A 112,432-nucleotide genomic window follows, 5' to 3' on the forward strand; every position below is an offset into this window, starting at 1 on the left:
TTTCTGAAGAACGAGGTGCTAAAGATGCAAAGGCTAAGTTTCCAGCGGCGTTAGGTGATCGTACCGTCGCTAAAGGTAACGTCATGCCATTCATGGGGGTCATGAAAAAGACTTTTGCGGATCCTGCTCACTATACAATATGGCTTAAGGTAAATAGTTGTATCCATGAGCATTTTGCTTGTTTAGGAGAAGGCGCATGAGTAACGTTTTTCTGCCTAATACAATGATGGGGACTCTGCGCTATAAAAGGGTGTATGAGTTTTTCGAAGAACCGCGTTTCTTTTCAGCAGAAAATGAAGTTAATTCATTATTTGTTGTTTATTGGATTGGTGAAGACGAGGACGCCGATAGCTGGTATGTTATCCCTGTATCTCCAACGCGATTGGAGTTGATTGAAAGAAAAAGAATTGATTTGCGTTCAGTTTTAATTGATCAGGAACAATCATTTTACTATGAAGTACGCGCCCCTTATGATCGGGAAGTTGCGCCTACATGGAATGTTAAAAGTGTAGATGCCATCTATGATAATGCTTTGCCAGCTCAGGGGCTGTTTATTAGCTCTGTGGTTCCTGTCTTAGAAAATGGTCGAATCGGTGAAGCAATTAAATATTCAACACATGAGATTCATTTAGAAAAAAGCTCAAAGAAAAGCGCTGGAAATTTGGTGCTAAGTCACGTTTCTAATGTGTGTGATAGCTTTAGTGCGTTATATGATAGTTTGCTGGAGTTTAGCGGTCTCAAAGATAAGCTACGTCCAGTTGATGCTCGTCCTGGTTCGTTCATTCTTTCATTCCAAGCTGAAAAGCTGAACGCCTATGAAGAGATTTTACGTGATTTGAGCGCTCTTATTGAGCGTCGTGCTGATATAGTTGATTTCATACAAAACAAAGGGATAGACATCCAAGCCTTTTCTGATTTGCTACAGTCAATTGTATCGACTGGAACAAATATGGAATTAAAAAGCAATCAGACTGGTGAGGTTGTATTTCTGCTGACTAAAGCAGGAGCCGAGTTCTATCTTAGGGTAATAAGTAGGATGTCTGCTCTTGCAGTTAGTGGACATCAAATTCCGCAGGCAGATACTTTAGAAAAGGTTTTTAAAGTTGTTGAAGTCAAATGGAGTGGTGAGCCTTGTACCGTAGAGAATACAGGTTTGCAAGAAAGACACGTCTATTATTACCTTCATGCTGCAAAAGTTTTAGGATTGCTGAATGCTAATGGCCATGTAACTGCGATGGGGCAAAAATTAATTCAATCTGGACAAGAGAACCAATATAAAATTGCTGCGAGATGCTTTGAGGTGAGTCATATTGGTTGGGCTTGGATTAACTGGTCCGAAGTTGAGAATTTATCCCAAATAGATCCTGATACAGCTGAGGAATTTTTACTTGAACAGTGCAACTCATTAAGTAAAGACACTATTGCCAGAAGGTCGCGTACTCTTAGACATTGGGGTAAAGAGCTTAAGGAAAAATATACCCCGCTCTAATTCCAAATATATAGTATAGCAATTCCAGACCCCGCTAATGCGGGGTTTTTTGTTGATAATTTCTGCCATTTGCGCGGGTCCTCCTATCGATTATGGACACCGAGGGGGCGAGGACACGCGGGAAACGGCTAGTTTTTTGCATTTTATGGGTTTCATCATCATCTGTTTAACCTCTTGATATTTCAGTCCTGATCATTAGCAGGATGTCGAAATGACTATTTTTTGTTCACCATCATGGATAACGAACTCAAAAATTTTCGGCTGAATATCAGGCAGCTGGCAGCCATTACCGATCTGCACCGCCAGACGGTCGCGAGCAAGCTTGCAAATGTTCAGCCGGCACCGGGCAGCAATCCGAAACATAAGCTTTATGCCATCACAGATATCCTCAGGGAATTGCTGACGAGTACCACACCGTCGGAGCTGGTGGACGTCGATAAAATGCTTCCCCCTGATCGTAAAGCCTGGTTTCAGTCGGAGCGTGAAAGGCTCAAGTTTCAGCAGGAAACAGGGGAGCTGATCCCGGCGTCAGAAGTCACCAGAGAATTTTCCTCCATGGCAAAAGCAATGGTTCAGGTGCTGGAGACGTTACCCGACATTCTTGAACGAGACTGCGCCATGACCCCTTCCGCAGTTGTCAGGGTGCAGCAGGTTATTGACGATCTGCGCGACCAGATAGCCCTCAAAGTTGAGCAGGCCGACTCACCAGAACAGGAGGATATGCCAGAAGAGGAGTAAATCATGCGACAGGCCACGGCAGCGGAAGTCAGGCGTAACGCTTCCGCCATTCTCAAAGCCCCGCGCCGTATGCCTGTGGCTGAGGCGGTTCAAAAATTTATGCGCGTACCTATGGGAGCCGGTAACTCGGTACCGTGGGACCCTGCTGTCGCTCCCTATGTGATCGAGCCAATGAACTGCCTCGCGATGCGTGAATACGATGCAGTGGTGTTTGTTGGACCTGCACGAACGGGGAAAACGATCGGCCTGGTGGATGGCTGGGTTGTATACAACATTGTCTGTGACCCGTCCGATATGCTCGTCGTTCAGATGACCGAAGAGAAAGCGCGTGAGCACTCTAAAAAACGTCTGGCGAGAACGTTTCGTGTCAGTCCTGAAGTGGCGAAACGCCTGAGCCCGTTGCGAAACGACAACAACGTGCATGATCGTACTTTTCTGGCGGGCAACTATCTCAAGATTGGCTGGCCTTCCATCAACATCATGTCCTCGTCAGATTTCAAATGTGTAGCGCTCACCGATTATGACCGCTTCCCTGAGGACATCGATGGCGAGGGTGACGGTTTTACCCTGGCTTCCAAGCGTACCACCACCTTTATGTCCGCCGGGATGACTCTGGTGGAGTGTTCGCCAGGCCGGGACATTCGCGACAGCAAATGGCGCCGAAAGTCTCCCCATGAAGCACCACCAACGACAGGCGCGCTTTCGCTGTACAACCGTGGGGATCGCCGTCGCTGGTACTGGCCGTGCCCGCATTGTGGTGAATACTTTCAGCCTGCGATGGAGGCGATGACCGGATACCGTGATGTACCTGATCCGGTAAAAGCCAGTGAGTCGGCTCATCTGCTTTGTCCGCATTGCAGCACCATTATCACCGCAGATAAAAAGCGCGAGCTTAACGGGGTGGGTGTCTGGTTGCGTGAAGGTCAGAGTATTGACCGGGACGGCAAGATCTCCGGTGAGCCACGCCGTTCGCGCATAGCGTCGTTCTGGATGGAGGGGCCCGCAGCCGCGTACCAGACCTGGGCACAGCTGGTATACAAACTGCTGACTGCTGAGCAGGAGTATGAGGCTACCGGCAGCGAAGAAACCCTCAAGGCGGTTATCAACACTGACTGGGGGCTGCCATACCTGCCGCGCTCGGCCAGCGAACAGCGACGCGCCGATGTGCTGATGCAGCGTGCGGAGGATTACGGTAAACGCCTGGTTCCGCCGAAGGTGCGTTTCCTGCTGGCGGCCGTCGACGTTCAGGGCGGGAAAAAGCGCCGTTTCGTCGTGCAGATAATTGGTTATGGCGAAAACGGTGAACGCTGGCTGGTGGATCGCTACAACATCCGCCAGTCCCTGCGCTGCAATGAACATGGTGAGGCGGAGCCAGTCCACCCCGGCGCGTATCCGGAGGACTGGCAGCTGCTGGTCTCCGATGTGCTGGAAAAAACTTACGTACTTCAGTCCGATCCGACGCGGCGTATGCCGGTGCTGGCTATGGCCGTCGACAGCGGCGGTGAGGAAGGGGTGACAGATAATGCCTATAAATTCTGGCGCCAGTGTCGCCGGGATGGTCTGGGTAAACGTGTCTATCTGATCAAGGGCGACAGCACAAAACGCCAGAAAATTATTACCAAAACTCACCCGAATAATACCGAACGCAGTGACCGTCGCGCTGATGCGCGTGGCGAGGTGCCGGTGTATCTGCTGCAAACCGACCTGCTCAAGGATCAGCTCAGCAATAACCTTGATCGTGAGACTCCCGGAGCAGGCTATATCCATTTTCCCGACTGGCTGGGGGAGTGGTTCTACGAGGAACTCACCTACGAAGAGCGCGGCGTGGATGGCAAATGGCGTAAGCCAGGCAAGGGCGCCAACGAAGCCTTTGACCTGTTCTGCTATGCCCACGCCGTCGCGGTTCTGCGCGGCTACGAAAAAATTCGCGACTGGGAAAAACCTCCTGCATGGGCTGAGCCGCAGGATCTCAACCCAAATATTCATGAAGGGGAGCGCCCCCGGGAGATAACCGTGAAAAAAAACAAAACCGTTCAGCCGCAAGTCAGGGCTGAGCCTGAGAAAGAAAACACGCTTTCCGGCAGCTGGCTGGGATCTTCCGGTAGGGGAGGAGGCTGGCTGTGAAGAAAGACGACATCTGGAGAACGCTGGTGATGGTGCGCCAGGCCTACCAGGACTCGCTGGACGGCAAGAGTATTTCTTTCACCGGCGTAAACGGTCGCGCCATTACCAACCACGATCCGAAAGCGCTACGCGATGAGCTCGAATACTGGGAACGTCGCTGGCGCGAGGTCAACAGCCGTGGTGGTTCGTACAAACTCGCTAACTTTCTGTAAGGCGTTCTATGGGCATTCTTGAAAGAACACTGAGGGCAATTTCCCCCGGGTGGGCCGCGGCACGCGAGCGGGATCGACTCCGGCTTAATGCGTATGAAGCGGCAAATCCGTCACGGCTGCACAAGGCGAAAAAGCAAAGCCAATCGGCGGACACCTCTGTGTTTGCAGCAGGTCAGTCCCTGCGGGAACAGGCCCGGTGGCTTGATGAAAACCATGATCTGGTGATCGGCCTGTTCGACAAAATGGAAGACCGGGTAATTGGTGCCCACGGGATCCATGTTGAGCCTCAGCCTCTCGATCTGGAGGGGAATCTTCATTCCGATTTCGCCGGGAAACTTTCGGCGCTCTGGGCTGAATGGTCCGTGCGTCCTGAGGTGACTGGCATGTTTACCCGCCCGGAAGCTGAACGCCTGCTGCTGCGTTCAGCACTGCGTGACGGGGAAGTGTTCACGCAACTGGTCAGGGGGAATGTGCCAGGCCTGCAACATTCCACCTCCGTACCGTTCTCGCTGGAAATGCTGGAGGCGGATTTTGTTCCGTTCAACCTTAACAGCACCGCCGGCCAGCAGGTTCGCCAGGGCATCATCGTGAACGACTGGGGGCGTCCCGTCGGCTACCGCGTTTACAAGTACCACCCGGCAAATATGACGCGGTTCAGCGCTGAACTTAAAACCGTCTCAGCTGAAAACATGCTTCACCTTGCGCAGCGCAAGCGTCTGCACCAGCTGCGCGGTATCAGCCTGATCCACGGAGTCATTACCCGTCTTTCTGACATCAAGGATTATGAAGAGAGTGAACGCGTCGCCGCCCGTATTGCCGCCGCGCTGGGGTTCTATATCAAGCGCGGTGATGCGCAGTCTCTTGGTGACGACGGGGAGTTTTCACCTCCCGGCGGCCAGCGTCATTACGATATCGCCCCGGGCATGATTTACGACGATCTGCGCCCGGGTGAAGACCTAGGCATGGTGGAATCAAATCGCCCGAATGTTCACCTCTATGAATTCCGAAACGGACAGATGCGGGCCGTGGCCGCAGGCACGCGCGGCAGCTATTCCAGCATTGCCCGGGACTATAACGGCACCTACAGCTCCCAGCGTCAGGAGCTGGTGGAGAGCTTCGAAGGGTACAACGTCCTGCAACAGTGGTTTGTCGGCCAGCACAGCCGGCCCGTTTACCGCGCATGGCTGGCGATGGCGTTGCTAAGTGGCGTTGAAGTGCCGCCGGATGTAGATCCAAATTCTCTCTATAACGCGCTTTATCTCGGCCCGGTGATGCCGTGGATTGATCCGGGGAAAGAGGCTAATGCCTGGAAAGCCATTGTTCGTGGCGGTGCTGGTACCGAAGCGGAATGGGCACGGGCGCGGGGTAAAAACCCGCAGGAGGTTAAACGCCAGCGACTGCGTGAAACCGAATTTAACCGTCAACACGGGCTGGTGTTTGATTCCGACGCCGCCAACGACAAAGGAGCGATGCCAGATGCAACGGCAAAACCAAAAGACGATCGGCGCGAGCCGGACGATGATGATTAACCCCCGTGCCAGCCTAGCGGGTGTCGATGCGGCAAACGGTCAGTGCTGGTACGAATTCCGCGCGCTGTCTGCCGGGCGCGTCGAAATCTTCCTCTATGACGTGATCGGCGGCTGGGGCATCACAGCCCAGCAGTTCGTCGCGGACTGTAAAGAAGCCGGGGTGTTTGACGCCAGCGCGGTGGATTTGCATATCCACAGCCCCGGCGGCGATGTCATGCAGGGATTTGCCATTTACAACACCCTGTCGCGGCTGAAAGCGAAAGTGGATATCTGGGTAGACGGGGTGGCGGCCAGCATGGCCTCAATGATTGTCTGCCTGCCTGGCGCCACGGTGCACATGCCGGAAAACGCCTGGATCATGGTCCACAAACCGTGGGGCGGGATCGCCGGGGATTCTGATGACATGCGTGATTACGCCGCGTGGCTTGATCGTAACGAAGCCCTGATGCTCAGCGCCTATATGAATAAAACGGGACTGGGGCAGGAGGCGCTGGAAGCGATGCTGAAAGCGGAGACCTGGCTTAACGGGGCCGAGGCAGTGGAGAAAGGTTTCGCTGACACGCTTGAACCTGAACTACAGGCTGCGGCCTGTGTGAATGAAAATAAACTGAAGGATTACCAGAACATGCCAGAACAGATTAAATCTCTTTTTACGCCGCGCGCCGAAGCTCCGGCGAATCAGCCACAGCAGCCTGCTCCGGTACAGCAGCCCGCACCGGTACAGGCGAACCTTAATCCGCCAGCGCCACAGCAGCCCGCGCAACAGATGACTAATATCGATATCACTGCGCTGGCCCAGCAGCTGCAACAGCAGATGCAGACGGCAAACGCGGAACGCGTGAACACGGTTTCCGCTGTTTTTGAGGCGTTCCCGACCTTCGCGACACTGAAGGCGGAATGTCTGGCCGACTTCTCCTGCACGGCGGAAAAAGCCCGTGACAGACTCCTCCAGGCGCTGGCGGCAGGAACTACGCCGAGTGCCGGTCCGGGTGCTATTCATCTTTATGCCGGAAACGGCAATCTGGTCGGTGACTCCATCCGTGCTGCGGTAATGAGCCGCGCGGGCTATGCGCAGGCTGAAAAAGATAACGCCTACAACGGTTATACCCTGCGTGAACTGGCGCGAGCTTCCCTTGTGGATCGCGGGATCGGTATTTCAGGCGCAGGGACTGCACAGGCGATGGTCGGCCTTGCGTTTACTCACAGCAGCAGCGATTTCGGTAATATCCTGATGGATGTGGCGCACAAGGCGGCGCTGATGGGCTGGGACGAGGCCACAGAGTCATTCGAACAGTGGACCCGTAAAGGCACCCTGACTGATTTCAAAACCGCGCACCGCGTCGGTCTGGAATCACTTGCATCGCTTCGCAAGGTCCGCGCCGGGGCGGAATATAAATATGTCACCATCAAAGATCGCGGCGAGCCGATTGCGCTTGCGACCTACGGCGAACTTTTCAGCATTGACCGCCAGACCATCATTAATGATGACCTGGACATGCTGACCCGTATCCCGCAGGCAATGGGCCTTGCAGCGCGTGCCACCGTGGGCGATCTGGTGTGGGCAGTTCTGACCAGCAACCCAAAAATGTCCGACGGCAAGCCGCTGTTCCACGCCGATCATGGCAACCTGGTCTCCGCCGATCTGAGTATCGAAGGCCTGGATACGGCGCGTAAGGCGATGCTGCTGCAAAAATCAGGCGACCGCCGTCTGAATATTCGCCCGGCCTACATGCTGACGCCAGTGGCCATCGAGTCCCGCGCTAACCAGCTGATCAAATCTGCAAGCGTATCGGGCGCGGACGCGAACAGCGGTATCGTTAACCCGATCCAGAACTTTGTGACGGTGTCCTCAGAGGCTCGCCTCGATGACAGCAGCCCGACGGATTACTACCTGACCGCTGCACAGGGACGCGACACCATTGAGGTGGCGTATCTGGACGGTATTGATACGCCATACCTTGAGCAGCAGCAGGGCTTCACCGTTGACGGTGCCGCGTTCAAGGTACGCATCGATGCCGGGGTGGCACCGCTTGACTGGCGCGGCATGGTTAAAGTCACCAAAAAATAACGACCGTCATCTGACGGTTTTTTATTACGGGGCGGCGCGTGCTGCTCCTTTTTTGTCTGGAGAGAAAAATGGCGAAAAATTATCAGCAGGATGGCAACACCCTTGATTTTCAGAATACCGGTGCGACCGATATTCATTCGGGTGACGCCGTGCTTTCAGGTGCGCTGGTGGGCGTTGCTCACGACGACATTCCGGCAGGGTTGTGGGGTGTGCTGCATACCACGGGGGTGTTCGTCCTGCCAAAGGCAGCGGAAGCGGTTACTGTCGGGCAGAAGCTCTATCTGGCAGACGGTAAACTGACTGCTGAAGCGGGTGAGGCGGCGGCTCCGAATCCTCTGGCGGGCACGGCCTGGGCTGAGGCGGCGGCGGATGCGGATTCTGTTTCGGTCCGGCTTGGTTACTGATGAACCGCTTTCGGCAACGCCTGTTAAAAGCGGATGCCCGGATATCCCGGGCATTTGCCGAAGAGGTGCCTGCTGTCCTGTCTGTCGGCGCTGAGTTGCGTCCTGTTACCGTGATTTTCGAGACGCCTGATGTCCCGGTTGACGTGCCCGGCGGGGGGCAAATTCAGGATCGCTCTCCGGCCTTCAGCGCGATGACCGCCGATATCGTGGGGCTTGAGAAACACCACGGCGTGGAGATCAACGGCACGGCTTATCGTGTGACGCACATTGGCGCTGATGAAGAAGGCCGCACCCGCGTCACGCTGGCGTATGGCGCACCGGGTAAGGTGCAGCCGGACATCAATAAGTGGAGCTGATATGGCGCGTGAGTCCAGACTGCGGCGGGATTTGCCCGTCGATATCGATGTGGATGCCATCTGGCGGATAGCGGAGCACATCGGTGCCACCCATAAACAGTTTCGGGCAGCGTATTCCCGTGCGCTGAAACGTACCGCCGCCACCTTGCGTAAAAAAGCGATGGCTGACCTGAAAGACGGGCTGGCGCCGCGCAGCCTGGATCTGGTGCGCCGGCGTCTGCTTTCCTTTCGTCTTGATCGCGCTTCTCAGTCACAACTGGATAATTTTCGTCTCTGGTTTGGTCTCAATGCCATCAAGGTAAAAGACCTGAAAGGCAGGATTAACGGGCGGGTCAGGCCTCACCATACCCGGCGGGATAAATCCACCGGGCGGTATATAAAGGCACGGCGCCAGGCAGAAAACGCCGGATTCACCCCAAAGGGCAGCCTGCTATCCCCGCGCACATTTGAAAACGGGGAAGTGGCGCGCTCCCGCCGTGAAAACCGCCGGACGGTGGTTATTCGCGATCCGGATACCCGTCGTACCCGCGAAGCGGAAGTCGATATTTATGAGCCGATGCTGAACTACATCGAAGATAACGCCTTTGCGGAGGCGATGGAGATTTTTATGCATCACTTTGAAACCGATCTGCGCGGGCGTGTGAAAGCCCGTATTTCTGTCTGAGGTTGACTATGGCCGAGCCATTACTGCTGGGGCAGTATCACGATGCTGTCACCGGCGCGCTGAAAAAAATTGCGTGGGTGCGTGACGCCGATGCCTACCCGGAAAAAAATGTCCCCCGTTTTACAGGGCTGACCACCCCGGCGGTCTATTTCTCCATAAACGGCTGGGAGCAGGGCGGCGGCAACGAGGGGCAGCTTAATGTGAATCTGTCCTGCGATTTGTTCGTTGTGGTGGACGCGGCAGGCGCTGGCGTCAGCCGACCCGAAATTTTCCTGCGCACGGCGGCGGCGGATATCACGCAGTGGATTGACGGCCAGCAGTTCGGCCTGACCAGTCTTGAGCCAGCCGTCTTTATCGATGCGTCACGCGATGAGTTTGATCCGCGCATGGATGATTACCTGGTCTGGCGGATCTCCTTCAAACAATCAGCCGCCTTTGGTGCGGATCCGTTTGCACAGCTGAATGCCCCGCTGAAAGCAGCCTGGCTGGGAAAAGCACCGGATATCGGCCAGGCACATGTGGACGATTATCAGCTGATTTACGAGGCGAAACCCGATGAGTGATATCGAGGGCGATTTACAGCGCCGCCTGGCGAATATTGTGCGGCGCGGGGTTATTCATTCCGTTAAGCATGATGGTATACCGAAGTGCCGGGTGGATCTGGGCGACATCACCACTACCTGGCTGCCGCTTTGCCAGGGCTTTTCCGGGGCAAACCGGGCTGACTCCAATCCGTATGCGGTCGGGGATGCGGTCACTGTGCTGTCGGAGGCGGGCGAGCTTAATAATGGACGGGTGTTTCCCGGCTGGAATACCGGCGGTCTGCCGGTACCGGAGGGCAGCGACAGCGAACATATCACCCGCTACGGTGACGGTACCGAGATCCGGTATGACCGCGCCGCGCATGCCCTGACCATCACGCTGGCGGAGGGCGGGACCTACAAAATTATCGGAAAGGGAACGCTCGATGGTCCGGTGGAAATCACCGACACCCTCACAGTTCAGGGCGTTACGCAAATCAATTCCGACACGAATGTGAAGGGAAACATCGGTGCAACACAGGAAATTTCTGACGGTACCGGGAAAATGAGCGGGATCCGCGAAACCTACAACGGCCATGACCATAAAGAAAATGGTGATGGCGGCGGAACCACGAATCCCCCCAATCAAAAAATGTGACCTGCCGCGGCAGGTTTTTTTATGCCTGGAGAAAATAAATGGCGAATTTACATGGTGTGGAAACGATCGAACTGACATCCGGTACGGTCGCGGTCACGACGATCCAGACGGCCATTATCGGCCTGGTGGGTACTGCGCCTGATGCCTCTGCCGGAACGCCGGCCAGTGCCAGCACAGGAACCCCAATTCTGGATAACGTTGTGGATTTTGCCGCGACAGTTGCTGGCAGGGCAGGAAACGTGGTGGTGGTTGAGGCTGTAGCCAGCATCCCTGATGAAGAAAATCCCGCAGCGATTGAGACTTCTGCTGCCTGGAATGCGGAGGCATTAACGCTGACTATCACGCTTGGCTGCGATGAAACCGGCAAGCTGACGGCAACCCCTTCAGCAGTGGCCACTGCCGTGGGCGCGGTGGATGATGTGGCTGTCACCGCAACGGGAAGCGGGAGTGGCGTAGTCACACCGTTCCGGTTGCAGCTGGCAGGCGGCGAAGATGAACCTTTCCCGCTGAATACTCCTGTGGCGATTGTCGGAACCTCGATGCTTTCCCGGCTCGGTGAAAAAGGCACGCTGAAACAGGCCCTGATGGAAATCAATGACCAGCGAAATGCCCTGACGGTGGTGGTACGTGTGTCTGAAGAAGCCGATGCAGCGAAACAGCGTGCGGCGGTGCTGACAGGGATCGGCGCGCTGTCAACTGCACGATCCGTGACGACGTACCAGCCCCGTATCGTGATTGCGCCGGGGTTCAGTGAGGATGATGCCGTGGGCAAGGCTCTGGAAACCGTTGCCGGCAAGCTGCGGGCGGTGGCGTATGTTGACTGTGCCGCTGGCGCTAAGCTGCAAGAAGTGGTCCAGCGCCGACAGTCCTATGGTACCCGCACCGAGCTGCTGCGCCCGCGCGTACAGGTCAGCAATGCCGACGGCCAGCTGGTCTATCGTCCATATTCTGCGTTTGCGGCGGGGTTGCGTGCCCGAATCGACTTTGAAAAGGGCTGGTGGTGGAGTAAATCCAACCAGGACATCAATAACATCCTCGGGGTGGAACAGATCGACGAGTTCATTCTCGGCGATGAAAACTGCGATGCAAACCTGCTCAACATGCAGAACGTCTCTACCATCATCCGCCGGGCAGGGTTTAAGCACTGGGGCAACCGTCTGTGCGGTACCGATCCACAGTGGCGCTTCGAATCGGTTCGCCGAACCGCAGACGTCATCGAGGACAGTATTCAGGAAACGATGCTGGAATACGTTGACCGTCCGCTGGACCGGGAGAATGCCGACGACATTATCGGCACCATTAACGCCTATATGCGCCAGCTGGTCGGCCTCGGAGCCATTTTCGGTGGTCGCGCCTGGCTGGATGAAGAACTTAACACCGCTGAGAGCATGGCGGCGGGCGTGCTGTACATCAACTATGACTTTGGTCCGAAATCGCCGACTGAGCTTATCAGCCTGCGCGTCCGGGTGAATAACAACTATGCGCTTGAGGAGATGCTGGCAGCATGAGCGAAAAAAACACATTACGCGTCTGGACCTTCTTCCGGCAGGGGATCCGCATACAGGGGGCGCATGAATTTACTCCGCCGGCATTGTCCATTGTCAAAACGGATTTGCGTACCGGCGCACAGGATGCGCCGTCCCCCGTTGATGACGGTATGGAAGCACTCACCTGTCAGCTGAAGTTTTACGGTGTGGACGTGGATATGCTGACCGCCTTCGGTTTTGTCAGCGGCAGCCGGCCGCGCTTTACGGCCTATCAGGGCTATCTGGCTAACGGTACCGCGCTGGGTACTATCGAGGAGATCGAAGGCTTTGTGCAGACCGTCACTCCCGACGCGCGTGGCAAGGACAGCCTGTCCGAAAATGCCGTCACGGTGGAAATCGCCGTGAGCTATTACCGTCAGACTAAGGACGGTCGCGAGCTCTTTGAGATTGATACTGAGCGCTTCTCGCGCCGGGTGAATGGCGTGGATGTTCTGTCCGGTCTGGCGGCAAAAGTACGGCTGTAACTTCAAACAATCTTACAACGGCCTGCGGGCCGTTTTTTTATGGAGATCAACATGTCTTTTCCTGGTGAAACACGCGTTATTAAACTGTATTCCCCTGTTTCCTTTGAGAACGGTGGCCTGCTCGAACAGGTGACGCTGCGCGAGCCGCTGGTACGTGACCGCATTGCTTTTTCCAAAGACCGCGGCAGTGAAGAAGAAAAAGAGGCGCGCATGATTGCGCTGCTGTGCAACCTCAGCGAACAGGATATCTGGCAACTGACTGCGGCAGATTATGCCCAGCTGCTGGACGCGTTTAACGTTTTTATGCTCCCGCCCGAGAAGCGACCGAAAGAGGGCTGATGCGGGCGATACGTTTTCTGGGACGGCGCCTGCATTTTCCCATGACGGAATACCTGGATATGCCGTTCAGTGTGTTTTCGGATTTTATCACCGACGAAGTGGAGGCGGTAAATCGTGGCCGGATTAAGCCAGAATCTTAAGGCCGTCATTACCTTTGGCGGCAATATCGACAGCTCCTGGAGCCGTTCAGCGAACAGCCTGCAAAAAAGCCTGAAGGACGTCGGAAAGCAGTCAGAAAAACTGACGAAAGACCAGGTCAGGCTGGCGGCTGAGATTAAGCGCGCGAAGCTGGCCGGGCAAAGTCTTGGCGATCTTAAACGGCGTTACAGCGACGTCTCCCGTGAAATCCGCAAGACGGAGGCCGAACAGCAGAAGCTGAATCAGCAGATGCAGAAGACGCAACGGCTGGCCGCCTTCAAGGGGGCAGGGAAAGGGCTGTTTCGCCGTGGGCTCGGTATGGCCGGACAGCTGGGCGGGATGGTGGCTCCCGGGCTGGCGATTGGCGGCGGTGGCGTGGTGGCTTCCGCCCTGGGCACCCTGATTGCACCTGCGGCCACCAACGCAGAAACGGCCCGACGGGCTGGCGTGGCGAAAAGTTATGGCGTCGATATCCCGACGTTTGATGCCTGGGACACGCTCGCGAAGCAGTACGACATGAACGGGGAGAACATCGGCGACCTGTTCGAGGAGTATCTTCACAAGGCAGGAGAGTACAAGCAGAACGGCAAGCAGGGTTCCCTTCAGGATGCGTTTGAAACCCTGGGGTTTAAGGCGGGGGATTTTGCCGGCCTCAGCGATATGGCGCAGTTCGAAAAAATCGTCGAGCGTGCGCTCAGCATGCAGGACGAGTCGAAAGCGTCGTTTGCACTGGATTCGCTGTTTGGCGGCGAGGCCAGCAAACTGCTGATGTTGCTGAAGCAGTCCGGCAAAAGCTACCGTGACCTGATGGACGAGCAGCGGCGTTATAACCTCGTCACGAAAGAGGGGGCTGAAGGGGCGACGGAGGGCAACCGCGCCATCACCAGCCTGCGCACGGTCTTCTCCTCCGCTGTAGCGGAAATCTCAGGGCAGCTGGGAAACGAGCTGGCACCGGATATCCGCCGGCTGACGGATGATATGGCGGAGTGGTTTAAGGGGGGCGGGATCAAACGTATTGTCAGTTTCCTGCGTAATGATCTTTACCCCGGCGTGCTGACGTTCGGTCAGGGCATTGTGTTCGTCGGGAAAGTGGCCTACGCGCTGGCAAAAAAACTGTCCTGGCTTTTACCGGATGAGCGAAGCGATCAGCGGGACGTGCTCAAATCGCTGGCCATGACCGGCTCGGTTGATATTGCGCGCATGACGGCGCAGCGCAATGGTCAGGGCGAATGGTTTGAGCAGCAACTGAAGGAAAACCCGGAGCTGCCTGATGATGTAAAAACATCGTACCGGGACACCCGGGGATTTTTCCGCGACGATGATGACACCTTCAACCATACGCTCGATAAATACGTGACGCCGGAAAGCAGCGGCGCGCCGTTCTCCTGGGATTCAGCACTGAACCAGAACCAGGAGACGTCTGTGCAACCGGGACATGAAACATCCGACAGGACTGCCGGCGCCTGGAATAATTACAGACTTCCTTCCTTTCCCTCGCTTGAAAAAAGTAGCGTCTGGCCCGCAGCGGAAAAACCGAAGGGATCCGCAGACAACATCTCACCGGATAAGCCGGTGGTCAATGTCGATGTTTATCCTTCCCTTAACTGGACAGCACCAGAGGGAAGAACTGAGGAGAGATCGGAATACCCTTCACAGCGTATCCCTGATGTAAAGGGAAATTCAAAATACCCGACACAGCGTATACCTGATGTGAATGTTGATGTCGATTCGTTACCGGGTACTGACAAAGCGCAGGGATCATTCACGAATAACGAACGCTACAGGGATAAAAGCGCAGACGTATTGCTCTTAACGCCTGAGATTAACTCCCGACAGTCTCCTGATCCTGTTTCTGACAGACCGGCAGAACTGTCAGGTGAAGTGGAAAGCAGTTACTGGGAAACATTACTTCAGAAGCTGGATTTTGCGGACAAAGCGCCACCTCCCCGACAACTGACCGACAACCGTCGTTTCGAGTTTCATTATGAGATACATGGCGCACCTGGTCAGGACGAAAGGGCGATCGGGGATGAAGTTGTCGCGGTGACTAAAACCAGTCCGGTATTTAACGGTGACAGCAGCATGCTGGACGGAGGACAAATCTGGTGAGTGAAATCATTCCTGTCTTTGAAGACTTCGGGCAGTTTCAGTCCAGCGCTGTTCGGGGGGCTCAGGCCGCACGGGTGATGATGATGCTGGGCGATTTTGCTTTTTCGATCGACACCACGGCATACAACCAGCTGACCCGCGAGGCCAGCTGGCGATGGAGCGAACAGGAGCGGATCGGGAAGCAGGATTTATTGCAGTATACCGGCAAGCCCGGGCGAACCGTCCGGCTTGAAGGGGAATCGCATGCTTTCTTTCGTAAGGGGGTGGATGCTGTTAACGATCTCTTCGACCTGGCAGACCAGAATCAGCCTCAGCAGCTGGTCAGCGGTGAAGGAGATGTCCTGGGCTGGTGGGTGGTGATCGACTTCTCAGATACGACCAGCCGATTCCTGCCGGGCGGCGGCCACCGAAACAAAAACTGGACGATGACGCTGAAACATTATGCCGATGACATATCAAACCCGTGACGGTGATGTGCTGGATGCGATCTGCGCGACGCATTACGGCACAGAGAATCTCTCTTATATTGTGACGCAGGTTCTTGAAGCGAATCCTGGACTGGCTGACCGTGGGGCCGTTTATCCTTCAGGTCTGTTTATCACTTTACCGGATCTGGCTCCGCCGGTTCAGGCTTCTGCTTACAGCCTGTGGGATTAAAAATGGCAGATCAGATTGTTAAACCGGAATATGCACCCGCTTTCAGCGTCAGCGCTGAAGGAAAAGATATTACCCGTGCGCTGCAACAATGCCTGGCAGAGCTGACGCTGACTGATTACGGCGGTGCCACGGCAAAAGCAGATGAGCTGAAAATCACCCTGCTCTCGGAAACGCTCCCCCTTCCGCCAAAAGGCGCTCGTCTTCGCGTGGCGCTGGGTTTTAATGATCATCTGGTGGATAAGGGCTGGTTCGTGGTTTCCGGCGTGGCCAGCAGCGGTCCGCCACGTCGTATCGAAATTTATGCCACCGCTGCGCCAATGAACGCGCAAAAACAACCGGGTGATGTGATCAGCCAGAAAACACGCAGCTGGGATAACCTGCGACTGGCGGATTTGGTTAAAACGGTAGCGAAAGAAAACGGACTGGTACCAAAAGTGGCCGCAGAGCTGGCCGACATTCATATCGACCACGTTGACCAGGTGGCAGAATCGGACGCCAATCTGCTGACGCGCCTGGCCCGAACATGGAATGCTGTCAGTAAACCGTCGGGCGGATACTGGCTCTTTCTGCGTCAGGGAGCCACGGCAAATGCTTCCGGCGAACAGACCGCAGCTCTGATTATCACACCAGAAGAGGTGTCAAACTGGTCTTACAGCGAAGGAGAGCGGGGCAGTTCGACAGGGAAGGCCACCGCCAGCAGTGGTAAGTCTTCAGGCAAAATCGGCGTACGTTATTACGATGAGGCTGATGGGAAGACCAAAACCACCACGGTTGATCATGATGGTCCCTCAATGGCTAACCCGTATACCCAGCCTGTAAAAGCTACTGCCGATCAGCAGGCCAAAGCGAAAAAAACGCAGGCCCGCCGCAATGAACAAAAAATGACAGTAACGGGGCCCTGCCGACCCAGACACGTTCCTCTTACGGCAGAGTCTGGCGTATCCACGTCCGGCTTTGGCGAACGGGAAGATCGCGCCTGGGTGGTTGAGTCGCTGGTGTTTTCCCTGACACCTGCGGGTTTCAGTTTCACATACAACCTGGTGGTTGATATTCGCAAGCCTGCGAAATCCTCAAAAAAATCCGGCAGCAAGGATAAGACCGGCCCGGATTACTTCGGATAACTCTCAGCCATCCGACAAACAGATACGGAAAATACTATGAACGGTGTAAACAGCCGGACCGGGAAACACCTGTCTGGTAGCGATCATCTGCGCCAGTCCGTCAGCGATATTCTCTCCACGCCCGTCGGCAGCCGTGTACTGATCCGTGATTATGGCAGTGACCTGTTTTCGCTGGTTGATAACCCTCGTGATGACCTGACCAGGCTTCGCATTATCGCCGCGACCGCCTCGGCGCTGGCACGCTGGGAACCCCGGCTTAAGGTCACGCGCGTTGTCGTTTCTTTCCCGGCTGACGAAACGGGGTGTGTGGTGGATATCGAAGGGATTAACAAAGAGAACAATCTTCCTGTCAGCACCGGAGGCATACCGATTTATGGCAAGCAGCTATGACGTAATTAACCTGTCCGCCCTGGCGGTGCCGGATGCCATCGTGGTACCGGATGCCGCTGACATTTTTACCCGCTGGCTGGCGCGCCTGCGCGAACTGGATCCGGAATTTGATGCGCTGGTGGAATCTGACCCGGCGTATAAACAGGGTGAAATCAACGCCTACCAGCTAACCCTGGCGTTCCAGCGGGTTAACGACGCAGTACGCGCAGTTTTCCTTGCCAGTGCCAGAGGGGCCGATCTCGACCAGCTGGGCGCGGCCTTTAACGTTTCCCGTCTTGTGATTAATCCCGGCGATCCGGATGCGGTTCCCCCTGTCGACCCTGTTTATGAAGACGACGACGCTTTCCGGGAACGTATACAGCTTTCGTGGGCGCAGCTGAATACGGCCGGCGCGCGTAACGCTTATCGCTTTCATGCCAAATCTGCGGATAACGATGTGCTGGATGCGGACGCCTACGGGCCTGAAACCCATAACCGGCCCGGCGAGGTGGATGTGTACGTGCTCTCGCGCACAGGGAACGGTCAGGCAGGACTCATTCTTATTGAAACTGTCATGAACACACTGAGCGCGGATGAAGTCAGGCCGCTCACCGATTTTGTCAGCGTGAAGAGTGCCAGTATCGCCAGCTATGCCGTTAAGGCTGAACTCGAAATACCAGACGGTCCGGATGCACAGACGGTCCTGGAAAACGCGATCAGTACGCTGACGAGCTACACACAGCTTTCCCATCGTATTAACGCCATTGTACCGCTTTCCGCGATTTACTCGGCGCTTCAGCAGCCCGGTGTGGCCCGGGTCAGGTTGATCAGCCCGACGGCAGATCTGGAAGCGGCCGCAGGACAGGCTCCGTGGTGCAGCGCGATAAACGTCACCCGTAAAGGAGGTGTGAGTGGATAAATTTCGATCTCTGCTTCCACCTTCAGCCATTCACCCCGAACGGGCGCAGGAGCAGGCGGGCACAGAGCTGATCACGGCGCTGGATACAGACATGGTACGTAAGGTGAAAAACCCTGATACCTGTCCCGCACATTTGCTGCCATGGCTGGCCTGGGAATTTGCGGTGGATTCATGGGAAGAGGCCTGGACCGAGGAAGAAAAAAGGCAGGTGATCAGGGATGCCGCTTATGTCCATCAGCACCGGGGCACCGCCGGGGCGGTCAGGCGTTCGCTGAGCGCCGTCAGCCTCCCGACCACCGTGATTGAGTGGTGGGAGGATACACCGCGCAAGGATCCCTACACCTTCCGCGTGGAGGTTTACAGCTTACAGGCTGTTGACGAAGCGCTTTACCAGCGCATACGGCGCCAGGTCGATAAAGCCAAAAACCTCCGCAGCCTGTTGACCACTATCGATGTGATCGCCGATCTGGGTGCGAAGGGAACTTATTATGCCGGCGGTGCTGTTACCGCCTGGATTGACGTTGTTATTGAGGCCGGAGAATAACCATGGCTGAGAAGTATTACAGCATTCTGACAAACCGGGGCAAGGAGCTGGAGACGCAATCCTCTGCAACCGGGAAGCCCGTCATCATCAAAGATTTTGTTGTGGGGGACGGGAACGGGCAGGCCGTTAAACCGGATCCTGCGCAGACGAAGCTGGTGCGTGAGGTATATCGCAGCGCAATTTCTGCACTACAGGTCTCTCCGGATCAGGCGAACCAGTTTATTGCTCAGCTGGTACTTCCGGTTGCCGTTGGTGGATTCGTAGTCAGGGAAGTTGGCCTGCTGACAGATGCAGGCGAACTATATTCTGTTGCGAACTGTGCTGCCATTGAAAAGCCTGAAAACGGTGTCAGCGTCAGTTTGCAATTCCGACTTGCAGTATCAGAGACGGCGGCAGTTGAATTAAAAGTGGCTACTGGCGATGGTCTTTTCCTGCGGATCGATCGAAATCTTGGGGAGATCGCTGAGCATGGTCCAGGGGCACAAAAAAGCGCGCGAGAAGCGATAGACGTCGTTGATGCGACCATATCCCGTAAGGGGCTGGTGCAGCTCAGTAATGCTACCGACAGTACGTCGGAAGGGATGGCGGCTACACCAAAGGCAGTTAAGGCAGCATACGATCTTGCGGACGGTAAATACACGGCACAGGATGCTACCACAGCAAGAAAAGGTATCGTCCAGCTCAGTAGTGCAACCGACAGCACTTCGGAGGTGATGGCGGCCACGCCAAAAGCTGTTAAGGCAGTAAATGATGAATTGGCGAAAGTCAAAAATAGTCTAGGGACTGCGTCCGGGAAGGATGTTGTCACCTCTCAGACCGATACTACGGCGGGCAGAGTGTTGACTGTTGGATATGGGGGGGTAGGTGGTACAGCTCCACGGACAGCCGTAGCTGGGGCGAACAGTTATGACAATATTCCAGCCGGATTGCCGTCTGGCTTCTGGACGCATGCTGTTGATGGTGGTCCGTACGCTCACACAATTACACTGCTACAGGATGGAGGTGGAAACAGGGACGATAGACATCTGATTATTCCGTCCAGTAATACAGGTAAAATTGCGATTCGCTGGGATGCCGGGCAAACAAAGAGTTACCAATATCTTTATACCGACAAGAATAAACCTACAGCCGCGGACGTGGGGGCGGTACCCAGCGGGCGCAAGGTCAATGGCCATGCGCTGAATGCTGATATTAACGTAACCTCTCAGGATATTTTCAACGGTCAGGCGATCGGGCTTTCGACTGAGGATTTGGATACGCTCAAAACGCCGGGCATTTATTACCAGCCAGCGAACGCCAATACCTCAGCCGCAAGGCACTACCCCGAAAATAACGCCGGAACGTTGATTGTTTATAAAAATGCCGGAGTAACGCAGGTTTACAGGGTTTATAACAGTTCCAGAAGTTATACCCGGAGCCAGTATTCAACAGGCGCCTGGACTGCTTGGACGCCTGTTGATGCGTTTCCTGTTGGTGCCCCTATTCCGTGGCCGTCCGATGTGGCACCGTTCGGTTATGCCATTATGGCGGGGCAAACCTTCGATAAGGCGGCTTATCCACTTCTGGCAGCAGCATATCCATCAGGCGTAATCCCTGATATGCGCGGATGGACGATTAAAGGGAAGCCTGCGAGCGGTCGTGCAGTGCTGTCACAGGAACAGGACGGCATTAAGTCGCATAACCACGGGGCATCAGCTTCCTCAACTGATCTCGGGACGAAAAATACCAGCGCATTCGATCACGGGACGAAAACAACCAGCTCCTTTGACTACGGGACTAAAACATCAAACAGCACCGGTGCACATACGCACAGCGTTTCCGGTACTGCTGCAAGTTCTGGCGACCACAGTCACGCCCAGAGAGCATGGCGCGATGGTGGGGGCGGGAACGGCGTTTACATTGACCGTAACGTCTTTAATAAAGCCGGCTTTGTTGATACGTCTTCTTATACCGTTAATGCTGGGGCACACACACACAGCGTAACAGGCACGGCGGCCAGCGCTGGCGCGCATGCGCATACGGTAGCCGTAGGGGCCCACACGCATACGGTGGCCGTAGGTTCACACACACACTCGGTTGTTATGGGGTCGCATACCCACACCATTACCGTTGCCGCTGCTGGTAACGCAGAGAACACCGTCAAAAACATCGCTTATAACTACATTGTGAGGCTTGCATAATGGCTTTTAAATTTTCAAGTAAAGACCGCACTATCCGAATTTACAATCTCCGCGCAGATACACGAGAGTTTATTGGGGCGGGGGATGCTTATATACCGGCTAATACTGGTCTCCCGGCAGACTGCACCAATATTGCACCACCTGAAGTGCCAAAGGGAAAGGTTGCAGTATTCAACGGAACAACGTGGGAGCTGGTTGAGGACTATCGAAGTCAAAAACTATACAGCAAAGAAACAGGTGAGCGGGTCTATATTAGCGGGCTTGGTGCTTTGCCTTCTGACGTAACGACAATTGCTCCTGACGGAAATTACATGCGCTGGAATGGTGAGGGATGGGAGAAAGATACAGAAGCGGAGCGCGCAGCCGCAGTCGCCTTCGCCGAAAGTGAGAAGAAGCGGCTCACGCAAGAGGCTACGCTGATCATTGAAACGTTAAACGATGCAGTTGAGCTTTCTTTCGCGACTGAAGCAGAAGTTGACGATTTGATTGAATGGAAAAAGTATCGAGTGCTGTTAAACCGTGTTGATACCTCTGAAGCGCAAGATATTAAGTGGCCGTCCCCGCCAACTAGAAATTGATCCATGACGAGAGATTATTGGAATGAGTTGAATGTTAGAGTAGAATCGTCTGTTACTAGCTTACAAGGGCGATTTTATGTCATTCAAGATTAAAATGAAGGCGCTGGAAGTGATTGTTAACTTGTTTCGAAAACGAGTTAGGGTCTCTCCAGATAAAATTAATTTTTCACAAGTTAAAACTGTCGTTGTTTTAAACAATAAAAGGCTTGGTGACTTTTTATTTTGCACGCCTGCAATTAAAGCACTTAAGGATGCAAATCCTCAGGTAAGGGTAATTGCTGTTACGAGTCATAGTAATAAAAATTTGATTATGGATTGCCCATATATCGACGAGGTTCGATATATGGGTGAAAGTATGAAGGAAGCAATTGAAATTGGTAAGGAGCTTCGTAAGGAAAAACCTGAATTAGGTATTATTTTCCATTCGAAATGCCCTTATGATATTGTGGCGATGACTTTATCAGGTGTCTCATGTCTCATGAAACATTACTTTGGGAATGAACGTAAGGTTCTAATTAAGGCATGTGATGCGGCAGTTATGGGAGGGGTCTACCCACCAGTGCAAAATGATTTGTCCCTCGTAAAAATACTTGGAATTAACACCGAGGGAAAGAAAATGTTCTATCCTTCAGATGTGGGAGATAAAACTAATACCTGTATGAGTGTTGGTATACAACTTGGTGCATCTGCTTCTGACAGATATTTTCCTGCACACCTTGCCGCACAGGTTGTAGAAGATATATCAAATCATTTTCCTCAGTGTGTCTTTCATTTGATCGGTTCAGAAAATGAAATCGGATTGTCTAACGATTTTTACGACGTATTGAAGCCTGAGTTTGCTGGGAGGGTTGTTTGCCATATCGGCAAGACGACATTGCATGAATTGGCAATTTTGATTAATAATTTTACTGTTCTTATCACTCCAGATACTGGATGTTTGCATATTGCTACCGCTTTGCAAACAAAAACAGTTAGTCTCTTTACTGAGAAACAACAAAAAGCCAGCATACCTCAACAGGATACTGAATTGCATCAAGTGCTCTACGCCTCTGATTATGTTCTTGAAAGGAATGCCAATAATAAAAGCAAACTAACACCTATACCTACAAGTGAAATAGTTGCTGCGACTATTAGAGCCTTGAATTAATAAATAAGGCTGGTTCATTTGCCAGCCTATAAAAATAATCTATCGTTGATTAATAACCTTGTCAGCAGCGACGCGTGAAAGGAAGCCCGAACGGCTTCCATATTCAGGATGCGCCGCCACAAACTGATCAATACGTCGGATCAGTAATGAGGGTAGCGTCACATTGATTTTTTCCGCTTTTCCCATCAGGCGTGTTATATCCACGTCAACCAGGGCCCATACCGCACCGGCGTACTCCGGATCAGATAGCCAGTTTTCGACGGTCGTTGCTTCGGGAACGCTCTCGCCATCTTCAACCAGTAATTCGATGTGTGCCTCGATCGCTTCACGTACGCTTTCGATTGCGTCCTGATAATCATCACCGCCAGAGAAGCAGCCAGGAATATCAGGTACGCGAACGCCGAAGGATGAATCGCCTTTATCAATAGCAACAGGGTACAACATGTAAACCTCCAGTAGGGGGGCTTAGAGCCCCGCCTGTTTTTTGATACTTTTCAGTGTTGGTAACGGTATGTCTTTCTGTGGATGCTTTACCGTTACCAGCCCCTTTTTCGTTGGGTGTTTGAACTGGTGATGACTGCCTTTAACTCTCACCAGATACCACCCATCGGCTTCTATCATTGCTATTGCATTCCTGCTATCCATCCTCCGGCTCTCTGTGTTGTCTTGATGGGGTTATAATAACCCTGTGTTTGGGTGGCGTCAATGTTTTTTGGGGTTATAGGGGTTATTGAGTATGAGTTAGGCAGGAGTGCATTGCTGGCAGCATTTCACCCAAAGAACATTGTAGAAATACAAGCAGAAATGAATTTTATCAATAACTTATCCACGGATAATAATTGATAGGTAATAAAGGTATTGAACATTTTCACCTTCAAAATACACTGTATATAAACACAGTATTATGTGAGGTGATGATGCCACGCACAGCAGACATACATGCCGCCTTTATCGCGGCAATAGAGCTTAACCCAAAGGGTTACCGCTATCTGAGAACAGACAGCTTCATTCAGAAGTTAAGGGGCTTAAACTGGCATTTTACCAGGGCCGATGCAAATTCGTGGATTGAGCGTAACCAGCCTGGCTTCGCTGACAAGTCGACAGACGGCAGCGACAACCGTTATTGGATTCTGCGCAACATGGGGAGAGTTCTATAATGGGCTTTCCTTCACCAGCAACAGACTACGTAGAGCGCCGACTAACTCCAGCAATTCTGTGCAATATGGGTGCTGATAGCAGGGTGCTTGAAACGGATGTGGGGTTTGCGGTCATAGAGCCAGCAACAAAAAAAACGCCTGGAGAGGTGTTGCTAATTCTGTGTGACGGCCACACACAATTTGCAAAACTTATGGGCAACGCGCTCATTACGGATGATGGTGAAGCGATTGAGGGAACAGCGCTTGAAGAAGTGGAAGTGCTGGGTAGGGTGACATTCTTCATCAATCGTGCATTACATGATGATTGCCCTGCAATATAGATAAATTTCCCCATGCTTCACTGACGAATAACCAGCCATAAGCGGCTGGTTTTTTTATGTGGTTTTAGTCGTCACGATAGGATTTTTCCTCCATCGCATGATGGCCATCCTTAAAGCTCAAAGGAAGTTTTGCATTATCACTTCTTCAAAATCGCATTCCCCAAAATAAAAGCTAAGCGAATGAAAAATATAGTGAAAATTAAGAATGAAAATGTAATAAAATCAGCCAGAAAAACATGGTTAACTGGCTGATTAATAACATTTAATTGGAGGTTGTAGAACTCTGCTTCTGGAACAGTTCCCGGAAGACCGGGTAGATGTCATCCTGGTCACGAATGTGCTGCATCGCAAAGTTATCGAACATCGCTTGCAGATGCTCATACTCACGCCACAGCGTCTGGTGGGCGCGACGGGTAATTTCAATGTAGCTGTAGTAACGCACCACCGGCAGGATCTTCTTCGCCAGAATTTCATGACACAGCGGCGAGTCATCCGCCCAGTTATCGCCATCCGATGCCTGCGCGGCGTAGATATTCCACTGCGCCGGATCGTAGCGCTCCTTCACCACCTCGTCCATCAGCTTCAGGGCGCTCGACACGATGGTGCCGCCGGTCTCCTGCGAGTAGAAGAACTCATGTTCATCCACCTCTTTCGCCTGAGTGTGATGGCGGATGTAGACCACCTCCACGTTCTTATACGTTCTGCTCAGGAACAGATAGAGCAGAATATAAAAACGCTTAGCCATATCCTTGGTGGCCTGATCCATTGAACCTGATACGTCCATCAGGCAGAACATCACCGCCTGACTGGAAGGCTCCGGCCGTTTTTCGTAGTTCTTGTAGCGCAGGTCGAACGTGTCGATAAACGGCACCCGGTCGATCTTCGCCCGCAGTTCGGCGATCTCTTTTCGCAGGCGCTCCTCTTCCAGCAGTTGCGCGGGTTCCGTGTTTTCCACCACTTTCAGGCTGGTTTCCAGCTCGCGCAGTTCGCGCCGTTTGCCCGCCGTCATCGCCGTGCGTCGCGCCAGCGAGTTTTGCAGTGAACGCACCACGCTGATGTTGGCGGGCACCCCGTTTGCGGTATAACCCGCGCGATGGGTTTTGTATTCGTTGAGCTGACGGTGCTGATTCTTTCTCAGATTCGGCAGGGCCAGATCCTCAAACAGCAGGTCGAGATATTCGTCTTTTGAAATCTGAAAGACGAACTCGTCCTGGCCTTCACCGTCCTGGCTGGCCTGCCCCTGACCGCTGCCAGAACCGCCGCCTCCGCCTTGGGGCCGCTCGATTCTGTCATTCTGGACGAAGTGGTCATTACCTGGGTGCACACGATGGCGAAGGCCGCCACGCCCCTGATGAAACATCGGTTCGCTGATGTCATCGTTAGGGATAGAGACGGATTCGCCGCTGTCGACGTCGGTCACCGAGCGTTTGTTGATGGCCTCGGAGATCGACTGTTTAATTTGCGCTTTATAACGGCGCAAGAAGCGCTGGCGATTCACCGTGCTCTTGTTTTTGCCGTTAAGACGCCGGTCAATAAACCAGGTCATATATCCCCCGTACTGCATTTGCCAACTTGCAGCGTCCGTAAGTACCGGACATTTTGTTGGCCCGGTAAGCGCGTTACCGGGCACTTGTTTTAAGACGATTTACGCACGCGCAGATACCATTCACAGAGCAGGCGGACCTGTTTGCGGGTATAGCCTTTTTCCATCATACGGTCGACAAAATCGTCGTGCTTTTTCTGCTCGTCGGTTGAGGTTTTGGCGTTGAACGAGATGACCGGCAACAGCTCTTCCGTGTTAGAGAACATTTTCTTCTCTATAACCGTGCGCAGTTTTTCGTAGCTGGTCCAGTTCGGATTGCGGCCGTTGTTATGCGCTCTGGCGCGCAGCACGAAGTTCACAATCTCGTTTCGGAAGTCTTTCGGATTGCTGATCCCGGCTGGTTTCTCGATTTTTTCAAGTTCCGCGTTCAGGGATTCACGGTCAAACAGCTGGCCGGTATCCGGGTCGCGATACTCCTGATCCTGGATCCAGAAGTCAGCGTAGGTGACGTACCGGTCGAAGATGTTCTGGCCGTATTCGGAATAGGATTCCAGGTAGGCGGTCTGGATCTCTTTGCCGATAAACTCGGCGTATTTCGGGATCAGGTAGCCTTTCAGGAACTCCAGGTAGCGTTCAGCCTGCTCCTGTGGGAACTGTTCACGTTCAATTTGCTGTTCCAGCACGTAGAACAGATGTACCGGGTTGGCGGCCACCTCCGCGTGGTCGAAGTTAAAGACGCGGGAGAGGATCTTAAACGCGAAACGCGTCGACAAACCGTTCATCCCTTCGTCGACCCCGGCGTAATCGCGGTATTCCTGGTACGATTTCGCTTTCGGGTCGGTATCCTTCAGGCTTTCACCGTCATACACGCGCATTTTTGAGTAGATGCTGGAATTTTCCGGCTCTTTCAGGCGCGACAGGATCGAGAAGCGCGACAGTGTTTCCAGCGTTCCCGGTGCGCAAGGGGCATGAACCAGCTCACTGTGGTTGAGCAGTTTTTCGTAAATCTTGATCTCCTCGGAGATCCGCAGGCAATAAGGCACTTTGACGATGTACACACGGTCAAGGAACGCCTCATTGTTTTTGTTGTTACGGAAGGTCACCCATTCAGATTCGTTAGAGTGGGCAAGGATAATCCCGTTAAACGGCAGGGCGGAAATACCTTCTGTCCCGTTGTAGTTCCCTTCCTGGGTGGCGGTCAGTAGCGGATGCAGCACTTTGATCGGTGCTTTAAACATCTCGACAAATTCCATAATCCCCTGGTTGGCGCGGCACAGCGCACCGGAATAACCGTAGGCATCCGGGTCGTTTTGCGCGTGATGCTCCAGCTTACGGATATCGACTTTACCCACCAGCGCCGAGATATCCTGGTTGTTCTCGTCACCGGGTTCAGTTTTAGCGATGGCGATCTGCTCGAGGATAGACGGCCACACTTTCACGACGCGGAACTTGGTGATGTCCCCGCCGAACTCGTGCAGACGTTTTGCCGCCCACGGCGACATGATCGTACCGAGATAGCGATGCGGAATGCCAAACTCTTTTTCCAGAATTTGCGCATCCTCTTGCGGATTAAACAGGCACAGCGGATGGTCATTGACCGGGCTGCGTTCGCCGTTGGCGCTCAGCACATAGATCGGCACGCGCTGCATCAGCGCTTTCAGCCGTTCAGCCAGGGAGGATTTACCCCCACCGACAGGACCCAGCAGGTAAAGGATCTGTTTCTTCTCTTCCAGCCCCTGAGCGGCATGCTTTAGGTAGGAGACGATCTGCTCAATGGCGTCTTCCATGCCATAGAACTCTTCAAACGCCGGGTATCGGGCGACCACCCGATTCGAAAAGAGACGGGAAAGCCGTGGCTCCAGGGCAGTATCAACCATGTTTGGCTCACCAATAGCCATCAATAGCCGTTCTGCCGCATTGGCATAGGCACTGCGATCTTGCCGACAAATGGTAAGAAACTCCTGCAGTGTGAACTCTTCGTCCTTGGCAGCTTCGTAGCGCTGGCGATAGTGATCGAATATATTCATGGCATGCCGTCCTTTCGTTTTTTAGCACAGGATAAGAGCCGTTCGTATGAGTAGTGGAGGCTCCCGGAAGAGAATTTTTCGCACCTCACTGCCAGAGCAGCAACCTGTGTGCCAGGTCGAAGGCTATGAACCGCAGGGTGTTCAGCAAAACCTCTTCTTAAATTAAAGCGTAGATGGCAATTGCAAAACTTGCATACGGATAAAATCTACTTTCAATGACATATCAATAACTCATCCAAAAATTTCCACTGCGGTTATAAGCGAAAAGTGGGTTTTTCATTTATCGGTCACATAAATGAAAGCGGGATGTCATCTGAAAAATGAAAAATAACGGGTTAATCAAACGGATTAGCGCGCAAAAAATTTTGGGATGTACGGGAATGGCGGTTACACTTCACCCGCTGATTATTTGACTACAGGAAAGAATGGATTGTGACCAAACTCAAACTTCTGGCATTGGGCATCCTTGCCGCTACCGCAGCGAGCACCGTACAGGCTGAGAGCCAGTGGACTGTTGGCGCGGGTGCTGGCGTGATTAACAGCCCGTACAAGCAGTATGACCGCGACGTTTATCCTGTCCCCGTTGTCACCTATGAAGGCGATAACTTCTGGTTCCGTGGGTTGGGCGGTGGCTACTATCTGTGGAACGATACGGCCGATAAGCTCTCCATCATGGCCTATTACGACCCAACGCACTTTAAACCAGGCGACAGCGACAGCAATGCGCTTCGTCAGCTGGACAAACGCAGAAGCTCACTGATGGCGGGGCTTTCTTACGTCCATAATACCGAATATGGCTTCCTGCGCACTGCGCTGGCGGGCGATACCCTGGACAACAGCAACGGCTTCATCTGGGATCTGGCGTGGCTTTATCGCTATACCAACGGCGCAGTGACGCTGACGCCGGGTATCGGTGTGCAGTACAGCAGCGAGAATTACAACGACTACTACTATGGCGTGTCTAAAGCGGAGTCTCGCCGCAGTGGTCTGAAGAGCTACAGCGCGGATGATGGCTGGGACCCGTACCTGGAACTCACCGCCTCGTATAACTTCCTCGGTGACTGGAATGTGTACGGTACTGGCCGTTACATTCGTCTGAGCGATGAAGTGAAAGACAGCCCGATGGTCGACAAGTCCTGGTCTGGCATCTTCTCCGTGGGTGTGACCTACAAGTTCTGACCAGAACGTGATGCATTAAAACGGGGCGCTAGCGCCCCGTTTGTTTTTTATGATGCCTGAACAATATTAGCGCTTCACAATCTTGATCGTCTGGCCTAAGCGGGACGGTTTTTCTTCGCTGGTTTTCTGCGGCGCGGTCACGCACGCGGTTTCCACACACACGAAGGTCTTGTAACCGTCATCCGGGATATCCGCCATGCTGACGGAAAGGGCAGGGCCCGGGTTCCAGCCCACCACGTTGCTGTGGTGGTGATGAACCACATCAATACCGCGGTTCAGCGCGCTGTCGTGGATGACGCTACAGGCTTCCGGGTGCAGATACACGCGGTCGGTACGATCCGGGAAAGTCTGCACGCCGTCGTCCAGCTTGCCTTCTTTCGCGTTATCCACTTTGTCGATAAAGGTATCGCCAAGTCCGCTCACCTTAACGGCCTGAATGTCGCCTACGTTGAAATAGGTGTGCAGGGCGGACGTTGTTTCGAATTCGCCGTGCGCTTCCAGTTCAATTTCGCAGGTTTTACCCAGCTTGAAGCGGGCATACAGGGTGAACTCGTGTGGCCACAGGGCACGCGTTTCATCATTCGCCTGGAGTTCAAAGGTCAACACCGCACCGTTTTCATCTTCGTTGTGGGCTTTCAGCGTCCACTGCTGGTTACGGGCGAAACCGTGTGAGGGTAAACCCTGCTGCGCTGACGGGCCAAACCATGGCCAGCAGATCGGTACGCCGCCGCGGATCGCCGCCCCTTTTTTGAACGAGGTGGCCTCGCTCAGCCACAGGCCTTCTTCTTCACCTTCTGGTTTCCAGGAGAGCAGGTGGGCGCCATTGAGCGCTACGGAGGCTTTAACGCGCGGATGATCAACAACGATGATATCAGCACCGTCGATCTGACGGCGGGAGAGCACAGGGGTAAGTTGTTCGACTACCGGAAGTGCAAAAATTTTATTAATCATTAAGCAATCCTCTGTCTAAAAGCAATAAAAAAGGCGACCGAAGTCGCCTTTTAGGATCAAGCACTCATCTCAACTTATTTGGAGATGTGAGCGATCAGGTCCAGTACTTTGTTAGAGTAGCCAGTTTCGTTGTCGTACCAGGAAACCAGTTTCACGAAGTTGTCGTTCAGTGCGATACCTGCTTTAGCATCGAACACGGAAGTGCACACTTCGCCGTTGAAATCGGTAGATACAACGTCGTCTTCGGTGTAACCCAGAACGCCTTTCATTGGGCCTTCGGAAGCAGCTTTGATTGCTTTCTTAATTTCTTCATAAGAAGCAGCTTTTTCCAGACGAACGGTCAGGTCAACAACGGATACGTTAGGAGTTGGAACGCGGAACGCCATACCAGTCAGTTTGCCATTCAGTTCTGGCAGTACTTTACCTACTGCTTTAGCAGCACCGGTAGAAGATGGGATGATGTTCTGAGCCGCGCCACGGCCGCCGCGCCAGTCTTTGTGAGACGGGCCATCAACGGTTTTCTGAGTAGCGGTGGTTGCGTGAACGGTAGTCATCAGACCTTCGATGATGCCGAAGTTGTCGTTGATAACTTTAGCCAGCGGTGCCAGGCAGTTGGTGGTGCAGGATGCGTTGGAAACGATGTCCTGGCCAGCGTAAGTTTCGAAGTTTGCACCGCGAACGAACATTGGGGTGTTGTCTTTGGAAGGACCAGTCAGAACAACTTTCTTCGCACCCGCAGTGATGTGTTTACGTGCAGTTTCGTCGGTCAGGAAGATACCGGTAGCTTCAGCTACAACGTCAACACCGATTTCGTTCCATTTCAGGTTAGCTGGGTCTTTCTCAGCAGTAACGCGGATGGTTTTGCCATTAACAACCAGGTGGCCGTCTTTCACTTCAACGGTGCCGTCGAAACGACCGTGAGTTGAGTCGTACTTCAGCATGTACGCCATGTATTCAGCGTCCAGGAGATCGTTGATACCAACGATTTCGATGTCAGAACGTTTCTGAGCAGCACGGAAAACAATACGGCCGATACGGCCAAAACCGTTGATACCTACTTTGATAGTCATATATTCCACCAGCTATTTGTTAGTGAATAAAAGGTTGCCTGTAAAATTACAAAAACCTTACGCAGCGTCAAGCGGAATCGTGTCAATCATTGCGACAAATCAATCCTGTGACTAACGTTTGTGCGACTGACTCGCCTCACTTTCCCTTTGAGCTAGCAACCACATGGGGGCTGCGCCCGGAATTTTAAAGGCCTCGCAGGATTAAAATGTGAAATTGATCACAATTGCCTGACCGCCTTTTCGCGACACATAAGTTTAGAACAAAAGTGCACGCGCGGGTGTTAATGTTTTGTTAGAATCTGGGTTAAAAGATGTCTGTTTCAACAGCGAGATGTAAGCATATGTCGAACCAACGTAACCCCGACGATTTGAAAAAAAACCTTACAGAGATGCAGTTTTACGTGACGCAAAATCACGGCACAGAACCGCCGTTTTCCGGGCGTTTGCTGCACAATAAACGGGAAGGCGTCTACCACTGCCTGGTGTGTGATGCACCGTTGTTTAACTCCCAGACGAAGTACGATTCTGGCTGCGGCTGGCCGAGCTTTTACGAGCCTGTCAGCGATGATGCGATCCGCTACCTGACGGACACCTCGCACGGCATGGTGCGCACCGAAATTCGCTGCGGGAACTGTGACGCCCATCTCGGGCATGTCTTCCCGGATGGCCCGCAGCCGACGGGGGAGCGTTTCTGTGTAAATTCGGCTTCCATGAGCTTTACCGATGATGAAAACGGCGACCATACCAAGGGTTGAAAAAACGATTCAGCAAATTATTCCTTTGAAAGGGAGAGATCATGAATATTGATGACATGATTGCAAGTATGACCCCGGAGGTTTATCAGCGTCTGGTAACGGCCGTTGAGCTGGGAAAATGGCCGGACGGTGTGGCGCTCACACCTGAGCAAAAAGAGAACAGTTTGCAGCTGGTGATGCTGTGGCAGGCGCGTCACAATACCGACGCCCAGCACATGACTATCGACACTAACGGTCAGATGGTGATGAAAAGCAAGCGCGAGCTGAAAGAAGAGTTCGGCATCGCGCCGAAGCCGATTGCGACCTTCAAATAAAGATCCCATGTAGGCCGGGTAAGCGCTAGCGCCACCCGGCACACTACATCTTAGTGCGGGATCCCAAGCGACTCCGCCAGCTGTTTCGCGAGCTGGTTTTCGTCGTCAGCCCCATACTCCCAGAACATGGCGCCAGCCAGACCTTTCTCCTTAATGTAATCCGCTTTGATCGCCACGGAGCGCGGGTTCTCATAGGAAATCGCAAACAGCGCCTTCCCGTCGGCGGATTTCACCGACAGCCACGGCACCTTCGCCTGTTCGTCCCAGTGCTCGGTAAAGCGTTTCTGCGGATCGTTCAGCAGCTTGCGGACGATATCGTTGTATTTCACATAGGTATCTTTGGTCAGATCATAGCCAAGCGATTTGAACAGGCCCAGTTCCTGCGGCCCGAAGTAGGGCTGCGTCACCGGATTGTTCTGCGCGTCCGGTTTGCTCCAGTCTATACCCGGTTCAACGGCGCGCTTCGGCACGTGCCCATAGAAACCAATTCCGAGGTTCATCTGCTGCGGCTTCAGCCCGGCGGCCATATAGTTATTCACCACAAAATCGACGCTGTATTTGTCTGCGGCAGCCACCGTTGGCCAGGCGCTGGAGTCATACAGATTCGCGTTAAAATACTGAGTACCGTACGCCATGTCGTAGGTCATCAGGTTGATGTAATCGAGCAGGGGGGCAATGGCTTTCACATCCACCCAGCTTTTCGGACTTTCCGCATTCGCGCCCACCGCAATCGTGACCAGCTTTTTCTTACCAAACGCGTCACGCATCTCTTTTAACAGCGCGGTGAAATTATCCCGGTCGTCAGGGGTGCTCTCGACCAGTCCCCACGCGCCGTTGACCGGATATTCCCAGTCCAGGTCGATCCCGTCCAGGCCGTATTTACTGACGATCTCCTGCGCGGAGCGAATAAATACCGCGCGACTCTCTTTGGTTGCCGCTGCGCCAGAAAAACCACGCGCCCCCCAGCCGCCAACGGAAAGCAGGACTTTCAGGTTCGGGTTTTGTTTACGAAGCTGAGGAAGTAACGCCAGATCGGATGCCACCTTAGGTGATAACCAGATTTGATGCAGTTTTGCCGGATCTTTCAGCGCGGCGTTGGTTTCGTCTTTCTCGTTGTTATAAACCAGACCAAACGAGTAGTTGAGGTGGGTGATCTGGCGGACGTCGAGTTTATTAATATCGCCACCCGGTCCGGCGGTAACATCGCCACCGCCATTGAAGTAACCCACGGACATCAGGGGCGCGGCGGAAGCCAGTGACGCGCAAAGCAAGGGTAATGCTGCCAGCAAGGGCAAACGTTTCATATAATTTCCTCTTTGACTGAATAAAAATAACCACGCCACAGAAAAGGCGTGGCGAAAAAACAGCCTGAAGAGAATAGCATCGCCGTTTCGCTTGTGATGCGAGGGAGTTCACTTTATGGGGATTGGGGAAGAAATGCCGGGTGGCGCTGACGCTTACCCGGTCTACAAAACCAGAGAAAGTAGGCCGGGTAAGGCTAAGCCGTCACCCGGCTAAAAAGCTTACGCCTGCGTCTCCATCCAGTCAGCCAGCGTATACAGCGTTGCGCCTTCTGCGGCCATATCCATAAACGCCTGAGCGCTGTCATGCGGCTGAATATTCACCCCGCGACAGCCGTCGGTGATGACATTCACGGTATAGCCCAACTGGAGCGCATCCAGCACGGTGAACTTCACGCAGTAATCCGTCGCCAGGCCCAGCACAATCAGCTCGGTGATCTCATGGTGGCGCAACCACGCGTCCAGCGCCGTCTTCTGACGATGACCGTTATCAAAGAACGCGCTGTAGCTGTCGATGGTTGGGTTTTCACCTTTGTGGAACACCGCGTCGATGGCCTTCTGGTTCAGCAGCGGATGCAGCTCAGCGCCTTCCGTCTGCTGCACGCAGTGATTGGGCCAGAAGGTTTGCGCCAGCCCGTCCAGTTCGCCCTGGCTGTAAGGCTCAACGTTGTGCTGGCTGGCAAAGCTGCCGTGGTTTGCCGGATGCCAGTCCTGACTCGCCACCACCGCTTCACCACGAGCTTTACACCACTCAATCAGCGAATTCGCGACGTCTACGGTGCTGTCGCCTTCCGCAACGGCCAGCGCACCGCCCGCACAGAAATCATTTTGCAAATCGACCAGTAACAGGGCGCGTTGCTTCATGAGACCTCCTTATTCGTCCGGCGTCAGTTCACCGCGCAGGTTTTGCATCATGGCGCGGCGAATGGAATCAATATCCAGATCCTGACTCAGTAAATAGTGAAGTTTAGTCAGCGTTGCCTCAACGGTCATATCGAAACCACTGATCACGCCAGCGTGCGCCAGGGCATTACCGGTGGCGTAGCCGCCCATATTGACTTTGCCGGACATACACTGGGTGAGGTTGACCACCACAATCCCGCGATCGCTCGCCTCCTGAAGCTCTTTCAGGAATTCACCGTTCTGCGGGGCGTTACCCACACCATAGGAGCGCAGGATCAGCGCCTTCACCGGCTGGCGCAGGAAGTTGCGCACCACGTCGGCGGAAATACCCGGATAAATCGTCACCACGCCGATCGGCTGCGGGGTGATCGGGTGAACGATCAGTTCGCCTGCGGTATTTGGCGCGGGCGGCGTGCCCAGACGACGGATATGGATCCCCGCTTCCAGCAGCGGTTGCAGGTTAGGTGAGGCAAAAGCGTCAAAGCCATCGGCGTGCGCTTTAGTGGTACGGTTCCCGCGGTACAGCCGGTTGTTGAAGAACAGCGTTACCTCGTTGATCGGGTAATTAGCGGCCACGTACAGGGAGTTAAGCAGGTTGATCTGCCCGTCTGAACGCAGTTCCGCCAGCGGGATCTGCGAGCCGGTCACGATGACGGGCTTGCTCAGGTTCTCCAGCATGAAGGAGAGCGCCGAGGCGGTGAACGCCATGGTGTCGGTGCCGTGCAGGATCACGAAGCCGTCGTACTGGTCGTAATGGGCTTTAATATCGTCCGCAATATGCTGCCAGTCTTCCGGCGTCATGTCGGAGGAGTCCATCAGCGGCTCATATTCGTGGATGGTAAAGTCCGGCATTTCCGGACGGTGGAATTCAGGCATCAGCGCCAGCTGGCGCTGTAAGTGGCCGGAAACCGGGATATAGCCATTTTCTGAGCGCTGCATACCGATGGTACCGCCGGTATAGGCGACATAAATTGATTTCTTCTGCATGGTAATGAGTTCTTGTTCTTCAAAAGAAAAAATCCCCTCTTCACGGGAAGAGGGGACGGTTTTTAACGCACGTTCGCACAGGTCAGGCAAAACGCGTAGCGGCTTTGTGGATCATTAAAGGCTGCGAGCTTGTCGCTCTCTGCTCTCATGGCTTTCGCCGCGGTCGCCACCGGCGCCGGCAGATAAGCCTGAAGCGCGTCCGGCAGCATGGCACGAACGGAGCCGGACATGCTGTCCATGACCATATCGAAGAACGTTGGTTCGTCCTGATAATAGTCCACGTGCCACTGCTTGAGCTTCGCCAGCTCCGCCGCTTTCTTCACGGCGTCGTCGAAGTCACCCAGGCTGTCTACCAGGCCGTTGCTCTTCGCGTCCTGGCCGGTCCAGACGTGGCCCTGAGCGATCTGGTCAATCTGATCGGGCGTCTTTTTACGGGAGTCCGCAACAAGCGTGATGAAACGTTTATAGCCACTCTCAATGCTGAGCTGCATCATCTCAGATACCTCAGGCGGCAGGGATTTGGTAACGGACACGTCCGCCAGCGGCGAGGTGGAGACGCCGTCGGTGTGGACGCCGAGATAATCCAGGCTGTTCTCTACGGTGTTGATCACGCCGAAGATGCCAATCGAGCCGGTCAGCGTGCTTGGGTTAGCCACAATGTAGTTGGCTGGCGTCGAGATCCAGTATCCCCCGGAAGCCGCCATGCCGCCCATCGAGACCACTACCGGCTTGCCTGCGGCGCGCGCGGCGGCCAGTTCAGCACGGATCACTTCAGAGGCGCTGACGCTGCCGCCAGGGCTGTTCACCCGCAGGACAATCGCCTTCACTTTCGGATCCAGGCGCGCATCGCGGATCTGCGACGCGGTGGTGTCCCCGCCGACGTTCCCCGGCGTTTCTTCGCCATCCATAATGGCCCCGTTAGCAAACACCACGGCGATGCTGTCACCGCTGTCGTCCGGCTTTTTCGCGGCGTAGTCATACATGCTGATGGCGCTGTAGTTTTTATCCTCTTTACTCCAGCCGAACTGTTTGGTCAGCGCTTTTTCAATTTCAGCGCTGGAACCCAGCTGATCGACCAGTTTGTTATCAAGCGCGTATTTCGCTGTATCGCCGTCCACCATGCGCAGGCCGTCCAGCACGCCGCGCGCGCCCGGGAAGACCTGCTCAGCGGTAATCTGACGGTTAGCGGCAATGGTGCCGAGGTAGTTCTGCCACAGCTCGCCAATCCAGCGGCTGTCCGCTTCACGGGCGGCAGGGGACATATCATCGCGGATAAACGGCTCCACGGCGGATTTATAGGTCCCGACGCGGAAGACGTGGGTAGTGACCTTCAGCTTGTCGAGCAGCGTTTTGTAGTACAGACCGTTAGTGGCGAAGCCATGCAGATCGACCGTGCCCTGTGGCGAAAGCCAGATCTTATTGGCAAAGCTCGCCAGATAATATTGTCCCTGGGTGTAGCTGTCGCCAATGGCAATAACCGGTTTACCGCTGTCGCGGAATTCGCGCAGCGCCTTACCGATGTACTGCATTGACGGCTGATCGGCGCCGGCAAAATCTTTCAGGTCCAGCACGATACCGGTAATGTTACGATCGTCTTTAGCCTGACGGATGGTGTCGACGATATCAAACAGGGAGTTTTCCTGAAGACGGTCTGACGTTGCGCCGAACAGCTGGCGACCAATCACGCCCAGACGGTTGCTGGTCGATGGCTTATCAACAATCACCCCGGTGATATCGAGTAACAGCGCGCCGCGCGTCGAATGCTGCGACTGGTTTGCGTTGCTGATATGCATCCAGATACCTGCGCATACCAGGACCAGGAAGATGAAGAAGATGTTCATCACCAGGTTGCGGACGAAGTTGAGCAGTCGCCACGTCCATTTAAAGAAACCGGCAAAGATTCGCCAAAGGGTTCGCATGTATTCTCCCTAACCAGAAAAGGACTGTTTCCGTCGCCACGGGACGGTAATGTGCGGTTATCGTAATGACCCAACCGCCACTTGTCAGCAGGAATCGCCTGCCACGCTGTAACAAATTCTGCTGTCGTGTTAATTTTGTGAGTAAATTTCATGAAAGGAGTTAACCAATGGACGCACTTGAACTGCTTGTTAACCGTCGTAGCGCTTCCCGCCTGGCCGAACCGGCACCCGTCGGCGAGCAGCTGGAAAACATTCTGCGTGCCGGAATGCGTGCGCCGGACCATGGCACATTGCAGCCGTGGCACTTCTTTATCATTGAAGGCGAAGGGCGCGACCGCTTCAGCCAGCTGCTGGAGCAGGGGGCTGTTGCCGCAGGCCAGGATGAGAAGGGGATTGATAAAGCCCGCAGTGCGCCATTCCGCGCGCCGATGATCATCGCTGTCGTGGCGAAATGTCAGGCCGACCATAAGGTGCCGGTCTGGGAGCAGGAAATGTCCGCAGGCTGCGCGGTAATGGCGATGCAAATGGCCGCCGTCGCGCAGGGCTTCAATGGCATCTGGCGCACCGGACCGCTGACCGAGAGTTCGGTCGTGCGTGATGGCTTTGCCTGTGGTGAGCACGATAAAATTGTCGGCTTCCTCTATCTTGGCACCCCGCAGCTTAAAGCCTCCAGCACCATCAGCGTGCCAGACACCACGCCTTTCGTCAGCCGTTTCTGATAAGCCGCGCTAAACTGTCTGGATTCTGAGCATCCGCCGCAGAATTCAGACAGTCATACTTACCTCTTTATGGAATGAGCGCTACCATAGCGCGATTGAGATGACAGGAGACGTCCATGAGCGAGCAAACCATTCGTTTAACGCAATACAGCCACGGAGCCGGTTGCGGTTGTAAAATTTCCCCGAAAGTGCTGGAGACCATCCTGCACAGTGAACAGGCGAAGTTTGTCGACCCGAACCTGCTTGTCGGTAACGAAACGCGTGACGATGCAGCGGTTTATGACCTGGGTAACGGCACCAGCATTATCAGCACTACTGACTTCTTTATGCCGATTGTCGACAACCCGTTCGACTTCGGGCGCATTGCGGCCACCAACGCCATCAGCGATATCTTTGCGATGGGCGGTAAACCGATTATGGCGATCGCCATTCTGGGCTGGCCGATTAACACCCTCCCGCCGGAGATTGCCCGCGACGTGATCGAAGGCGGACGCTTTGCCTGCCAGCAGGCGGGTATTGCCCTGGCCGGTGGTCACTCTATCGATGCGCCGGAGCCGATCTTCGGCCTGGCCGTCACCGGCGTGGTGCCGACCGAGCGCGTGAAGCGCAACAGCACGGCGCAACCGGGCTGCAAATTGTTCCTCACCAAGCCGCTGGGCATTGGCGTACTGACCACTGCCGAGAAGAAATCCCTGCTGAAGCCCGAGCATATCGGTCTGGCAACGGAAGTGATGTGCCAGATGAACCTCGCCGGTGCGGCATTCGCCAATATCGACGGCGTGAAGGCCATGACCGACGTGACCGGTTTTGGTCTGCTGGGGCACCTCTCTGAAGTCTGTCAGGGCGCGGGCGTGCAGGCGCAGGTCTGGTATCAGGATGTGCCTAAGCTGCCGGGCGTGGAAGAGTACATTGCTCAGGGCGCAGTGCCGGGCGGGACGCAGCGCAACTTCGCCAGCTACGGCCATTTAATGGGCGAAATGCCGGAAGCGTGGCGTAACCTGCTGTGCGATCCGCAAACCTCCGGCGGCCTGCTGCTGGCGGTGACGCCGGAAGCTGAAGCTGACGTTCAGGCGACGGCTGCCGAGTTTGGCATCACCCTGACGGCCATTGGTGAGCTGGTGACCGCCCGCGGTGGTCGACCGATGATTGAGATCCGTTAATTCGATGCGGTTGTTTATTGCCGAAAAGCCGAGTCTGGCGCGTGCCATCGCCGATGTGCTGCCCAGGCCGCATCGCAAAGGCGACGGCTTTATCGAATGCGGTAACGGGCAGGTGGTCACCTGGTGTATCGGTCACCTGCTTGAACAGGCGCAGCCGGATGTCTACGACAGCCGCTACGCCCGCTGGAATCTCAACGATCTACCGATTGTGCCGGAAAAATGGCGTCTCCAACCGCGTCCTTCCGTCACCAAACAGCTCAACGTCATTAAGCGCTTCCTGCATGAGGCGACGGAAGTGGTCCACGCGGGTGACCCGGACAGGGAAGGGCAACTGCTGGTCGATGAAGTGCTGGACTACCTGGAGCTGGCGCCGGAAAAGCGCCAGCAGGTGCAGCGCTGCCTGATCAACGACCTCAACCCTCAGGCGGTAGAGCGGGCCATTTCACGCCTGCGCGCCAACAGCGAATTTATTCCCCTGTGTGTCTCCGCGCTGGCGCGTGCCCGTGCGGACTGGCTGTACGGGATCAACATGACCCGCGCCTACACCATTCTCGGGCGCAACGCGGGTTATCAGGGCGTACTCTCCGTCGGTCGTGTCCAGACACCGGTGCTGGGGCTGGTGGTGCGTCGCGACGAAGAGATCGAAAATTTCGTCGCCAAAGACTTCTTCGAAGTCAAAGCGCATATCGTCACGCCGAAAGACGAACGCTTTACCGCCGTCTGGCAGCCAAGCGATGCCTGTGAGTCATATCAGGACGAAGAGGGACGGCTGCTGCATCGCCCGCTGGCGGAGCACGTGGTCAACCGCATTACCGGCCAGCCCGCAATCGTCACCAGCTATAACGACAAACGGGAAACGGAGCCCGCACCGCTGCCGTTCTCCCTTTCGGCGTTGCAGATTGAGGCGGCTAAGCGCTTTGGTCTTAGCGCACAGAACGTGCTCGATATCTGCCAGAAGCTCTACGAAACCCACAAGCTGATCACCTATCCGCGTTCGGACAGCCGCTATCTGCCGGAAGAACACTTCGCCGGACGCCACTCGGTGATGAATGCCATTGGCGTCCATGCGCCGGATCTGTTGCCGCAACCGGCGGTAAACCCGGATACCCATAACCGCTGCTGGGACGATAAAAAAGTCGATGCTCACCACGCGATAATCCCGACGGCGCGCACCAGCAACGTCAACCTGACCGACAACGAAGCAAAGGTCTATAACCTGATCGCACGTCAGTATCTGATGCAGTTCTGCCCGGACGCGGTGTTCCGCAAGTGCGTTATTGAACTGGAGATTGCCAAAGGCAAATTTATCGCCAAAGCGCGTTTCCTCGCGGAAGCGGGCTGGCGCACGCTGCTCGGCAACAAAGAGCGTGACGAAGAGAACGACGGCACGCCGCTGCCGGTCGTGGCCAAAGGCGACGAACTGCTGTGCGAGAAGGGCGAAGTGGTTGAACGACAAACCCAGCCGCCGCGCCATTTCACCGACGCGACGCTGCTGTCGGCCATGACCGGCATCGCCCGTTTTGTGCAGGATAAAGATCTGAAGAAGATCCTGCGCGCCACCGACGGTCTGGGGACGGAGGCGACCCGCGCGGGGATCATCGAACTGCTCTTTAAGCGCGGCTTCCTGGAGAAAAAGGGACGTTACATCCATTCAACAGAACCGGGCCGGGCGCTAATTCATTCGCTGCCGGAGCTGGCCGCCAGGCCGGACATGACCGCGCACTGGGAGTCGGTGCTGACGCAGATCAGCGAAAAGCAGTGCCGTTATCAGGACTTTATGCAGCCGCTGGTAGGGACGCTTTATCAGCTGATTGACCAGGCGCGCAGTACGCCAGTGAAGCGATTCCGGGGAATGGTCGCCCCGGGCGGCGGGGCGAAGAAACCGTTCAAAAAGAAGAAAAGCGCAGCCAAAAATACAACCGCTTAAACCGTAGGCCGGGTAAGGCGAAGCCGCCACCCGGCGAAAAGCCCGGTGGCGCTAACGCTTACCGGGCCTACAAGGGCGAAAATGCAGCGAAACTAAATCACACCCTGTCCGATCATCGCATCGGCCACCTTCACGAACCCGGCGATATTCGCCCCGCGCACGTAGTTAGTTTGCGAGGCCTCGCCGCCGTACTCCACGCAGGCGTGATGAATATCGAGCATGATGTGGTGCAGACGGGCATCCACTTTCTCTGCCTTCCAGCCCATTCTCGCGGCGTTTTGCGCCATTTCCAGACCGGATGTTGCCACGCCGCCAGCGTTCGCCGCCTTGCCTGGCGCAAACAGCACGCCCGCGTCCAGGAACAGGTCGGTCGCTTCAATAGTGGTGGGCATATTTGCCCCTTCCGCTACCGCTTTCACGCCATTGCTAATCAGCGTCCGGGCGGCATCCACGTCCAGTTCGTTTTGCGTCGCGCACGGCAGGGCGATATCCACCGGCACGCCCCACGGCTGTTTACCTTCCAGATAGGTCAGGCCAAATTCACGGGCATAATCCGCTACCCGACCGTCACGGCTGGCTTTGATTTCGCACAGACGCGCCAGTTTTTCTGCCGTAAAGCCAGCTTCATCCACCACGGTACCGCTGGAGTCGGAGGCGGTCACCACGCGCGCGCCAAACGCCATCGCTTTCTCGATAGCGTACTGCGCCACGTTGCCGGAGCCGGAGACCGCCACGCGCATCCCCTCGAAGCTCAGCCCGTGACGCTTAAGCATCGCTTCGGTGAAATAGACCAGACCATAACCCGTCGCTTCCGGGCGAATCAGGCTACCGCCAAACGACAGACCTTTGCCGGTAAAGACGCAGGCGCTGTTGTTGGAGAGCTTTTTCATCATCCCGGCCATAAAGCCCACTTCACGCCCCCCCACGCCGATATCCCCGGCAGGAACGTCGGTATCCGGCCCAAGGTGGCGATAGAGCTCAGTGACCAGCGCCTGGCAGAAGCGCATCACTTCGCCTTCGCTCTTGCCTTTCGGATCGAAATCACTCCCGCCTTTACCGCCGCCCATCGGCAGGGTAGTGAGCGCATTTTTAAAGGTCTGCTCGAAGCCGAGGAATTTCAGAATCGACAGGTTCACCGAGGGGTGGAAGCGCATCCCGCCCTTAAACGGCCCAATGGCGGAGTTAAACTGCACGCGCCACGCGCGGTTGACCTGCACCTGATTGCGGTCGTCCACCCACGCCACGCGGAACTGGATGACGCGCTCCGGCTCTACCAGACGTTCAAGCAGCGCCATCTGACGGTAACGCGGATTTTCCTCAAGGAAGGGCCACAGGGTGGTCATGACTTCACGAACGGCCTGGGCAAACTCGCTTTGGTGCGGGTCGCGCTGCTGAACATGGGCAAGAAAGCTTTCCAGAGAGCGTGTCTGATCCATAGATATAAGAACCTCTTATAATAATTTATGCGTGTGGCGTAGATGTTTTGTGTCGTTTTTTTGACTATACCACCCGCACCGCTTTGAGAGGCAAGCAGAAATTTATGCCGCAAGGGAAATTAATGACAGGGCGCGCGTCATAACCAAAAGCGATGACGAGATAAATTAAAGATCCCGTCCGGATCGACCGTTATAGATATAAACGATGCAAAGGAAATAAAGTCTATGAACCGTTACGCAATGGCCGCGTTATGTTTGATGGTGTCCGCCGGGGCACAGGCTGACCGCATTCGCCCGGATGTCGAGGTCAACGTGCCGCCAGAGGTCTTTAGCGCTGGCGGCCAGCGTGCGCAGCCGTGTAATCAGTGCTGTATCTATCAGGATCAAAACTATTCCGAAGGCGCAGTAGTCAAGGCAGATGGCGTGCTGTTGCAGTGCCAGCGTGATGAACGCACCCTCAGTACAAACCCGCTGGTCTGGCGTCGCGTAAAAGAATAAACGCTTCCAGCAGCGGTATATCCGCCGGGGCTAAAGCATACGTGAACGCGTCTTCTGGCGTGCACCATACCAGCGCCGAGTGATAATGCGCCTTCAGCTGACCGCTAAATTCAGGCACATGCCAGGCGTGGAGGTGAATCAGCCGCTGCGACACCTCCCGCTGGTGGCTTGCCACATACCGCGCGGGCACGGCTTCAATGCCGAGTTCTTCGCGCAGTTCGCGGATCAGCGCTTCCGGCTGGGTCTCACCGGCTTCAACCTTCCCGCCCGCAAATTCCCACATTCCTGGCTGATCGGCATGTTCGGGACGCTGCGCCAGCAAAATCTTGCCCTCTTTTTCGAGGATGGCCGCAACCACATCGAGTGTTTTCAGCATGTTCGTCAATAATTAATAGCGAAAAACGACATATTATCGTGCCCTTCCAAAGAGTCCAGTCATCAGGAGAATCAGGTGAAAGAGACATCCGCCTGGGTTGCGCCCATGGAAACCCTTCCCGTCAGCCTCAGCCCCATCGCCGCCATGCAGAAAAAACACTTCGGCGCGGTGCTGAACCCCACGCGCTGGTGGGGGCGTATGCCGCGTCTTTTCTGGCTGGTGGCGCTGTTTGTCGGCTATCTGGAGCGGCGCAATGCGCGATTGACCCCGGTTCTGCGATCGCTGCTAATGACGCGGATCTCGCAGATCTGCCACTGCGCATTTTGTATTGATGCCAACAGCCTGCGTCTGGCCGAGCGGAGCGGGGCGCTGGATAAAGTGCAGGCCGTCAGCGACTGGCAAAATTCCACCCTGTTCAGCGAAGAGGAGCGCGCGGCGCTGGCCTATGCGGAAGCGGTCACCGCCACGCCACCTCAGGTGGATGAAAATATCAAAAGTCTGCTGAAGCGCCACTTTACGGAAAAGACCATCACCGAAATGACGGCTCTGATTGCCTTTCAGAATCTTTCCGCCCGCTTTAACGCCGCGCTGGATATCCCGGCTCAGGGGCTGTGCGCCAAGTTTAAAGGTAAACCGCATGCTGGATAAACATCTGCACCCCCGACTGAAACCCGGGTTAAATCAGCTGGCCGCCACGCTGGATAAACCGTTTATCACGCCTGATGGCTTAACGCTCGCCGGGTTTGCGATTGGCGTGCTGGCGTTACCGTTTCTGGCGCTGGGCTGGTATCCGGCGGCGCTGATCGCCATTGTGCTGAACCGGCTGCTGGATGGTCTGGACGGCGCGCTGGCGCGTCGCCGTGGCCTGACGGACGCGGGAGGATTTCTTGATATCGCCCTCGACTTCCTGTTCTACGCCCTGGTGCCGTTTGGCTTTGCGCTGGCCGCTCCGGCTGATAACGCGATCGCCGCCGCCTGGCTGCTGTTCGCGTTTATGGGGACGGGCAGCAGCTTCCTGGCCTTTGCCGCGCTGGCGGGGAAGCATGATATCGACAATCCCGGCTATGCGCACAAGTCGCTTTATTACATTGGAGGATTAACGGAAGGAACGGAGACCATCGCGCTGTTTGTGCTGTGCTGCCTGTTTCCGGCGCATTTCGCGCTGTTTGCCTGGACATTTGGCGCGTTGTGCTGGCTGACCACCACAACGCGCATCTGGAGCGGTTATATCACGCTGAAATCACTTCCCCGCTAGCGTGCGCTTTCCGGTCCGCGCTCCCCGGTGGAGACCGGGTTCTGCGGATGGCTGCTCCATTCGTACCAGCCGCCGTCGTAGACGGCAACGTTCTGCCAGCCCATCGCGCGGGCGTACATAAAGGCTTCAGACGCGCGCCAGCCGGTACCACAGTAAAACGCAACGTGCTGCTCCGGCAGGATATTCCATGTTTTCCACATGGCGGCAATATCATCGGCGCTGCGCATGGTGCCATCCGGATTGTGGAAATCTTCCATGTGGGTCGCGTCGCTGCCCGCATGGCCCCAGCGCGCACCGGCAATCTCACCTTTTGGCTTGATATAGCTGTAGCCGCTGGTTTCACCGATAAACTCTGGCCAGGAACGAATGCTCACCAGCGAGGCGTCCTGACGGTGCAGCATTCCCCGGGCCTGCTCCATATCCACCATCAGCCGGGGCTGGCTCGGGATCGGCGCGCCAAAATCAGGGGCTGGCTTCACCTTTGCAGGCGTTCCGCGCTCAACGGGCAGGCTGGCGTCGGACCACGCCTTCCAGCCGCCATCCAGAATTCGCACATCCTTCACGCCCGCGTAGAGCATGATCTGCGCCACGCGCGCGGCGGCATACACGTCGCGACCGTACAGAATGACGGTGGTATCGTGACTGATCCCGTGCTTCGCCAGCATCGCTTTCAGCTTTTCGTCAGAGACCTTATTCCACAGCGGTTCGCTTTCCACTTCATTGGTGTCGATATAGCCCGCACCGGGAATGTGGCTCAGGAGATAAAGCTTCGGCGCACCCCAGCCAGCCTCGATCACCTTCCATTCTCCGGCTGGTGCGGCGGTAACGGGTTTGCCCTGCTGCAACTGGCGGATCCACTGCGGATAAACCAGCTGTTCGAAATGTGCCAGACGTTGCAGACGGTCGGATTGTTGCAGGGCATCGCTCAGGGTGGAGACGTGGGTAAAGCCCGCTTTCTCCAGCCGCGCTTTGACGGTCTGGTTGTCATCATCGTTGCCATAGAGCGCGACCGGCATGTCTGGCGTAAGCCGATGTTGTTTTGCCCAGCCGCTGAGCTGTTCATCGCTCATTGCCCCAAGCCAGCTGGCAGAGAGATTAAGCGCGGCGGGTTCATGCCCGGACGTTCCGCTCAGGGTCTGCGGCCAGCCGTTATAGAACGCACTGACGCGCGTATCAATTACCGCGCCGTTTTGCGCCTGGAGCTGGTCCAGCGTGAGGGAGTGGGGCATATCAGCCGCCGTGGAGGAGAGTGAGGCGAGGCCGCAGATCAGGGCCAGCGCGGTCAGTTGAGAAACACGTTTCATCGAAAAACCTGACGTCATTAAAAGAGGGGGGCATTGTCGTCTCTCCTGAAGCCAAAAACATTGCGTTAGCACATTATTGCCAGCGAGAAATCTCAATCACCTCGCCGCCGGGCGGAATATCGTCCTCATCATGCGTGACCAGCACCACCGGGATCCTGCGCTGGCGAGTAACCTCGAATACCCACGCCCGGAATGAGGCGCGCAGCGTTTTATCCAGTCGACTGAACGGCTCGTCGAGCAGCAATGCCTGCGGCTGGGCGAGAAGAGCGCGCAACAGGCTGACCCGGGCGCGCTCGCCGCCGGACAGGGTCGCCGGATCGCTGGCGTAGTGGTTTGCCAGCCCGGCAGTGTCCAGGGCCTGTTCTACCGCGTTGCGGCGGGCGCGCCCGACGATGTGCGCCGGCAGCGCCAGCATCAGGTTTTGCCCCACGCTGAAGGCGTCAAACAGCAGGGCATCCTGAAACAGAATGCCGATCCCGCGCGTTTCCACGGGAAGCATATCGCAGCGGCGATCGTTCAGCCACAGCTCGCCGTGCGCCTTAAAATCAGCGGATAACGCCCCCACCATCCAGGCGAAAAGGGTCGATTTCCCGCTCCCGGAGGGCCCCATCAGCGTGACAATCTCCCCCGCCGGGACGCGGAAGTTGACCTCACGGAAGAGTGGCGCAATGGTGAGATTTTTCACGTTCAGCATTAACGTAATCCTTGTCTGTGACGGCCCACGAGCCGGGAGAGCAGCGCGGCAAGGGCAAATACGCTGCTGGTCAACAGCAACAGACCCAGCGCCCGGCTGGCGAGGATCGGAATGCTGCCGCCGCTGCTGAGGGCGACCGCCTCCGTCGTCAGGGTGGTGAAACGTCCCGCTCCCAGCCAGAGGGTCGGCATGTACTGGGCCATGCTCACGGAAAAGCCGGTGGCAAAGGCCAGCAGGGCCGGACGAATCATCAGGGGGCATTTCACCAACCAGAAAATTTTCGCCTGTCGCCAGCCCAGCGTTCTGGCGGTGAGGATAAGCCGGGGATCGAGCCTGCGCCAGGCCGGTTGCAGCACCAGGAGCATCCACGGGAGGACCCAGAGCATATGGCTCCAGAGCACCGCAGCGTACTGGCCGTCGATGCCCAGCCACAGCGCCACGGCATATTGCCCGGACACGAGGGGCAGCGCCGGGAGGGCGAGCGGCAGCCAGACCCACACCGCGCCGCGCTGGGGTCCCCGCTCAAGCCAGAGCATGAGGATGGCCAGCGCTGTCAGGCTGGACAGCAGTCCCAGTGAAAGGCTGTCGCTGACGGGGCCGATGTCGTCCCGGCGTGCCAGCATCAGCAGAACCAGCGCACAGAGGACGCCGCACAGCGGCAGTAACCCGCCCAGCGTCCGTGCGGGCAGCGCAGTATGCGAAGCGCGACGAACTCCGGAGGGGTCACGCTGGGCGCGCCGCCATGCCGTCCAGAAGCCGTATCCCACCGCGGCAAGCGCCGCCAGCAGCAGGAGCAACACCAGACACAGCAGCGTTCCCTTTGTTTGCTGTTGTGCATCGCCCTGGGTGAGCCACTGCCAGGCCAGCACCGCCAGCGTCGGCGGGTTGCCCGGCCCGAGCACGATCGCCACATCCACCACGGAAAGCGACCAGGCCAGCACCGCCAGCATGACAGCGCCCAGCGCGGGGGCAATGGCCGGGAGGACGAGCCAGTTGAGCGCCTGCATGCGTCCGTAGCCGAAGGTATGCAGGACAATTTTCTGCTGTGCGAGGCGCTTTTCAGGCAGCGCGGCGTAAATTGCCCACAGAACGAACGCGCTCTCTTTGACCGCAAGCGTCAGGCCAAGCCCGATACCGTAGCGGTCAAGCTGCGGCGAACAGACTGTACAGATCCGGTAAAACTGCCCTCCTTCCGCAAACAGCAGCAGCGCGCTGGTGGCGAAGGCGACGTGCGGCACGGCTAACAGCCACGGCAGACGGGTGCTCAGGCGCTGCCAGCCTTCACCCGGCCAGAGAAGCGCAAGCAGGATCAGGGCGATAAACAGTGAGCCCAGCGTCGCGATAAGCGTGGAAACCAGCGTGGCGGCCAGCGCCTGCGGCAGCTGCGGGTCGGCAAACAGCGCCGCCCAGTTGCCGGGAGAAAACGCCGGGGCCAGCAGCATGCCGCTGGCGGGAAGCAGGGGCAGATAGATGACCGCCATTGCCGCCCAGACCAGCCCGCTTAGCGGGTTCCGTAGCGGCGAAGCCATTCCTGCTCCAGGGCGTTAACCCAGGCGGCGTGCGGTTCGGGAAGCACATCAGGCGTGTCTGAGGGGGTAAAGGCGCGAAGCTGTTTTGCCGCTGTCGCAGGCAGTTTTTCGCCATCCAGCACGCTCGGGTCACCCCAGACGGCAGGATTGGCTTTGCGGATCTGCGCCTGCGGTGACAGCAGGAAATTGGCCACTACCTTCGCGCCTGCGCTCGCGCTGGCGTTTGCCGGGATAGCGACAAAATGGACGTTGCCGATCATGCCTTTGAGAAAGCCGAAACTGTAGCTGTCGGCAGGTAATTCACCGCTCGCCACCTTTTGCATCGCATGGGCGGGGTTAAAGGTGAGCGACAGGTTCAGACTGCCGCTGGCCAGCAGCGTATCCATTCGTGCAGGCGACGGAGGAAAATCGTTCCCTTCGCGCCACAGCAGGGGGTGCAGCGTATCAAGGTAATCCCACAGCGGCGCGGTGACCTGCGCAAAGGTTCTGTCTGGCGCGTTTTTTAACGCCTCCGGATGGGCGGTCAGCGCCAGCAGTAGCTGCTCAAGAAACGCCGTGCCGGTAAAATCCGGCGGTCGCGGATAGCTCACCTTGCCAGGGTGCTGTCGGGCGTATACCAGCAGCGCGTGGGGATCTGCCGGTGGTGTCGGCGTACTCGCTTTACGGGCGATAAAGGTTAATTGCGCGCCGCCCCACGGGGATTCTGCCCCATCGGTCGGGATGGCAAAATCTTCCGTTACCGGTTTACGGGTATCGACGTAGCGCCAGTTGGGCAGGGTTTGCGCCCAGCCGGTGAGCAGCAGGTTTGCCGCTTTCAGGTTGCGGAAGTTTTCCTCGTTTACCCAGAGTAGATCCACCGACCCGTTACTGCTGCGTCCTGCGGCATGTTCCGTCTGGATCCGCTTCACCGCGTCGGCGGCATCGGCCAGATGAACGATCTTCAGGTTGACGGCGTAGTGCGTTTTCATCTCGCCGCTTACCCAGTCGAGGTAGCGGTTAACGGCCTCGTCACCGCCCCAGGCGTTAAACCAGACGGTCTGCCCGGTGGCCTGTTGCTGAATGGATTGCCAGCTCTCTGCGGCGAAGGCAGAGGTTGCCAGCAGCAGACTCGTCAGAAACGCGCAAAAACGCACCCGGCGCATAATGCCTCACTTTTTAATCGAAGGGATGTAACGGGAAAACAGCCAGCGAGTGACCAGCGGTAATAACCCTAATAGTGTAAAGGCGAACAGCAGTCCCGGCGACAGAATATCGCGCAGCGCGGTGAGTTTCCCCAGCTCGCGTCCGGCGTTCAGATAAATGACGGTGGCAGGTAGCATTGCAAGCTGGCTGACCCACCAGTAGTGACGCACCCTGAGACGGGTTAGCCCCATCAGCAAATTGACCAGAAAGAACGGGAACAACGGCATCAGGCGCAGGGCAAAAAGGTAGCGCGCGCCGTCGCGATCCATTCCCGCATCTATCGTGCTCATCTGTGCGGCAAAGCGCCGCTGCACCCAGTCGCGCAGCAGATAACGGCTGACGAGCATGGCAAGCGTGGCGCCGAGCGTCGAGGCAAATGACACCAACAGTGTCGCCTCCCACAGGCTGAAAAGCGCCCCGCCGAGCAGCGTCAGAAGCGCGGCTCCGGGGATCGACAGCGCGGAGAGCAGAACGTAAACCGCAAAATAGATCAGCGCGCTCTGAAGAGGCGCCTGCTCCACACGATCGAGCAACGTTTGCTGGTGCATTTTTAGCGTGTCGAGGGAGAGCATGCCTGGAGGAAGCAAAACAACGGTCAAAACAAATGCGCCCAGAAGGGCGCACAGGAGACTGATTTTTTTAATATTCACTGAAGGTTACAGCTTGAACGTTGCCCATACCGGCGCATGGTCGGACGGTTTTTCCATGCTGCGGATATCATAGTCGATACCGGTTTCGATGCAGCGTTCGGCCAGGGGGGCGCTCGCCAGCAGCAGATCAATACGCAGGCCCCGGTTGTCATCGAAGCCTTTAGAGCGATAGTCAAACCACGAGAAGCGATCCTGCGTCGCCGGGTTAGCCGTGCGGAAAGTATCCACCAGCCCCCAACCCAGCAGGCGCTCCATCCACTCGCGCTCCTCCGGCAGGAAAGAGCATTTGCCGGTGCGCAGCCAGCGCTTACGGTTCTCTTCGCCAATACCGATATCCAGATCCGTCGGGCTGATATTCATGTCGCCCATGATCAGCACCGGGTTTTCTTTTTTGAGTTCGGTTGTCAGGTAGTTTTGCAGATCCTGATAAAACTTCGCTTTGGCCGGGAATTTGGTTTCATGATCGCGGCTTTCACCCTGCGGGAAATAGCCGTTGATGACGGTCACATTGCCGAGCGCGGAAGGAATTTCCGCCATGATGATGCGGCGTTGCGCCTCTTCATCGTCACCCGGGAAGCCACGACGCACCGACACCGGCGTATCTTTGGTCAGCAGCGCAACGCCGTAGTGGCCTTTCTGACCGTGGTAAAAAACGTTATAGCCCAGCTTCGCTACCTCTTCGAGCGGGAACATATCGTCGTGAACTTTTGTCTCCTGCAAGCCGATCACATCTGGCTGATGTTGCTCAACAATCGCTTCAAGCTGGTGAGGGCGGGCACGCAGGCCGTTGATATTAAAAGAGACAAATTTCATAGTCGCTGCCAATGCAAGGTGAATAGTGCAAGGATGGTAGCAGAATTTACGTCGTCTGTTATCCGCTTCGCCCAATTACTGCGACAGATAATGCCGACGGTGCAATATTTGCACCATTTCGGCGCGTTTTGCCCTCGAACAGGGCATAAAGGACCGATAAATTTCGTGAGCGATCACAATTCCAGAATTATATTTGGTCTCTGCATACTCTTTCTTGTTTTCATGCGGCAAAGCGCCGCTTGTCGTAAAAATATTCACTATTTATGCATTAACAGTGAATAACTCCATATTGTAACCCATTGATATTGTGTTACCCCAACCCGTTTATGCATTTTTATCGCTGGCTGGCACGAAGGCTGCAATCTACATTCACAGTGCAAACACTCAATTATTTAACATTTAAACAACCTTTTATTTACCGGATGAGGTCGCTATGTCTCTGTCAGTTACGCGTGAAAATTTCGATGAATGGATGATGCCGGTATACGCTCCGGCGGCTTTTATTCCGGTACGTGGGGAAGGCTCTCGCCTGTGGGATCAGCAGGGCAAAGAGTATATCGACTTTGCGGGTGGGATTGCGGTGAATGCGCTGGGGCATGCAAACCCGGCGCTGCGGCAGGCGCTGAATGACCAGGCGGCGAAATTCTGGCATACCGGCAACGGTTATACCAACGAACCGGCATTGCGTCTGGCGAAGAAGCTGATCGACGCCACTTTCGCAGAAAAAGTCTTTTTCTGTAATTCCGGCGCGGAAGCGAACGAAGCGGCGCTGAAGCTGGCGCGAAAATATGCGCACGATAAATTCGGCGCGCACAAGAGCGGCATCGTAGCATTTAAAAATGCCTTCCATGGCCGCACGCTGTTTACCGTCAGCGCGGGTGGTCAGCCCTCATATTCTCAGGATTTTGCGCCGCTGCCGCCGGATATCCGGCATGCGGCGTATAACGATTTACACTCTGCCAGCGAGCTGATTGACGACACCACCTGTGCGGTGATTGTCGAGCCCATGCAGGGGGAAGGCGGCGTCATGCCCGCCCAGAAAGCGTTCCTGCAAGGGCTGCGCGAGCTGTGCGATCGGCATAACGCGGTCCTGATTTTTGACGAAGTCCAGACCGGCGTGGGCCGCACGGGTGAGCTGTACGCCTACATGCACTATGGCGTGACCCCGGATGTGCTCTCAACAGCCAAAGCGCTCGGCGGCGGTTTCCCGGTGGGGGCGATGCTGACCACCGATAAATTCGCCAGCGTGATGACCGTGGGCACTCATGGCACCACATACGGCGGCAACCCGCTGGCAACCGCTGTCGCCGGACAGGTGCTGGATATCATCAATACCCCTGAGGTGCTGAACGGCGTGAAGCAGCGTCACCAGTGGTTTGTTGAGCGCCTTACTGCCATCAATAACCAGACCGGCTTGTTCAAAGAGATCCGCGGTCTGGGGCTGTTAATAGGCTGTGAGCTTGCCCCTGAGTTTGCCGGCAAAGCGAAGCTGATTTCACAGGAAGCGGCAAAGCAGGGCGTTATGGTGCTGATTGCCGGTGCTAACGTGGTGCGGTTTGCCCCTGCGCTGATCGTCAGCGAGGAAGAGGTCAGAACCGGGTTAGATCGTTTTGCGCTGGCCTGCGAACAGGTGAAGTCCGGGGTGTCATCATGATGGTCATCCGTCCCGTTGCGCACGGCGATCTCGCCGGGCTTATGCAGCTTGCCGGTAAGACAGGGGGCGGGCTAACCTCGCTGCCTGCCGATGAAAAAACGCTGTCGGCGCGCATTGAGCGCGCCCTGCAAACCTGGCAGGGGACGTTGCCAAAAAGCGAACAGGGCTATGTGTTCGTGCTGGAAGATACCGACACGGGAACCGTGGCGGGGATTTGCGCCATCGAGGTGGCCGTCGGGCTTAACGATCCGTGGTACAACTACCGCGTCGGCACGATGGTCCACGCCTCGAAAGAGCTGAACGTTTACAACGCGCTGCCGACGCTCTTCCTCTGTAATGACCATACCGGCGCCAGCGAACTCTGCACCCTGTTTCTCGATCCGGACTGGCGCAAAGAGGGCAACGGTTATCTGCTCTCCAAATCGCGCTTTATGTTTATGGCCGCCTTTCGCGACCGCTTCAACGAAAAAGTGGTCGCGGAGATGCGCGGCGTGATTGATGAGACGGGCTACTCGCCGTTCTGGGAGAGTCTGGGCGAACGCTTCTTCTCCATGGAATTTAGCCGGGCGGATTACCTGTGCGGTACCGGTCAGAAGGCGTTTATCGCCGAGCTGATGCCGAAGCATCCTATTTATACCCATTTCTTAACGCCTGAAGCGCAGGCGGTGATCGGCGAAGTTCACCCGCAAACCGCTCCGGCCCGCGCAGTGCTGGAGAAAGAGGGATTTCGCTACCGTAACTACGTCGACATCTTCGACGGCGGCCCGACGCTGGAATGCGACATTGACCGCGTTCGCGCCATCCGTAAAAGCCGCCTGGTTGAGGTTTCAGAAGGCCAGCCCGCGCCGGGCGAGTGGCCAGCCTGCCTGGTCTCGAACGAGAATTACACCAACTTCCGCGCCATGCTGGTGCGAACCAACCCAACATGCGAGCGTCTGGTACTGACGGCTGCGCAACTGGATGCCCTGAAATGTAACGCTGGCGACACGGTTCGCCTGGTGCGGCTCTGCCCTGAGGAGAAAACAGCATGACTCTATGGATTAACGGTGACTGGGTAACGGGCGAAGGTGACGCGCGGACAAAAACTAACCCGGTCGGCCAGGAGGTGCTCTGGTCGGGGAACGACGCCAGCGCCGGGCAGGTTGAGCAGGCCTGCCAGGCTGCACGCCGCGCGTTTCCGGCATGGGCGAAACGGCCATTCTCCGAGCGCCAGGCGCTGGTTGAGAAATTTGCTGCGCTGCTGGAGGCCAATAAAGCCGAGCTGACCCGCATCATTGCCTGCGAAACCAGTAAGCCGCGCTGGGAGGCAACAACCGAAGTCACGGCAATGATCAACAAAATCGCGATATCGGTGAAGGCGTACCATACCCGCACCGGCGAGCAGCATACCGAGATGCCAGACGGCGCCGCCACACTGCGCCACCGTCCGCACGGGGTGCTGGCGGTGTTTGGCCCGTATAACTTCCCCGGACATCTGCCGAACGGGCACATTGTGCCTGCGCTGCTGGCGGGGAATACCGTCATCTTCAAGCCGAGTGAGTTAACCCCCTTAACCGGAGAAGCAGTCATAAAACTCTGGGAGCAGGCGGGGCTGCCGCCGGGGGTGGTGAATCTGGTGCAGGGCGGGCGTGAAACAGGTCAGGCGCTGAGTGCGCTGAGCGACATTGACGGTCTGCTGTTCACCGGCAGTGCCGGAACGGGCTATCAGCTGCATCGTCAGCTGGCGGGGCAGCCGGAAAAAATTCTGGCGCTGGAGATGGGCGGCAACAACCCGCTGATTGTGGAAGATCCGGATGATATCGATGCCGCGGTCCATCTGACCATTCAGTCGGCGTTTATTACCGCCGGACAGCGCTGTACCTGCGCCCGCCGCCTGCTGGTTAAACGCGGCGCGCAGGGGGATGCGTTCCTGAAGCGTCTGGTGGAGGTGAGCGCGCGTCTGGTTCCCGCGAAATGGGATGCCGAGCCGCAGCCGTTTATCGGCGGGCTGATCTCCGCGCAGGCGGCGCTGAACGTGCTGAAAGCGTGGCAGGAGCACGTGGCGCGCGGGGCGAAAACCCTGCTGGAGCCGAAGCTGGTTCAGCCGGGCACGTCGCTGCTGACGCCGGGGATTATTGAGATGAGTGCGACGAGCAACGTGCCGGATGAAGAGGTCTTTGGCCCGCTGCTGTGCGTCTGGCGCTATGACGATTTTGAGTCGGCGATCGAGATGGCCAACAACACCCGCTACGGCCTGTCGAGCGGCCTGATATCGCCGCATCGCGAGAAATTCGAACAACTGCTGCTTGAAGCGCGCGCCGGGATCGTGAACTGGAACAAACCGCTGACCGGTGCGGCGAGCACCGCGCCGTTTGGTGGCGTAGGGGCGTCGGGCAACCATCGCGCCAGCGCCTGGTATGCCGCCGATTACTGCGCGTGGCCGATGGCAAGCCTGGAAACCCCGGCGCTGACGCTGCCGGAGACGCTGAATCCGGGGCTGGATTTTACAGAGGGTGACGCCCATGAAAGCGCGTGAGGTTAACTTTGACGGCCTCGTGGGGCTGACGCACCACTATGCCGGGCTATCGTTCGGCAATGAAGCCTCGACGAAGCACCGTTTCCAGGTCTCGAACCCTAAGCTGGCGGCGAAGCAGGGGCTATTGAAAATGAAGGCGCTGTCCGATGCCGGTTTCCCGCAGGCGGTGATCCCGCCTCAGGAGCGACCAAACGTGGACGTGCTGCGCCAGCTGGGGTTCAGCGGTACGGATGAACAGGTGGTGGAAAAAGCAGGCACGCAGACGCCACACCTGCTTTCGGCGGCCAGTTCAGCCTCCTCGATGTGGGTGGCGAATGCCGCCACCGTTGCGCCGTCGGCGGATACGCTGGACGGCAAAGTGCATCTGACCGTTGCTAACCTGAACAACAAATTCCACCGCGCCAGCGAAGCGGAGACCACCGGGCGCGTGCTGCGCGCCATTTTTAATCATGAAGCGCATTTCGAGGTGCATTCGGCGCTGCCGCAGGTCGCGATGTTTGGCGATGAAGGGGCGGCAAACCACAACCGTCTGGGCGGCGACTATGGCGAGCCGGGTTTGCAGCTGTTTATCTATGGACGGGAAGAGGGCGGCCACGCCGCGCCGGTTCGTTATCCGGCGAGACAAACTTTAGCCGCAAGCCAGGCGGTTGCGCGGCTGAACCAGGTTAATCCTTCTCAGGTGATTTTTGCCCAGCAAAATCCGCAGGTGATCGACCAGGGCGTGTTTCATAACGACGTCATTGCCGTTTCCAACCGTCAGGTGCTGTTCTGCCACGAGCAGGCGTTTGCCCATCAGGAAAAGTTGCTGGCCACGCTGCGCGAACGCGTGCCGGGATTTATGCCGATTCAGGTGCCCACGCAGGCGGTAAGCGTGCAGGATGCGGTCGAAACGTATCTGTTCAACAGCCAGCTGCTGAGCCGGGATGATGGCAGCATGATGCTGGTGCTGCCGCAGGAGTCCCGCAACCATCAGGGCGTCTGGCGCTATCTGAGCGAACTGGTGCAGGCGGATAACCCGATTGATGAACTGCGCGTGTTTGATCTGCGGGAAAGTATGGCCAACGGCGGGGGACCGGCGTGCCTGCGACTGCGCGTGGTGTTAACGCCGGAGGAGATGCAGGCCATGAATCCGGCGGTGATGATGAACGACACGCTGTTCAATACCCTCAATGACTGGGTGGACCGCTATTATCGCGACCGTCTGGTTCAGGCCGATCTGGTTGATCCGCAGCTGCTGCGCGAAGGCCGCGAGGCGCTGGATGCATTATCGACCATCCTGCAACTGGGATCGGTTTATCCGTTCCAGCGCTAAGGAGATGATATGGAAAACTTACTGGCGCTGACGCTGGCCGAAGAGACACCGGAGCGGCAAGAGGGGGAAGCCCCCTCGTTGCACTGGCGATGGCTGGGGCCGGGCGTGCTTGAACTGACGCCGACGGGGGAATATGACCTGTCGCTGCTGCTTTCGACCGGCATTCACGGAAACGAAACCGCGCCCGTGGAGATTGTCGATCTTTTGCTGCGCGCGCTGTTTCGCGCAGAGATCACGCTGCACTGCCGTCTGCTGGTGGTGCTGGGAAATCCGCCTGCGCTGGCGCAAAATAAACGGTATCTCGTGAGCGACATCAACCGCATGTTTGGTGGTCGCTGGGCGCAGTTTCCACAGAGTGATGAGACGACACGCGCGCAATGGCTGGAGAAGGTGGTCACGGCGTTTTTTGCCGGGGCGGGGGAAACGCGCTGGCACCTCGATCTGCATACGGCCATTCGCGCCTCGTACCACGTGCGTTTTGGCGTGTTACCGCAGCGTCATCAGCCGTGGGATGAGGCGTTTCTGTCCTGGCTTGGCGACGCCGGGCTGGAGGCGCTGGTTTTCCACCAGACGCCAGGCGGCACGTTTACCCACTTCACCTGCGAGAATGTTGGCGCGTTATCCTGCACCCTTGAGCTGGGAAAAGCGCTGCCGTTCGGGCAAAACGACCTGACGCGTTTTGCCCCTACGCATCAGGCGCTTCGGGCGTTGCTTGCCGGGGTTGCGCCGGAACCCTCCCGGGAACTCGTTGTGCGCTATCGGGTCGTGCAGCAGATCACGCGTCAAAGCGAGGCTTTCCAGCTACATATGGCGCCCCATACGCTGAACTTTACGCCGTTTCGCCAGGACGTCCTGCTGGCGGAAGATGGTGAGACGCGCTATGTGGTACAGAAATCCACGGAATATGTTTTATTTCCTAATCCGTCGGTCGCGTTTGGTTTGCGAGCTGGCTTGATGCTGGAAAAAATGCCCTGATCGTCTCCCCTCGCGCAGACCGGAGGGGAAATGAAGAATAAATTTCTTAGCGTTAAAAGCGCTCTGGTATTGTTTGCGGAATATTCCTGGAGAATTGCTTTATTATTAAACGGCACTTCGCTATACTTCTCCATAATCTCTTTAAAATCATCCTGTTGAATATTTTTGTTTCATCTCTCCACGCTTTTTCCTTAATTTCTCCAAAATTGGCGAAAAGTTGTTTTTTACACTTTCATTGTTTTACCGTTGCTCTGACTAATTGACGATAAACCCCGTAAAGTTAATCTCGTCAACACGGCATAGCGCCGAAGAATAACTGAAAGTAAGGAAAGACATTATGCGTAAATTAACTGCACTGTTTGTTGCCTCTACCCTGGCTCTGGGCGCTACCAGCATGGCGTTCGCCGCCGATACCGCGACCACTACCGCCGCGCCGACGGAAGGCAAAATGATGATGCATCATAAAGGCAAGCCGGGTATGCACCATGAGATGATGATGTTTAAAGATCTGAACCTCACCGATGCGCAGAAGCAGCAGATCCGCGACATCATGAAAAGCCAGCGTGACCAGATGAAACGTCCTCCGCTGGAAGAGCGCCGCGCAATGCATGACATCATTGCCAGCGACAGCTTCGATAAAGCAAAAGCGGAAGCGCAGATCGACAAAATGGCCGAGCAGCATAAAGCGCGCATGCTGGCCCACATGGAAACCCAGAACAAGATTTACAACATTCTGACGCCGGAACAGAAAAAGCAATTTAATGCCAATTTTGAGAAGCGTCTGACAGAACGTGCAGCGCCGGAAGGTAAAATGCCTGCACCAACCGAATAATCGGTTCACTCTCTTAAGACCGCCGGGCTCCTGTCTACAAAAGCGAAAACGCTGTGGACAGGACCGGCGGTTTTTCTTTTATCCCATGCCTAAGGTCTGGCCTGACTGCTGCCGATAATACGTCTGTGAAAATGCCCTGGCGCACGGTGCGTCCTTCAGGAGTGGTCATGGAATTCTTTGATATCCGTAAAATGCCGGTCAGTCTCTGGCGTAATGGTGCGGGTGAGACGCGTGAGATTTGCTGTTTTCCTCCCGCGACGCGGGATTTTTTCTGGCGGGCCAGTATTGCCTCCATCGCCAGTAACGGCGAATTTTCCGCGTTCCCGGGCGTTGACCGGGTGATTACGCTGCTGGAGGGCGGCGAGGTGACCCTGGATGCAGGCAGGGCGTTTTGTCATACCCTGAAGCATCATCAGCCTTACCGATTTGCGGGCGATCTGGCGGTGAAAGCCGTGCTCACAGAGGGGCAGATGTCGATGGACTTCAACATCATGACCCGACGGGATTGCTGCCAGGCAAAGGTGCGCGTTGCTACCCGGACGTTCACTACCTTCGCATCACGCGGTGGGGTGGCATTCGTATTAAGCGGCGCCTGGCAACTGGGCGACAAATTACTGACCGCCGATCAGGGCGCCAGCTGGGAAGCGGGCAGTCATACCCTCCGTTTACTGGAAACGAAGGGGTCGCTGCTGTTCAGTGAAATTACCTGGCTGCCGGGTCATTGAGGACGATGATCTCATATTTTCCGGTTAACAGTGGCTTGCAGAGAATTTTGTAACCATCCTGATCGAAACCGGCAGGGGTGCGCAGCAGAGCGGTAGCGTCATCCAGATTTTCAACGGCGCCAAGCCAGAGCCAGTTGCGGATGATGTGATAGTGCGTCATCCCATCGCGGGTTTCTTTCAGCGCCACCGCGCCTTCCCACGGCCAGCAGTTAACGCTGATAGAGGCCAGGCCAGCCATAAACCGGGCATGATGTTCTTCAACGCTCTCTTTTCCACAGCACGCCCCGGCGCAGCGTTTCAGCGCGGAGCGGAAACAGGCGCGACCGCGGGTGGTAGCTTCCAGTCCTAACAGGCCGTAACAAAGCTGTAATTCATCAGCCAGGGATTGCAGGGTTTGCAGTGCGGCACGTTTATTGGCAAACAGACCGTAAAGATTGGGTTCATGCGAAAAATCCACTTCCCGGGCATAAACGACCTGCGGTTTTCCTGCGTTAATCTGCAAGGAACACAGCTGGCGGTTGCGGCGCAGGCGTTTGTTAAACAGCGGCTGCTGTTCCTTGATGAGCCGGGCTTCGAGCAGAAGCGCGCCCAGTTCGCCTGCCGTCTCGATCCAGGTGATCCGCCGGGACTGCCTGAGCATCGATGCTTCATCCGGCGTACGCAGGTGCGACATCACCCGGCTGCGGATATTCACGCTTTTGCCGATATAGAGCGGCATGGTGTCGCTGTCGCCGTGGAAGAAATAGACGCCAGGCTGTTTAGGCAGTGCCTCAAGCCAGGGGTGAAGATGCTCGGGATATTCGTAGATAGCCGCCGCTTCGAATTCAAGACGCGGGGCGGATTGACGCCTGCTCACATACTGCTCCATATACTGTTCAGGCATACAGTGTAGCAGGTGTTTGGTGGTTAAAAAAGAGCCGGGTGGCGGCTACGCCTTACCCGGCCTGCAAAGCGGAGTTACCGTTTTGCTTTTACTTTTTCCAGAAATCATCAAACACCGTAATGGGCGGACGGCGCTTATGCTCGGTTTTCAGATACCAGCCTTCGATAATTTTAGCGGTACCTTCGTCGAGCGTTTTGCCTTCCAGATAATCATCGATGTTGTCATACGTAACGCCCAGCGCCGCTTCATCCGGCAGGGAAGGGCGATCGTCCTCCAGGTCCGCCGTTGGCGCCTTCTTATACAGGTGCTCCGGGCAGCCCAACGCCGCCAGCAGTTGCTTACCCTGACGCTTGTTCAGGCGGAAGAGGGGGTTGATATCCGTGCCGCCATCGCCGTATTTGGTGAAGAAGCCGGTGATGGCTTCCGCGGCGTGGTCAGTGCCGACGACGACCCCTTTGGTCATCCCTGCGATACTGTACTGCGCTTTCATGCGCTCACGGGCTTTCTCGTTGCCGCGGACAAAATCGCTCAGTTCAATACCGGCTTCACGCAAGGCCTGCTCGCTGGCCAGTACCGAACCTTTGATGTTTACGGTAAGAACACGGTCCGGCTGAATAAACGCAATCGCATCCTGACAGTCCTGCTCGTCGGCTTGCACGCCATACGGCAGACGTACGGCAATAAATTGCAGCGCGGTGTCACCGGTCTCGTCACGCAGCTCGGAGATGGCCATCTGGCTCAGCTTACCGGCCAGAGTGGAATCCTGACCGCCGCTGATGCCCAGCACCAGCGTCTTCAGGAAAGGGTGTGCAGACAGGTAAGCTTTCAAAAAATCAACGCTACGACGGATCTCTTCATTGGCATCAATCGCAGGTTTCGCGCCCAGCGCCTGAATAATTTCTTGTTGCAGAGCCATTACGCCCTCCCTATGCAGAACCAAACAGAAAGTGTGATCTGTTAAAACTAACCCTTTGTCGGGGAAACGACAAGGATCACAGTTTTGAGTGTACTGTTTTACAGCGATTTAGCAGCTTACCGTTGTTTTATTAGAATTTTCCGAAATTCGTCTGGCGTAACTCGCAAAGTTGAACAATAGTAATTTTTATCCCATGCTTAGTTAACACGCTGATAAACAAGAGGACGGAATATGAACAAGAACGTAGCAGGAATTTTAAGCGCAGCGGCGGTACTGACTATGCTGGCAGGGTGTACAGCTTACGATCGCACTAAAGATCAGTTCACACAGCCAGTGGTAAAAGACGTCAAAAAAGGCATGACGCGTTCCCAGGTTGCAGCCATTGCCGGTAAACCTTCTTCAGAAGTCACTATGATCCACGCGCGTGGTACCTGCCAGACCTATATTCTGGGTCAACGTGATGGTAAGGCAGAGACCTATTTTGTCGCCCTGGATGATACGGGTCACGTGATCAATTCTGGTTACCAGACCTGTGCCGAATACGACACCGACCCACAGGCACCTAAGGCACAGTAAGCCTGCTTGCCTGAGAGCGTTAACAAACCGGCCGGAAGGCCGGTTTTTTTATGCATACGTGAATCTTATTTCTTGGCGCGAATTATTTGCCTGAAATGTGAAGGTAGTCAACAAGCCAGGTCAATGAGAGACAATTTCAGTCTATCCAGAATTATCCCCTCCCTGTACCATTGCGTATACTCACTTCAACGACAAACAATGTTCAGCACACTGCCCGTCAGCCAGGATAGCGAGTCGAGTGATAGCGAGACGGCGGGTAGCCAAACAAGAGGGAAGTTATCATGGAAAAGAAACATATCTATCTGTTTTGCTCTGCGGGCATGTCCACTTCGCTGCTGGTTTCCAAAATGCGCGCGCAGGCCGAAAAATATGAAGTCCCTGTGGTGATTGAGGCGTTTCCGGAAACGCTGGCGGGCGAGAAGGGCCAGACAGCAGACGTTATTTTACTCGGGCCGCAAATCGCTTATATGCTGCCAGAAATTCAGCGTCTGCTACCCAATAAGCCGGTCGAAGTGATCGATTCCGTTTTATACGGCAAGATTGATGGTTTAGGTGTATTAAAAGCTGCCGTTGCGGCGATTAAAAAAGCTGCTAATTAATTTTTTATTTTTCCCGTCAAAGAGTTATTTCACACACAATACGCCGTAACGGTCGTTGCGGCATTTAAGGGTATTTTCCTATGAGTAAAGTCATCGCTTCACTTGAAAAGGTACTCCTTCCTTTTGCTGTTAAAATAGGAAAGCAGCCTCACGTTAATGCCATTAAGAACGGCTTTATTAAATTAATGCCGTTGACATTAGCCGGGGCAATGTTCGTTTTAATTAACAACGTTTTTCTGAGCTTTGGAGAAGGTTCCTTTTTTTATTCATTAGGAATTAGGTTAGATGCTTCAACTATTGAAACCCTTAATGGTTTAAAAGCCATTGGCGGCAACGTATACAACGGTACGTTGGGTATTATGTCGCTAATGGCGCCTTTCTTTATCGGAATGGCGCTGGCGGAAGAGCGTAAAGTGGATCCGCTGGCGGCAGGCTTACTGTCCATTGCCGCGTTCATGACCGTCACACCGTACAGCGTGGGTGACGCTTACGCCGTTGGCGCCAACTGGCTGGGTGGGGCAAACATCATTTCCGGTATTATTATCGGGCTGGTGGTGGCCGAAATGTTCACCTTCATTATTCGCCGTAACTGGGTTATCCGCTTGCCGGATAGCGTTCCGGCCTCCGTTTCTCGTTCATTTTCCGCGTTGATTCCGGGCTTCATTATTCTCTCCATCATGGGGATTATTGCCTGGGCGCTCTCTCACTGGGGAACTAACTTCCACCAGATCATTATGGACTCTATCTCAACGCCGCTGGCGTCGATGGGTAGCGTGGTCGGTTGGGCGTATGTCATCTTTACCTCCCTGCTGTGGTTCTTCGGCGTGCATGGTTCACTGGCACTGGCGGCGCTGGACAGCGGTATTATGACCCCATGGGCACTGGAAAACGTCGCGCTTTACCAGCAGTACGGCTCCGTCGATGCGGCGCTGGCGGCCGGTAAAACCTTCCATGTGTGGGCGAAGCCGATGCTTGACTCCTATATCTTCCTGGGCGGTACCGGGGCGACGTTGGGTCTGATCATCGCGGTCTTTATTGTCTCTCGCCGCGCCGACCATCGTCAGGTTGCGAAGCTGGCCCTGCCGTCAGGCATCTTCCAGATTAACGAGCCGATCCTGTTTGGTCTGCCAATTATCATGAACCCGGTGATGTTCATTCCCTTCATCCTGGTTCAGCCGCTGCTGGCCGCGATTACGCTGACGGCGTACTACCTGGGCATTATCCCGCCGGTGACCAACATTGCGCCGTGGACGATGCCGGCTGGTCTGGGCGCGTTCTTCAACACCAACGGTAGCGTGGCGGCCTTCCTGCTGGCGATATTCAACCTCGGGATTGCAACCCTGCTCTACATGCCGTTCGTGGCGATTGCGAACAAGGCCGCAACGGTTATCGATGAAGAAGAGAGCGAAGAGGATATCGCCCTCGCACTGAAATTCTAAAATTGCACGGCGCGGGGCAACCCGCGCCAGCGGAAAGGAGCTTAAAGATGTTAGATTTAGAGAGTATCGTTGCCGAAGAAACCGCAGAGAACGATCTGGAAGAGGTGGTGATGGGCCTCATCATCAACTCCGGGCAGGCACGCAGCCTGGCGTATGCGGCGCTTAAGCAGGCTAAGCAGGGCGACTTCGTTGCCGCGAAAACCATGATGGAGCAGTCCCGTACAGCGTTAAACGAAGCGCATCTGGTGCAGACGAAGCTCATCGAAAGCGACCAGGGCGAAGGGAAGATGAAAGTGAGTCTGGTGCTGGTACATGCGCAGGATCATCTGATGACCTCCATGCTGGCACGCGAGCTGGTCGCGGAGCTCATCGAGCTTCACGAGAAGATGCAATAAGTCAGTTGAAGTAGCAGGAGGTCAGCACGATGGAAATCAAAACCGCACATGAGCAACAGCTGTTTAATGGCAAAAATTTTCACGTGGTGATTTACAACAAAACGGAGAGCGCCAGCGGTCTGCACCAGCATGACTACTACGAGTTCACGATTGTTCTGACCGGCCGCTACTATCAGGAGATCAACGGTAAGCGCGTCCTGCTTGAGCGTGGCGATTTCGTCTTCCTGCCAATGGGATCTTATCACCAGAGCTTTTATGAGTTTGGTGCGACACGCATTCTGAACGTAGGGGTGAGCAGGCGTTTCTTCGAGAAGCACTATCTGCCGCTGGTTCCGTTCTGCTTTGTGGCGTCACAGGTGTATCGCGTTAAAAATGAGTTTATGACCTGGATTGAAACGGTTATCGCCTCGCTGAATTTCCGCGACAATGAATTTGATGAATTTATTGAAACCGTGACGTTCTACGTCATGAATCGCCTCCGCCATCACCGTGAAGAACAGCAGGTGGTGGATGATATTCCTCAGTGGCTGCGCAGTACCGTGGAGCTGATGCACGATAAAGGGCAGTTCAGCGATAACGCCCTGGAGAATATGGTGGCGCTGTCGGGTAAATCTCAGGAATATTTGACGCGCGCCACGCAGCGTTATTACCGTAAAACGCCTGTGCAAATCATTAATGAAATCCGCATTAACTTTGCCAAAAAACAGCTGGAAATTACTAACTACTCTGTCACCGATATCGCTTACGAATCGGGTTACAGCAGCCCCAGCCTGTTTATTAAAACCTTTAAAAAATTGACTTCATTCACACCGAACAGTTACCGCAAAAATTTAACGGTAATTAATTAACTTTCGGCGGTTTATCCGCCAGGAACAGTGACGTAATGGCTTGCCCAAATAGCGGGAAGAGTACGCTATACCTTGCAGGCGATTAACCTGATACGCTAAGGGAGATATTATGCAACAGAAATTAAAAGTCGTAACCATTGGTGGCGGCAGCAGCTATACCCCGGAATTACTTGAAGGTTTCCTGAAACGGTATCATGAATTACCGGTCAGCGAATTATGGCTGGTGGATGTTGAAGAAGGTCAGGAGAAGCTGAATATTATTTTTGAACTGTGCAAACGCATGGTTGAAAAAGCGGGCGTGCCCTTAACCGTGCATAAAACGCTGGATCGCCGCCTGGCACTGAAAGATGCTGACTTCGTGACCACGCAGCTGCGCGTCGGCCAGCTGAAGGCGCGTGAGCTGGACGAGCGCATTCCGCTGAGCCACGGTTATCTGGGCCAGGAAACCAACGGGGCAGGTGGCCTGTTTAAAGGCCTGCGTACTATTCCGGTCATTTTTGACATCATTAAAGACGTGGAGGAGATCTGCCCGAACGCCTGGGTGATCAACTTTACCAACCCGGCCGGGATGGTCACCGAGGCAGTCTATCGCCACACCGGTTTCAAACGCTTTATCGGCGTCTGCAATATTCCGATTGGCATGAAGATGTTCATCCGCGATGTACTGGAACTGACCGATAACGATGATCTGTCCATTGATCTGTTCGGCCTGAATCACATGGTCTTTATCAAAGATGTGATAGTGAACGGGCAATCGCGCTTTGCGGAACTGCTCGACGGCGTCGCCTCTGGTCGCCTGACCGCGGCCTCGGTGAAAAACATTTTCGATTTGCCGTTCAGCGAAGGGCTGATCCGCTCCCTGAATCTGCTGCCGTGCTCGTATCTGCTCTACTACTTCAAGCAGAAAGAGATGCTGGCCATTGAAATGGGCGAATACTACAAAGGTGGCGCACGCGCTCAGGTTGTACAGAAAGTAGAGAAGCAGCTTTTTGATTTGTATAAAGATCCGAACCTGAACGTCAAACCGAAAGAGCTGGAGCAGCGCGGCGGGGCATACTATTCGGATGCCGCGTGTGAAGTGATTAACGCCATTTACAATGACAAGCAGGCCGAGCACTATGTGAACGTTCCCCATCATGGGCACATCGACAATATCCCGGCAGACTGGGCCGTTGAGATGACCTGCATTCTTGGGCGCGAGGGTGCAAAACCGCATCCCCGCATTACCCACTTCGATGATAAGGTGATGGGCCTGATTCACACCATCAAAGGCTTTGAAGTGGCGGCGAGCAATGCGGCCCTGAGCGGCGAACTGAATGACGTGCTGCTGGCGCTGAACCTCAGCCCGCTGGTGCATTCTGACCGTGACGCTGAAAAACTCGCGAGTGAGATGATCCTGGCGCATGAAAAATGGCTGCCAAACTTTGCTGCAACGGTTGAGAAACTGAAACTCACACACCGTTAAGAGGAGGCGCGATGGAAAACCTGCTGATCGTCAATGCCGATGATTTTGGCCTGTCAAAAGGGCAGAACTACGGCATTATTGAAGCCTGTCGCCGGGGCGTCGTGACCTCTACAACAGCGCTCATCAACGGTGAGGCGGTGGAACATGCGGCGCAGTTAAGCCGTGAGCTGCCCGAGCTGGGCGTGGGCATGCACTTTGTGCTGACGCTTGGGTTGCCCCTTTCGCCAATGCCGGGCCTGACGCGCGACGGCCAGCTGGGGAAATGGATTTGGGAAATGGCGGAGCAGGACGCTCTGCCGCTCGATGAGATTGCCCGCGAGCTGGATTGCCAGTTTAACCGCTTTGTGGATGTGTTTGGCCGCGAGCCTACCCATATTGACAGCCATCATCATGTGCATATGATCCCGGCGATTTTCCCGCTTGTGGCAGAGTTTGCGCAACGTAAAGGCGTGGCGATGCGCGTGGATCGTGAGGTGCGCGGGCTGCCGGACGTCGCGGTGACGTCAACGGAGGGGTTCAGCAGCGCATTTTATGGCGACGAGATCGACGAAGCGCTGTTCCTGAAGGTGCTGGATGAGTCCGCCGCGAAAGGGGAGCGCTCGCTTGAGGTAATGGCGCACCCGGCGTTTGTCGATAACATTGTACGTAAGAGCGCCTATTGCTGGCCGCGTCTGGCGGAACTGGATGTGCTGACGTCGGCGTCGTTAAAGTACGCGATTGCCGAGCGTGGGTATCGTCTGGGGACGTTCAGGGATCTTTGAGTTAAAGCCCGGTGGCGGCTTCGCCTTACCGGGCCTACAAAAGCAATCGAAATGTAGGCCGGGTAAGCGCAGCGCCACCCGGCTTTTTTTTACGCCGGTATCTGGTCAATCTTACTGCTGCGCGACCACACGCGGTGGGCGGCAAGCAGGTCAAACAACCGGGTCATAAACGCATCGTCAATGTTATCACCTTCGACAATGCCTTCTTCCCCTTGATCCGGTACCTTCAGCAGAGATTTAAACTTCCGCGCATCGCCTGCCAGGGCGATTGGCTTCAGGTGCTTATAGGCTTCCAGCAGATAATAGGCGGCATCACCGTTACCGAGCAGGCTCTCAACGTCGCCGCACGGCATAATCACCGCGTCAACCGTCAGCGACGGTGCCCCGGCGAAGGTCGCGGCAATTGGCAGGACAGAGCCATCGTCGGCTGTCACTTCACCCATGCGGGAGTAAAGCAGTTTGGCATGTACGCCCTGGGTTTTGAGCGCCTTCATGATCCCCAGCACGTCGCTGGCGCGCGGTTTATCATTCAGCAGGATAGCCACTACGCGGCCTTTAATTGACCCGCCAGGTACCGCGTACAGGCTCAGGGACGGATCCTTCTTCAGCCCGTTCACGTCTTTTGGCGGTGCGGCATGGCATTGCTCGTCAGTCAGCGTGATGCCGAGATTATTCGCCACGCCCTGAGCAAGCTGGATATCAATATGCGCCAGATGGTCGACCACGCGCTCGCGAATGTAGGTACGCACCACTTTGCTCAGCTCAAAGCTGAAACCGCCGATAATGTGCTGCTGTTCAATTGGGGTCTGGCTGTTCCAGAACAGGCGAGGCTGAGCGTAATATTCGCCGAATGACGGGCTGCGCTCGCGAATTTTTGTTCCGTCCACGCGCTCCTGATACGACTCAAATCCGCCACGTTTTGGCCCCGGCGGGGTTTCACGCGGCCAGTTATCGTTAATGGAGTTTGGCTCGTAGTTCGCCGGGTTGGTATCGATATCCTGGCGATGCATCCCGTCACGCTGGAAGTTATGGTACGGGCAGGTCGGACGGTTGATAGGAATTTCGTGGAAGTTCGGTCCACCGAGACGGCTGATCTGCGTATCGGTGTAAGAGAACAGACGGCCCTGTAGCAGCGGATCGTTGGTGAAATCCAGCCCCGGCACAATATGGCCCGGGTGGAACGCAGCCTGCTCATTCTCCGCGAAGAAGTTATCCGGGTTGCGGTTAAGCACCATTTTGCCCACCAGCTGAACCGGCACCAGCTCTTCAGGAATAAGCTTGGTCGGGTCGAGCAGGTCGAAGTCGAATTTGAACTCGTCCTCTTCCGGGATCAGCTGTAATCCCAGCTCGTATTCCGGGAAATCACCGGCTTCAATGGATTCCCACAGTTCGCGACGGTGGAAGTCCGGATCGCGCCCGGTCAGCTTCTGTGCTTCATCCCACACCAGGGATGCTTTCCCCGCGACCGGTTTCCAGTGGAAACGCACAAACGTCGCTTTACCTTCAGCGTTAATCAGACGGAAGGTATGAATACCAAACCCTTCCATGGTGCGATAGCTGCGTGGGATCCCCCGGTCAGACATCGCCCACATCACGTTGTGAAGGGTTTCCGGTTGCAGGGAGACGTAGTCCCAGAAGGTGTCATGCGCACTTTGTCCCTGCGGTATGGCCCAGTGTGGCTCTGGTTTTACCGCATGGACAAAGTCAGGGAACTTATGCGCATCCTGAATGAAGAAAACCGGGGTGTTATTCCCGACGAGGTCGAAAATGCCCTCTTCGGTATAGAATTTGGTGGCGAAGCCGCGGATATCACGCACCGTATCGGCCGAACCCGCGCCGCCCTGTACGGTAGAGAAGCGCACAAATACCGGTGTGATTTTGTTCGGGTCGGAAAGGAAATCCGCCTTCGTGATCGCCTTCAGGCTCTTGTACGGCTGGAAATAGCCGTGCGCCGCGGAGCCGCGAGCGTGAACGATACGCTCAGGAATACGCTCATGGTCGAAATGGGTGATTTTTTCCCGCAGGATGAAATCTTCCAGCAGCGTCGGGCCGCGCGTTCCGGCGCGCAGGGAGTTCTGGTCATCGGCGATGCGCACGCCCTGATTGGTGGTCAGCGCATAGCCTTCACCCCCTTTGCGGTGCGGGTCGAGAGATTTTAACTTCTCGTTGTCCGCATCGGGTGACTTCATGCTTCCCGGTGCAGTAGGTTGCTCGCCCGGCGCGGACAGGCCCGGCGACGGTTTATGAGAGCCATCCGCAGGGGCGAGTGAGTCCATTCCCGGTTGAGATTCTTCGGTGCCATGAATAGGGGCTTGATGTGGTTTATCATTGTTCGACATTGCACGATTCTCCTTTGTTCGTTCCTGAAAACCCTATTAAGGATAGAACAATGTGATGAATTAGCAGGCGAACTAAGCGTTTTCAGATAAGTGATTAGCGAAAGGAGCCATCTGCCTCACGTCAGGCGCGACGGGTGGGGGGAGAATCGGCTATGATAGAAATTTCCTGCTTTAAGAATTTGCTTTAGTGAACCCGTCGCTTATGAAACCTCTTCGTCAACAAAACCGCCAGGTTATTAGCTATGTGCCCCGCGTTGAACCCGCGCCGCCTGACCATGCCCTGAAAGTGGATGGTTTTCGCGATGTCTGGATGTTACGGGGTAAATACGTTGCCTTCGTGCTGATTGGCGAGCACTTCCGTCGCTCCCCTGCGTTTACGGTGCCGGAATCGGCGCAGCGATGGGCTGTGCAGACCCGCCAGGATGAAGAGGTTGAAGAATAACAGCCATAAAAAAACCGCCCGCAGGCGGTTTTTTTATTTCAGCCGTGATTAACGATGGGCCAGTTCCGCATCTTCTTCACTGTCGAGAATCGTTTTGTCGGTCTGCTTCAGCCACTGGCTGGTCAGGGTACCGGCGGTCATTGAGCCACTCACGTTCAGGGCGGTACGCCCCATATCGATCAGCGGTTCAACAGAGATCAGCAGGGCAACCAGCGTCACCGGCAGTCCCAGCGCAGGCAGAACGATCAGCGCAGCGAAGGTCGCGCCGCCGCCCACGCCCGCAACACCGGCGGAGCTAATGGTCACGATACCCACCAGCGTCGCAATCCAGACCGGATCCAGCGGGTTAATCCCCACGGTTGGGGCAACCATCACGGCCAGCATCGCCGGGTAGAGACCCGCACAGCCGTTCTGCCCGATGGTGGCGCCAAAGGAGGCCGAGAAGCTGGCGATAGACTCCGGTACGCCCAGACGACGGGTCTGTGCTTCCACGTTCAGCGGGATAGATGCCGCGCTGGAACGGCTGGTGAAGGCGAAGGTCAGCACCGGCCAGACTTTGCGGAAATATTTCAGCGGGCTAACGCCGTTCACGCCCAGCAGGATACCGTGCACCACAAACATAATGCCCAGCCCCAGATAAGAGGCGATCACAAAGCTGCCAAGCTTGATGATGTCTTGCAGGTTAGAGCCTGCCACGACTTTGGTCATCAGCGCCAGGACACCGTACGGCGTCAGCTGCATGACCAGACGCACCAGCTTCATCACCCAGCTTTGCAAGGTATCGATGGCCGTCAGAACGCGCTCGCCTTTCGGCACATCGTCCTTCAGCAGCTTGAGCGCAGCCACGCCCAGGAATGCCGCGAAGATCACCACGCTGATAATGGAGGTTGGGCTTGCACCGGTCAGGTCAGCGAACGGGTTCTTCGGAATGAAGGAGAGCACCATCTGCGGAACGGTCAGATCGGCCACTTTACCCACGTAGTTGGTCTCAATCGCCGTCAGACGCGCGGTTTCAGCGCTACCCTGCACCAGACCTTCAGCAGTCAGGCCAAACAGATTGGTTACCAGCACACCCACCAGCGCCGCAATCAGCGTGGTGAAGAGCAGGGTACCAATGGTCAGGAAACTGATTTTACCCAGTTGAGAGGCGTTATGCAGGCGGGCTACGGCGCTCAGAATAGAGGCGAATACCAGCGGCATAACGATCATTTGCAGCAGCTGTACATAGCCGTTACCGACAATGTTGAACCACTGAATAGAATCTTTCAGTACCGGGCTATCGGAGCCGTAAATGGCGTGTAAGGCCAGGCCAAACACCACGCCCATGACCAGACCGACCAGTACCTTTTTCGCCAGGCTCCACTGTTTGTGGCGAGCCTGGGCGAGAAGCAATAGCAATACGACGAACACAACAATGTTCGCGATGAGTGGAAAATTCATCCCCGTTCTCCTGATTTATTATACGGTCGGTTTTTACCGAACCTGTTGGCGCAAGGTTATCAGAAGTGTGATGTCGCGCTTATATCCATATGGAATGGTTTATGACAAAAGTGATTATATTGCCGGTTTAATGTTCAATCTGGTGATTAATAAAACGATTGAACTGAAATTGTAGCGAGTTGATCATTTGCGATGACCAGCGCACTGCACCATTTTCGGGCAATGTCTGCGGCATCCACACGGCATACGCAAACAGCGCCATACACAGAACGCGCTCCAGCTGGTTGCCTTTTTGCGGCACGAGGATTGGCAGACGGAAACGCCAGCGGCAGGGCCAGAGCAGCGGTACGCCCGCTGGCGTCAGCATATCGGCGAGGATATGGCTTAAGTAGCCGAGCACCATGCCCTGAATGGCATCCGCCGGGACGATCCAGCTCTCCGGAACCTTCAAATAGAAGAGTGTAAGCAGGCCGAATACGGCCAGCAGGCTGTGGGTAAACCCGCGATGGCCAAAGGCTCTGGCGATGGGTTTTGAAATCCACTTCAGCCGCTGGCCAAGGAATGACTTTGGATGATCTATGTCCGGCAGGAGGCAGGTCAGCACGGCGGAAGGGACAATATGCCACCAGTCCCCCTGTGCCAGCACAGGGGTCAGTTCAGCGTTTTTGGCAAACACTGCACAGGCAAGTGAAAAAAGCAGGTGGCCTTCCGCCGTCATGATAAAACCCGGTAAACTGTCGATTCATACAGTATAGGGTTTTTATACAGTGTGTGAAAGAGGTGACGGTGTAACTCTTTGTCACAAACGCGCGGTTAGCGCGCCAGCCAGCCACCGTCTACGGCGAGGGTATGGCCGTTAACGTAATCAGAGGCCGATGAGGCCAGGAACACCACCGGACCCTGTAAATCCTCCGGCAGACCCCAGCGACCCGCCGGAATACGGTCGAGGATCGCCTGGCTGCGCTGCTCATCATCGCGAAGCTGCCGGGTGTTATTGGTCGCCATGTAACCCGGCGCTATAGCATTCACATTAATGCCCAGCGTTGCCCATTCGTTCGCCAGCAGGCGGGTGAGGCCCAGCACGCCGCTTTTGGACGCCGTATAGGAGGGCACCCGGATGCCGCCCTGGAAGGAGAGCATGGAAGCAATGTTAATAATCTTGCCGCCCTGACCCTGCGCGATAAACTGTTTCGCCACTGCCTGAGAGAGGAAAAAGACCGATTTCAGATTGAGATCGATGACCTCGTCCCAGTCCTTCTCGCTAAATTCCAGCGCATCAGCACGGCGGATGGTGCCGGCATTGTTAACCAGAATATCGATGCGGCCCATCTCAGCGACTGCGGCATCCACCACGCTCTGAATACTCTCCTGCTTGCCAAGATCGGCGCGAATCGCGATAAAGCGACGTCCCAGCGCCGTAACGCGCGCTGCCGTTTCGTCAGGAACCTTGCGGTTAACCCCCACGATATCACATCCTGCCTCGGCGAGGGCAATGGCCATACCTTGCCCCAGACCGGTATCGCACCCGGTCACCATCGCCACTTTTCCTGCCAGAGTAAAAGCATCCAGTATCATACGCGCCTCAGAAGTCAGGTTATTGTCATTCTGCACGTAAGAATAGGAGTCTGGAATGAGAAAAGCAAATAAAGTAAAACGTTGTTTTGATTTAGCGAGACAGGCAGCCGAAGCTGCCTGAAAGAGCGTTACTCCCCGCGCAGATGGCGGGCAGTCAATTCTTCAAGAGACGTCAGCCTGACGTCTGCGAGGGCAAAACGGGGATCGTGTCGGCCTTCTTCAGCCGGCACAACGATGGAGCGCATACGTGCGGCTTTGGACGCCACCATGCCGTTAACCGAATCTTCCAGCGCCACACAGGTAAGCGGATCCAGCCCCAGTTTCGCGGCGCAGTCCATATATACCTGCGGATGTGGCTTGCTGTAAGGAAGCTTTTCGGCCGAGGCCAGCGCGTCGAAGCTGTCGCGCAGCCCGAACATCGTCAGCACTTTTTCCAGCATATGCAGCGGTGAGGCGGAGGCCAGCCCCACTTTCAGCCCTTGCGCCTTGCACAGGGCGATAGCGTCGCGGACGCCCGGCAACAGCGGCTTATACTCTTCTACGAGGGAGATGGCGCGGTTGATAATGCGCGCCGTTACTTCGTCGCGATCCGGGCCAACCCATGGCTGGTGGGCATACCAGAGGTCAACCACCATATCGATGCGCAGCCCCAGGGTATCGGGAAGCTCGTTACGACGACTGATATCGACGCCGAGGCTGGCCATCACGTCCAGTTCAGCCCGATCCCACAGGGGTTCGGAATCAATCAGCAATCCATCCATGTCAAAAATAGCGGCAAGTATCTGGCGCGGGGTCGACATTACAACATCTCCTTATCTTGGGGTAAGACAAACGGTGCTAAGCATAAGCAATTTAGCATATTGCATTCAAAGAGCGGGCGAAAATGACCGACAGCAGGTAGACTTAGGCACAAATAACGCGTCTTTATGAAGAGGAACTAATGACGTATCAACAAGCTGGACGCATCGCGGTCTTAAAACGTATTGCTGGTTGGGTTATTTTCATTCCCGCCCTGATTTCAACGCTGATCTCCGTACTCAAATTTATGTACGATCACAGCGAAAAACAGCCGGGCATCAATGCCGTCATGCTTGATTTTGCGCACGTCATGATTGAGATGATGCGGTTTAACACCCCGTTCCTGAACGTCTTCTGGTTCAACTCGCCCACGCCGGATTTTCACCACCAGCTGAATGTCGGTTTCTGGATAATCTATGCGTTGATATTTATCGCGATGGCGTTGCAGGCCTCCGGCGCGCGCATGAGTCGCCAGACCCGCTTTTTGCGCGAAGGGGTGGAAGACCAGCTGATCCTTGAGAAGGCGAAAGGCCCTGACGGGATGAGCCGCGAGCAGATCGAATCGCGCATTGTCGTTCCGCGTCATACCATTTTTGTGCAGTTTTTCCCGCTCTACATCCTGCCGGTCATTATCATTGTGGCCGGGTATTTCTTCTTTACGCTGCTTGGCTTCCTGTAAATCCTAAGGGAAGGGGCGTGAAGCCGCCCCCTCCCGCTATGCCGCCAGAATGCGGTCCAGCGCCCGCTGGGCATTCACCAGATGACTCCCGCCAAACAAAATAGCCCGGTTTATCAAGGTGTACAGCTGATAAACCGGCTGACGATCAAGGAAACCCGCAGGTAACGGCGAGACAGACTGATAGCCATCATAAATTTGCGGCGGCTGTTCAGGGTGCAACGGCAGCATTGCGAGGTCACATTCTCTGTCGCCCCAATAGCAGGCCGGGTCAAATATATAGGGACCATCAGGCCCAAGTGCACAGTTGTTTGACCATAAATCTCCGTGCAGAAGGGAAGCCTGAGGCTGATGCGAAGCCAGACGCTGCTGAATGTGTTCAACAATCGCGTCGATGTTGCCGAACGCTAATCCCTTTTCAGCGGCCAGCTCCAGCTGCCAGCCGATGCGCTGCTCGGCGAAAAAGGTCGACCAGCGGCGCTGCCATGCGTTTGGCTGTGGGGTAGTGGAGAGATCGTTATCAAAATCGAGCCCGAACTGAGGTTGATCGCTCCACTGGTGCAAACGGGCGATCTGTTGCCCGAGAATAAAGGCGTTGTGCGCATCCAGAGGGCGCGCGGGGAGATAGTTCATCACCAGAAAGCTATAGTCACGATCGCTGCCGACGGCTAAAACCTGCGGAACGGTGACTGTTTTACTGCGCGATAACAGCTCAAGCTGATCGGCTTCGGCAGTAAAAATGGGGAGCAATTCACGCTCATCACATTTAACGAAAAGATCGCGCCCGGCGTAACGTAAATGCCATGCGGCATGGATCTCTCCGCCTGGCAGTTCGTTACGCAGTTCAATTTCACCTTCACCCAGCTGCTCACTTAAAAGATGACTGATAGCCTGCCACATGATGTCTCTCCCATGTTGTCTGCCAGATCATAAAGTTAGCGCAAAACGGCTATAAAAAAACAGGAACTAACGCACAACTGAGCGGTTTAATTTTGTACAGGGCACTTATTGTTCTTTTTTATGCCAGTTTTCCCAGCTATCCACATCAATTTCCGTGGCTTTGTCAGTCACGCTTTCCACCAGGCTACTGGCCAGCGCCTTCACCTCTTCCTGACTCAGCGGGCTTATCAGGCCAAATGCCAGTGAGCCGAGATCGTGGATATTGCCCTCATCGTCCGTCAGCGTGAGCAGAAAATTGGCGCGCGTGAACGCGTTGTTGAGTTCATTCAGTTCGGTCAGCGACGCCTCATGAATATTCACGGTTACGACGTAGCAGGTGATATCACCACTGCTCATAATTCACCTCGTTGTTATCCTGAAAGTTTTCTTAGCATAGTCGATATGCCCTGTTTAGCGACTTCCCCCTCCATGGGAAGGGGAAGCAGGTTCAGCTTCTCTCCAGGTAATCGACAATTTTCTGGGTATCCGCAAGCGAACACAGACGCGTTCCCTGGTTTATGGTGGCTGCACTCCCTGCCGCGACGCCATAGCGTGCCATCTCCAGAAGCGAAGCGCCCTGCGCCAGCTTCAGCACCATCGCGCCAACCATACTGTCACCGGCACCCACGGTGCTCTGGCTTTTCATCGGCGGTGGCACAACCTGTACAAAGCCCGTCTTGTCGACGGCCAGCGCACCCTGAGGACCGAGAGAGACCACAACGCGATGCGCTTTGCCCGTACGTACCAGCTCTTCTGCGGCAGTACGAACGTCATCAGGCTGGCTGAGTTCTCGATTAACCAGCGCACTGAGCTCTTTCTGGTTAGGTTTAACGAGTTCAAGTTGTCCGGGTTCTAACGCCGCCTTCAGGGCTTCGCCCGAGCTATCGACAATGCAGCGGATGCCGCGCTGGAGCGCCGCCTGAACCAGCGCCGTCAGTTTTTCTGTTTTGACGCCCGGCGGCAGGCTACCGCTGATCACCAGTAATGAGCCGCTTTCAATGGTCAGCACTTTCTCTTCCAGTTGACGAAACTCATCATCGCTTAATTTCGCCCCCGGCATCACAAAACGATATTGCTCGCCGCTGGATTCAACATGGACATGCAGGTTCTGCCGGGTCCAGTCTTTAGCATCGACGGTGTCTACGGCCACCTGTTCATCTGCCAGCAACGCAACCAGATGCTCTCCCGTGGCGCCGCCAGCGGGGAAGATGGCGGTGGCTTTTCCGCCGAGATGGGTAATAGCGCGCGCCACGTTGATGCCGCCGCCGCCCGGCTCAAACACCGGCGCGCTACAGCGCAGCTTACCTTCCGGGTAGATTTGCGGCGTCATGGTCGCGGAGTCGAGGGAAGGGGAGAGTGTCAGCGTATAAATCGAAGCCATCATGACCTCCTTTTATCATGGGTTCTTTTAAGCCTGGCACCGTTTGGCAGGAAGGCAACGTAAATAACAGTATGATTTTAAATATGAATGCTGACAAATAACCTGCGCCGGGCATATAAAATAAAACACGTTTTGGGATCGTTCTTATTCAAAAAATGAAAGAAGAAAATATTGCTATGTTATTTGCGGCTTTTTATAATTTGTTACCTTTCTATGGTCGCCTTGTCATTGATCCGCAAGAAAGTTTCCGAGACCGTGACGGTCTCTTTTTATGTTGTACGGACTCCTTAAATAAAATGAAGCTTTTGAAGACAGTACCCGCAGCACTGATGCTGGCGGGTGGCGTATTTGCGTCACTGAATGCAACCGCCGATGATACCGTTTTTACTGTCATGGACGATCCCTCCACTGCCAAAAAACCCTTTGAAGGTAACGTGAATGCCGGGTATCTGGCGCAATCCGGTAATACGAAAAGCTCCTCCCTGACCGCAGACAGCACCCTGACCTGGTACGGTAACACCACGGCCTGGTCGCTGTGGGGAAATGCCAGCAACACCTCTGCTAACGATCAACGCTCATCAGAGAAATACGCGGTAGGCGGACGTAGCCGATACAACATGACCGATTATGACTACCTGTTCGGGCAGGCGAGTTGGCTGACTGACCGCTACAACGGCTATCGCCAGCGTGATGTCGTAACTGCGGGTTATGGTCGTCAGTTCCTCAATGGGCCGGTGCACAGCCTGCGTTTTGAATTCGGTCCGGGTGTCCGTTACGACGAGTACACCAACGGCGAAGATGAAACCCAGCCGCTGGGTTATGCATCGGGCACCTATGCATGGCAGATGACGGACAACGCAAAATTCACCCAGGGTGTGTCGGTGTTTGGTGCTGAAGATACAACGCTGAACTCAGAAAGTGCGTTGAACGTGGCCATCAACGAACACTTTGGACTCAAGGTGGCGTACAACGTAACCTGGAACTCATCACCACCTGATTCTGCACCGGAACATACCGATCGCCGAACCACGATTTCTTTAGGTTATAAAATGTAATATCGTCGGGCCGGGATTATTCTCGGCCCGTTTTTTATTTTCTGAAACTGTGCTTATTTATATTAAACGGCGTTTTAAAATAATGGGTCTGGTTTCATCTTCATAATTTCTCCATAATTAGCCGACCAGGGCTTATTCAGTTTATTTGACACGAATTGATAAATAATTTGACTAGGCAAGAATGTGATCCAGATCTACACTTACGGCACAGGCGAAAAACTCGCCTCAGGCATATCGCATTAAATAAGTATGAGAATAAAATTATGAAAAAAATCAAAACCGCTACAGCAGCGATGGTGCTTTCCGCACTTTCATTTGGCGTATTTGCTGCTGATAATATGACGCAACCTGCCAGTGACGTTAACAGCCCAATCGGGATCGCTAAAGCCTCGGATGTAGAAGCAGGCTCCAACATTGCCCCTGGCTCTCAGTCTACCGGCCAGTCAATGAATGATGCATTTGATGTACACAAGCTGGTGGCGGGTGAGTGGTCCTGATATTTCAACTGCCACGTGTGACGGAATATATACGCTGTCACAGCCTGTCGAAAACCGGATTATGACGTACCGGTTTTGGACCATAAATTATCGTAAAGATAGTTAAGATTTATTCAGTAAATTCACGGCACGTTTTCGCTGACAAAATATTAGCCCCAGATCATTGCGGCCCAGCGCAGCAGCAACATCGCGCCGCAAATAGCAATTAACACCACGACCATTTTCCAGTGCTTCACGGCAAATCTTTTTGTTGGCATAACCTAATCCTTGTCAGTTGATACCCTTAGTCTACCAAAATCTGCGCCAGAAAGCGCTCAACCCTGGACAACAGGTTATGCCGGAACACCGGTTCGGCTTAAAACCAATGGAATCTGTCAGCCAGAATCAATACCAGGCAAGCAGCGGAAAGTAGATTCAATATCACAACGGTTTTGCTGGATACATTCATGTGATACCCCTTCGATGTTTAAGGACCAAGTCAAGAATAGCTCAGCACTTTCGGATTGCGAGCCTCCGTCAGCAAAAGTTCATGAACGCAGACAAAAGGATGAACGGTTCAAACGGTCGCAGAAGGTGCATTCGCCCTTTCAATAGTGTTACCATTACCCTGCTTGCCGTAAATTCGCATTTATCTGAATCGGCAGGTGCATGATGACGAACCAATTTGACGATTGTTGGTCAGATGGTTTCGTAATCTACTGTTTAATCACGATTATTTTCTTTGTATATGCTCTTATGTGTGGGGCATCACTGCAAATAAGGATATAAAATGCCTGTAATTACTCTTCCTGATGGCAGCCAACGCCATTTCGACCATGCTGTTAGCCCAATGGATGTTGCCCTGGATATCGGTCCTGGACTTGCAAAAGCAACCATCGCAGGTCGCGTAAACGGTGAACTGGTAGACGCGTCCGATCTGATTGAAAGCGATGCAACGCTTGCGATCATCACCGCGAAAGACGAAGAAGGTCTGGAGATCATTCGTCACTCCTGTGCGCACCTGTTAGGCCATGCTATTAAGCAGCTGTGGCCAAACACCAAAATGGCGATCGGCCCGGTTATCGACAACGGTTTCTACTACGACGTTGACCTTGACCACACCCTGACTCAGGAAGATGTCGACGCGCTCGAGAAACGAATGCACGAGCTCGCCGAAACCAACTATGACGTCATTAAGAAGAAAGTCAGCTGGCACGAAGCGCGTGAAACCTTCGTGAAGCGCGGCGAGAGCTACAAAGTCTCGATTCTTGATGAAAACATCGCTCATGATGACAAGCCTGGCTTGTACCATCACCAGGAATACGTCGACATGTGCCGTGGACCGCACGTGCCGAACATGCGCTTCTGTCATCACTTCAAACTGATGAAAATCGCAGGCGCTTACTGGCGTGGCGACAGCAACAACAAAATGTTGCAGCGTATTTATGGTACCGCGTGGGCCGATAAGAAGGCCCTGAACGCGTACCTGCAACGCCTGGAAGAGGCGGCTAAGCGTGACCACCGTAAAATCGGTAAGCAGCTTGACCTGTATCATATGCAGGAAGAAGCGCCGGGGATGGTGTTCTGGCATAACGACGGCTGGACTATCTTCCGTGAACTGGAAACGTTCGTGCGCTCCAAGCTGAAAGAGTACCAGTATCAGGAAGTGAAAGGCCCGTTCATGATGGACCGTGTGCTGTGGGAAAAAACCGGCCACTGGGACAACTACAAAGATGCGATGTTCACCACTTCGTCTGAGAACCGTGAATACTGCATCAAGCCAATGAACTGCCCGGGCCACGTTCAGATCTTCAACCAGGGTCTGAAATCCTACCGCGATCTGCCGCTGCGTATGGCGGAGTTCGGTAGCTGCCACCGTAACGAGCCATCAGGTGCGCTGCACGGTCTGATGCGTGTTCGTGGCTTTACTCAGGATGATGCGCATATCTTCTGTACTGAAGATCAGGTCCGTGAAGAAGTTAACGCCTGTATTCGTATGGTCTACGATATGTACAGCACCTTTGGCTTCGAGAAGATCGTGGTCAAACTCTCAACGCGTCCGGAAAAACGTATCGGCAGCGATGAGACATGGGATCGCGCAGAGGCGGATCTTGCCGTAGCGCTGGAAGAGAACGGTATTCCGTTCGAATACCAGCTGGGTGAGGGCGCATTCTACGGTCCGAAAATTGAATTTACCCTGTATGACTGCCTCGATCGCGCATGGCAGTGCGGAACGGTACAGCTGGACTTCTCCCTGCCGCAGCGTTTAAGCGCCTCTTATGTTGGCGAAGACAACGAGCGTCAGGTGCCGGTTATGATTCACCGTGCGATTCTCGGTTCACTGGAGCGCTTCATCGGCATCCTGACCGAAGAGTTCGCGGGCTTCTTCCCAACCTGGCTTGCGCCAGTGCAGGTCGTGGTGATGAACATTACCGATTCTCAGGCGGATTACGTTAAAGAATTGACGCAGAAACTACAAAATGCGGGCATTCGCGTAAAAGCAGACTTGAGAAATGAGAAGATTGGCTTTAAAATCCGCGAGCACACTTTACGTCGTGTCCCGTATATGTTGGTCTGTGGTGATAAAGAGGTGGAAGCAGGCAAAGTTGCCGTTCGCACCCGCCGTGGTAAAGACCTGGGGAGCCTGGACGTAAGTGAAGTGATTGAGAAGCTGCAACAAGAGATTCGCAGCCGCAGTCTTCAACAACTGGAGGAATAAGGTATTAAAGGCGGAAAACGAGTTCAAACGGCACGTCCGAATCGTATCAATGGCGAGATTCGCGCCCAGGAAGTTCGCTTAACAGGTCTGGAAGGCGAGCAGCTGGGGATTGTGAGTCTGAGAGAAGCGATCGAAAAGGCTGAAGAAGCTGGAGTAGATTTAGTTGAAATCAGCCCTAACGCCGAACCGCCAGTTTGTCGTATCATGGACTACGGCAAGTTCCTTTATGAAAAGAGTAAGTCTTCTAAGGAACAGAAGAAGAAGCAAAAAGTTATCCAGGTTAAGGAAATTAAATTCCGTCCTGGTACCGACGATGGCGATTATCAGGTAAAACTCCGCAGCCTGATTCGCTTTCTGGAAGATGGCGATAAGGCCAAGATCACGCTGCGTTTCCGCGGTCGTGAGATGGCCCACCAACAGATTGGTATGGAAGTGCTTAACCGCGTCCGTGACGATCTGAGTGAACTGGCAGTAGTCGAATCCTTCCCTACGAAGATCGAAGGCCGCCAGATGATCATGGTGCTCGCTCCTAAGAAGAAACAGTAAGGCCTTCAAGCAGCAAAATCTGTGGAGCCTTCGGGCCCCATAGGTTTTGTTCGCCTATGTTTCGTTTATTTAACAATGCGAAGTGGAAGTTATTAAAATGCCAAAAATTAAGACCGTACGCGGTGCTGCTAAGCGCTTCAAAAAAACCGGTAAAGGTGGTTTTAAGCACAAGCACGCTAACCTGCGTCACATTCTGACTAAGAAAGCTACCAAGCGTAAACGTCACCTGCGTCCAAAAGCCATGGTTTCTAAAGGCGATCTGGGCCTGGTCATCGCGTGCCTGCCGTACGCATAAGTCGTTAACGTTTAACTTTTTTAACTTAGAATAGATACAGGAGAGCACACATGGCTCGCGTAAAACGTGGTGTAATTGCACGTGCACGTCACAAGAAAATTTTGAAACAAGCTAAAGGCTACTACGGTGCGCGTTCACGCGTATACCGCGTTGCCTTCCAGGCTGTTATCAAAGCAGGTCAGTACGCTTACCGTGACCGTCGTCAGCGTAAGCGTCAGTTCCGTCAACTGTGGATTGCGCGTATCAACGCAGCAGCACGTCAGAACGGTATTTCTTACAGCAAATTCATCAACGGCCTGAAAAAAGCCTCTGTTGAAATCGACCGTAAGATCCTGGCTGACATCGCAGTATTCGACAAAGTAGCGTTCACCGCTCTGGTCGAAAAAGCGAAAGCAGCACTGGCATAAGCCAGTTGAGAGAGGGGGCTTTGCCTCCTCTTTTCATTTAACACCATCAGAAGATTGACATTTATCCGTGCAGGCTTTTCAATAAGGTCTAACGGTTTTTACCCTACAAGGTAACGCAAGCATGAATGCTGCTATTTTCCGCTTCTTCTTTTACTTTAGCACCTGACTTCAGGAGGCTAGCGCGTGAAAGATGAAACGAAAAACAGCGCCAGATAAGCCTCCCGATGGAGGCTTTTTTTGTGCCTGAAGTTAAGAGAATACGTCCAACAATTCGGTGTCTGCACCGACATAATGAGGAAAACCATGTCACATCTCGCAGAGCTGGTTGCCAGTGCAACGGCCGCCATTAACCAGGCCTCAGATGTTGCCGCGTTAGACAATGTCCGCGTCGAATATCTGGGCAAGAAAGGGCATTTGACCCTTCAGATGACTACCCTGCGTGAACTGCCAGCAGAGGAGCGCCCGGCAGCCGGTGCAGTGATTAACGAAGCCAAAGAGCAGGTACAGCAGGCGCTGAACGAGCGTAAAGCCGAGCTGGAAAGCGCAGTACTGAATGCGCGTCTGGCGGCAGAAACGATTGACGTTTCTCTGCCGGGTCGTCGTATTGAAAACGGCGGTCTGCATCCGGTGACTCGTACTATCGATCGTATTGAAAGTTTCTTCGGTGAGCTCGGCTTTACCGTGGCGACTGGCCCGGAAATTGAAGATGACTACCACAACTTCGATGCCCTGAACATTCCTGGCCATCATCCGGCACGTGCTGACCACGACACTTTCTGGTTTGACGCTACCCGTCTGCTGCGTACTCAGACTTCCGGCGTTCAGATCCGTACCATGAAGGAGCAGGAGCCGCCAATCCGCATCATCGCGCCGGGTCGCGTATACCGTAACGACTACGATCAGACCCACACCCCAATGTTCCACCAGATGGAAGGTCTGATTGTTGATAAAAACATCAGCTTTACCAACCTGAAAGGCACGCTGCACGATTTCCTGAACAACTTCTTTGAGGAAGATTTGCAGGTTCGCTTCCGTCCGTCCTACTTCCCGTTCACCGAACCGTCTGCGGAAGTTGACGTGATGGGTAAAAACGGCAAATGGCTGGAAGTGCTGGGCTGCGGCATGGTGCATCCAAACGTGCTGCGCAACGTGGGTATCGATCCGGAAGTGTATTCCGGCTTTGCGTTCGGTATGGGCATGGAGCGTCTGACCATGCTGCGCTACGGCGTAACCGATTTACGTGCGTTCTTCGAAAACGATCTGCGTTTCCTCAAACAGTTTAAATAAGGGCAGGACAGAACAATGAAATTCAGTGAACTGTGGTTACGCGAATGGGTGAACACCACGCTGGACAGCGACGCGCTTTCCAACCAGATCACCATGGCGGGTCTGGAAGTTGACGGTGTAGAGCCGGTTTCTGGCGCCTTCACCGGCGTGGTCGTGGGCGAAGTGGTTGAATGCGGTCAGCACCCTAACGCTGACAAACTGCGCGTAACAAAAGTCAATGTGGGCGGTGACCGTCTGCTGGATATCGTCTGCGGTGCGCCAAACTGCCGTCAGGGCCTGAAAGTGGCCGTGGCGACCGTCGGTGCGGTGCTGCCGGGCGATTTCAAAATCAAAGCGGCTAAGCTGCGCGGTGAGCCGTCTGAAGGCATGCTGTGCTCCTTCTCCGAACTGGGTATTTCCGACGATCACTCTGGCATTATTGAATTGCCGCAGGATGCGCCAGTTGGTACTGATATCCGCGAATACCTGACGCTTGATGACAACACCATCGAAATCAGCGTAACGCCAAACCGTGCTGACTGTTTAGGCATCATCGGTGTGGCCCGCGACGTGGCCGTGCTGAACCAGACTGAACTGAACGTGCCGGAGATCGCTCCGGTTGAGGCAACCATCAGTGACGTGCTGCCGATACAGGTAGACGCGCCTGAGGCCTGCCCACGCTACCTCGGTCGTGTGGTGAAAGGTATTAACGTTAAAGCGCCAACCCCGCTGTGGATGAAAGAGAAACTGCGTCGCTGCGGTATCCGTTCTATCGATGCGGTCGTCGACGTCACCAACTATGTTCTGCTGGAGCTGGGCCAGCCAATGCACGCCTTTGATAAAGATCGTATCGAAGGTGGGATCGTCGTGCGCATGGCGAAAGAGGGAGAAACCCTGGTTCTGCTGGACGGCAGCGAAGCGAAACTGAACGCTGACACCCTGGTGATTGCCGATCACAACAAAGCGCTGGCGATGGGCGGGATCTTCGGCGGCGAGCACTCTGGCGTCAACGACGAGACGCAAAACGTCCTGCTGGAATGCGCGTTCTTCAGCCCGCTCTCCATCACCGGCCGCGCACGCCGTCACGGTCTGCACACTGATGCTTCTCACCGCTACGAGCGTGGCGTGGATCCTGCGCTGCAATACAAAGCGATGGAGCGTGCGACTCGCCTGCTGATCGACATCTGCGGCGGCGAAGCGGGTCCGGTTATCGATGTGACCAACGAAGCGACGCTGCCGAAGCGTGCGACCATTACCCTGCGCCGCAGCAAACTGGATCGTCTGATTGGTCACCACGTTGCCGATGCGCAGGTGACCGACATTCTTACGCGTCTGGGCTGCGAAGTTACTGAGGGTCAGGACGAGTGGAAAGCCGTTGCGCCGTCCTGGCGTTTTGACATGGAGATCGAGGAAGATCTGGTGGAAGAAGTGGCCCGCGTTTACGGCTACAACAACATCCCTGACGAGCCGGTGCAGGCGGGTCTGGTGATGGGCAGCCATCGCGAGGCCGATCTGTCTCTGAAGCGTGTGAAAACCATGCTGAACGACAAAGGCTACCAGGAAGTGATCACCTACAGCTTCGTTGATCCTAAGCTGCAACAGCTGATCCACCCGGGTCAGGAAGCGCTGATTTTGCCAAGCCCGATTTCCAGCGAGATGTCAGCGATGCGTCTGTCCCTGTGGACGGGACTGCTGGGTACTATCGTTTATAACCAGAACCGTCAGCAAAACCGCGTGCGTATTTTCGAAAGCGGTTTGCGCTTTGTACCGGATACTCAGGCGAATTTAGGCATCCGTCAGGATCTCATGCTGGCCGGCGCCATCAGCGGTAACCGCTTTGAAGAGCACTGGGACCTGGCAAAAGGGACGGTTGATTTCTACGATATGAAGGGCGATCTGGAAGCGATTCTCGATCTGACCGGTAAATTATCCGAAATTGAATTCCGCGCAGAAGCGATTCCAGCCCTGCATCCGGGTCAGAGTGCGGCGATCTATTTAGACGGCAAACGTGTTGGTTTCATTGGGGTTGTTCACCCGGAACTGGAACGTAAGCTGGATCTGAATGGCCGTACCATCGTATTCGAACTGGAGTGGAACCCGGTTGCAGACCGCGTCATTCCTCAGGCGCAGGACGTCTCCCGCTTCCCGGCAAACCGCCGTGATATCGCGGTTGTGGTCGCTGAAAATGTGCCCGCAGCAGATATTTTGGCCGAATGTAAGAAAGTTGGCGTAAATCAGGTAGTTGGCGTAAACTTATTTGACGTGTACCGCGGCAAGGGCGTAGCAGAAGGTTTCAAGAGCCTCGCTATTAGCCTTATCCTTCAGGATACCAGCCGTACACTCGAAGAAGAGGAGATTGCCGCTACCGTCGCCAAATGTGTAGAGGCATTAAAAGAGCGATTCCAGGCATCATTGAGGGATTGAACCTATGGCGCTTACAAAAGCTGAAATGTCAGAATATCTGTTTGATAAGCTTGGGCTTAGCAAACGGGATGCCAAAGAGCTGGTAGAGCTGTTTTTCGAAGAGATCCGTCGTGCTCTGGAAAATGGTGAGCAGGTTAAACTCTCCGGTTTTGGCAATTTTGATTTGCGAGACAAAAACCAACGTCCGGGCCGTAACCCGAAGACGGGGGAAGATATTCCCATTACAGCCCGCCGCGTGGTGACCTTCAGACCCGGACAGAAGTTAAAAAGCCGTGTCGAAAACGCAACGCCCAAAGCAGAGTAATATGAACTAACTAAAAAGGCCGCTCACGCGGCCTTTTTTCTTTGCGCTATTTGCTAAACCCGCCGTAAAATCAATGATATCTCAACCGGATAACCTATCGTCTATGCTTGATCTTGCCCGCCGCCAGCACCGCTCCGATCTTCGCCGCCTGTGTCTGCTCGGGGTGCTGTTGATTGTCGCCACCACCGTCAGCCTGTGTGCGGGCGATCGGTGGCTGGGGCCGGAAAGCTGGTTTATGCCTGAAGGACAGCTCTTTGTCTGGCAGATCCGCCTGCCGCGGACGTTGGCTGTCCTTTTAGTCGGCGCTGCGCTGGCGCTATGCGGCACGATCATGCAGGCATTATTTGAAAACCCTCTGGCGGAACCCGGGCTTCTCGGGGTCTCGAATGGCGCAGGCGTCGGGCTTATCGCCGCCGTGATGCTGGGGGGAGGCGAACTCTCCGGCTGGGGGATTAGCCTCAGCGCCATCCTTGGCGCGCTGTTGATAACCCTTATCCTTCTGCGCTTTGCCCGCCGCCACTTATCCACCAGTCGGCTGCTGCTTGCGGGGGTAGCGTTGGGGATCATCTGTAGTGCGCTGATGACCTGGGCCGTCTACTTTTCTACCTCCTTCGATCTGCGCCAGTTAATGTACTGGATGATGGGGGGATTTGGGGGTGTGGACTGGCGTCAGGGGTGGCTGATGGTGCTCCTGATCCCGGTCATCCTGTGGACGGCGTTCCAGGCGCAGCCTCTTAATATTCTCGCGCTGGGCGAAACGTCTGCTCGCCAGCTCGGGATGCCGATTGGATTCTGGCGCAACGTGCTGGTTATCGCCATTGGCTGGATGGTAGGCGTAAGCGTGGCGCTGGCGGGGGCGATTGGCTTTATTGGGCTGGTGATCCCGCATATGCTGCGCCTGTGCGGCATTACGGACCACCGAACCCTGCTCCCGGCCTCGGCGGTTGCCGGGGCGGCAACGCTGCTGGTTGCCGATATCATCGCCCGGCTCGCCCTGACGGCCGCTGAGTTGCCCATAGGCGTGGTGACCGCAACGCTGGGCGCACCGGTCTTTATCTGGCTACTATTAAAAGCTGGACGTTAAAACACAACCTGTAAGTCAACCTGAGGGAATGCTATGCAGTCTGATATTCTGAATACCGAAGTGACGACCATTGACGGCGAGAAAACCACGCTGGAAGGCTACAAGGGCAAGGTGCTGCTCATCGTGAACGTGGCGTCGAAATGTGGCCTTACGCCGCAGTATGAACTGCTGGAAAACATTCATAAAGCCTGGGAAAAAGACGGCTTTACCGTACTCGGCTTCCCGTGCAACCAGTTCCTGGGCCAGGAGCCGGGCAGCGAAGAGGAGATTAAGACCTTTTGCAGCACAACCTATGGCGTGACGTTCCCGATGTTCAGCAAAATTGATGTGAACGGGGAAAATCGTCATCCGCTGTATGCCAAACTGGTGGCCGCGGCGCCGACCGCCGTTGCGCCTGAAGAGAGTGGTTTCTATGAGCGTATGGCAAGTAAAGGCCGCGCGCCGCTCTATCCGGATGATATTCTGTGGAACTTCGAAAAATTCCTGATTGGCCGTGACGGTCAGGTCGTGCAGCGTTTTTCGCCTGACATGACGCCTGAAGATCCTATCGTGATGGAATCAATTAAGCTGGCGCTGGCAAAATAATGACGCTGCTGATGCAGCTCACGGACGTTGCCGGCAAGGGGCGTCTTGAGCCTGTTACCGCCGAAGTCAACGCAGGTGAAATCCTTCACCTGGTTGGGCCAAACGGCGCCGGAAAAAGCACGCTACTGGCGTGCATGGCGGGGCTGACCACCGGGGAAGGAAAGATTACCTTTCTCGGGCAATCGCTCGTCGACTGGCTACCCGCTACACTTGCCTCCCGTCGAAGCTATCTGGTTCAGCAGCAGGTTCCGCCCTTTGCGATGCCCGTCTGGCACTACCTGACGCTGCATCTGCCTGACAAAAATCAGGTGGGATTGCTCAACGAGGTTGCTGCGGCACTCGGGTTAGACGACAAGCTTACCCGGCAGGCAAATCAGCTTTCCGGCGGCGAGTGGCAGCGCGTGCGTCTGGCGGCCGTTATCCTTCAGATCCATCCGGCGGGAAATCCTCACGGGCGGTTGCTGCTGCTGGACGAGCCGATGAGTGGGCTGGACGTTGCCCAACAGGCAGCGCTGGATACCCTGCTCAGCGCGCTGTGTCGCAAGGGGATTGCCATTGTGATGAGCAGCCATGATTTAAACCATACGTTGCGCCACGCGCATCGGGTGTGGTTGCTGGCGCGTGGCAAGCTGATTGCCAGCGGAACGCGCGACAGCGTGCTGACGGCCGCCAATCTTGCGAGCGCTTACCACATGTCGTTCCGGAGGCTGGATATTGAAGGCCACAAGATGCTCATTTCCACGGCGCAGGAATAACCTTTCTTGCACAGCTGCATAGATGCACGCTAAATTACCGAAAGAACAAAAAAAGCAGAGGATTCGTCTGAAATGCGATTCTGGTTTCTCTTTGTTGCGGCGCTCTTTCTTGCAGGATGCAGCAGCCATCGTGCACCTCCGCCCAACCCACGGCTTTCCGATTCCATTACGGTCATTGCCAGCCTGAACGATCAGCTCAGCAACTGGCGCGGCACACCTTATCGCTACGGCGGCATGAGCCGGGGCGGGGTGGATTGCTCGGGATTTGTGCTGATGACCTTCCGCGATAAATTTGACCTCCAGCTTCCGCGTGAAACGCGTATGCAGGCGAAAATCGGCACTGAAATTGATAAAGACGAGCTCCTGCCCGGCGATCTGGTCTTTTTTAAAACGGGCTCCGGTGAAAGCGGCCTTCATGTCGGCATCTATGATACCGATAATCAGTTCATTCATGCCTCGACCAGCCGTGGCGTGATGCGCTCCTCTCTGGATAATGTTTACTGGCGTAAAAACTTCTGGCAGGCCAGACGTATTTAACCGCTGCATAAAAATGCAGTGCGGAGGGCCTGGCGGTGAAAATAGACGTCAGGCTTTTCTTGCGGGTTGATTAAAGTTAAATTTTTGCCCAATTATTTATGTCCGCATGTGCCTGTTTTATCTAAAACTGGCTATTATTCAATAACCAGGATAAAATTAATTTAGATTCAGGGAAAAATCTGAAAATTAATACGGAAAGAATGAAATTAATCTTATTAAAATCAAGACAGTGGAATTGTGCCTGCAATTGCTCCAGGATGTTCTCTCTCATCTTTAATGCAGGACAAGCGCGATGATTATTACGCTAGATAATGCTTACCAGTCTGAACTTTTACTCCTTCCGGCGCGTGATAGTGCAGGTTTGCTTAAAGGTTTAGAGATTTTGGTTAACTTTACTGGCGTGGGTGCGGACGTACGGATCCCGACTGAACTGGTTATCCCACATCTTTCTCAGGAAGATGAATTAGCGCTGTTTCAGGAGAAACTGCAATTACTCGATACCTGTAAGCTATTTTTTATTCAGCATCAGTTAATTGCATGGATCAATATTACACCTGCAATTGTTGAGTTTTTATTAACTAATGAGAACGCTGTTTCAATCCTCGAGCGTTATCCGTTTCTTGAGTTTACTGTTAATGAGAACTATCCAGGTTTAAATAACGGGAAAGACGATCCCTGTCTGGCAAGAATGGCGATCCATTTCCCCTTAGTACTGGCTAACTTTGGTGCAGGGGCATCTTCCCTTAAACCGGTTTATGATGGTCTGTTCAAACGGGTGATTCTGGATAAAAACTTTATCCAGCAGCGCGCGTCGGCACTCTCGTTTGAGCCTTTTATGCGCGCTATTCTCTGGCAGATCGCGCCGCATTGTCAGTCGGTCATGGTCTCGGGAATTGACGATCACGGCATCTTACAACGCGTGCTGCCCTTCAATTTTGGTGCAATGCAGGGAAGCCTGTGGCCTGCCGTCCCGGCAGAGCGGGTCACGACTCTCGTTCAGCAATAACCCCTTTCTTCGCCCGTGTTTACGTCCAGGGAAACCCTCTACACTTAAAGCAGGAGGACTTATGACCCTGTCTTTTACTGCTCACTGGCACGATGAATTACCCGGCTTTTACACCGCGCTTAAGCCAACGCCTCTACAGAACGCGCGTCTTATCTGGCATAACGATGCATTAGCGGATTCGCTTGGCATCCCTTCGACGCTTTTTCAGCCAGAAAAAGGCGCCGGCGTCTGGGGCGGCGAAACGCTGCTCCCGGGCATGAAGCCGCTGGCTCAGGTCTACAGCGGACATCAGTTTGGCGTCTGGGCGGGACAGCTCGGCGATGGCCGCGGCATCCTGCTCGGTGAACAGCTTCTGCCGAATGGCGAAACGCTCGACTGGCACCTGAAAGGGGCAGGGCTAACCCCGTACTCACGCATGGGGGATGGCCGCGCGGTGCTGCGTTCAACCATCCGTGAAGGTCTGGCTTCCGAGGCGATGCATGCCCTGGGGATCCCCACCTCACGCGCGCTGTCCATTGTCACCAGCGACACGCCGGTGGCCCGGGAAACGATGGAGCAGGGGGCGATGCTGATCCGCGTGGCGGAAAGCCATCTGCGTTTCGGTCATTTTGAACACTTCTACTATCGCCGCGAGCCGGATAAGGTCCGCCAGCTTGCCGATTACGCCCTTCGCCGTCACTGGCCGCACCTGCAAAACGAGCCGGACCGCTATGTTCTCTGGTTCCGTGATATTGTCGCGCGCACTGCCGCAATGATTGCCCGCTGGCAGGCCGTCGGCTTTGCCCACGGGGTGATGAATACCGACAACATGTCCCTGTTAGGGCTGACGTTTGACTACGGTCCGTACGGCTTCCTTGATGACTATCAGCCGGGTTACATCTGTAACCATTCGGACTATCAGGGGCGTTACCGTTTCGACAACCAGCCTGCGGTGGGGCTGTGGAACCTTCAGCGGCTTGCGCAAAGCCTGTCGCCGTTTATCGACGTCGATGCCCTGAACGATGCGCTGGACAGCTATCAGGAGATCCTGCTGCGGGAATATGGTGTGTTAATGCGCAACAAGCTGGGGCTGATGACGCAGGAAAAAGGCGATAACGCGCTGTTGAATGGGCTGTTTGCCATCATGGTGCGTGAAGGCAGCGACTATACCCGAACCTTCCGTATGCTGAGCCAGACCGCGCAGCAGAGCGCCGCGTCACCGCTGCGCGACGAGTTCATCGATCGTCAGGCGTTTGATGACTGGTTTGCCGTTTACCGGACGCGTTTACAGCAGGAACAGATTGATGACGATACCCGCCAGACGCGGATGAAGGCGGTTAACCCGGCGATGGTGTTGCGCAACTGGCTGGCGCAGCGGGCCATTGAGCAGGCAGAGCAGGGGGATTATACCGAGCTGCATCGGCTGCATATCGCCCTGCGCACGCCGTTTGCCGACCGGGAGGATGACTATGTCAGCCGCCCGCCGGACTGGGGCAAGCGGCTGGAAGTGAGCTGCTCAAGCTAAGGGGCGAGAAAAACCTGCGGTGCGGCGTGCGCCGGATGTCTGCCGACGTGCACCTGCGCACCGTACCAGTGTGCCAGCGCGTCGGCCTGCAAAACCGTCTCCGGTATGCCCTGAGAAACAATCCTGCCGTTGTGTAACAGCAGGATCCGGTCCGATCATAATGCGGCAAGATTGAGATCGTGCAGCACCACGCAGGCGTGAAGATGGCCCTGACGGGTCAGCGATTTCAACAGGCGCAGCAGATGCTGCTGGTGGTAGAGATCCAGCGCTGAAGTGGGTTCGTCGAGAAACAGCCAGCCGCGCGGCGTTCCGTCACGCCACAGCTGCGCCAGCGCGCGGGCGAGCTGGACGCGCTGCTGCTCGCCGCCGGAGAGGGCATGATAACGCCTGCCGGCCAGCGGCAGGCAACCGGTCAGCTGCAACACCTCACGCACAATCGACGGTTCCGGGTGACGCGTCCAGGGCGCACGCCCCATGCCAACGATCTCCTCCACCTGCCAGTCAAATCCAGGCTGAGACTGCTGGCGCATCACTGCCCGATAGCGGGACAGCGTCTGCGGATGCCATTCATCCAGCGCTTTTCCCGCCAGCGAACAGCCGCCGCTGTCGGGTTTCAGGTAGCCGGTCAGCAGCCGCAGCAGCGTGGATTTCCCCGCGCCGTTGGGGCCGATCAATGTAACCAGCTCTCCCTGCGACAGTGACAGCGAAACGTTATCTGTCAGCGTGCGGCCAGATCGGGTAAAAGTAAGATTTTCAGCCGTATAACGTTCAGCCATGCTGTTCTCCACGACGAAAAATGAGCCATAAGAACCAGGGAGCACCAAGGATACTGGTGAGCAGGCCGACCGGCATTTCTGCCGGAGCGACCAGGGTGCGCGCGACCGTATCCGCCACCAGCAGCAGTAATGCGCCCGCGAGTACCGTGCCGGGGAGGGTTGCCCGGTGATCGGCGCCCAGCCACATGCGCATCAGGTGCGGCACCACGAGTCCGACAAAGCCAATCACGCCGCTGACGGCGACAGCCGCAGCGACCAGCAGGGCGCTGCATAACAGTAATATTCGCTGTACAAGGGCAACGTCCACGCCAAGGTAATGCGCTTCCTCCTCACCCAGTTGCAGTAAATTTAATGCGCTGGCACAACGCCAGATCGCCAGAACGGCAGGCACCATCAGCGAGGTCACGGCGAGCAGCGTTGACCACTGTGCCTGACCAAGACTTCCCATTCCCCAGAGTGAAAGCTGACGCAGCTGGGCGTCATTGCTGACCCACGAAAGCACACCCACTGCCGCACCGCACAGGGCATTGATGGCGATACCCACCAGCAACAGACGTGACAGAGAGGGGTCACGCTGCTTGCTGAGCAGGAAGATCACGCCAGTGGCTGCCAGCGCCCCAAGAAATGCCGCCAGCATAGGGGCGTAAAGCATCACCAGCGCGGGCAGCGAGAGCGGGAGCACCACCCACAGGGCGACGGCCAGCGCCGCACCGCTGCTGATCCCGAGCAGGCCCGGGTCGGCCAGTGGATTGCGGAACAGCCCCTGCATGACGCAGCCGGCGAGCGCCAGCGATCCGCCAATCACCAGCGCCAGCAGTACGCGGGGCAGACGGATGGTAAGCCAGATCTGGCGTAGCGTCTCATCGCTGCCGCTCCACAGCACGTTCACCGGCAGGCGTAACGCCCCAAAACCGGTGGCCATGAACGTCATGACGGTAAGCAACCCCGCCAGAAGCCATAACGATAACGTGATGCGCCGGGACATCAGGGCAGTTGCTCCGCTCTGGCACGCAGCTGTTGTATGGCTTTCGGCGTGCGGACGCTGAAGCCCAGCAGGGCCATATCATCAATAGCCAGCATCTGCTTGCTTCGTCCCGCTGGCGTTTGCGCCAGACCGGGCAGTTTCCACAGATTTTCTTCGCCGCCCAGCGCGTTAAGACCGTCCTGCGAAATCACCACCAGATCCGGCTGGCTGGCCATCACCCCCTCTTGGGAAAGCGGCTGATAGCGGGTAAAGCCCTGCATGGCGTTCTGCAACCCGGCGGCGCGTATTGCCGCATCCGCGCCGGTCTGTTGCCCGGCCGCCATTGCGGTCATTCCGCCGTGGCTGAGGATAAACAGCACCCGCTTGTTGAGCGGTGTTGAGGGCAGTGCCGCCAGCGCCTGACGCAGCGAGTTGCGCAGGGTTTCCCCTTGCGCCTCATGATGCGTCGCCTGAGCTATCACCCGTACTTTTTCGTCAATCGCGCGCAGGTCAGGCGTGCCGGGAACGGTAACCACCCGGACGTGGCTCTGTTCAACCTGTTTCAGCGCCAGAGAGGGCTGCGCCTGGTCGCTTGCCAGCACCAGCGTCGGGCGTACGGACAAAATCCCCTCCGCATTCAGCTGGCGAAGATACCCCACGTCAGGCAGCGCGTTTGTCGCCTGCGGCCACTGGCTGGTACTGTCGCGCGCAACCAGAGAAGACTCCGCGCCGAGGGCGTAGACGATCTCCGTCACGTCGCCGCCGAGGGCGACAATTCTCTCCGGCGCGGCGACGGCGACCAGCGGCAGGGCGCAGAGCAGGGCGAACCAGTTTTTCATGCGGCCAGCCCTTCTGGCGTCAGGGCGTCAATCTGGCGGCGCCACTGGTTCTGCTCAGGCTCGCCTTCGGTACGCTGCCCGTAGAGCTGGGCGATCTGAGTTCCGTCCGCAGCAAACAGCTCCAGGCTGGTAACGTGTCCGTCCGCCGTAGGCTTGCGCGTTACCCACGTCTCGGCGATAGTCTCCTCCAGCAGATGCAGGGTAAAGGTTGGGTTGAAGATGTTCAGCCAGCCCTTCATGGGCGTCAGTTTTTCCACCACACCGGTGAAGATCTGCACGCAGCCGCGGTTGCCGACGAAGATCATGATTTCGTTTCCGTCCTGTCGCGCCGTCTCCAGCAGCTGTGCCAGCGCGCTGTTATCCACCTTACAGGCCAGATCGTCACTCACCAGACGAAACGCCTGCTGGCGGCTCAGGTTATGGCGCTTCAGTAAGCTAAAGAACTGATGCACATCGGTCATGGCGCGCCACTCTTTCTCCACCGAGCCTGCATCAGCACCGTCGGAATGCGCAGGGGCATCGACAGCCTTCAGTGCCAGAGTGGGGTTATCGGCAATGATAAAACGGGTCAGCACGTCGCCCCAGGCGGCAACGTCGGTGTGATCCGTGGTGTAGACCTTCAGTAAAGCGTCGCCCTGATGATCGAAGAACTGAATGCTCTGACGTTCGCCGCGGGAAGTCGTTTCACTTATGTGAAACGCGCTCGCCCACTGGTTGAGGAACAAACGCAGATCCAGCGCGCGCGGATTCAGCACCAGTCCGGCGTGGCCGCCGAGGTGCTGGTTAGTAAACGCCCCGACTTGTTCGTGAACGGCGTATTCGTTACGGCAGATGCATTTGGTTTCCCCCACCGACTCCAGCGCTGCCAGAATCTCACGGATTTCACCGCGCAGCCGCCAGGCGTCGTGTCCAACGCGCGCAAATGCCAGCTCTGCTTCGCTGATGTGCATTAATCCGGCGATATCACGGGCGTACTTACCCGGATGTTCTTCTTTAAGCTCAAGCCAGCGTGTGTAGTGACCCATAATCTTATCCTTCTGAATCGTTGCCCCGAAGGGAATTACCATTGATAACTGACGAAGATCTTGCCGTTGCGGCCATCCTGCGGGATGCCTTGTGGTGACCAGTAGGCTTTGTCGAAGGCGTTCCCCAGCACGAGGGTGGTGGTGATGCCTTTGAACTGCTGCTGACCTTTATAGCTGACGTAGAAATCATTCACTGCGTAGCCAGGCTGCTCGCTGTAGCTGCTGCTGATGTGCGTTGAACGTTCGACGAAGGTGCCGATCCAGCCCACGGAGAAGCCGCTTTGCGCCACGGGGATATCCAGCTTGCTGGTGACGGTGTCCGGGTTGATGCTGGAGATGTATTCGCCCGTGTCGGTATCTTTCCCGCGCGTGCGGTTGTAGGCCACGTCCAGGTTGAACAGACTGGTCGCGTAGGTCGCCATCATGTCCCAGCCCCAGATTTTGGCATTTGGTACGTTATAGGACATGGTGGTGGCCGCCGCAAAATCGACGGTAGTGGAGATGTAATCTTTCGCTTTGGTGTCGAAGTAGCTGGCTTTGAACTCCAGCGCGTCGTTGGCGAGCAGCAGATCGTCAAAACGTAGCCCAAAACCGAACTCCTGGGTTTCGTTAGTTTCCGGACGCAGGTTCGGGTTCGGCACCCAGTAGTTGGTGTAGAAGCTGCCTATAGAGAAGTGCTTCGAGTCGTTATACATCTCGCCCATCGTTGGCGCGCGGAAGGCCTGGGCGTAAGAGCCGAACAGCATCAGCCAGTCGGCTGGACTCACGGTTAACCCGGCGCGTGATGACCACTTATCCGCATCCACGTCGTCGTAACCGTCGCTGCTGCCGCGGTAGTTGTCGTAACGCGTCCCGCCGAGAAGCGTTACCGGCAGGTCGCGCAGAGTGATCTCATCCTGCAACCAGCCGGAGCTGAAGTCGATTTTCGCGTCCGGGAAGCCGGTGGTCGCGCCGCCAGGGTGTTGCTCCTGACGATAGTATTCCCCCCCGTAGGTCAGCAGGTGCGAGGCGAAGGAGTCGCTGAACAGGCGGATGCGGTTTTCCACTTTGCCGCCTTTGGTAGTCTGCTTACGGAACTCGCCGCTGGCGTCGATGTTCTGGGCGTTGATCCGCGCTTCGGACCAGTAAATTTTCGCATCGGCGTTCAGCCAGTCGTTTCCGGCTGGCGCAATGCGGTAGCCAAGCTGGGCATCGCGCTGAATGGTGGAACGATCGGTCATCGGGTTACTGCTGCTGGCATCCGTGGTCTGCGGATTTTTCGGCTCCTGCGCGTCGTTGTTGTAGTAGCGCAGGGAGCCACTCAGCGTCTGCGCCGGATCGATTTTCCAGCTGCCTTTCGCCAGCATATTGTTGATGGATTCGTCGTTTGGCGCCCTCGCGCCGTCACTCTGGCGAATGTCGCCGCGATCGCGGCTGGACCAGGAGACCAGACCGTCCAGGGTATCGGTGCGGCCATAGGCGCTGGCACCCATCCCGATGCTGTGATCGCCCGTTGCACCGGTAGCAAATACGCGATAGCCGCTGTTTTTACCTGCATCCAGCAGATCGCTGGCGTCGACGGTGTCATACGAAATTACGCCGCCCAGCGCGCCGCTGCCGTACAGCAAGGCGGAAGGACCACGTACTACTTCAATACGTTTGATCAGCGCCGGATCGAGGAACGTGCTGTTCAGATGTCCGGTATCAGTGCCCTGGCGCACGCCATCCACCAGTATCAGCACGCCACGGCGGTCATAGCCCCGGAGGTTAACGTCCTGACCGTTGGTGCGCCCGGTGCCGTCCAGCATCAGACCGGGCACCTTGCGCAGCAGGTCGGCGGCGGAGCTGGCGGTCTGGTTTTCCGGCGCGGTGGCGTCAATCACGCTCACCATCATGGGGGCTTCAAAGGCGCTGCGGGCATTGCCGGTGGCGGTGACGGTGATCTCGTCTGCGGCGGCAAACGTAACGCCCGGCAGGGTGCTGACAATCGCCAGCGCCAGAAGAGACGGGCGTAAAGACGCGGATTGCAGGTGTGGCATAGCAACTCTCCATAAGAATTGAAAAGCGCTGGCTGCCTGGGGATCACCTGGGTGGCTGGCGAATGTGTTGTCTGGTTTATTTAGTCAGGATCAGTTTTCCGGCATTGGTCTGGCGCAGCAGGTAGTGCTGGCCGTCATGCTCGATAATGACCCGTCCCTCCTCACCCAACAGGCTTTTGCTGTCGATTCGGCGATCGGTGGGAGCAGGGGACGGTGCTGTGTGTGTTTTTGTTGACGTTGCCGCGCTGTTATCGGTAGGTGACATAATGTTTATAAATAACAATCAATGTAACAATGATAATCATTATCAATAAACTGCAAATTCACGGCAAGCGTTTTTGTGAAAATTGTGTGACGGGATCAAATTTGGGGGAGAGGTGCGGTCTGATGCCCTCACCCCGACCCTCTCCCACGGGGAGAGGGAGAAGGGCACGTACCGTAGGCCGGGTAAGCGCAGCGTCACCCGGCAGGATTTTAAAAGCGTGTGTCCACGGCTGAAGCCAGCATCTCCAGCAGCAGCTCGCTGTCTTCCCAGCTCAGGCACGGGTCGGTGATCGACTGGCCGTAGACCATTTGCTGTCCGGCGACGATCTTCTGCGTGCCTTCTTTGATAAAACTCTCCGCCATAATTCCTGCAATGGCGGTCGAGCCGCTGCGGATCTGCTGGCAAACTTCCTCGCAGACGTCCAGCTGGCGGCGGTGCTGTTTCTGACAGTTGCCGTGGCTGAAATCCACCACCAGATGCTCCGGCAGGTCAAATTCCGCCAGCGTTTCGCAGGCGGCGGCAATATCTTCTGCATGGTAATTCGGTTTTTTACCGCCACGCATAATGATATGTCCGAACGGGTTGCCGCTGGTCTGGTAGATGGTCATCTGGCCGTTTTTATCCGGGGAGAGGAACATATGGCTGGCGCGTGACGCGCGGATGGCATCTACGGCAATTCGGGTATTGCCGTCCGTTCCGTTTTTGAAGCCCACCGGGCAGGAAAGCGCCGACGCCATTTCACGGTGGATCTGGCTTTCGGTGGTACGTGCGCCAATCGCGCCCCAGCTAATGAGGTCGGCAATAAACTGTCCGGTCACCATATCCAGAAATTCGGTGGCAGTTGGCACGCCCAGCTCGTTAACCTGTAACAGCAGCTTGCGCGCCAGCGTAATACCGTGATTCACCCGGTAGCTACCGTTCAGATCGGGATCGGAAATCAATCCTTTCCAGCCCACGACGGTACGCGGCTTTTCAAAGTAGGTACGCATCACGATCTCCAGGCGATCCTGATACGTGCCGCGCAGCGTCTGAAGGCGTTGTGCATAATCCATTGCCGCGTCGAGGTCGTGGATGGAGCAGGGGCCAATCACCACCAGAAGACGTTTGTCTTCACCATTGAGAATTTTTTCGATGCGGCGACGGGAGGCCGTCACATGGTCCGCCACCTCGGCGGAAACGGGATGCAGCCGAGCCAGTTCAGCCGGTGTGACCAGGCTATCAATGCGCGCGGTGCGCAGTTCGTCGGTTTTATTCATGGAATGTCTCAGAAATTTTTTGCTTCATCGGCAGACTACCGGGAAGTGATGGGCATCACCTTAAACCAATCCCTGCTGATTTCAAGTTCGGGGCACGTCGCCCCGAAGATGGCGTGATAATAACTGAAACTGGATTAATGTACTAGCATATTAGTACATGCGGCGATTCAGCCCCATGATATCGAGGATTTTGGTGGCAATTTCTTCTACTGAATAGTTGGTACTGTTCAGCCAGGGAATTTGATTTTTCCGGTACAGCGCTTCGACTTCGGAGACTTCCATTCGGCACTGGCGCATCGAGGCGTAGCGGCTGTTCTCGCGACGTTCTTCGCGGATCGCTGCCAGTCGTTCCGGGTTGATGGTCAGCCCAAACAGCTTATGCTGGAGCGGCTTGAGCGCGGCGGGCAGCACCAGGTTATCCATATCATCGGCAATAAAGGGGTAGTTGGCGGCGCGAATGCCAAACTGCATGGCCAGGTAAAGGCTGGTGGGGGTTTTACCGCAGCGCGACACGCCGAGCAAAATCACCTGCGCCTGGTCGAGATTGCGCAGGGAGATCCCGTCGTCGTGCGCCAGGGTGTAGTCAATGGCGGCAATACGTGCATCGTATTTGGTCAGGTTGCCGGGGTTCAACCCGTGGGTACGGTGGGCGATCGGCGTCGGGTCGAGCTTCAGCTCGCTTTGCAAGGGAGCAACCAGCGCCTGCACGATGTCCTGACAGAAGCCCTCGCTTTGCAAAATGATGTTGCGGATCTCAGGGATCACAATGGAATAGAACACCAGCGGACGAACGCCGGTCTGCTGGTAAATGGCGTCGATCTGGTCCTTGACCGCTTTGGCCCGGCTCTCATTTTCCACGAACGGCAACGTGATGCTATTTATCGATACCGGAAACTGCGACATCACCGCGTGTCCCAGCACCTCGGCGGTAATCGCCGTCCCATCAGAAATATAAAAAACGTGGCGATCGACAGCATTATCCATTTTATCCACCCTGAATAGCGTACGTAATTGCCTGAAAGCATAAATTAAAAAAGTTAATTTCACAGCAAAGAACTTATCTGAATTTAAAATGAAATGGTGTTTTTGATTTTCCTGAAAAGTGGATTTCATTTTTCGAATAGCGGCTTTATTTCTATGGTTTTTGCCGGAATCTATAGGAATCATCGGGTTAGCGAGTGCCGGGAAACTGTCCGAAAAGTTGAAAATTTAAATGCTTACACGATTCACCGTTTTTTTAGCGGAAATAAATATGCCAGTATAAATACGTAGTCAGGTGTTTCTTACTCCGATCAAATATCACAAAAGGATTGTTTCGATGTCCAACAATGGCTCGTCACCGCTGGTGCTTTGGTATAACCAACTCGGCATGAATGATGTAGACAGAGTTGGGGGCAAAAATGCCTCCCTGGGTGAAATGATTACAAATCTGTCCGGTATGGGTGTCTCCGTACCTAACGGGTTTGCCACAACCGCCGATGCGTTTAACCTGTTTTTAGACCAGAGCGGTGTAAACCAGCGCATTTACGACCTGCTGGATAAAACGGATATTGATGATGTCACCGAGCTTGCCAAAGCCGGCGCGCAAATCCGCCAGTGGATTATCGACACACCTTTCCAGCCGGAACTGGAAAAAGCCATTCACGACGCCTACAACCAGCTCTCCGCTGACGACGCGCAGGCCTCCTTTGCCGTGCGCTCTTCCGCCACCGCGGAAGATATGCCGGATGCCTCTTTCGCCGGGCAGCAGGAAACCTTCCTCAACGTCCAGGGTTACGAGGCGGTACTGGTGGCGGTGAAGCATGTGTTTGCTTCCCTGTTCAACGACCGCGCCATCTCCTATCGCGTCCATCAGGGCTATGACCACCGCGGCGTGGCGCTCTCCGCCGGCGTGCAGCGCATGGTGCGTTCCGACGTAGGCTCTTCCGGCGTGATGTTCTCTATCGACACTGAATCCGGTTTCGACCAGGTGGTGTTTATCACCTCCGCGTGGGGTCTGGGCGAGATGGTGGTGCAGGGGGCGGTAAACCCTGACGAATTCTACGTTCACAAGCCTACGCTGGCGGCTAACCGTCCGGCAGTGGTACGTCGCACCATGGGCTCGAAAAAAATCCGCATGATCTATGCTCCGACGCAAGAGCATGGCAAGCAGGTCACCATTGAAGATGTGCCGCAGGAGCAACGGGATCGCTTCTCACTGACCGACGCCGAAGTGGAAGAGCTGGCGAAGCAGGCGGTGCAGATTGAAAAACACTATGGCCGTCCAATGGACATCGAGTGGGCGAAAGACGGACACACCGGCAAGCTGTTTATCGTGCAGGCGCGTCCGGAAACCGTCCGTTCACGCGGTCAGGTCATGGAGCGCTACACCCTGCACGCGCAGGGCAAAATTGTCGCGGAAGGCCGCGCAATTGGTCACCGCATCGGTGCCGGTCCGGTGAAAGTGATCCACGACATCAGCGAAATGAACCGCATTCAGCCCGGCGACGTGCTGGTGACCGACATGACCGACCCGGACTGGGAACCGATCATGAAAAAAGCGGCTGCCATCGTCACCAACCGCGGTGGCCGTACCTGTCACGCGGCTATTATCGCCCGTGAGCTGGGGATCCCGGCGGTAGTCGGCTGCGGTGACGCGACCGAACGCATGAAGGATGACCAGAAGGTGACGGTCTCCTGCGCTGAAGGCGATACCGGCTACGTGTATGCCGATATCCTCGACTTCAGCGTGAAAAGCTCCAGCGTGGATACCATGCCGGACCTGCCGCTGAAGATCATGATGAACGTCGGTAACCCGGACCGCGCGTTTGACTTCGCCTGCCTGCCGAACGAAGGCGTGGGCCTGGCGCGTCTGGAATTTATTATTAACCGTATGATCGGGGTGCACCCGCGTGCGCTGCTGGAGTTCGACGACCAGGACGCAAAACTGCAAAACGAAATCCGCGAGATGATGAAGGGTTACGACTCGCCGAGAGAGTTCTATGTGGGGCGTCTGACGGAAGGGATCGCCACGCTCGGCGCGGCCTTCTACCCGAAACGCGTGATCGTGCGTCTGTCGGACTTTAAGTCCAACGAATACGCCAACCTGGTGGGCGGCGAACGCTACGAGCCGGAAGAAGAGAACCCGATGCTGGGCTTCCGCGGTGCCGGACGCTACGTGTCGGAAAGCTTCCGCGACTGCTTCGCGCTGGAGTGCGAGGCGGTAAAACGCGTGCGCAATGACATGGGGCTGGCCAACGTGGAAATCATGATCCCGTTCGTCCGTACCGTGGATCAGGCGAAAGCGGTGGTGGATGAGCTGGCGCGTCAGGGGCTGAAGCGCGGTGAGAACGGGCTGAAGATCATCATGATGTGTGAAATTCCGTCCAACGCCCTGCTGGCCGAGCAGTTCCTGGAACACTTCGACGGCTTCTCCATTGGCTCGAATGACATGACGCAGCTGGCGCTCGGCCTGGACCGCGACTCCGGCGTCGTCTCTGAGCTGTTCGATGAGCGTAACGAGGCGGTGAAAGCGCTGCTCTCCATGGCCATCCGCGCGGCGAAGAAACAGGGTAAATATGTCGGGATTTGCGGCCAGGGCCCTTCTGACCATGAAGACTTTGCGGCCTGGCTGATGGATGAGGGGATTGATAGCCTCTCCCTGAACCCGGACACCGTGGTGCAGACCTGGCTGAGCCTGGCAGAGCTGAACAAGTAAAACCTGCACAACCTGAAAAAGGCGAGGATATCTGTCCTCGCCTTTTTTATTTTCCTGCGAATATGCTCACCATCACAAATAAAGCAAAAAACCAAATATCATAATTTATCTGTTAATTTAGACAATTGCTAGCGGGCAGGGCGTTGCTAATACTTGAGCCTTACCGCGTACATCCGTCGGGATGATGCGCGACTGGTTGAAATACGTTTTAACCTGATAAAAAGGCAAATAACAATGACAATCTCCTCTGTATTACGTACCAAAGATAAAATAGGTTACGGCCTCGGCGATATGGCCAGCGCGCTGGTCTGGCAAACGGCAACGTTATTTCTCGCTTATTTCTATACGGACGTATTCGGTTTGCCTGCGGCCATTATGGGCACCATGTTTTTAGTGGTGCGCGTGGTCGATGCGTTTGTCGACCCGTGCATTGGCGCGCTGGTGGACCGCACTCAGACCCGCCACGGTCGTTTTCGTCCCTGGCTGCTCTGGTTTGCCATTCCGTTTGGCGTGAGCTGCCTGATTACCTTCTACGTACCGGATGCCGGGGCGACGGCAAAAATTGTCTATGCCTGCGTAACCTATGCCATCCTGAGCCTGATCTATTCCGCGATTAACGTCCCTTACTGCGCCATGCCCGGCGCGCTGACGCTCGACCCGCGCGAACGCCACTCGCTGCAATCCTGGCGCTTTGGCCTGTCGTTTATCGGCGGGTTGATTGTAACGGTCATCGCGCTGCCGCTGGTCTCATTATTAGGCCAGGGGAATATGCAAAAAGGCTATTTCTATGCCATGAGCCTGATGGGGCTGCTGGGTATTGTTTTATTCTTCTGCTGCTTCTTTATGACCCGGGAGCGTTACTCGCCGCGCAATGACACCTCCGGCTCGATGCTGACGGATTTAAAACTGCTGGCCGCCAATAGCCAGTGGCGAATTGTTTTTCTGTTTAATATTTTACTGTTAACCGCCGTCGTGACGCGTGGCTCTGCGACCATGTATTACGTTAACTATGTTCTGTTACGTCCGGAACTGGTTTTTGCCTTTATTGTTTCCGGCATGGTGGCCTCCTTAAGCGGCGCATTATTATCTGAACGTCTGCTGGGGAAATTTGACCGGGTGCGTGCCTATCAGTGGACCATTATTTCTTTCGTTATTTTTGGCGCGCTGATTTTCTTCATTCCGCCTTCGCAGGTGTGGCTGATATTCGGTCTGAATATTGTGTTTAGTTTTATTCAGAACCTGACCACGCCGCTGCAATGGACCATGTTCTCCGATGTGGTGGACTACGAAGAACACCGTAGCGGCCGCCGCCTGGACGGGCTGGTCTTTTCTACCGCCCTGTTTGCCATCAAGTTTGGGCTGGCGCTGGGTGGGGCGGTGGTCGGTTGGGTGCTTGGCATGGTGGATTACGCGCCGGGTCAGGCAAACCAGGCGCCTCACGTTCTTGCAACCATCAATGCCCTGTTCACCCTGATCCCCTGCGTGCTGTTCCTCTGCATGGTGGCGCTCCTTGCCATCTACAAACTTAACAGCCGGCTGGTGGACAGCATCGCCCGCGAGCTGGCCAGCAAACGCGATAGTCGAAACGATGCGGGGCAGCTCAGCCCGGCAACCCAATCCGCACTACAGGAGTAAACCATGACTGCGATCTACAAGGACGCGGGACGTTCCGTACACGAGCGTGTCGCTGATTTACTGGCGCGTATGACGCCGGAAGAGAAATTTGCCCAGATGCACGCGTACTGGCTGATCCTCGATGAACACGGCAACCACCGCGAGCGCAGCGATCTGAGCGATGAATTCGCCGGCGTGAGCGAACAGGTGTCCCTCAGCGAAAGACTGAAGTTCGGCGTCGGGCAGATCACCCGCCCGCTCGGCACGCACATTGTTGATGCAAAAACCGGCGTGCGTGCCGCCAACCGCCTGCAACGCATGATGATGGAGGAGACCCGGCTCGGCATTCCGGCGCTGTTTCATGAGGAGTGTCTGGTGGGGCTGCTGTGCAAAGATGCAACCCTGTTCCCGTCGTCGCTGAACTACGGTTCTACCTGGGACCCGGCGCTGGTGCAGCGCGCGGCGGAGCAGATTGGCAAAGAGGCCCGATCCGTCGGGTGCCAGCAGGGGCTGGCCCCGGTGCTGGATGTCTCGCGCGATGTGCGCTGGGGACGGACGGAAGAGACCTTTGGGGAAGATCCGTGGCTGGTAGGGGTGATGGCGACGGCGTACGTGAAGGGGTTGCAGGGCGATAAGCGCGATCTGCTGGCGACCCTGAAACATTACGTCGGCCACTCCTTCAGCGAAGGGGCGCGCAACCATGCGCCGGTCCATCTCGGTTTCAGCGAGCTAAACGATACCTTCCTGCTGCCGTTTGAGATGGCGGTAAAGCTGGCCAACGCCGGTTCGGTGATGCCAGCCTATCACGACATTGATAATCAGCCAGGGCACAGCGACCATTTTCTGCTCACCACCGTGCTGCGTGAACAGTGGGGCTTCGACGGCATTATCGTGGCGGATTACGGCGGCGTCAGCCTGCTGCACCAGCACCACGGGATTTCTCACGATCCAGCACAATCGGCGGCGCTGGCGTTTAACGCCGGGCTGGACGTGGAATTGCCGAAGGATGACTGCGCGCGTCATCTGGCTGAAGCGGTAGAGCGTGGGCTCATCTCAATGGCGAAAGTGGATGAGATTGTGGCGCGCGTGCTAAGTGAAAAATTCCGTCTCGGGCTGTTTGAAAAACCGTACGCCGACGAAGACGGTATCGATTTGCAGAATGAGGCGACCCGGCAGGTGGCGCGCGAGGTGGCAACAAAATCGATCACGCTGCTGGAAAATAACGGCATTTTGCCCCTCGGCGGAAAACCCCGTGTAGCGGTAGTGGGGCCGACGGCGGACGATCCACTGGCGTTACTGAGCGGCTACAGCTTCCCGGTTCACCTGATTATCAGCGATATGGTTGAAGAGACTTCGCAGGTGACCACCCCGCGCGCGGCGCTGGAACAGTACCTTGGCGCATCACAGGTACGTTACGCCAAAGGGTGCCACATTATCGAAAAACGGATGGCGGGCGCGCCGGTGTTCCCGGGCGACAGCGGCGGTAAACCGATGCAGCAATCGCCGGTTTCACAACGCACGGATCTGATCCCCGACGCCGTGAGCGCGGCAAAAGAGAGTGACGTGGTGGTGGCCTGCGTGGGCGACCTCGCCGGGCTATTCCAGAGCGGCACCGTGGGGGAAGGTTCGGATACCGATTCGCTGGATCTGCCGGGCGTGCAGCAACAGCTGCTGGAGGCGCTGGTGGCAACCGGTAAGCCAGTGATTGTCGTCATGACGGGTGGGCGTCCTTATAACCTTCAGGGGCTGGAAGAGAAGGTGGCCGCGCTGATGATGGCCTGGGCGCCGGGGCAGGAAGGGGGCTGGGCGATTGCCGATGTCTTAACCGGCCGCGCGGAGCCGCAGGGCAGGCTGGTAGTGAGCGTGCCGAAAAACGCCGGGGCGATGCCGTACTACTATAACCACAAGCTGAAAAGCGGCGGCACGCCGTTTGCGTTCCATTTCGGCGCACTTTACCCGTTCGGTTACGGTCTCGGCTGGACGCAGTTTCGCTGGGGCGCGGCCCGCCTGGCGGAAAGCCGCGTCCCGATCGACGGAGAGGTGGCGTTAAGCGTCGATATCACCAACACCGGCGAGCGCAGCGGCAGCGAAGTGGTACAGGTGTACGTACGCGATAAGGTCGCCACGCAGGTGCGTCCGCTTCAGGAGCTGAAAGCGTTCCAGCGCGTTACGCTTTCACCGGGAGAAACCGCCACGCTGACCTTTACCCTGCCGGTGGAGATGTTTAATTTCACCCGCCGGGACGGGAAGCGGATTGTCGAGCCAGGGGAATTTGAGCTACAGGTTGGCGCGTCCTCGGCGGATATACGCGAGGTGGTGAACGTGCTGGTAACCGGGGAGACGCGGGAGCTGGCGGGGGAATGGCGCATGCTCAGCCGCTGTGACATTACACGGGCGTAAAAAGGATAAAAAAAAGCCCATCGTGGGAGATGGGCAAAGACTACACACAGCAATTCGTTGTTTCACTCAGGGGATTTCCATGCTTATAAATCAAGGTGTTGATTTATAACCGTGTCTTAATAGTAGGCATGCCAGGATATTGAGTCGATCGGATTCGTCTCAATAGTTAAAGGCAGGTAAAGATTTCTTTAAGAGAATGACGGTTTTAGGCAGGAAAAGGCGGGTCTGACCAGTGCACAGAGAATAAATAGTTTAGCAACGTTTAAGTATTGCTGTGGAGAGTGTAGGCCGGGTAAGCGTTAGCGCCACCCGGCCTACGTTCTTACTGCGCGTTCTTATCTTCCAGTTCTTCAAGTTCGCTTAAGATGACGTCAGGGTTGGTTCCCGGCGGCGGCACTTCATGCACCCAGGCGGAGAAGAGACGCCAGGTTACCGCAAGCAGCACCGGACCGATGAACAGGCCAATCATGCCGAAGGCAATTAACCCCCCGATCACCCCGGACAGGATCAGAATCAGCGGCAGGTCAGCGCCCATGCGGATGAGGAGGGGACGGATCACGTTATCCATGGTGCCCACCACGCAACTCCAGACCAGTAGCACCGTGCCCCAGGTCGTGTCCCCCGTCCAGTAAAGCCAGATAATGCAGGGAACCAGCACCAGCAGCGGACCGAGCTGCGCCAGACAGGTCATCAGCATGATGACGGTGAAAATGGTGGCATAAGGTACGCCGGAAATTGCCAGCCCGATTCCGCCAAGTACAGCCTGCACCAGCGCTGTGACCACCACGCCGAGCGCTACCGCGCGGACGGCCTGGGCTGCCAGCAGCACGGCCGCATCGCCGCGTTTACCTGCCAGTCGGGTGGCGAAATGACGTACCCCCAGCGCAACCTGCTCGCCGCGCCAGTACAGCAGGGCGCTGAAGACCAGCATCAACGTACAGTGCATCATGAAGCGACCAATGTGCGCAGCCTGCCCCACAAACCAGGTGGTGGTTGTGCCGATGTACGGACGTACTTTGGCCATCAGCGCGCTACCGCCCATCTCCAGCAGGCTGTGCCAGCCGCTGTACAGTTTTGCGCCCACAACAGGAATGCTGTTCAGCCACGCGAGATCCGGCAGCGTCATATCACCACTGGTGACCGCGCGAATAACCGGGCCGCTACTGTCAACCAGGCTGTTAACCAGCAGTGCAATGGGAATAATAAACAGCAGGAACAACAGCAGCGTCATCACCAGCACGGCCAGGCCGCGGCGACCAAACAGCAGTTTCTGCAAACGTAAGAGTAAAGGCCAGGTGGCGACGACGACGGTCGCGGCCCAGGCAAATCCGAGCAAGAAAGGACGAACAATCCACAGACACGCAATAATCATAATGGCTAAGAACAGCACCGACAGCAGTATCTGCGCGACATCCCTGGGCTGACGAAGATTGACCATAAACGAAACTTTCCTTAAATGAACACCAGCAAGACTGATGGGAATATAAACCGCATCTCTCTAATCATTAGTGATTTCAGCGATTTTTGACAGGCGGATTTTGCCCGTAATTCTACGAAGCACATAAGAAAAAAATGTGATAAAACTTTCCAGACACAACTCAAACGATTTCACACTATTCTCATTAGGGTCGACAGCAATGATCCCACAGATTTCTCAGGCACCGGGCGTCGTTCAGCTGGTGCTTAATTTTTTGCAGGCACTGGAGCAACAGGGTTTTACAGGTGACACCGCCACCGATTATGCCGACAGGCTGACGATGGCGACCGATAACAGTATTTACCAGCTTCTTCCTGATGCCGTCGTTTTCCCGCGCTCTACCGCCGATGTGGCGCTCATCGCCCGTCTGGCGTCGCAGGAGCGTTTCAGCACCCTGGTCTTTACCCCACGCGGCGGCGGGACGGGTACCAACGGGCAGGCGCTGAACCAGGGCATCATCATTGATATGTCCCGCTATATGAACCGCATCATTGAGATCAACCCGGAAGAGGGGTGGGTGCGAGTGGAAGCGGGGGTGATCAAAGATCAGCTGAATCAGTTTTTGAAACCTTACGGCTATTTTTTTGCGCCAGAGCTTTCCACCAGTAACCGCGCGACCATTGGCGGGATGATCAACACCGATGCCTCGGGGCAGGGCTCGCTGGTCTACGGCAAAACCTCCGATCACGTTATGGGTGTGCGGGCGGTGCTGCTGGGGGGCGATATCCTCGATACCCAACCGATGCCGATCGAGCTGGCCGAAACGCTGGCAAAAGAGAGCACCACCAGCGGACGGATTTATCGTACCGTGCTGGAGCGCTGCCGCGAAAATCGCGAACTGATCCTCAACAAATTCCCGAAGCTTAACCGCTTCCTGACGGGCTACGATCTGCGCCATGTCTTTAATGACGATCTGAGCCAGTTCGATCTTACCCGCGTACTGACCGGGTCAGAAGGGACGCTGGCCTTCATCACCGAAGCGCGTCTGGATATCACCCGGTTGCCAAAGGTGCGCCGTCTGGTGAATGTCAAATACAACTCCTTTGACTCCGCGCTGCGTAATGCACCGTTTATGGTGGAGGCGCGGGCGCTGTCGGTGGAAACCGTCGATTCAAAAGTTCTGAACCTGGCCCGGGAAGATATCGTCTGGCATTCGGTGAGCGAACTGATTACTGACGTGCCGGATAAAGAGATGCTCGGCCTGAACATCGTCGAGTTCGCCGGGGATGATGCAGAGCTGATTGAGAGCCAGGTGAGCACGCTCTGCCAGCGTCTGGACGAGCTGATTGCCCAGGGGGAAGGCGGCGTCATTGGCTGGCAGCTGTGTAACGATCTCTCCGGCATCGAGCGAATCTACGCGATGCGTAAAAAAGCGGTGGGGCTGCTCGGCAACGCGAAAGGGGCGGCGAAGCCGATTCCGTTTGCGGAAGATACCTGCGTGCCGCCGGAGCACCTTGCTGATTATATTGTGGAGTTTCGCGCGCTGCTCGACAGCCATGGTCTGAGCTATGGCATGTTCGGGCACGTGGACGCGGGTGTGCTGCACGTGCGCCCGGCGCTGGACATGTGCGACCCGCAGCAGGAGATCCTGATGAAGGAGATCTCCGACGAGGTCGTGGCCCTCACGGCCAAATACGGCGGCTTGTTATGGGGCGAGCACGGCAAAGGATTCCGCGCCGAGTACAGCCCGGCGTTTTTTGGCGAACAACTTTACGCCGAGCTGCGTAAGGTAAAAGCCGCTTTTGATCCCGATAACCGCCTTAACCCGGGAAAAATCTGCCCGCCGGAGGGCATTGATGCGCCGATGTTGCAGGTGGACGCCGTCAAGCGCGGCACCTATGACCGACAAATTCCGATTGCGGTACGCGCTTCCTGGCGCGGCGCGATGGAGTGCAACGGCAACGGGCTGTGCTTCAACTTCGATGTGAAAAGCCCGATGTGTCCGTCGATGAAAATCACCAGCAACCGCATTCATTCCCCGAAAGGGCGTGCCACGCTGGTGCGCGAATGGCTGCGCCTGCTGGCCGACCGCGGCGTTGACCCGCTCAAGCTGGAACAGGAGCTGCCGGAAAAACGCGCCAGCCTGCGCGGGCTTATCGAACGCACCCGCAACAGCTGGCATGCGAACAAAGGTGAATACGATTTCTCGCATGAGGTGAAAGAGGCGATGTCCGGCTGCCTGGCGTGCAAGGCGTGTTCAACCCAGTGCCCGATTAAAATTGACGTACCGGAATTCCGTTCCCGCTTCCTCCAGCTGTACCACACGCGTTATCTGCGCCCGATGCGCGATCATCTGGTGGCGACGGTGGAGAGTTACGCGCCGCTGATGGCCCGTGCGCCAAAAACCTTTAACTTCTTTATCAACCAGCCGCTGGTGCGCAAACTGTCAGAAAAACATATCGGCATGGTGGACCTGCCGCTGCTGTCGGTGCCATCACTCCAGCGTCGGCTGGTGGGGCACTGCTCGGCGAACATGACCCTGGAACAACTGGAAGCATTAAGCCCTGAGCAGAAAGCGAAGGTGGTGCTGGTGGTGCAGGATCCGTTTACCAGCTATTACGATGCGCAGGTGGTGGCCGATTTTGTCCGACTGGCCGAGAAAATCGGCTACCAGCCGGTGGTGCTGCCGTTCTCGCCGAACGGCAAGGCGCAGCACATTAAAGGCTTCCTCACCCGCTTTGCGAAAACCGCGCAGAAAACTTCAGATTTTCTGAATCGCGTGGCGCAGCTCGGTATGCCGATGGTGGGCGTCGATCCGGCGCTGGTGCTCTGTTACCGGGATGAATATAAGCAGACGCTCGGCGATAAGCGCGGTGATTTTCAGGTCTTACTGGTACACGAGTGGCTGCCTGCGGTGCTGACGCAAACGCCCTCTCAGGAGGTGAGTGGAGAAGCCTGGTACCTGTTTGGGCACTGCACCGAAGTGACGGCGCTGCCGACGGCGCCTGCCCAGTGGGCTTCTATCTTTGCCCGGTTTGGCGCGAAGCTGGAAAGCGTTAACGTGGGCTGCTGCGGTATGGCCGGAACCTACGGCCATGAAGTCAAAAACCACGCTAATTCGCTCGGCATTTACGAGCTGTCGTGGCATCAGGCGATGCAGCGCCTGCCACGCAACCGCTGTCTGGCGACGGGCTACTCCTGCCGCAGCCAGGTGAAACGGGTGGAAGGTAACGGCGTCCGCCATCCATTGCAGGCTTTACTGGAGATTATCGGATGATCTGGAAACGTGCGGTCACGCTGGAGGCCTTAAATGCCATGGGCGCGGAGAACATGGTCGGTTTGCTGGATATCCAGTTCACGCGCATTGGCGACAACGAACTGGAAGCGACGATGCCGGTAGACAACCGTACTCATCAACCGTTTGGCCTGTTGCACGGCGGCGCGTCCGTCGTGCTGGCCGAAACGCTGGGGTCGGTGGCGGGCTACCTGTGTACGGAAGGAGAGCAGAAGGTGGTGGGTCTGGAGGTCAATGCCAACCACATCCGCTCCGTTCGCAGCGGGCGCGTGCGCGGCGTCTGCCGGGCGCTGCATGCCGGAAGCCGTCATCAGGTGTGGCAGATTGATATTCTGGACGAGCAGGATCGCCTGTGTTGTTCATCCAGGCTGACGACGGCCGTTGTGTAAAGTTTCCGGATGTCTTGTTTTTGGTCAAAAATTAGCCGCCCGATTGTGATATACTGGTCACGTTTTGAACATAAGCGAGGACATCATGGATACTGAAATAACCCCAACACAGCTGGCAATTGAATATTTACGTCGCGATAAAAGCAATCTGTCTCCCGCCCAGTACCTGAAAAAGCTGAAACAGCTTGAGCTGGAATTTACGGATTTGCTGGCGCTCTCTTCAAACGAACTGAAAGAAGAGATCTACTTTGCCTGGCGGTTGGGCGTTCACGTCCATTAAGCAGTGAAGAAAAGGCCGTAAGCGCGGCCTTTTTTGTGTCTGACATTCAGTATCTGGCAGGCAGTTTGTTAATTTTAATCAGCCGGCCTTCTTCCATTTCGATGAACCCACCCGTTTTCAGATCAGCCAGGATCCGCATTACGCCACTGCGGGAAAGATGGGTTTTATCCCTGATATACCTTTCCGCCGTCACGCTGCGTCGGTAGCTGTCATCTTCCTGCATCAGCAGCACGAGCTGCTGGCGAATCATCTCGTACGCGGTTGGCGCGCCTTTCGGCATGACGTTGTGATAGAGGCGGTTATAGACAAACATCAGATGATTAGAAAGCAGCCCCCACAGCGCCTTCTCTTTGATAATTTCAGCCACCCGATCGGTCGTGAGCACACCAATCAGGCAAGGCGTTACCGTTCGGAGGTAGTCATTAAAATAAATGTCCGTCAGGTTAGCGAGGCCAAACAGGGCGGGACTGCGCGCCGTTGAAAGCATCATGTCGTCGCTTCTTCTGTATATGGCGACCGTGCCATCAAGAATTAAATAACACATGCTCTGCCCTTCAACCTGGAGATCTAGTTGCTCGCCGGGATCGGTTTTATGCGTGGCGCAGTGCGGCTGTAAATGAGAAATCAGTTCCTGAGCATAGGGAGAGCCGCGATGCGATGGTTTGTCAGAAGACATAGCGTTAACCTGGAAAGAGACTGTACTCTCTATAGTGTCGCTCTTCTTTTCCACCTTCTCCAGAGATAAATACAGCCTCAGTACTTACGGGGTAAGTGATGGATCTCAACTAGTACGCCACGCTCCATGGTGATGTATTTCCCCGTCCGCAACTCCGCGAGGATCCGCATAATGCCGCTGCGTGAAAGATAGGTGCGGCTTTTGATATAGGCTGCGGCAGTAATGTTTT

Annotated in this window: 114 protein-coding genes, 1 other RNA gene, 1 pseudogene and 1 other annotated feature (2 of these 117 running past the window's edge); of the genes and pseudogenes, 74 read left to right on the plus strand and 42 right to left on the minus strand. The window is 55.5% G+C overall.

What is annotated here, in order from left to right; all coding sequences use genetic code 11:
• The 25 genes from SK50_RS23870 to SK50_RS11570 form a co-directional block, all read left to right on the plus strand.
• On the plus strand, positions 1–200 hold the 3' portion of the coding sequence (locus SK50_RS23870; RefSeq protein WP_156171092.1) for a hypothetical protein. 223 nt of this gene lie to the left of the window's left edge; only the last 200 of its 423 coding nucleotides appear in the window; its start codon lies off the left edge, out of view; it ends in the stop codon at positions 198–200.
• The gene (locus SK50_RS11455) at positions 197–1,489 is read left to right on the plus strand and encodes a DUF6575 domain-containing protein (RefSeq protein ID WP_048229444.1); all 1,293 of its coding nucleotides are present in this window, start codon (positions 197–199) and stop codon (positions 1,487–1,489) included. The genes SK50_RS23870 and SK50_RS11455 overlap by 4 nt, the downstream gene beginning before the upstream one ends.
• Positions 1,490–1,723: 234 nt before the next feature.
• The gene (locus SK50_RS11460) at positions 1,724–2,227 is read left to right on the plus strand and encodes a DUF1441 family protein (protein ID WP_048229445.1); all 504 of its coding nucleotides are present in this window, start codon (positions 1,724–1,726) and stop codon (positions 2,225–2,227) included.
• A gap of 3 nt (positions 2,228–2,230) precedes the next feature.
• Complete coding sequence (locus tag SK50_RS11465; RefSeq protein ID WP_075553098.1) at positions 2,231–4,351, plus strand: phage terminase large subunit family protein; 2,121 nt, start codon at positions 2,231–2,233, stop codon at positions 4,349–4,351.
• The gene (locus SK50_RS11470) at positions 4,348–4,563 is read left to right on the plus strand and encodes a hypothetical protein (protein WP_048229448.1); all 216 of its coding nucleotides are present in this window, start codon (positions 4,348–4,350) and stop codon (positions 4,561–4,563) included. The genes SK50_RS11465 and SK50_RS11470 overlap by 4 nt, the downstream gene beginning before the upstream one ends.
• Before the next feature lie 8 nt (positions 4,564–4,571).
• Positions 4,572–6,092, plus strand: a complete 1,521-nt coding sequence (locus SK50_RS11475; protein ID WP_023299860.1) for a phage portal protein — start codon at positions 4,572–4,574, stop codon at positions 6,090–6,092.
• The gene (locus tag SK50_RS11480) at positions 6,040–8,160 is read left to right on the plus strand and encodes a ClpP-like prohead protease/major capsid protein fusion protein (RefSeq protein ID WP_255353955.1); all 2,121 of its coding nucleotides are present in this window, start codon (positions 6,040–6,042) and stop codon (positions 8,158–8,160) included. Before SK50_RS11475 ends, SK50_RS11480 begins: the two co-directional genes overlap by 53 nt.
• Before the next feature lie 68 nt (positions 8,161–8,228).
• On the plus strand, positions 8,229–8,564 hold the full coding sequence (locus SK50_RS11485; RefSeq protein ID WP_048229451.1) for a DUF2190 family protein: 336 nt from the start codon (positions 8,229–8,231) through the stop codon (positions 8,562–8,564).
• The gene (locus SK50_RS11490) at positions 8,564–8,920 is read left to right on the plus strand and encodes a head-tail joining protein (RefSeq protein ID WP_023303463.1); all 357 of its coding nucleotides are present in this window, start codon (positions 8,564–8,566) and stop codon (positions 8,918–8,920) included. The genes SK50_RS11485 and SK50_RS11490 overlap by 1 nt, the downstream gene beginning before the upstream one ends.
• Position 8,921: 1 nt before the next feature.
• Entirely contained in the window at positions 8,922–9,584 is a 663-nt protein-coding gene (locus SK50_RS11495) for a hypothetical protein (RefSeq protein WP_023299864.1), read from the plus strand.
• An 8-nt stretch (positions 9,585–9,592) separates the two neighbouring features.
• The gene (locus tag SK50_RS11500) at positions 9,593–10,147 is read left to right on the plus strand and encodes a hypothetical protein (protein ID WP_048229452.1); all 555 of its coding nucleotides are present in this window, start codon (positions 9,593–9,595) and stop codon (positions 10,145–10,147) included.
• A complete protein-coding gene (locus SK50_RS11505; RefSeq protein ID WP_032619493.1) occupies positions 10,140–10,763 on the plus strand; it encodes a phage baseplate assembly protein V in 624 nt (207 codons plus the stop codon). The genes SK50_RS11500 and SK50_RS11505 overlap by 8 nt, the downstream gene beginning before the upstream one ends.
• A 38-nt stretch (positions 10,764–10,801) precedes the next feature.
• A complete protein-coding gene (locus SK50_RS11510; RefSeq protein ID WP_048229454.1) occupies positions 10,802–12,271 on the plus strand; it encodes a phage tail sheath family protein in 1,470 nt (489 codons plus the stop codon).
• Positions 12,268–12,774: a phage major tail tube protein gene (locus SK50_RS11515; RefSeq protein ID WP_023299868.1), complete on the plus strand. Its 507-nt coding sequence runs from the start codon at positions 12,268–12,270 to the stop codon at positions 12,772–12,774. The genes SK50_RS11510 and SK50_RS11515 overlap by 4 nt, the downstream gene beginning before the upstream one ends.
• A gap of 51 nt (positions 12,775–12,825) precedes the next feature.
• A complete protein-coding gene (locus tag SK50_RS11520) occupies positions 12,826–13,113 on the plus strand; it encodes a phage tail assembly protein (RefSeq protein WP_023299869.1) in 288 nt (95 codons plus the stop codon).
• A gap of 114 nt (positions 13,114–13,227) precedes the next feature.
• Positions 13,228–15,360, plus strand: a complete 2,133-nt coding sequence (locus SK50_RS11525; RefSeq protein WP_045340846.1) for an AAA family ATPase — start codon at positions 13,228–13,230, stop codon at positions 15,358–15,360.
• Between the two features lie 5 nt (positions 15,361–15,365).
• The gene (locus SK50_RS11530) at positions 15,366–15,827 is read left to right on the plus strand and encodes a phage tail protein (protein WP_369799557.1); all 462 of its coding nucleotides are present in this window, start codon (positions 15,366–15,368) and stop codon (positions 15,825–15,827) included.
• Positions 15,808–16,017 (plus strand): tail protein X, encoded by a 210-nt coding sequence (locus tag SK50_RS11535; RefSeq protein ID WP_045340847.1) that lies wholly within the window; start codon positions 15,808–15,810, stop codon positions 16,015–16,017. Before SK50_RS11530 ends, SK50_RS11535 begins: the two co-directional genes overlap by 20 nt.
• A gap of 2 nt (positions 16,018–16,019) precedes the next feature.
• The gene (locus SK50_RS11540) at positions 16,020–17,138 is read left to right on the plus strand and encodes a contractile injection system protein, VgrG/Pvc8 family (RefSeq protein WP_045340848.1); all 1,119 of its coding nucleotides are present in this window, start codon (positions 16,020–16,022) and stop codon (positions 17,136–17,138) included.
• Positions 17,139–17,174: 36 nt separating this feature from the next.
• Complete coding sequence (locus SK50_RS11545; protein ID WP_032658125.1) at positions 17,175–17,528, plus strand: GPW/gp25 family protein; 354 nt, start codon at positions 17,175–17,177, stop codon at positions 17,526–17,528.
• Complete coding sequence (locus SK50_RS11550) at positions 17,512–18,426, plus strand: baseplate assembly protein (protein WP_047720167.1); 915 nt, start codon at positions 17,512–17,514, stop codon at positions 18,424–18,426. The genes SK50_RS11545 and SK50_RS11550 overlap by 17 nt, the downstream gene beginning before the upstream one ends.
• The gene (locus SK50_RS11555; protein WP_047720164.1) at positions 18,419–18,970 is read left to right on the plus strand and encodes a phage tail protein I; all 552 of its coding nucleotides are present in this window, start codon (positions 18,419–18,421) and stop codon (positions 18,968–18,970) included. The genes SK50_RS11550 and SK50_RS11555 overlap by 8 nt, the downstream gene beginning before the upstream one ends.
• 2 nt (positions 18,971–18,972) lie before the next feature.
• Positions 18,973–21,150: a phage tail-collar fiber domain-containing protein gene (locus SK50_RS11560; RefSeq protein ID WP_048229456.1), complete on the plus strand. Its 2,178-nt coding sequence runs from the start codon at positions 18,973–18,975 to the stop codon at positions 21,148–21,150.
• Positions 21,150–21,728: a tail fiber assembly protein gene (locus SK50_RS11565; RefSeq protein ID WP_048229458.1), complete on the plus strand. Its 579-nt coding sequence runs from the start codon at positions 21,150–21,152 to the stop codon at positions 21,726–21,728. Before SK50_RS11560 ends, SK50_RS11565 begins: the two co-directional genes overlap by 1 nt.
• Positions 21,729–21,804: 76 nt before the next feature.
• Positions 21,805–22,875, plus strand: a complete 1,071-nt coding sequence (locus SK50_RS11570; RefSeq protein WP_048229459.1) for a glycosyltransferase family 9 protein — start codon at positions 21,805–21,807, stop codon at positions 22,873–22,875.
• A gap of 39 nt (positions 22,876–22,914) precedes the next feature.
• Here SK50_RS11570 and SK50_RS11575 read toward each other — a convergent pair whose 3' ends face one another.
• Both SK50_RS11575 and SK50_RS11580 read right to left on the minus strand, forming a co-directional pair.
• The gene (locus SK50_RS11575) at positions 22,915–23,319 is read right to left on the minus strand and encodes a type II toxin-antitoxin system HicB family antitoxin (RefSeq protein ID WP_044703865.1); all 405 of its coding nucleotides are present in this window, start codon (positions 23,317–23,319) and stop codon (positions 22,915–22,917) included.
• Between the two features lie 21 nt (positions 23,320–23,340).
• Positions 23,341–23,520 carry a type II toxin-antitoxin system HicA family toxin gene (locus tag SK50_RS11580; protein ID WP_012906750.1) on the minus strand — a complete coding sequence of 60 codons (180 nt, stop codon included), beginning with the start codon at positions 23,518–23,520 and terminating at the stop codon, positions 23,341–23,343.
• Positions 23,521–23,792: 272 nt separating this feature from the next.
• Here SK50_RS11580 and SK50_RS24155 point away from each other — a divergent pair, with 272 nt between their 5' ends.
• Positions 23,793–24,032 (plus strand): hypothetical protein, encoded by a 240-nt coding sequence (locus SK50_RS24155; protein WP_048229971.1) that lies wholly within the window; start codon positions 23,793–23,795, stop codon positions 24,030–24,032.
• Entirely contained in the window at positions 24,032–24,352 is a 321-nt protein-coding gene (locus tag SK50_RS11590; RefSeq protein WP_048229461.1) for a hypothetical protein, read from the plus strand. Before SK50_RS24155 ends, SK50_RS11590 begins: the two co-directional genes overlap by 1 nt.
• Positions 24,353–24,614: 262 nt before the next feature.
• Here SK50_RS11590 and SK50_RS11595 read toward each other — a convergent pair whose 3' ends face one another.
• Both SK50_RS11595 and yeaG read right to left on the minus strand, forming a co-directional pair.
• Positions 24,615–25,898 (minus strand): YeaH/YhbH family protein, encoded by a 1,284-nt coding sequence (locus SK50_RS11595; protein ID WP_023299884.1) that lies wholly within the window; start codon positions 25,896–25,898, stop codon positions 24,615–24,617.
• An 89-nt stretch (positions 25,899–25,987) separates the two neighbouring features.
• A complete protein-coding gene (yeaG, locus tag SK50_RS11600) occupies positions 25,988–27,922 on the minus strand; it encodes a protein kinase YeaG (protein ID WP_006809140.1) in 1,935 nt (644 codons plus the stop codon).
• A gap of 432 nt (positions 27,923–28,354) precedes the next feature.
• Between yeaG and SK50_RS11605 the strand changes: the two genes are divergently transcribed.
• Entirely contained in the window at positions 28,355–29,101 is a 747-nt protein-coding gene (locus SK50_RS11605) for a MipA/OmpV family protein (RefSeq protein WP_017384691.1), read from the plus strand.
• Positions 29,102–29,167: 66 nt separating this feature from the next.
• Here the strand turns inward: SK50_RS11605 and SK50_RS11610 are convergent, their stop codons facing one another.
• Complete coding sequence (locus SK50_RS11610) at positions 29,168–30,052, minus strand: D-hexose-6-phosphate mutarotase (RefSeq protein ID WP_032104146.1); 885 nt, start codon at positions 30,050–30,052, stop codon at positions 29,168–29,170.
• 74 nt (positions 30,053–30,126) lie between these two features.
• Positions 30,127–31,122 (minus strand): glyceraldehyde-3-phosphate dehydrogenase, encoded by a 996-nt coding sequence (gene gapA / locus SK50_RS11615; RefSeq protein WP_006809136.1) that lies wholly within the window; start codon positions 31,120–31,122, stop codon positions 30,127–30,129.
• Between the two features lie 341 nt (positions 31,123–31,463).
• Here gapA and msrB point away from each other — a divergent pair, with 341 nt between their 5' ends.
• Positions 31,464–31,877: a peptide-methionine (R)-S-oxide reductase MsrB gene (msrB, locus tag SK50_RS11620; RefSeq protein WP_017384689.1), complete on the plus strand. Its 414-nt coding sequence runs from the start codon at positions 31,464–31,466 to the stop codon at positions 31,875–31,877.
• A gap of 41 nt (positions 31,878–31,918) precedes the next feature.
• On the plus strand, positions 31,919–32,191 hold the full coding sequence (locus SK50_RS11625) for a YeaC family protein (protein WP_045344204.1): 273 nt from the start codon (positions 31,919–31,921) through the stop codon (positions 32,189–32,191).
• A gap of 50 nt (positions 32,192–32,241) precedes the next feature.
• On the opposite strand, the gene SK50_RS11630 is transcribed toward SK50_RS11625, so the two are convergent.
• From SK50_RS11630 to sppA, 4 genes are all read right to left on the minus strand, one after another.
• Entirely contained in the window at positions 32,242–33,495 is a 1,254-nt protein-coding gene (locus tag SK50_RS11630; RefSeq protein ID WP_048229462.1) for a chitinase ChiD, read from the minus strand.
• Positions 33,496–33,714: 219 nt separating this feature from the next.
• Positions 33,715–34,356, minus strand: coding sequence for a bifunctional nicotinamidase/pyrazinamidase (pncA, locus tag SK50_RS11635; protein WP_015570777.1), 642 nt, complete (start codon positions 34,354–34,356; stop codon positions 33,715–33,717).
• Positions 34,357–34,365: 9 nt separating this feature from the next.
• Positions 34,366–35,382, minus strand: coding sequence for an asparaginase (gene ansA, locus SK50_RS11640; protein WP_023303507.1), 1,017 nt, complete (start codon positions 35,380–35,382; stop codon positions 34,366–34,368).
• A 62-nt stretch (positions 35,383–35,444) separates the two neighbouring features.
• Complete coding sequence (gene sppA, locus SK50_RS11645; RefSeq protein ID WP_045911632.1) at positions 35,445–37,301, minus strand: signal peptide peptidase SppA; 1,857 nt, start codon at positions 37,299–37,301, stop codon at positions 35,445–35,447.
• A 167-nt stretch (positions 37,302–37,468) separates the two neighbouring features.
• On the opposite strand from sppA, the gene SK50_RS11650 reads away from it, so the two are divergent.
• From SK50_RS11650 to SK50_RS11660, 3 genes are all read left to right on the plus strand, one after another.
• The gene (locus SK50_RS11650; RefSeq protein WP_023296329.1) at positions 37,469–38,020 is read left to right on the plus strand and encodes an NAD(P)H nitroreductase; all 552 of its coding nucleotides are present in this window, start codon (positions 37,469–37,471) and stop codon (positions 38,018–38,020) included.
• Positions 38,021–38,136: 116 nt separating this feature from the next.
• Complete coding sequence (gene selD / locus SK50_RS11655) at positions 38,137–39,180, plus strand: selenide, water dikinase SelD (protein WP_015570773.1); 1,044 nt, start codon at positions 38,137–38,139, stop codon at positions 39,178–39,180.
• A 4-nt stretch (positions 39,181–39,184) separates the two neighbouring features.
• Positions 39,185–41,107 (plus strand): DNA topoisomerase III, encoded by a 1,923-nt coding sequence (locus SK50_RS11660; protein ID WP_017384681.1) that lies wholly within the window; start codon positions 39,185–39,187, stop codon positions 41,105–41,107.
• 92 nt (positions 41,108–41,199) lie between these two features.
• Here SK50_RS11660 and gdhA read toward each other — a convergent pair whose 3' ends face one another.
• Positions 41,200–42,543 carry an NADP-specific glutamate dehydrogenase gene (gene gdhA, locus SK50_RS11665; RefSeq protein ID WP_015570765.1) on the minus strand — a complete coding sequence of 448 codons (1,344 nt, stop codon included), beginning with the start codon at positions 42,541–42,543 and terminating at the stop codon, positions 41,200–41,202.
• A 225-nt stretch (positions 42,544–42,768) separates the two neighbouring features.
• Between gdhA and SK50_RS11670 the strand changes: the two genes are divergently transcribed.
• On the plus strand, positions 42,769–43,041 hold the full coding sequence (locus tag SK50_RS11670) for a YnjH family protein (protein ID WP_017693608.1): 273 nt from the start codon (positions 42,769–42,771) through the stop codon (positions 43,039–43,041).
• Here SK50_RS11670 and SK50_RS11675 read toward each other — a convergent pair.
• The gene (locus SK50_RS11675) at positions 43,001–43,417 is read right to left on the minus strand and encodes a pyrimidine (deoxy)nucleoside triphosphate diphosphatase (protein ID WP_017693607.1); all 417 of its coding nucleotides are present in this window, start codon (positions 43,415–43,417) and stop codon (positions 43,001–43,003) included. The two genes, SK50_RS11670 and SK50_RS11675, sit on opposite strands and share 41 nt — an antisense overlap.
• A 75-nt stretch (positions 43,418–43,492) precedes the next feature.
• On the opposite strand from SK50_RS11675, the gene SK50_RS11680 reads away from it, so the two are divergent.
• The gene (locus SK50_RS11680; protein WP_017693606.1) at positions 43,493–44,065 is read left to right on the plus strand and encodes a carboxymuconolactone decarboxylase family protein; all 573 of its coding nucleotides are present in this window, start codon (positions 43,493–43,495) and stop codon (positions 44,063–44,065) included.
• Positions 44,055–44,672, plus strand: a complete 618-nt coding sequence (locus tag SK50_RS11685) for a CDP-alcohol phosphatidyltransferase family protein (protein ID WP_017693605.1) — start codon at positions 44,055–44,057, stop codon at positions 44,670–44,672. The genes SK50_RS11680 and SK50_RS11685 overlap by 11 nt, the downstream gene beginning before the upstream one ends.
• Here SK50_RS11685 and SK50_RS11690 read toward each other — a convergent pair.
• The 6 genes from SK50_RS11690 to xthA all read right to left on the minus strand — a co-directional run bounded on the left by SK50_RS11690 (position 44,669) and on the right by xthA (position 50,844).
• Positions 44,669–45,976, minus strand: a complete 1,308-nt coding sequence (locus SK50_RS11690; RefSeq protein ID WP_026094317.1) for a sulfurtransferase — start codon at positions 45,974–45,976, stop codon at positions 44,669–44,671. The genes SK50_RS11685 and SK50_RS11690 overlap by 4 nt on opposite strands.
• Positions 45,977–46,049: 73 nt before the next feature.
• Positions 46,050–46,670: an ATP-binding cassette domain-containing protein gene (locus SK50_RS11695; RefSeq protein WP_015570760.1), complete on the minus strand. Its 621-nt coding sequence runs from the start codon at positions 46,668–46,670 to the stop codon at positions 46,050–46,052.
• Complete coding sequence (locus SK50_RS11700) at positions 46,670–48,199, minus strand: ABC transporter permease family protein (protein WP_017693603.1); 1,530 nt, start codon at positions 48,197–48,199, stop codon at positions 46,670–46,672. Before SK50_RS11700 ends, SK50_RS11695 begins: the two co-directional genes overlap by 1 nt.
• Entirely contained in the window at positions 48,172–49,341 is a 1,170-nt protein-coding gene (locus SK50_RS11705) for an ABC transporter substrate-binding protein (protein ID WP_075553099.1), read from the minus strand. Before SK50_RS11705 ends, SK50_RS11700 begins: the two co-directional genes overlap by 28 nt.
• 6 nt (positions 49,342–49,347) lie before the next feature.
• Positions 49,348–50,031, minus strand: a complete 684-nt coding sequence (locus SK50_RS11710; protein WP_045344210.1) for a TVP38/TMEM64 family protein — start codon at positions 50,029–50,031, stop codon at positions 49,348–49,350.
• A gap of 6 nt (positions 50,032–50,037) precedes the next feature.
• Positions 50,038–50,844 (minus strand): exodeoxyribonuclease III, encoded by an 807-nt coding sequence (gene xthA, locus SK50_RS11715; protein ID WP_015570756.1) that lies wholly within the window; start codon positions 50,842–50,844, stop codon positions 50,038–50,040.
• A gap of 433 nt (positions 50,845–51,277) precedes the next feature.
• Between xthA and SK50_RS11720 the strand changes: the two genes are divergently transcribed.
• The 7 genes from SK50_RS11720 to ves all read left to right on the plus strand — a co-directional run bounded on the left by SK50_RS11720 (position 51,278) and on the right by ves (position 58,857).
• Positions 51,278–52,498, plus strand: coding sequence for a succinylornithine/acetylornithine transaminase (locus SK50_RS11720; RefSeq protein ID WP_032104258.1), 1,221 nt, complete (start codon positions 51,278–51,280; stop codon positions 52,496–52,498).
• Positions 52,495–53,529 carry an arginine N-succinyltransferase gene (gene astA / locus SK50_RS11725; protein ID WP_015570755.1) on the plus strand — a complete coding sequence of 345 codons (1,035 nt, stop codon included), beginning with the start codon at positions 52,495–52,497 and terminating at the stop codon, positions 53,527–53,529. The genes SK50_RS11720 and astA overlap by 4 nt, the downstream gene beginning before the upstream one ends.
• Complete coding sequence (gene astD, locus SK50_RS11730; RefSeq protein ID WP_017384669.1) at positions 53,526–55,013, plus strand: succinylglutamate-semialdehyde dehydrogenase; 1,488 nt, start codon at positions 53,526–53,528, stop codon at positions 55,011–55,013. Before astA ends, astD begins: the two co-directional genes overlap by 4 nt.
• Complete coding sequence (astB, locus tag SK50_RS11735) at positions 55,000–56,325, plus strand: N-succinylarginine dihydrolase (protein ID WP_045344212.1); 1,326 nt, start codon at positions 55,000–55,002, stop codon at positions 56,323–56,325. The genes astD and astB overlap by 14 nt, the downstream gene beginning before the upstream one ends.
• Positions 56,326–56,334: 9 nt before the next feature.
• A complete protein-coding gene (astE, locus tag SK50_RS11740) occupies positions 56,335–57,300 on the plus strand; it encodes a succinylglutamate desuccinylase (protein WP_048229464.1) in 966 nt (321 codons plus the stop codon).
• A 337-nt stretch (positions 57,301–57,637) separates the two neighbouring features.
• Entirely contained in the window at positions 57,638–58,132 is a 495-nt protein-coding gene (gene spy / locus SK50_RS11745; protein ID WP_015570753.1) for an ATP-independent periplasmic protein-refolding chaperone Spy, read from the plus strand.
• 167 nt (positions 58,133–58,299) lie between these two features.
• On the plus strand, positions 58,300–58,857 hold the full coding sequence (gene ves / locus SK50_RS11750) for an environmental stress-induced protein Ves (RefSeq protein ID WP_017384666.1): 558 nt from the start codon (positions 58,300–58,302) through the stop codon (positions 58,855–58,857).
• Here the strand turns inward: ves and cho are convergent.
• Positions 58,835–59,713, minus strand: coding sequence for an excinuclease Cho (gene cho, locus SK50_RS11755; protein ID WP_074172736.1), 879 nt, complete (start codon positions 59,711–59,713; stop codon positions 58,835–58,837). The two genes, ves and cho, sit on opposite strands and share 23 nt — an antisense overlap.
• A gap of 115 nt (positions 59,714–59,828) precedes the next feature.
• Positions 59,829–60,656, minus strand: a complete 828-nt coding sequence (gene nadE / locus SK50_RS11760; protein ID WP_003857837.1) for an ammonia-dependent NAD(+) synthetase — start codon at positions 60,654–60,656, stop codon at positions 59,829–59,831.
• A 231-nt stretch (positions 60,657–60,887) separates the two neighbouring features.
• Between nadE and osmE the strand changes: the two genes are divergently transcribed.
• From osmE to chbG, 7 genes are all read left to right on the plus strand, one after another.
• A complete protein-coding gene (osmE, locus tag SK50_RS11765; RefSeq protein ID WP_003857836.1) occupies positions 60,888–61,232 on the plus strand; it encodes an osmotically-inducible lipoprotein OsmE in 345 nt (114 codons plus the stop codon).
• Between the two features lie 281 nt (positions 61,233–61,513).
• Positions 61,514–61,831, plus strand: coding sequence for a PTS N,N'-diacetylchitobiose transporter subunit IIB (gene chbB, locus SK50_RS11770; RefSeq protein ID WP_015570750.1), 318 nt, complete (start codon positions 61,514–61,516; stop codon positions 61,829–61,831).
• Between the two features lie 80 nt (positions 61,832–61,911).
• Positions 61,912–63,270 (plus strand): PTS N,N'-diacetylchitobiose transporter subunit IIC, encoded by a 1,359-nt coding sequence (gene chbC, locus SK50_RS11775; protein WP_017384664.1) that lies wholly within the window; start codon positions 61,912–61,914, stop codon positions 63,268–63,270.
• A 47-nt stretch (positions 63,271–63,317) separates the two neighbouring features.
• Positions 63,318–63,665 carry a PTS N,N'-diacetylchitobiose transporter subunit IIA gene (gene chbA / locus SK50_RS11780; protein ID WP_003857835.1) on the plus strand — a complete coding sequence of 116 codons (348 nt, stop codon included), beginning with the start codon at positions 63,318–63,320 and terminating at the stop codon, positions 63,663–63,665.
• 29 nt (positions 63,666–63,694) lie between these two features.
• Complete coding sequence (chbR, locus tag SK50_RS11785) at positions 63,695–64,513, plus strand: transcriptional regulator ChbR (protein WP_017384663.1); 819 nt, start codon at positions 63,695–63,697, stop codon at positions 64,511–64,513.
• Positions 64,514–64,622: 109 nt separating this feature from the next.
• A complete protein-coding gene (locus SK50_RS11790; RefSeq protein ID WP_017693596.1) occupies positions 64,623–65,978 on the plus strand; it encodes a 6-phospho-beta-glucosidase in 1,356 nt (451 codons plus the stop codon).
• 11 nt (positions 65,979–65,989) lie between these two features.
• Entirely contained in the window at positions 65,990–66,739 is a 750-nt protein-coding gene (gene chbG, locus SK50_RS11795; RefSeq protein ID WP_017693595.1) for a chitin disaccharide deacetylase, read from the plus strand.
• An 89-nt stretch (positions 66,740–66,828) separates the two neighbouring features.
• Here the strand turns inward: chbG and katE are convergent, their stop codons facing one another.
• On the minus strand, positions 66,829–69,078 hold the full coding sequence (gene katE / locus SK50_RS11800; RefSeq protein ID WP_017693594.1) for a catalase HPII: 2,250 nt from the start codon (positions 69,076–69,078) through the stop codon (positions 66,829–66,831).
• A 187-nt stretch (positions 69,079–69,265) separates the two neighbouring features.
• Here katE and cedA point away from each other — a divergent pair, with 187 nt between their 5' ends.
• A complete protein-coding gene (gene cedA, locus SK50_RS11805) occupies positions 69,266–69,520 on the plus strand; it encodes a cell division activator CedA (RefSeq protein WP_071524159.1) in 255 nt (84 codons plus the stop codon).
• Positions 69,521–69,568: 48 nt separating this feature from the next.
• On the opposite strand, the gene tcyP is transcribed toward cedA, so the two are convergent.
• From tcyP to hxpB, 4 genes are all read right to left on the minus strand, one after another.
• Positions 69,569–70,960 carry a cystine/sulfocysteine:cation symporter gene (gene tcyP / locus SK50_RS11810; RefSeq protein WP_023296348.1) on the minus strand — a complete coding sequence of 464 codons (1,392 nt, stop codon included), beginning with the start codon at positions 70,958–70,960 and terminating at the stop codon, positions 69,569–69,571.
• 127 nt (positions 70,961–71,087) lie between these two features.
• The gene (locus SK50_RS11815) at positions 71,088–71,678 is read right to left on the minus strand and encodes a metal-dependent hydrolase (protein ID WP_015570742.1); all 591 of its coding nucleotides are present in this window, start codon (positions 71,676–71,678) and stop codon (positions 71,088–71,090) included.
• 95 nt (positions 71,679–71,773) lie between these two features.
• Positions 71,774–72,535, minus strand: coding sequence for a 2-dehydro-3-deoxy-D-gluconate 5-dehydrogenase KduD (gene kduD, locus SK50_RS11820; protein ID WP_032104265.1), 762 nt, complete (start codon positions 72,533–72,535; stop codon positions 71,774–71,776).
• A gap of 128 nt (positions 72,536–72,663) precedes the next feature.
• Entirely contained in the window at positions 72,664–73,335 is a 672-nt protein-coding gene (gene hxpB / locus SK50_RS11825) for a hexitol phosphatase HxpB (protein ID WP_003857825.1), read from the minus strand.
• A gap of 140 nt (positions 73,336–73,475) precedes the next feature.
• On the opposite strand from hxpB, the gene SK50_RS11830 reads away from it, so the two are divergent.
• Positions 73,476–74,012: a YniB family protein gene (locus tag SK50_RS11830; RefSeq protein WP_015570741.1), complete on the plus strand. Its 537-nt coding sequence runs from the start codon at positions 73,476–73,478 to the stop codon at positions 74,010–74,012.
• Between the two features lie 36 nt (positions 74,013–74,048).
• On the opposite strand, the gene SK50_RS11835 is transcribed toward SK50_RS11830, so the two are convergent.
• From SK50_RS11835 to pfkB, 3 genes are all read right to left on the minus strand, one after another.
• On the minus strand, positions 74,049–74,909 hold the full coding sequence (locus SK50_RS11835; protein ID WP_015570740.1) for a fructosamine kinase family protein: 861 nt from the start codon (positions 74,907–74,909) through the stop codon (positions 74,049–74,051).
• A 105-nt stretch (positions 74,910–75,014) separates the two neighbouring features.
• Positions 75,015–75,305 (minus strand): type V toxin-antitoxin system endoribonuclease antitoxin GhoS, encoded by a 291-nt coding sequence (gene ghoS, locus SK50_RS11840; protein WP_048229466.1) that lies wholly within the window; start codon positions 75,303–75,305, stop codon positions 75,015–75,017.
• A gap of 91 nt (positions 75,306–75,396) precedes the next feature.
• On the minus strand, positions 75,397–76,329 hold the full coding sequence (gene pfkB, locus SK50_RS11845; protein WP_032104269.1) for a 6-phosphofructokinase II: 933 nt from the start codon (positions 76,327–76,329) through the stop codon (positions 75,397–75,399).
• A gap of 296 nt (positions 76,330–76,625) precedes the next feature.
• Here pfkB and SK50_RS11850 point away from each other — a divergent pair, with 296 nt between their 5' ends.
• Both SK50_RS11850 and SK50_RS11855 read left to right on the plus strand, forming a co-directional pair.
• Positions 76,626–77,384, plus strand: a complete 759-nt coding sequence (locus SK50_RS11850) for a DUF481 domain-containing protein (RefSeq protein ID WP_026080717.1) — start codon at positions 76,626–76,628, stop codon at positions 77,382–77,384.
• Between the two features lie 263 nt (positions 77,385–77,647).
• Complete coding sequence (locus SK50_RS11855; RefSeq protein ID WP_015570736.1) at positions 77,648–77,881, plus strand: YdgH/BhsA/McbA family protein; 234 nt, start codon at positions 77,648–77,650, stop codon at positions 77,879–77,881.
• Between the two features lie 149 nt (positions 77,882–78,030).
• Here SK50_RS11855 and yniD read toward each other — a convergent pair whose 3' ends face one another.
• Both yniD and yncL read right to left on the minus strand, forming a co-directional pair.
• Positions 78,031–78,138, minus strand: a complete 108-nt coding sequence (gene yniD, locus SK50_RS23875) for a small membrane protein YniD (RefSeq protein WP_003857815.1) — start codon at positions 78,136–78,138, stop codon at positions 78,031–78,033.
• A gap of 98 nt (positions 78,139–78,236) precedes the next feature.
• Positions 78,237–78,329 carry a stress response membrane protein YncL gene (yncL, locus tag SK50_RS23255; RefSeq protein ID WP_017384656.1) on the minus strand — a complete coding sequence of 31 codons (93 nt, stop codon included), beginning with the start codon at positions 78,327–78,329 and terminating at the stop codon, positions 78,237–78,239.
• 321 nt (positions 78,330–78,650) lie between these two features.
• Here yncL and thrS point away from each other — a divergent pair, with 321 nt between their 5' ends.
• From thrS to selO, 14 genes are all read left to right on the plus strand, one after another.
• On the plus strand, positions 78,651–80,579 hold the full coding sequence (thrS, locus tag SK50_RS11860; RefSeq protein ID WP_045344219.1) for a threonine--tRNA ligase: 1,929 nt from the start codon (positions 78,651–78,653) through the stop codon (positions 80,577–80,579).
• A 3-nt stretch (positions 80,580–80,582) separates the two neighbouring features.
• The gene (gene infC, locus SK50_RS11865; RefSeq protein WP_023616141.1) at positions 80,583–81,125 is read left to right on the plus strand and encodes a translation initiation factor IF-3; all 543 of its coding nucleotides are present in this window, start codon (positions 80,583–80,585) and stop codon (positions 81,123–81,125) included.
• 97 nt (positions 81,126–81,222) lie between these two features.
• On the plus strand, positions 81,223–81,420 hold the full coding sequence (gene rpmI, locus SK50_RS11870; protein WP_001124225.1) for a 50S ribosomal protein L35: 198 nt from the start codon (positions 81,223–81,225) through the stop codon (positions 81,418–81,420).
• Between the two features lie 50 nt (positions 81,421–81,470).
• A complete protein-coding gene (gene rplT, locus SK50_RS11875; RefSeq protein ID WP_000124850.1) occupies positions 81,471–81,827 on the plus strand; it encodes a 50S ribosomal protein L20 in 357 nt (118 codons plus the stop codon).
• A 116-nt stretch (positions 81,828–81,943) separates the two neighbouring features.
• Positions 81,944–82,068: a sequence feature (Phe leader region), on the plus strand.
• The gene (pheM, locus tag SK50_RS23880; RefSeq protein WP_001386830.1) at positions 81,949–81,993 is read left to right on the plus strand and encodes a pheST operon leader peptide PheM; all 45 of its coding nucleotides are present in this window, start codon (positions 81,949–81,951) and stop codon (positions 81,991–81,993) included. (Overlaps the previous feature by 45 nt.)
• Before the next feature lie 62 nt (positions 82,069–82,130).
• Entirely contained in the window at positions 82,131–83,114 is a 984-nt protein-coding gene (pheS, locus tag SK50_RS11880) for a phenylalanine--tRNA ligase subunit alpha (protein WP_048229469.1), read from the plus strand.
• 15 nt (positions 83,115–83,129) lie between these two features.
• Complete coding sequence (gene pheT / locus SK50_RS11885) at positions 83,130–85,517, plus strand: phenylalanine--tRNA ligase subunit beta (protein WP_032648054.1); 2,388 nt, start codon at positions 83,130–83,132, stop codon at positions 85,515–85,517.
• 4 nt (positions 85,518–85,521) lie between these two features.
• Positions 85,522–85,821 (plus strand): integration host factor subunit alpha, encoded by a 300-nt coding sequence (gene ihfA, locus SK50_RS11890; RefSeq protein ID WP_003857805.1) that lies wholly within the window; start codon positions 85,522–85,524, stop codon positions 85,819–85,821.
• A 103-nt stretch (positions 85,822–85,924) separates the two neighbouring features.
• Positions 85,925–86,905: a vitamin B12 ABC transporter permease BtuC gene (gene btuC, locus SK50_RS11895; RefSeq protein WP_045344221.1), complete on the plus strand. Its 981-nt coding sequence runs from the start codon at positions 85,925–85,927 to the stop codon at positions 86,903–86,905.
• A gap of 33 nt (positions 86,906–86,938) precedes the next feature.
• A complete protein-coding gene (locus SK50_RS11900; RefSeq protein WP_015570732.1) occupies positions 86,939–87,490 on the plus strand; it encodes a glutathione peroxidase in 552 nt (183 codons plus the stop codon).
• Entirely contained in the window at positions 87,490–88,245 is a 756-nt protein-coding gene (gene btuD, locus SK50_RS11905) for a vitamin B12 ABC transporter ATP-binding protein BtuD (RefSeq protein ID WP_015570731.1), read from the plus strand. Before SK50_RS11900 ends, btuD begins: the two co-directional genes overlap by 1 nt.
• Before the next feature lie 72 nt (positions 88,246–88,317).
• Entirely contained in the window at positions 88,318–88,782 is a 465-nt protein-coding gene (locus SK50_RS11910) for a C40 family peptidase (RefSeq protein ID WP_048229471.1), read from the plus strand.
• 292 nt (positions 88,783–89,074) lie between these two features.
• Positions 89,075–89,788: an EAL domain-containing protein gene (locus SK50_RS11915; protein WP_023303526.1), complete on the plus strand. Its 714-nt coding sequence runs from the start codon at positions 89,075–89,077 to the stop codon at positions 89,786–89,788.
• Positions 89,789–89,849: 61 nt separating this feature from the next.
• Complete coding sequence (gene selO, locus SK50_RS11920) at positions 89,850–91,292, plus strand: protein adenylyltransferase SelO (RefSeq protein WP_032653291.1); 1,443 nt, start codon at positions 89,850–89,852, stop codon at positions 91,290–91,292.
• Here the strand turns inward: selO and SK50_RS11925 are convergent.
• The 8 genes and pseudogenes from SK50_RS11925 to ppsR form a co-directional block, all read right to left on the minus strand.
• A pseudogene (locus tag SK50_RS11925) lies at positions 91,289–92,068 on the minus strand (heme ABC transporter ATP-binding protein). The gene selO and the pseudogene SK50_RS11925 sit on opposite strands and share 4 nt — an antisense overlap.
• Positions 92,061–93,053 carry a FecCD family ABC transporter permease gene (locus SK50_RS11930; RefSeq protein ID WP_017384648.1) on the minus strand — a complete coding sequence of 331 codons (993 nt, stop codon included), beginning with the start codon at positions 93,051–93,053 and terminating at the stop codon, positions 92,061–92,063. Before SK50_RS11930 ends, SK50_RS11925 begins: the two are co-directional and overlap by 8 nt.
• A complete protein-coding gene (locus SK50_RS11935) occupies positions 93,053–93,871 on the minus strand; it encodes a heme/hemin ABC transporter substrate-binding protein (RefSeq protein ID WP_032104821.1) in 819 nt (272 codons plus the stop codon). The genes SK50_RS11930 and SK50_RS11935 overlap by 1 nt, the downstream gene beginning before the upstream one ends.
• Positions 93,868–94,896: a hematinate-forming heme oxygenase ChuS gene (gene chuS / locus SK50_RS11940; RefSeq protein ID WP_023303528.1), complete on the minus strand. Its 1,029-nt coding sequence runs from the start codon at positions 94,894–94,896 to the stop codon at positions 93,868–93,870. The genes SK50_RS11935 and chuS overlap by 4 nt, the downstream gene beginning before the upstream one ends.
• A 35-nt stretch (positions 94,897–94,931) precedes the next feature.
• Positions 94,932–96,914, minus strand: a complete 1,983-nt coding sequence (locus SK50_RS11945; RefSeq protein ID WP_048229472.1) for a TonB-dependent hemoglobin/transferrin/lactoferrin family receptor — start codon at positions 96,912–96,914, stop codon at positions 94,932–94,934.
• A gap of 76 nt (positions 96,915–96,990) precedes the next feature.
• Positions 96,991–97,179, minus strand: a complete 189-nt coding sequence (hemP, locus tag SK50_RS11950; RefSeq protein WP_048229474.1) for a hemin uptake protein HemP — start codon at positions 97,177–97,179, stop codon at positions 96,991–96,993.
• 209 nt (positions 97,180–97,388) lie between these two features.
• Complete coding sequence (aroH, locus tag SK50_RS11955; RefSeq protein ID WP_032670070.1) at positions 97,389–98,435, minus strand: 3-deoxy-7-phosphoheptulonate synthase AroH; 1,047 nt, start codon at positions 98,433–98,435, stop codon at positions 97,389–97,391.
• A 150-nt stretch (positions 98,436–98,585) separates the two neighbouring features.
• Positions 98,586–99,419, minus strand: a complete 834-nt coding sequence (gene ppsR, locus SK50_RS11960) for a posphoenolpyruvate synthetase regulatory kinase/phosphorylase PpsR (RefSeq protein ID WP_017384644.1) — start codon at positions 99,417–99,419, stop codon at positions 98,586–98,588.
• 334 nt (positions 99,420–99,753) lie between these two features.
• On the opposite strand from ppsR, the gene ppsA reads away from it, so the two are divergent.
• From ppsA to SK50_RS11975, 3 genes are all read left to right on the plus strand, one after another.
• On the plus strand, positions 99,754–102,132 hold the full coding sequence (gene ppsA, locus SK50_RS11965; protein ID WP_023303531.1) for a phosphoenolpyruvate synthase: 2,379 nt from the start codon (positions 99,754–99,756) through the stop codon (positions 102,130–102,132).
• A 234-nt stretch (positions 102,133–102,366) separates the two neighbouring features.
• A complete protein-coding gene (locus SK50_RS11970; RefSeq protein ID WP_048229477.1) occupies positions 102,367–103,767 on the plus strand; it encodes an MFS transporter in 1,401 nt (466 codons plus the stop codon).
• A gap of 3 nt (positions 103,768–103,770) precedes the next feature.
• Complete coding sequence (locus SK50_RS11975; RefSeq protein WP_045344227.1) at positions 103,771–106,146, plus strand: glycoside hydrolase family 3 N-terminal domain-containing protein; 2,376 nt, start codon at positions 103,771–103,773, stop codon at positions 106,144–106,146.
• Positions 106,147–106,151: 5 nt separating this feature from the next.
• Here the strand turns inward: SK50_RS11975 and rprA are convergent.
• Together rprA and ydiK are read right to left on the minus strand one after the other, a co-directional pair.
• An RNA gene (gene rprA, locus SK50_RS23260) (antisense sRNA RprA) lies at positions 106,152–106,259 on the minus strand.
• 209 nt (positions 106,260–106,468) lie between these two features.
• Positions 106,469–107,584 carry an AI-2E family transporter YdiK gene (gene ydiK, locus SK50_RS11980; RefSeq protein ID WP_048229478.1) on the minus strand — a complete coding sequence of 372 codons (1,116 nt, stop codon included), beginning with the start codon at positions 107,582–107,584 and terminating at the stop codon, positions 106,469–106,471.
• Between the two features lie 199 nt (positions 107,585–107,783).
• Here ydiK and SK50_RS23710 point away from each other — a divergent pair, with 199 nt between their 5' ends.
• The 3 genes from SK50_RS23710 (at position 107,784) to SK50_RS11995 (ending at position 111,527) form a co-directional block, all read left to right on the plus strand.
• Positions 107,784–110,840 (plus strand): D-2-hydroxyglutarate dehydrogenase YdiJ, encoded by a 3,057-nt coding sequence (locus SK50_RS23710; RefSeq protein ID WP_045344231.1) that lies wholly within the window; start codon positions 107,784–107,786, stop codon positions 110,838–110,840.
• A complete protein-coding gene (gene menI, locus SK50_RS11990) occupies positions 110,837–111,247 on the plus strand; it encodes a 1,4-dihydroxy-2-naphthoyl-CoA hydrolase (protein WP_023296356.1) in 411 nt (136 codons plus the stop codon). Before SK50_RS23710 ends, menI begins: the two co-directional genes overlap by 4 nt.
• Before the next feature lie 85 nt (positions 111,248–111,332).
• On the plus strand, positions 111,333–111,527 hold the full coding sequence (locus tag SK50_RS11995; RefSeq protein ID WP_003857766.1) for a YdiH family protein: 195 nt from the start codon (positions 111,333–111,335) through the stop codon (positions 111,525–111,527).
• Between the two features lie 46 nt (positions 111,528–111,573).
• Here SK50_RS11995 and SK50_RS12000 read toward each other — a convergent pair whose 3' ends face one another.
• Together SK50_RS12000 and SK50_RS12005 are read right to left on the minus strand one after the other, a co-directional pair.
• Entirely contained in the window at positions 111,574–112,203 is a 630-nt protein-coding gene (locus SK50_RS12000) for a helix-turn-helix domain-containing protein (RefSeq protein ID WP_015570719.1), read from the minus strand.
• Between the two features lie 77 nt (positions 112,204–112,280).
• On the minus strand, positions 112,281–112,432 hold the 3' end of the coding sequence (locus tag SK50_RS12005) for a winged helix-turn-helix transcriptional regulator (protein ID WP_015570718.1). 508 nt of this gene lie beyond the right edge of the window; only the last 152 of its 660 coding nucleotides appear in the window; its start codon lies off the right edge, out of view — the gene reads right to left on this strand; it ends in the stop codon at positions 112,281–112,283.

The organism is Enterobacter sp. BWH64 (assembly GCF_001037645.1).
GTDB classification, from domain to species: Bacteria; Pseudomonadota; Gammaproteobacteria; order Enterobacterales; family Enterobacteriaceae; genus Enterobacter; species Enterobacter hormaechei_C.

What these genes read in the sequence shown, in the direction of transcription:
- SK50_RS11455 (WP_048229444.1), top strand. Translation starts at nt 197, where the DNA reads ATGAGTAACGTTTTTCTGCCTAATACAATGATGGGGACTCTGCGCTAT.
- SK50_RS11460 (WP_048229445.1), top strand. Translation starts at nt 1,724, where the DNA reads ATGGATAACGAACTCAAAAATTTTCGGCTGAATATCAGGCAGCTGGCA.
- SK50_RS11465 (WP_075553098.1), top strand. Translation starts at nt 2,231, where the DNA reads ATGCGACAGGCCACGGCAGCGGAAGTCAGGCGTAACGCTTCCGCCATT.
- SK50_RS11475 (WP_023299860.1), top strand. Translation starts at nt 4,572, where the DNA reads ATGGGCATTCTTGAAAGAACACTGAGGGCAATTTCCCCCGGGTGGGCC.
- SK50_RS11480 (WP_255353955.1), top strand. Translation starts at nt 6,040, where the DNA reads ATGCAACGGCAAAACCAAAAGACGATCGGCGCGAGCCGGACGATGATG.
- SK50_RS11485 (WP_048229451.1), top strand. Translation starts at nt 8,229, where the DNA reads ATGGCGAAAAATTATCAGCAGGATGGCAACACCCTTGATTTTCAGAAT.
- SK50_RS11490 (WP_023303463.1), top strand. Translation starts at nt 8,564, where the DNA reads ATGAACCGCTTTCGGCAACGCCTGTTAAAAGCGGATGCCCGGATATCC.
- SK50_RS11495 (WP_023299864.1), top strand. Translation starts at nt 8,922, where the DNA reads ATGGCGCGTGAGTCCAGACTGCGGCGGGATTTGCCCGTCGATATCGAT.
- SK50_RS11500 (WP_048229452.1), top strand. Translation starts at nt 9,593, where the DNA reads ATGGCCGAGCCATTACTGCTGGGGCAGTATCACGATGCTGTCACCGGC.
- SK50_RS11505 (WP_032619493.1), top strand. Translation starts at nt 10,140, where the DNA reads ATGAGTGATATCGAGGGCGATTTACAGCGCCGCCTGGCGAATATTGTG.
- SK50_RS11510 (WP_048229454.1), top strand. Translation starts at nt 10,802, where the DNA reads ATGGCGAATTTACATGGTGTGGAAACGATCGAACTGACATCCGGTACG.
- SK50_RS11515 (WP_023299868.1), top strand. Translation starts at nt 12,268, where the DNA reads ATGAGCGAAAAAAACACATTACGCGTCTGGACCTTCTTCCGGCAGGGG.
- SK50_RS11520 (WP_023299869.1), top strand. Translation starts at nt 12,826, where the DNA reads ATGTCTTTTCCTGGTGAAACACGCGTTATTAAACTGTATTCCCCTGTT.
- SK50_RS11535 (WP_045340847.1), top strand. Translation starts at nt 15,808, where the DNA reads ATGACATATCAAACCCGTGACGGTGATGTGCTGGATGCGATCTGCGCG.
- SK50_RS11540 (WP_045340848.1), top strand. Translation starts at nt 16,020, where the DNA reads ATGGCAGATCAGATTGTTAAACCGGAATATGCACCCGCTTTCAGCGTC.
- SK50_RS11545 (WP_032658125.1), top strand. Translation starts at nt 17,175, where the DNA reads ATGAACGGTGTAAACAGCCGGACCGGGAAACACCTGTCTGGTAGCGAT.
- SK50_RS11550 (WP_047720167.1), top strand. Translation starts at nt 17,512, where the DNA reads ATGGCAAGCAGCTATGACGTAATTAACCTGTCCGCCCTGGCGGTGCCG.
- SK50_RS11560 (WP_048229456.1), top strand. Translation starts at nt 18,973, where the DNA reads ATGGCTGAGAAGTATTACAGCATTCTGACAAACCGGGGCAAGGAGCTG.
- SK50_RS11565 (WP_048229458.1), top strand. Translation starts at nt 21,150, where the DNA reads ATGGCTTTTAAATTTTCAAGTAAAGACCGCACTATCCGAATTTACAAT.
- SK50_RS11570 (WP_048229459.1), top strand. Translation starts at nt 21,805, where the DNA reads ATGTCATTCAAGATTAAAATGAAGGCGCTGGAAGTGATTGTTAACTTG.
- SK50_RS11575 (WP_044703865.1), bottom strand. Translation starts at nt 23,319, where the DNA reads ATGTTGTACCCTGTTGCTATTGATAAAGGCGATTCATCCTTCGGCGTT.
- SK50_RS11580 (WP_012906750.1), bottom strand. Translation starts at nt 23,520, where the DNA reads ATGGATAGCAGGAATGCAATAGCAATGATAGAAGCCGATGGGTGGTAT.
- SK50_RS24155 (WP_048229971.1), top strand. Translation starts at nt 23,793, where the DNA reads ATGCCACGCACAGCAGACATACATGCCGCCTTTATCGCGGCAATAGAG.
- SK50_RS11590 (WP_048229461.1), top strand. Translation starts at nt 24,032, where the DNA reads ATGGGCTTTCCTTCACCAGCAACAGACTACGTAGAGCGCCGACTAACT.
- SK50_RS11595 (WP_023299884.1), bottom strand. Translation starts at nt 25,898, where the DNA reads ATGACCTGGTTTATTGACCGGCGTCTTAACGGCAAAAACAAGAGCACG.
- yeaG (WP_006809140.1), bottom strand. Translation starts at nt 27,922, where the DNA reads ATGAATATATTCGATCACTATCGCCAGCGCTACGAAGCTGCCAAGGAC.
- SK50_RS11610 (WP_032104146.1), bottom strand. Translation starts at nt 30,052, where the DNA reads ATGATTAATAAAATTTTTGCACTTCCGGTAGTCGAACAACTTACCCCT.
- gapA (WP_006809136.1), bottom strand. Translation starts at nt 31,122, where the DNA reads ATGACTATCAAAGTAGGTATCAACGGTTTTGGCCGTATCGGCCGTATT.
- msrB (WP_017384689.1), top strand. Translation starts at nt 31,464, where the DNA reads ATGTCGAACCAACGTAACCCCGACGATTTGAAAAAAAACCTTACAGAG.
- SK50_RS11625 (WP_045344204.1), top strand. Translation starts at nt 31,919, where the DNA reads ATGAATATTGATGACATGATTGCAAGTATGACCCCGGAGGTTTATCAG.
- SK50_RS11630 (WP_048229462.1), bottom strand. Translation starts at nt 33,495, where the DNA reads ATGAAACGTTTGCCCTTGCTGGCAGCATTACCCTTGCTTTGCGCGTCA.
- pncA (WP_015570777.1), bottom strand. Translation starts at nt 34,356, where the DNA reads ATGAAGCAACGCGCCCTGTTACTGGTCGATTTGCAAAATGATTTCTGT.
- ansA (WP_023303507.1), bottom strand. Translation starts at nt 35,382, where the DNA reads ATGCAGAAGAAATCAATTTATGTCGCCTATACCGGCGGTACCATCGGT.
- sppA (WP_045911632.1), bottom strand. Translation starts at nt 37,301, where the DNA reads ATGCGAACCCTTTGGCGAATCTTTGCCGGTTTCTTTAAATGGACGTGG.
- SK50_RS11650 (WP_023296329.1), top strand. Translation starts at nt 37,469, where the DNA reads ATGGACGCACTTGAACTGCTTGTTAACCGTCGTAGCGCTTCCCGCCTG.
- selD (WP_015570773.1), top strand. Translation starts at nt 38,137, where the DNA reads ATGAGCGAGCAAACCATTCGTTTAACGCAATACAGCCACGGAGCCGGT.
- SK50_RS11660 (WP_017384681.1), top strand. Translation starts at nt 39,185, where the DNA reads ATGCGGTTGTTTATTGCCGAAAAGCCGAGTCTGGCGCGTGCCATCGCC.
- gdhA (WP_015570765.1), bottom strand. Translation starts at nt 42,543, where the DNA reads ATGGATCAGACACGCTCTCTGGAAAGCTTTCTTGCCCATGTTCAGCAG.
- SK50_RS11670 (WP_017693608.1), top strand. Translation starts at nt 42,769, where the DNA reads ATGAACCGTTACGCAATGGCCGCGTTATGTTTGATGGTGTCCGCCGGG.
- SK50_RS11675 (WP_017693607.1), bottom strand. Translation starts at nt 43,417, where the DNA reads ATGCTGAAAACACTCGATGTGGTTGCGGCCATCCTCGAAAAAGAGGGC.
- SK50_RS11685 (WP_017693605.1), top strand. Translation starts at nt 44,055, where the DNA reads ATGCTGGATAAACATCTGCACCCCCGACTGAAACCCGGGTTAAATCAG.
- SK50_RS11690 (WP_026094317.1), bottom strand. Translation starts at nt 45,976, where the DNA reads ATGAAACGTGTTTCTCAACTGACCGCGCTGGCCCTGATCTGCGGCCTC.
- SK50_RS11695 (WP_015570760.1), bottom strand. Translation starts at nt 46,670, where the DNA reads ATGCTGAACGTGAAAAATCTCACCATTGCGCCACTCTTCCGTGAGGTC.
- SK50_RS11700 (WP_017693603.1), bottom strand. Translation starts at nt 48,199, where the DNA reads ATGGCTTCGCCGCTACGGAACCCGCTAAGCGGGCTGGTCTGGGCGGCA.
- SK50_RS11705 (WP_075553099.1), bottom strand. Translation starts at nt 49,341, where the DNA reads ATGCGCCGGGTGCGTTTTTGCGCGTTTCTGACGAGTCTGCTGCTGGCA.
- xthA (WP_015570756.1), bottom strand. Translation starts at nt 50,844, where the DNA reads ATGAAATTTGTCTCTTTTAATATCAACGGCCTGCGTGCCCGCCCTCAC.
- SK50_RS11720 (WP_032104258.1), top strand. Translation starts at nt 51,278, where the DNA reads ATGTCTCTGTCAGTTACGCGTGAAAATTTCGATGAATGGATGATGCCG.
- astA (WP_015570755.1), top strand. Translation starts at nt 52,495, where the DNA reads ATGATGGTCATCCGTCCCGTTGCGCACGGCGATCTCGCCGGGCTTATG.
- astD (WP_017384669.1), top strand. Translation starts at nt 53,526, where the DNA reads ATGACTCTATGGATTAACGGTGACTGGGTAACGGGCGAAGGTGACGCG.
- astB (WP_045344212.1), top strand. Translation starts at nt 55,000, where the DNA reads ATGAAAGCGCGTGAGGTTAACTTTGACGGCCTCGTGGGGCTGACGCAC.
- astE (WP_048229464.1), top strand. Translation starts at nt 56,335, where the DNA reads ATGGAAAACTTACTGGCGCTGACGCTGGCCGAAGAGACACCGGAGCGG.
- spy (WP_015570753.1), top strand. Translation starts at nt 57,638, where the DNA reads ATGCGTAAATTAACTGCACTGTTTGTTGCCTCTACCCTGGCTCTGGGC.
- ves (WP_017384666.1), top strand. Translation starts at nt 58,300, where the DNA reads ATGGAATTCTTTGATATCCGTAAAATGCCGGTCAGTCTCTGGCGTAAT.
- nadE (WP_003857837.1), bottom strand. Translation starts at nt 60,656, where the DNA reads ATGGCTCTGCAACAAGAAATTATTCAGGCGCTGGGCGCGAAACCTGCG.
- osmE (WP_003857836.1), top strand. Translation starts at nt 60,888, where the DNA reads ATGAACAAGAACGTAGCAGGAATTTTAAGCGCAGCGGCGGTACTGACT.
- chbB (WP_015570750.1), top strand. Translation starts at nt 61,514, where the DNA reads ATGGAAAAGAAACATATCTATCTGTTTTGCTCTGCGGGCATGTCCACT.
- chbC (WP_017384664.1), top strand. Translation starts at nt 61,912, where the DNA reads ATGAGTAAAGTCATCGCTTCACTTGAAAAGGTACTCCTTCCTTTTGCT.
- chbA (WP_003857835.1), top strand. Translation starts at nt 63,318, where the DNA reads ATGTTAGATTTAGAGAGTATCGTTGCCGAAGAAACCGCAGAGAACGAT.
- chbR (WP_017384663.1), top strand. Translation starts at nt 63,695, where the DNA reads ATGGAAATCAAAACCGCACATGAGCAACAGCTGTTTAATGGCAAAAAT.
- SK50_RS11790 (WP_017693596.1), top strand. Translation starts at nt 64,623, where the DNA reads ATGCAACAGAAATTAAAAGTCGTAACCATTGGTGGCGGCAGCAGCTAT.
- chbG (WP_017693595.1), top strand. Translation starts at nt 65,990, where the DNA reads ATGGAAAACCTGCTGATCGTCAATGCCGATGATTTTGGCCTGTCAAAA.
- katE (WP_017693594.1), bottom strand. Translation starts at nt 69,078, where the DNA reads ATGTCGAACAATGATAAACCACATCAAGCCCCTATTCATGGCACCGAA.
- tcyP (WP_023296348.1), bottom strand. Translation starts at nt 70,960, where the DNA reads ATGAATTTTCCACTCATCGCGAACATTGTTGTGTTCGTCGTATTGCTA.
- SK50_RS11815 (WP_015570742.1), bottom strand. Translation starts at nt 71,678, where the DNA reads ATGACGGCGGAAGGCCACCTGCTTTTTTCACTTGCCTGTGCAGTGTTT.
- kduD (WP_032104265.1), bottom strand. Translation starts at nt 72,535, where the DNA reads ATGATACTGGATGCTTTTACTCTGGCAGGAAAAGTGGCGATGGTGACC.
- hxpB (WP_003857825.1), bottom strand. Translation starts at nt 73,335, where the DNA reads ATGTCGACCCCGCGCCAGATACTTGCCGCTATTTTTGACATGGATGGA.
- SK50_RS11830 (WP_015570741.1), top strand. Translation starts at nt 73,476, where the DNA reads ATGACGTATCAACAAGCTGGACGCATCGCGGTCTTAAAACGTATTGCT.
- SK50_RS11835 (WP_015570740.1), bottom strand. Translation starts at nt 74,909, where the DNA reads ATGTGGCAGGCTATCAGTCATCTTTTAAGTGAGCAGCTGGGTGAAGGT.
- ghoS (WP_048229466.1), bottom strand. Translation starts at nt 75,305, where the DNA reads ATGAGCAGTGGTGATATCACCTGCTACGTCGTAACCGTGAATATTCAT.
- pfkB (WP_032104269.1), bottom strand. Translation starts at nt 76,329, where the DNA reads ATGGCTTCGATTTATACGCTGACACTCTCCCCTTCCCTCGACTCCGCG.
- SK50_RS11850 (WP_026080717.1), top strand. Translation starts at nt 76,626, where the DNA reads ATGAAGCTTTTGAAGACAGTACCCGCAGCACTGATGCTGGCGGGTGGC.
- SK50_RS11855 (WP_015570736.1), top strand. Translation starts at nt 77,648, where the DNA reads ATGAAAAAAATCAAAACCGCTACAGCAGCGATGGTGCTTTCCGCACTT.
- yniD (WP_003857815.1), bottom strand. Translation starts at nt 78,138, where the DNA reads ATGCCAACAAAAAGATTTGCCGTGAAGCACTGGAAAATGGTCGTGGTG.
- yncL (WP_017384656.1), bottom strand. Translation starts at nt 78,329, where the DNA reads ATGAATGTATCCAGCAAAACCGTTGTGATATTGAATCTACTTTCCGCT.
- thrS (WP_045344219.1), top strand. Translation starts at nt 78,651, where the DNA reads ATGCCTGTAATTACTCTTCCTGATGGCAGCCAACGCCATTTCGACCAT.
- rpmI (WP_001124225.1), top strand. Translation starts at nt 81,223, where the DNA reads ATGCCAAAAATTAAGACCGTACGCGGTGCTGCTAAGCGCTTCAAAAAA.
- rplT (WP_000124850.1), top strand. Translation starts at nt 81,471, where the DNA reads ATGGCTCGCGTAAAACGTGGTGTAATTGCACGTGCACGTCACAAGAAA.
- pheS (WP_048229469.1), top strand. Translation starts at nt 82,131, where the DNA reads ATGTCACATCTCGCAGAGCTGGTTGCCAGTGCAACGGCCGCCATTAAC.
- pheT (WP_032648054.1), top strand. Translation starts at nt 83,130, where the DNA reads ATGAAATTCAGTGAACTGTGGTTACGCGAATGGGTGAACACCACGCTG.
- ihfA (WP_003857805.1), top strand. Translation starts at nt 85,522, where the DNA reads ATGGCGCTTACAAAAGCTGAAATGTCAGAATATCTGTTTGATAAGCTT.
- btuC (WP_045344221.1), top strand. Translation starts at nt 85,925, where the DNA reads ATGCTTGATCTTGCCCGCCGCCAGCACCGCTCCGATCTTCGCCGCCTG.
- SK50_RS11900 (WP_015570732.1), top strand. Translation starts at nt 86,939, where the DNA reads ATGCAGTCTGATATTCTGAATACCGAAGTGACGACCATTGACGGCGAG.
- btuD (WP_015570731.1), top strand. Translation starts at nt 87,490, where the DNA reads ATGACGCTGCTGATGCAGCTCACGGACGTTGCCGGCAAGGGGCGTCTT.
- SK50_RS11910 (WP_048229471.1), top strand. Translation starts at nt 88,318, where the DNA reads ATGCGATTCTGGTTTCTCTTTGTTGCGGCGCTCTTTCTTGCAGGATGC.
- SK50_RS11915 (WP_023303526.1), top strand. Translation starts at nt 89,075, where the DNA reads ATGATTATTACGCTAGATAATGCTTACCAGTCTGAACTTTTACTCCTT.
- selO (WP_032653291.1), top strand. Translation starts at nt 89,850, where the DNA reads ATGACCCTGTCTTTTACTGCTCACTGGCACGATGAATTACCCGGCTTT.
- SK50_RS11930 (WP_017384648.1), bottom strand. Translation starts at nt 93,053, where the DNA reads ATGTCCCGGCGCATCACGTTATCGTTATGGCTTCTGGCGGGGTTGCTT.
- SK50_RS11935 (WP_032104821.1), bottom strand. Translation starts at nt 93,871, where the DNA reads ATGAAAAACTGGTTCGCCCTGCTCTGCGCCCTGCCGCTGGTCGCCGTC.
- chuS (WP_023303528.1), bottom strand. Translation starts at nt 94,896, where the DNA reads ATGGGTCACTACACACGCTGGCTTGAGCTTAAAGAAGAACATCCGGGT.
- SK50_RS11945 (WP_048229472.1), bottom strand. Translation starts at nt 96,914, where the DNA reads ATGCCACACCTGCAATCCGCGTCTTTACGCCCGTCTCTTCTGGCGCTG.
- hemP (WP_048229474.1), bottom strand. Translation starts at nt 97,179, where the DNA reads ATGTCACCTACCGATAACAGCGCGGCAACGTCAACAAAAACACACACA.
- aroH (WP_032670070.1), bottom strand. Translation starts at nt 98,435, where the DNA reads ATGAATAAAACCGACGAACTGCGCACCGCGCGCATTGATAGCCTGGTC.
- ppsR (WP_017384644.1), bottom strand. Translation starts at nt 99,419, where the DNA reads ATGGATAATGCTGTCGATCGCCACGTTTTTTATATTTCTGATGGGACG.
- ppsA (WP_023303531.1), top strand. Translation starts at nt 99,754, where the DNA reads ATGTCCAACAATGGCTCGTCACCGCTGGTGCTTTGGTATAACCAACTC.
- SK50_RS11970 (WP_048229477.1), top strand. Translation starts at nt 102,367, where the DNA reads ATGACAATCTCCTCTGTATTACGTACCAAAGATAAAATAGGTTACGGC.
- SK50_RS11975 (WP_045344227.1), top strand. Translation starts at nt 103,771, where the DNA reads ATGACTGCGATCTACAAGGACGCGGGACGTTCCGTACACGAGCGTGTC.
- ydiK (WP_048229478.1), bottom strand. Translation starts at nt 107,584, where the DNA reads ATGGTCAATCTTCGTCAGCCCAGGGATGTCGCGCAGATACTGCTGTCG.
- SK50_RS23710 (WP_045344231.1), top strand. Translation starts at nt 107,784, where the DNA reads ATGATCCCACAGATTTCTCAGGCACCGGGCGTCGTTCAGCTGGTGCTT.
- menI (WP_023296356.1), top strand. Translation starts at nt 110,837, where the DNA reads ATGATCTGGAAACGTGCGGTCACGCTGGAGGCCTTAAATGCCATGGGC.
- SK50_RS11995 (WP_003857766.1), top strand. Translation starts at nt 111,333, where the DNA reads ATGGATACTGAAATAACCCCAACACAGCTGGCAATTGAATATTTACGT.
- SK50_RS12000 (WP_015570719.1), bottom strand. Translation starts at nt 112,203, where the DNA reads ATGTCTTCTGACAAACCATCGCATCGCGGCTCTCCCTATGCTCAGGAA.